The organism is Streptomyces sp. NPDC051207 (assembly GCF_040682395.1).
Lineage (GTDB): Bacteria > Actinomycetota > Actinomycetes > Streptomycetales > Streptomycetaceae > Streptomyces.
The window spans coordinates 113,575-226,946 of sequence record NZ_JBFBAX010000004.1 but is presented as its reverse complement, the minus strand read 5'-3'; the positions used below and the strand labels follow the sequence as shown (position 1 = coordinate 226,946).

The 113,372-nt window shown below is 70.3% G+C and carries 103 protein-coding genes, 2 tRNA genes, 2 pseudogenes and 1 riboswitch (2 of these 108 only partly in view); of the genes and pseudogenes, 55 read left to right on the top strand and 52 right to left on the bottom strand.

What is annotated here, in order from left to right:
* Together AB0M97_RS06275 and AB0M97_RS06270 are read left to right on the top strand one after the other, a co-directional pair.
* Positions 1–13 carry the 3' portion of a tetratricopeptide repeat protein gene (locus AB0M97_RS06275; RefSeq protein WP_365959555.1) on the top strand. The gene continues 1,790 nt to the left of window position 1, outside the view, so 13 of the gene's 1,803 nt are visible here — the last part of the coding sequence; the start codon falls outside the window, past its left edge; the stop codon is at positions 11–13.
* Positions 14–98: 85 nt separating this feature from the next.
* A tRNA-Met gene (locus AB0M97_RS06270) sits at positions 99–172 on the top strand.
* Between the two features lie 158 nt (positions 173–330).
* Here the strand turns inward: AB0M97_RS06270 and AB0M97_RS06265 are convergent.
* Complete coding sequence (locus AB0M97_RS06265; protein ID WP_365959554.1) at positions 331–747, bottom strand: Fur family transcriptional regulator; 417 nt, start codon at positions 745–747, stop codon at positions 331–333.
* Between the two features lie 142 nt (positions 748–889).
* Here AB0M97_RS06265 and AB0M97_RS06260 point away from each other — a divergent pair, with 142 nt between their 5' ends.
* A complete protein-coding gene (locus AB0M97_RS06260) occupies positions 890–2,341 on the top strand; it encodes a catalase (protein ID WP_365959553.1) in 1,452 nt (483 codons plus the stop codon).
* 90 nt (positions 2,342–2,431) lie between these two features.
* On the opposite strand, the gene AB0M97_RS06255 is transcribed toward AB0M97_RS06260, so the two are convergent.
* Together AB0M97_RS06255 and hisN are read right to left on the bottom strand one after the other, a co-directional pair.
* On the bottom strand, positions 2,432–2,824 hold the full coding sequence (locus tag AB0M97_RS06255; RefSeq protein ID WP_365959552.1) for a CBS domain-containing protein: 393 nt from the start codon (positions 2,822–2,824) through the stop codon (positions 2,432–2,434).
* Between the two features lie 148 nt (positions 2,825–2,972).
* The gene (gene hisN, locus AB0M97_RS06250) at positions 2,973–3,773 is read right to left on the bottom strand and encodes a histidinol-phosphatase (RefSeq protein WP_365959551.1); all 801 of its coding nucleotides are present in this window, start codon (positions 3,771–3,773) and stop codon (positions 2,973–2,975) included.
* A 144-nt stretch (positions 3,774–3,917) separates the two neighbouring features.
* Between hisN and AB0M97_RS06245 the strand changes: the two genes are divergently transcribed.
* Positions 3,918–4,526 (top strand): helix-turn-helix domain-containing protein, encoded by a 609-nt coding sequence (locus tag AB0M97_RS06245; RefSeq protein WP_365959550.1) that lies wholly within the window; start codon positions 3,918–3,920, stop codon positions 4,524–4,526.
* Between the two features lie 9 nt (positions 4,527–4,535).
* Here the strand turns inward: AB0M97_RS06245 and AB0M97_RS06240 are convergent, their stop codons facing one another.
* The 4 genes from AB0M97_RS06240 to AB0M97_RS06225 all read right to left on the bottom strand — a co-directional run bounded on the left by AB0M97_RS06240 (position 4,536) and on the right by AB0M97_RS06225 (position 8,201).
* On the bottom strand, positions 4,536–4,859 hold the full coding sequence (locus tag AB0M97_RS06240) for a multidrug efflux SMR transporter (RefSeq protein WP_365959549.1): 324 nt from the start codon (positions 4,857–4,859) through the stop codon (positions 4,536–4,538).
* A 118-nt stretch (positions 4,860–4,977) separates the two neighbouring features.
* Positions 4,978–5,988, bottom strand: coding sequence for a ribosome small subunit-dependent GTPase A (rsgA, locus tag AB0M97_RS06235; RefSeq protein WP_365959548.1), 1,011 nt, complete (start codon positions 5,986–5,988; stop codon positions 4,978–4,980).
* Positions 5,989–5,999: 11 nt separating this feature from the next.
* On the bottom strand, positions 6,000–7,316 hold the full coding sequence (gene aroA, locus AB0M97_RS06230; RefSeq protein ID WP_365959547.1) for a 3-phosphoshikimate 1-carboxyvinyltransferase: 1,317 nt from the start codon (positions 7,314–7,316) through the stop codon (positions 6,000–6,002).
* 162 nt (positions 7,317–7,478) lie between these two features.
* Entirely contained in the window at positions 7,479–8,201 is a 723-nt protein-coding gene (locus tag AB0M97_RS06225) for a M50 family metallopeptidase (protein ID WP_365959546.1), read from the bottom strand.
* Between the two features lie 50 nt (positions 8,202–8,251).
* Between AB0M97_RS06225 and AB0M97_RS06220 the strand changes: the two genes are divergently transcribed.
* The 10 genes from AB0M97_RS06220 (at position 8,252) to AB0M97_RS06175 (ending at position 18,432) form a co-directional block, all read left to right on the top strand.
* Positions 8,252–9,067 carry an SOS response-associated peptidase gene (locus AB0M97_RS06220; RefSeq protein ID WP_365959545.1) on the top strand — a complete coding sequence of 272 codons (816 nt, stop codon included), beginning with the start codon at positions 8,252–8,254 and terminating at the stop codon, positions 9,065–9,067.
* Position 9,068: 1 nt separating this feature from the next.
* Positions 9,069–9,725: an alpha/beta family hydrolase gene (locus AB0M97_RS06215; protein ID WP_365959544.1), complete on the top strand. Its 657-nt coding sequence runs from the start codon at positions 9,069–9,071 to the stop codon at positions 9,723–9,725.
* Positions 9,726–10,001: 276 nt separating this feature from the next.
* Positions 10,002–10,682 carry an RNA polymerase sigma factor SigR gene (gene sigR, locus AB0M97_RS06210; RefSeq protein ID WP_365959542.1) on the top strand — a complete coding sequence of 227 codons (681 nt, stop codon included), beginning with the start codon at positions 10,002–10,004 and terminating at the stop codon, positions 10,680–10,682.
* A complete protein-coding gene (gene rsrA / locus AB0M97_RS06205) occupies positions 10,679–10,981 on the top strand; it encodes a mycothiol system anti-sigma-R factor (protein WP_365959541.1) in 303 nt (100 codons plus the stop codon). The genes sigR and rsrA overlap by 4 nt, the downstream gene beginning before the upstream one ends.
* A 166-nt stretch (positions 10,982–11,147) precedes the next feature.
* Entirely contained in the window at positions 11,148–12,494 is a 1,347-nt protein-coding gene (locus AB0M97_RS06200) for an HD-GYP domain-containing protein (RefSeq protein ID WP_365959540.1), read from the top strand.
* A complete protein-coding gene (locus AB0M97_RS06195; RefSeq protein WP_365959539.1) occupies positions 12,491–13,744 on the top strand; it encodes an HD domain-containing protein in 1,254 nt (417 codons plus the stop codon). The genes AB0M97_RS06200 and AB0M97_RS06195 overlap by 4 nt, the downstream gene beginning before the upstream one ends.
* Positions 13,745–13,898: 154 nt before the next feature.
* Positions 13,899–14,879: a hypothetical protein gene (locus AB0M97_RS06190; RefSeq protein WP_365959538.1), complete on the top strand. Its 981-nt coding sequence runs from the start codon at positions 13,899–13,901 to the stop codon at positions 14,877–14,879.
* Positions 14,880–15,030: 151 nt separating this feature from the next.
* Positions 15,031–15,681: a peptide deformylase gene (def, locus tag AB0M97_RS06185; protein ID WP_365959662.1), complete on the top strand. Its 651-nt coding sequence runs from the start codon at positions 15,031–15,033 to the stop codon at positions 15,679–15,681.
* Between the two features lie 292 nt (positions 15,682–15,973).
* Positions 15,974–17,059, top strand: a complete 1,086-nt coding sequence (gene cyc1, locus AB0M97_RS06180; protein WP_365959537.1) for an epi-isozizaene synthase — start codon at positions 15,974–15,976, stop codon at positions 17,057–17,059.
* Positions 17,056–18,432, top strand: a complete 1,377-nt coding sequence (locus tag AB0M97_RS06175; RefSeq protein ID WP_365959536.1) for a cytochrome P450 — start codon at positions 17,056–17,058, stop codon at positions 18,430–18,432. The genes cyc1 and AB0M97_RS06175 overlap by 4 nt, the downstream gene beginning before the upstream one ends.
* A gap of 44 nt (positions 18,433–18,476) precedes the next feature.
* Here AB0M97_RS06175 and AB0M97_RS06170 read toward each other — a convergent pair whose 3' ends face one another.
* From AB0M97_RS06170 to AB0M97_RS06140, 7 genes are all read right to left on the bottom strand, one after another.
* Positions 18,477–19,442, bottom strand: a complete 966-nt coding sequence (locus AB0M97_RS06170; protein ID WP_365959535.1) for a helix-turn-helix domain-containing protein — start codon at positions 19,440–19,442, stop codon at positions 18,477–18,479.
* 214 nt (positions 19,443–19,656) lie between these two features.
* Positions 19,657–20,667, bottom strand: coding sequence for a ribonucleotide-diphosphate reductase subunit beta (locus AB0M97_RS06165; protein ID WP_365959534.1), 1,011 nt, complete (start codon positions 20,665–20,667; stop codon positions 19,657–19,659).
* The gene (locus tag AB0M97_RS06160; RefSeq protein ID WP_365959661.1) at positions 20,667–22,940 is read right to left on the bottom strand and encodes a ribonucleoside-diphosphate reductase subunit alpha; all 2,274 of its coding nucleotides are present in this window, start codon (positions 22,938–22,940) and stop codon (positions 20,667–20,669) included. The genes AB0M97_RS06165 and AB0M97_RS06160 overlap by 1 nt, the downstream gene beginning before the upstream one ends.
* A gap of 351 nt (positions 22,941–23,291) precedes the next feature.
* A riboswitch (cobalamin riboswitch) is annotated at positions 23,292–23,429 on the bottom strand.
* A gap of 28 nt (positions 23,430–23,457) precedes the next feature.
* Positions 23,458–23,964: a GNAT family N-acetyltransferase gene (locus tag AB0M97_RS06155; protein ID WP_365959533.1), complete on the bottom strand. Its 507-nt coding sequence runs from the start codon at positions 23,962–23,964 to the stop codon at positions 23,458–23,460.
* An 87-nt stretch (positions 23,965–24,051) separates the two neighbouring features.
* Complete coding sequence (gene mctP / locus AB0M97_RS06150) at positions 24,052–25,680, bottom strand: monocarboxylate uptake permease MctP (RefSeq protein WP_365959532.1); 1,629 nt, start codon at positions 25,678–25,680, stop codon at positions 24,052–24,054.
* Positions 25,677–25,943 (bottom strand): DUF3311 domain-containing protein, encoded by a 267-nt coding sequence (locus AB0M97_RS06145; RefSeq protein WP_365959531.1) that lies wholly within the window; start codon positions 25,941–25,943, stop codon positions 25,677–25,679. The genes mctP and AB0M97_RS06145 overlap by 4 nt, the downstream gene beginning before the upstream one ends.
* Before the next feature lie 146 nt (positions 25,944–26,089).
* Positions 26,090–26,854 carry a GntR family transcriptional regulator gene (locus tag AB0M97_RS06140; RefSeq protein ID WP_365959530.1) on the bottom strand — a complete coding sequence of 255 codons (765 nt, stop codon included), beginning with the start codon at positions 26,852–26,854 and terminating at the stop codon, positions 26,090–26,092.
* A gap of 399 nt (positions 26,855–27,253) precedes the next feature.
* Between AB0M97_RS06140 and AB0M97_RS06135 the strand changes: the two genes are divergently transcribed.
* From AB0M97_RS06135 to AB0M97_RS06120, 4 genes are all read left to right on the top strand, one after another.
* Positions 27,254–28,531, top strand: a complete 1,278-nt coding sequence (locus AB0M97_RS06135; RefSeq protein ID WP_365959529.1) for an extracellular solute-binding protein — start codon at positions 27,254–27,256, stop codon at positions 28,529–28,531.
* 82 nt (positions 28,532–28,613) lie between these two features.
* Entirely contained in the window at positions 28,614–29,600 is a 987-nt protein-coding gene (locus tag AB0M97_RS06130; RefSeq protein WP_365959528.1) for a sugar ABC transporter permease, read from the top strand.
* Positions 29,597–30,427, top strand: a complete 831-nt coding sequence (locus AB0M97_RS06125) for a carbohydrate ABC transporter permease (protein WP_365959527.1) — start codon at positions 29,597–29,599, stop codon at positions 30,425–30,427. The genes AB0M97_RS06130 and AB0M97_RS06125 overlap by 4 nt, the downstream gene beginning before the upstream one ends.
* A 9-nt stretch (positions 30,428–30,436) precedes the next feature.
* Positions 30,437–32,470: a glycoside hydrolase family 3 N-terminal domain-containing protein gene (locus AB0M97_RS06120; RefSeq protein ID WP_365959525.1), complete on the top strand. Its 2,034-nt coding sequence runs from the start codon at positions 30,437–30,439 to the stop codon at positions 32,468–32,470.
* 598 nt (positions 32,471–33,068) lie between these two features.
* Here the strand turns inward: AB0M97_RS06120 and nagB are convergent.
* Together nagB and AB0M97_RS06110 are read right to left on the bottom strand one after the other, a co-directional pair.
* Complete coding sequence (gene nagB / locus AB0M97_RS06115) at positions 33,069–33,854, bottom strand: glucosamine-6-phosphate deaminase (RefSeq protein WP_365959524.1); 786 nt, start codon at positions 33,852–33,854, stop codon at positions 33,069–33,071.
* 209 nt (positions 33,855–34,063) lie between these two features.
* Positions 34,064–34,816, bottom strand: coding sequence for an SDR family oxidoreductase (locus AB0M97_RS06110; RefSeq protein WP_365959523.1), 753 nt, complete (start codon positions 34,814–34,816; stop codon positions 34,064–34,066).
* A gap of 98 nt (positions 34,817–34,914) precedes the next feature.
* On the opposite strand from AB0M97_RS06110, the gene AB0M97_RS06105 reads away from it, so the two are divergent.
* Positions 34,915–35,550: a TetR/AcrR family transcriptional regulator gene (locus AB0M97_RS06105; RefSeq protein WP_365959522.1), complete on the top strand. Its 636-nt coding sequence runs from the start codon at positions 34,915–34,917 to the stop codon at positions 35,548–35,550.
* Between the two features lie 485 nt (positions 35,551–36,035).
* Positions 36,036–37,502: a PAS domain-containing sensor histidine kinase gene (locus AB0M97_RS06100; protein ID WP_365959660.1), complete on the top strand. Its 1,467-nt coding sequence runs from the start codon at positions 36,036–36,038 to the stop codon at positions 37,500–37,502.
* Between the two features lie 208 nt (positions 37,503–37,710).
* Here the strand turns inward: AB0M97_RS06100 and AB0M97_RS06095 are convergent, their stop codons facing one another.
* Both AB0M97_RS06095 and AB0M97_RS06090 read right to left on the bottom strand, forming a co-directional pair.
* Positions 37,711–37,968 carry a WhiB family transcriptional regulator gene (locus AB0M97_RS06095; RefSeq protein ID WP_003992873.1) on the bottom strand — a complete coding sequence of 86 codons (258 nt, stop codon included), beginning with the start codon at positions 37,966–37,968 and terminating at the stop codon, positions 37,711–37,713.
* 319 nt (positions 37,969–38,287) lie between these two features.
* Positions 38,288–39,256, bottom strand: a complete 969-nt coding sequence (locus AB0M97_RS06090) for a diacylglycerol kinase family protein (protein ID WP_365959521.1) — start codon at positions 39,254–39,256, stop codon at positions 38,288–38,290.
* A 116-nt stretch (positions 39,257–39,372) separates the two neighbouring features.
* On the opposite strand from AB0M97_RS06090, the gene AB0M97_RS06085 reads away from it, so the two are divergent.
* Entirely contained in the window at positions 39,373–39,822 is a 450-nt protein-coding gene (locus AB0M97_RS06085) for a hypothetical protein (RefSeq protein ID WP_365959520.1), read from the top strand.
* A 16-nt stretch (positions 39,823–39,838) separates the two neighbouring features.
* Here AB0M97_RS06085 and AB0M97_RS06080 read toward each other — a convergent pair whose 3' ends face one another.
* The 3 genes from AB0M97_RS06080 to AB0M97_RS06070 all read right to left on the bottom strand — a co-directional run bounded on the left by AB0M97_RS06080 (position 39,839) and on the right by AB0M97_RS06070 (position 41,904).
* Positions 39,839–40,954, bottom strand: a complete 1,116-nt coding sequence (locus AB0M97_RS06080) for an RNA polymerase sigma factor SigF (RefSeq protein ID WP_365959519.1) — start codon at positions 40,952–40,954, stop codon at positions 39,839–39,841.
* A gap of 17 nt (positions 40,955–40,971) precedes the next feature.
* Entirely contained in the window at positions 40,972–41,385 is a 414-nt protein-coding gene (locus tag AB0M97_RS06075) for an anti-sigma factor (protein WP_006136266.1), read from the bottom strand.
* A 258-nt stretch (positions 41,386–41,643) separates the two neighbouring features.
* The gene (locus AB0M97_RS06070) at positions 41,644–41,904 is read right to left on the bottom strand and encodes a UBP-type zinc finger domain-containing protein (RefSeq protein ID WP_365959518.1); all 261 of its coding nucleotides are present in this window, start codon (positions 41,902–41,904) and stop codon (positions 41,644–41,646) included.
* 60 nt (positions 41,905–41,964) lie between these two features.
* Between AB0M97_RS06070 and AB0M97_RS06065 the strand changes: the two genes are divergently transcribed.
* The gene (locus AB0M97_RS06065) at positions 41,965–43,560 is read left to right on the top strand and encodes a Na+/H+ antiporter (protein WP_365959517.1); all 1,596 of its coding nucleotides are present in this window, start codon (positions 41,965–41,967) and stop codon (positions 43,558–43,560) included.
* Positions 43,561–43,654: 94 nt separating this feature from the next.
* Here AB0M97_RS06065 and AB0M97_RS06060 read toward each other — a convergent pair whose 3' ends face one another.
* On the bottom strand, positions 43,655–44,605 hold the full coding sequence (locus AB0M97_RS06060) for a pyridoxal-phosphate dependent enzyme (protein WP_365959516.1): 951 nt from the start codon (positions 44,603–44,605) through the stop codon (positions 43,655–43,657).
* A 358-nt stretch (positions 44,606–44,963) separates the two neighbouring features.
* Here AB0M97_RS06060 and AB0M97_RS06055 point away from each other — a divergent pair, with 358 nt between their 5' ends.
* From AB0M97_RS06055 to AB0M97_RS06045, 3 genes are all read left to right on the top strand, one after another.
* Positions 44,964–46,370 (top strand): family 2B encapsulin nanocompartment shell protein, encoded by a 1,407-nt coding sequence (locus AB0M97_RS06055; RefSeq protein WP_365959515.1) that lies wholly within the window; start codon positions 44,964–44,966, stop codon positions 46,368–46,370.
* A 121-nt stretch (positions 46,371–46,491) separates the two neighbouring features.
* On the top strand, positions 46,492–47,601 hold the full coding sequence (locus tag AB0M97_RS06050) for a family 2 encapsulin nanocompartment cargo protein polyprenyl transferase (protein ID WP_365959514.1): 1,110 nt from the start codon (positions 46,492–46,494) through the stop codon (positions 47,599–47,601).
* A gap of 302 nt (positions 47,602–47,903) precedes the next feature.
* Positions 47,904–48,530 (top strand): GNAT family N-acetyltransferase, encoded by a 627-nt coding sequence (locus tag AB0M97_RS06045; RefSeq protein WP_365959513.1) that lies wholly within the window; start codon positions 47,904–47,906, stop codon positions 48,528–48,530.
* 26 nt (positions 48,531–48,556) lie between these two features.
* Here the strand turns inward: AB0M97_RS06045 and AB0M97_RS06040 are convergent, their stop codons facing one another.
* On the bottom strand, positions 48,557–49,147 hold the full coding sequence (locus AB0M97_RS06040; protein ID WP_365959512.1) for a TetR family transcriptional regulator: 591 nt from the start codon (positions 49,145–49,147) through the stop codon (positions 48,557–48,559).
* A 143-nt stretch (positions 49,148–49,290) separates the two neighbouring features.
* Between AB0M97_RS06040 and AB0M97_RS06035 the strand changes: the two genes are divergently transcribed.
* The 4 genes from AB0M97_RS06035 to AB0M97_RS06020 all read left to right on the top strand — a co-directional run bounded on the left by AB0M97_RS06035 (position 49,291) and on the right by AB0M97_RS06020 (position 51,942).
* The gene (locus AB0M97_RS06035) at positions 49,291–49,923 is read left to right on the top strand and encodes a dihydrofolate reductase family protein (protein WP_365959511.1); all 633 of its coding nucleotides are present in this window, start codon (positions 49,291–49,293) and stop codon (positions 49,921–49,923) included.
* A gap of 46 nt (positions 49,924–49,969) precedes the next feature.
* Entirely contained in the window at positions 49,970–50,173 is a 204-nt protein-coding gene (locus AB0M97_RS06030; RefSeq protein ID WP_365959510.1) for a hypothetical protein, read from the top strand.
* 109 nt (positions 50,174–50,282) lie between these two features.
* Positions 50,283–50,699 carry a YciI family protein gene (locus tag AB0M97_RS06025; protein WP_365959509.1) on the top strand — a complete coding sequence of 139 codons (417 nt, stop codon included), beginning with the start codon at positions 50,283–50,285 and terminating at the stop codon, positions 50,697–50,699.
* A 7-nt stretch (positions 50,700–50,706) separates the two neighbouring features.
* Positions 50,707–51,942: a sigma-70 family RNA polymerase sigma factor gene (locus tag AB0M97_RS06020; protein ID WP_365959508.1), complete on the top strand. Its 1,236-nt coding sequence runs from the start codon at positions 50,707–50,709 to the stop codon at positions 51,940–51,942.
* 19 nt (positions 51,943–51,961) lie between these two features.
* Here AB0M97_RS06020 and AB0M97_RS06015 read toward each other — a convergent pair whose 3' ends face one another.
* The 3 genes from AB0M97_RS06015 to sodN form a co-directional block, all read right to left on the bottom strand.
* Positions 51,962–52,390, bottom strand: coding sequence for a VOC family protein (locus AB0M97_RS06015; RefSeq protein WP_365959507.1), 429 nt, complete (start codon positions 52,388–52,390; stop codon positions 51,962–51,964).
* 9 nt (positions 52,391–52,399) lie between these two features.
* Entirely contained in the window at positions 52,400–52,792 is a 393-nt protein-coding gene (locus AB0M97_RS06010; RefSeq protein WP_365959506.1) for a helix-turn-helix transcriptional regulator, read from the bottom strand.
* A gap of 156 nt (positions 52,793–52,948) precedes the next feature.
* The gene (gene sodN / locus AB0M97_RS06005; RefSeq protein ID WP_365959505.1) at positions 52,949–53,344 is read right to left on the bottom strand and encodes a superoxide dismutase, Ni; all 396 of its coding nucleotides are present in this window, start codon (positions 53,342–53,344) and stop codon (positions 52,949–52,951) included.
* Between the two features lie 148 nt (positions 53,345–53,492).
* Here sodN and sodX point away from each other — a divergent pair, with 148 nt between their 5' ends.
* On the top strand, positions 53,493–53,927 hold the full coding sequence (gene sodX, locus AB0M97_RS06000) for a nickel-type superoxide dismutase maturation protease (protein WP_365959504.1): 435 nt from the start codon (positions 53,493–53,495) through the stop codon (positions 53,925–53,927).
* Here sodX and AB0M97_RS05995 read toward each other — a convergent pair.
* Positions 53,831–54,460 carry a CGNR zinc finger domain-containing protein gene (locus AB0M97_RS05995; RefSeq protein ID WP_365959503.1) on the bottom strand — a complete coding sequence of 210 codons (630 nt, stop codon included), beginning with the start codon at positions 54,458–54,460 and terminating at the stop codon, positions 53,831–53,833. The genes sodX and AB0M97_RS05995 overlap by 97 nt on opposite strands.
* Before the next feature lie 113 nt (positions 54,461–54,573).
* On the opposite strand from AB0M97_RS05995, the gene AB0M97_RS05990 reads away from it, so the two are divergent.
* Positions 54,574–55,344: a methyltransferase gene (locus AB0M97_RS05990; protein ID WP_365959502.1), complete on the top strand. Its 771-nt coding sequence runs from the start codon at positions 54,574–54,576 to the stop codon at positions 55,342–55,344.
* 95 nt (positions 55,345–55,439) lie between these two features.
* Here AB0M97_RS05990 and AB0M97_RS05985 read toward each other — a convergent pair whose 3' ends face one another.
* From AB0M97_RS05985 to AB0M97_RS05975, 3 genes are read right to left on the bottom strand one after another with little or no spacing between them, the layout of a single operon-like run.
* Positions 55,440–56,246, bottom strand: coding sequence for an amino acid ABC transporter ATP-binding protein (locus AB0M97_RS05985; RefSeq protein WP_365959501.1), 807 nt, complete (start codon positions 56,244–56,246; stop codon positions 55,440–55,442).
* Complete coding sequence (locus tag AB0M97_RS05980) at positions 56,243–57,184, bottom strand: amino acid ABC transporter permease (protein WP_365959500.1); 942 nt, start codon at positions 57,182–57,184, stop codon at positions 56,243–56,245. The genes AB0M97_RS05985 and AB0M97_RS05980 overlap by 4 nt, the downstream gene beginning before the upstream one ends.
* 30 nt (positions 57,185–57,214) lie before the next feature.
* A complete protein-coding gene (locus AB0M97_RS05975; protein ID WP_365959499.1) occupies positions 57,215–58,174 on the bottom strand; it encodes an ABC transporter substrate-binding protein in 960 nt (319 codons plus the stop codon).
* Between the two features lie 676 nt (positions 58,175–58,850).
* Between AB0M97_RS05975 and AB0M97_RS05970 the strand changes: the two genes are divergently transcribed.
* The 4 genes from AB0M97_RS05970 (at position 58,851) to AB0M97_RS05955 (ending at position 62,261) form a co-directional block, all read left to right on the top strand.
* Positions 58,851–60,080: an NADP-dependent malic enzyme gene (locus AB0M97_RS05970; protein WP_365959498.1), complete on the top strand. Its 1,230-nt coding sequence runs from the start codon at positions 58,851–58,853 to the stop codon at positions 60,078–60,080.
* Positions 60,081–60,361: 281 nt separating this feature from the next.
* A complete protein-coding gene (locus tag AB0M97_RS05965) occupies positions 60,362–61,327 on the top strand; it encodes a zinc-binding dehydrogenase (protein ID WP_365959497.1) in 966 nt (321 codons plus the stop codon).
* A gap of 161 nt (positions 61,328–61,488) precedes the next feature.
* Positions 61,489–61,698, top strand: coding sequence for an HTH domain-containing protein (locus tag AB0M97_RS05960; RefSeq protein WP_014674937.1), 210 nt, complete (start codon positions 61,489–61,491; stop codon positions 61,696–61,698).
* On the top strand, positions 61,698–62,261 hold the full coding sequence (locus tag AB0M97_RS05955; protein WP_365959496.1) for a Clp protease N-terminal domain-containing protein: 564 nt from the start codon (positions 61,698–61,700) through the stop codon (positions 62,259–62,261). Before AB0M97_RS05960 ends, AB0M97_RS05955 begins: the two co-directional genes overlap by 1 nt.
* 54 nt (positions 62,262–62,315) lie before the next feature.
* Here AB0M97_RS05955 and AB0M97_RS05950 read toward each other — a convergent pair whose 3' ends face one another.
* From AB0M97_RS05950 to AB0M97_RS05920, 7 genes are all read right to left on the bottom strand, one after another.
* Positions 62,316–63,347, bottom strand: coding sequence for a helix-turn-helix transcriptional regulator (locus AB0M97_RS05950; RefSeq protein WP_365959495.1), 1,032 nt, complete (start codon positions 63,345–63,347; stop codon positions 62,316–62,318).
* A 1-nt stretch (position 63,348) separates the two neighbouring features.
* Positions 63,349–64,269 carry a DUF4097 family beta strand repeat-containing protein gene (locus tag AB0M97_RS05945; protein WP_365959494.1) on the bottom strand — a complete coding sequence of 307 codons (921 nt, stop codon included), beginning with the start codon at positions 64,267–64,269 and terminating at the stop codon, positions 63,349–63,351.
* Positions 64,270–64,430: 161 nt separating this feature from the next.
* Positions 64,431–64,610 carry a DUF6104 family protein gene (locus tag AB0M97_RS05940; protein ID WP_028420339.1) on the bottom strand — a complete coding sequence of 60 codons (180 nt, stop codon included), beginning with the start codon at positions 64,608–64,610 and terminating at the stop codon, positions 64,431–64,433.
* 596 nt (positions 64,611–65,206) lie between these two features.
* Positions 65,207–69,007: a multifunctional oxoglutarate decarboxylase/oxoglutarate dehydrogenase thiamine pyrophosphate-binding subunit/dihydrolipoyllysine-residue succinyltransferase subunit gene (locus AB0M97_RS05935; protein WP_365959493.1), complete on the bottom strand. Its 3,801-nt coding sequence runs from the start codon at positions 69,005–69,007 to the stop codon at positions 65,207–65,209.
* Positions 69,008–69,322: 315 nt separating this feature from the next.
* Positions 69,323–70,432 carry an ATP-binding protein gene (locus AB0M97_RS05930; RefSeq protein WP_365959492.1) on the bottom strand — a complete coding sequence of 370 codons (1,110 nt, stop codon included), beginning with the start codon at positions 70,430–70,432 and terminating at the stop codon, positions 69,323–69,325.
* Positions 70,429–71,166, bottom strand: coding sequence for a response regulator transcription factor (locus AB0M97_RS05925; protein WP_365959491.1), 738 nt, complete (start codon positions 71,164–71,166; stop codon positions 70,429–70,431). The genes AB0M97_RS05930 and AB0M97_RS05925 overlap by 4 nt, the downstream gene beginning before the upstream one ends.
* Positions 71,167–71,289: 123 nt before the next feature.
* Complete coding sequence (locus AB0M97_RS05920) at positions 71,290–71,967, bottom strand: spermidine synthase (protein ID WP_365959489.1); 678 nt, start codon at positions 71,965–71,967, stop codon at positions 71,290–71,292.
* A gap of 173 nt (positions 71,968–72,140) precedes the next feature.
* Here AB0M97_RS05920 and lon point away from each other — a divergent pair, with 173 nt between their 5' ends.
* Positions 72,141–74,555 carry an endopeptidase La gene (gene lon, locus AB0M97_RS05915; protein WP_365959488.1) on the top strand — a complete coding sequence of 805 codons (2,415 nt, stop codon included), beginning with the start codon at positions 72,141–72,143 and terminating at the stop codon, positions 74,553–74,555.
* Positions 74,556–74,881: 326 nt separating this feature from the next.
* Positions 74,882–75,382 (top strand): MarR family transcriptional regulator, encoded by a 501-nt coding sequence (locus tag AB0M97_RS05910; protein ID WP_365959487.1) that lies wholly within the window; start codon positions 74,882–74,884, stop codon positions 75,380–75,382.
* An 82-nt stretch (positions 75,383–75,464) separates the two neighbouring features.
* Here the strand turns inward: AB0M97_RS05910 and AB0M97_RS05905 are convergent, their stop codons facing one another.
* Positions 75,465–76,298, bottom strand: coding sequence for a hypothetical protein (locus AB0M97_RS05905; protein ID WP_365959486.1), 834 nt, complete (start codon positions 76,296–76,298; stop codon positions 75,465–75,467).
* A gap of 368 nt (positions 76,299–76,666) precedes the next feature.
* Here AB0M97_RS05905 and AB0M97_RS05900 point away from each other — a divergent pair, with 368 nt between their 5' ends.
* The 5 genes from AB0M97_RS05900 to AB0M97_RS05880 are packed head-to-tail and all read left to right on the top strand — an operon-like array spanning position 76,667 to position 82,438.
* On the top strand, positions 76,667–79,624 hold the full coding sequence (locus AB0M97_RS05900) for a nitrate- and nitrite sensing domain-containing protein (RefSeq protein ID WP_365959485.1): 2,958 nt from the start codon (positions 76,667–76,669) through the stop codon (positions 79,622–79,624).
* The gene (locus tag AB0M97_RS05895) at positions 79,621–80,124 is read left to right on the top strand and encodes a roadblock/LC7 domain-containing protein (RefSeq protein WP_365959484.1); all 504 of its coding nucleotides are present in this window, start codon (positions 79,621–79,623) and stop codon (positions 80,122–80,124) included. Before AB0M97_RS05900 ends, AB0M97_RS05895 begins: the two co-directional genes overlap by 4 nt.
* Positions 80,121–80,543, top strand: coding sequence for a DUF742 domain-containing protein (locus AB0M97_RS05890; protein WP_365959483.1), 423 nt, complete (start codon positions 80,121–80,123; stop codon positions 80,541–80,543). Before AB0M97_RS05895 ends, AB0M97_RS05890 begins: the two co-directional genes overlap by 4 nt.
* The gene (locus AB0M97_RS05885; protein ID WP_365959482.1) at positions 80,524–81,162 is read left to right on the top strand and encodes an ATP/GTP-binding protein; all 639 of its coding nucleotides are present in this window, start codon (positions 80,524–80,526) and stop codon (positions 81,160–81,162) included. The genes AB0M97_RS05890 and AB0M97_RS05885 overlap by 20 nt, the downstream gene beginning before the upstream one ends.
* Before the next feature lie 13 nt (positions 81,163–81,175).
* Positions 81,176–82,438: a styrene monooxygenase/indole monooxygenase family protein gene (locus AB0M97_RS05880; RefSeq protein ID WP_365959481.1), complete on the top strand. Its 1,263-nt coding sequence runs from the start codon at positions 81,176–81,178 to the stop codon at positions 82,436–82,438.
* Here the strand turns inward: AB0M97_RS05880 and AB0M97_RS05875 are convergent.
* The 8 genes and pseudogenes from AB0M97_RS05875 to AB0M97_RS05840 all read right to left on the bottom strand — a co-directional run.
* Positions 82,402–83,628 carry a C40 family peptidase gene (locus AB0M97_RS05875; protein WP_365959480.1) on the bottom strand — a complete coding sequence of 409 codons (1,227 nt, stop codon included), beginning with the start codon at positions 83,626–83,628 and terminating at the stop codon, positions 82,402–82,404. The genes AB0M97_RS05880 and AB0M97_RS05875 overlap by 37 nt on opposite strands.
* Before the next feature lie 102 nt (positions 83,629–83,730).
* Positions 83,731–84,045 (bottom strand): hypothetical protein, encoded by a 315-nt coding sequence (locus tag AB0M97_RS05870; RefSeq protein WP_365959479.1) that lies wholly within the window; start codon positions 84,043–84,045, stop codon positions 83,731–83,733.
* 10 nt (positions 84,046–84,055) lie between these two features.
* A complete protein-coding gene (locus AB0M97_RS05865; protein WP_365959478.1) occupies positions 84,056–84,709 on the bottom strand; it encodes a TetR/AcrR family transcriptional regulator in 654 nt (217 codons plus the stop codon).
* Between the two features lie 46 nt (positions 84,710–84,755).
* Complete coding sequence (locus AB0M97_RS05860) at positions 84,756–85,694, bottom strand: diiron oxygenase (RefSeq protein WP_365959477.1); 939 nt, start codon at positions 85,692–85,694, stop codon at positions 84,756–84,758.
* 177 nt (positions 85,695–85,871) lie between these two features.
* Positions 85,872–87,350 carry a penicillin-binding transpeptidase domain-containing protein gene (locus AB0M97_RS05855; RefSeq protein WP_365959659.1) on the bottom strand — a complete coding sequence of 493 codons (1,479 nt, stop codon included), beginning with the start codon at positions 87,348–87,350 and terminating at the stop codon, positions 85,872–85,874.
* 256 nt (positions 87,351–87,606) lie between these two features.
* A complete protein-coding gene (locus tag AB0M97_RS05850; protein ID WP_365959476.1) occupies positions 87,607–88,995 on the bottom strand; it encodes an FtsW/RodA/SpoVE family cell cycle protein in 1,389 nt (462 codons plus the stop codon).
* Between the two features lie 43 nt (positions 88,996–89,038).
* Entirely contained in the window at positions 89,039–89,491 is a 453-nt protein-coding gene (locus AB0M97_RS05845) for an SH3 domain-containing protein (protein WP_365959475.1), read from the bottom strand.
* Between the two features lie 167 nt (positions 89,492–89,658).
* Positions 89,659–90,114: pseudogene (locus AB0M97_RS05840) on the bottom strand (protein phosphatase); the annotation flags it as partial.
* Positions 90,115–90,192: 78 nt separating this feature from the next.
* Between AB0M97_RS05840 and AB0M97_RS05835 the strand changes: the two are divergent.
* Complete coding sequence (locus AB0M97_RS05835) at positions 90,193–91,014, top strand: nuclease-related domain-containing protein (protein ID WP_365959474.1); 822 nt, start codon at positions 90,193–90,195, stop codon at positions 91,012–91,014.
* Between the two features lie 60 nt (positions 91,015–91,074).
* On the opposite strand, the gene ligD is transcribed toward AB0M97_RS05835, so the two are convergent.
* On the bottom strand, positions 91,075–91,956 hold the full coding sequence (gene ligD, locus AB0M97_RS05830) for a non-homologous end-joining DNA ligase (protein ID WP_365959473.1): 882 nt from the start codon (positions 91,954–91,956) through the stop codon (positions 91,075–91,077).
* A 54-nt stretch (positions 91,957–92,010) separates the two neighbouring features.
* On the opposite strand from ligD, the gene AB0M97_RS05825 reads away from it, so the two are divergent.
* The 4 genes from AB0M97_RS05825 (at position 92,011) to AB0M97_RS05810 (ending at position 94,607) form a co-directional block, all read left to right on the top strand.
* A complete protein-coding gene (locus AB0M97_RS05825; RefSeq protein WP_365959472.1) occupies positions 92,011–93,051 on the top strand; it encodes a Ku protein in 1,041 nt (346 codons plus the stop codon).
* 200 nt (positions 93,052–93,251) lie between these two features.
* Positions 93,252–93,590 carry a hypothetical protein gene (locus AB0M97_RS05820; RefSeq protein WP_365959471.1) on the top strand — a complete coding sequence of 113 codons (339 nt, stop codon included), beginning with the start codon at positions 93,252–93,254 and terminating at the stop codon, positions 93,588–93,590.
* Between the two features lie 41 nt (positions 93,591–93,631).
* Positions 93,632–93,808, top strand: coding sequence for a hypothetical protein (locus tag AB0M97_RS05815; RefSeq protein WP_365959470.1), 177 nt, complete (start codon positions 93,632–93,634; stop codon positions 93,806–93,808).
* A gap of 352 nt (positions 93,809–94,160) precedes the next feature.
* On the top strand, positions 94,161–94,607 hold the full coding sequence (locus tag AB0M97_RS05810; RefSeq protein ID WP_365959658.1) for a DUF6228 family protein: 447 nt from the start codon (positions 94,161–94,163) through the stop codon (positions 94,605–94,607).
* A gap of 25 nt (positions 94,608–94,632) precedes the next feature.
* Here the strand turns inward: AB0M97_RS05810 and AB0M97_RS05805 are convergent.
* Positions 94,633–95,445 (bottom strand): annotated as a pseudogene (locus AB0M97_RS05805) (IS5 family transposase).
* A gap of 753 nt (positions 95,446–96,198) precedes the next feature.
* On the opposite strand from AB0M97_RS05805, the gene AB0M97_RS05800 reads away from it, so the two are divergent.
* The 5 genes from AB0M97_RS05800 (at position 96,199) to AB0M97_RS05780 (ending at position 105,691) form a co-directional block, all read left to right on the top strand.
* Entirely contained in the window at positions 96,199–97,692 is a 1,494-nt protein-coding gene (locus tag AB0M97_RS05800; protein WP_365959469.1) for a class I SAM-dependent DNA methyltransferase, read from the top strand.
* Positions 97,689–99,194: a class I SAM-dependent DNA methyltransferase gene (locus AB0M97_RS05795; RefSeq protein ID WP_365959468.1), complete on the top strand. Its 1,506-nt coding sequence runs from the start codon at positions 97,689–97,691 to the stop codon at positions 99,192–99,194. The genes AB0M97_RS05800 and AB0M97_RS05795 overlap by 4 nt, the downstream gene beginning before the upstream one ends.
* A complete protein-coding gene (locus AB0M97_RS05790) occupies positions 99,191–100,330 on the top strand; it encodes a restriction endonuclease subunit S (protein ID WP_365959467.1) in 1,140 nt (379 codons plus the stop codon). Before AB0M97_RS05795 ends, AB0M97_RS05790 begins: the two co-directional genes overlap by 4 nt.
* Positions 100,327–103,266 carry a type I restriction endonuclease subunit R gene (locus tag AB0M97_RS05785; protein ID WP_365959466.1) on the top strand — a complete coding sequence of 980 codons (2,940 nt, stop codon included), beginning with the start codon at positions 100,327–100,329 and terminating at the stop codon, positions 103,264–103,266. Before AB0M97_RS05790 ends, AB0M97_RS05785 begins: the two co-directional genes overlap by 4 nt.
* Before the next feature lie 154 nt (positions 103,267–103,420).
* Entirely contained in the window at positions 103,421–105,691 is a 2,271-nt protein-coding gene (locus AB0M97_RS05780; RefSeq protein ID WP_365959465.1) for a hypothetical protein, read from the top strand.
* Positions 105,692–106,134: 443 nt separating this feature from the next.
* Here AB0M97_RS05780 and AB0M97_RS05775 read toward each other — a convergent pair whose 3' ends face one another.
* The gene (locus AB0M97_RS05775; RefSeq protein ID WP_365959464.1) at positions 106,135–106,293 is read right to left on the bottom strand and encodes a hypothetical protein; all 159 of its coding nucleotides are present in this window, start codon (positions 106,291–106,293) and stop codon (positions 106,135–106,137) included.
* Positions 106,294–106,739: 446 nt separating this feature from the next.
* Positions 106,740–107,450, bottom strand: coding sequence for a hypothetical protein (locus AB0M97_RS05770; RefSeq protein WP_365959463.1), 711 nt, complete (start codon positions 107,448–107,450; stop codon positions 106,740–106,742).
* A 176-nt stretch (positions 107,451–107,626) separates the two neighbouring features.
* Between AB0M97_RS05770 and AB0M97_RS05765 the strand changes: the two genes are divergently transcribed.
* Positions 107,627–108,529 (top strand): nuclease-related domain-containing protein, encoded by a 903-nt coding sequence (locus AB0M97_RS05765; RefSeq protein WP_365959657.1) that lies wholly within the window; start codon positions 107,627–107,629, stop codon positions 108,527–108,529.
* Between the two features lie 276 nt (positions 108,530–108,805).
* Here AB0M97_RS05765 and AB0M97_RS05760 read toward each other — a convergent pair.
* A tRNA-Arg gene (locus tag AB0M97_RS05760) sits at positions 108,806–108,869 on the bottom strand.
* Between the two features lie 1,337 nt (positions 108,870–110,206).
* Here AB0M97_RS05760 and AB0M97_RS05755 point away from each other — a divergent pair.
* Together AB0M97_RS05755 and AB0M97_RS05750 are read left to right on the top strand one after the other, a co-directional pair.
* The gene (locus tag AB0M97_RS05755) at positions 110,207–110,536 is read left to right on the top strand and encodes a hypothetical protein (RefSeq protein WP_365959462.1); all 330 of its coding nucleotides are present in this window, start codon (positions 110,207–110,209) and stop codon (positions 110,534–110,536) included.
* Positions 110,537–110,539: 3 nt separating this feature from the next.
* The gene (locus AB0M97_RS05750; protein WP_365959461.1) at positions 110,540–111,601 is read left to right on the top strand and encodes a site-specific integrase; all 1,062 of its coding nucleotides are present in this window, start codon (positions 110,540–110,542) and stop codon (positions 111,599–111,601) included.
* A gap of 223 nt (positions 111,602–111,824) precedes the next feature.
* On the opposite strand, the gene AB0M97_RS05745 is transcribed toward AB0M97_RS05750, so the two are convergent.
* Positions 111,825–113,372, bottom strand: partial view of a S8 family peptidase gene (locus AB0M97_RS05745; RefSeq protein ID WP_365959460.1) — the 3' portion only. 900 nt of this gene lie beyond the right edge of the window; only the last 1,548 of its 2,448 coding nucleotides appear in the window; its start codon lies beyond the right edge, outside the window; it ends in the stop codon at positions 111,825–111,827.

Here is a 113,372-nt window from a genome sequence, read left to right as displayed (position 1 = left end):
GCTGTCGGCGTGACACCGGTCCGGGGCGTCCGTCCCCGGCCGGGCAGCTGAGCGATTTGCTTCTGACGTCGGCCTTGACGTAACGTTGCATTCACCGACGCGGGGTGGAGCAGCTCGGTAGCTCGCTGGGCTCATAACCCAGAGGTCGCAGGTTCAAATCCTGTCCCCGCTACTGAAGGCCAAGGGCCGGAATCCTGACCACAGGATTCCGGCCCTCGGTCTGTTTGCCCACCTGATCCGCAGGTGGCCGAAACCTGCTGCTCGGCGGGCACGGCGAAGCCCCGGCACCGATGGGTGCCGGGGCTCTCGTCGTTTCCGTGCTGTGGCGCTCTATGCCGCCGCGCAGTTGGGGCAGACGCCGCGGTACGTCACCTCGACGTCCGAGACCGTGAAGCCGTAGCGCTCCGAGTCCGGGAGGTCCGCCAGCGGGTTTCCGCTCGGGTGCACGTCCCGGATCGCGCCGCACTGGGCGCACACCAGGTGGTGGTGCGGCCGGTGCGCGTTCGGGTCGTAACGCTTCGCGCGCCTGTCCGTGGCGACCTCGAGCACCTCGCCCAGCGAGACCAGCTCACCGAGGGTGTTGTAGACGGTCGCCCGGGAGATCTCGGGCAGCTTGGCGACAGCCCTGGCGTGCACCTCGTCGGCCGTCAGATGGACGTGTTCGCCGTCGAGGACCTCGGCCACGACGCGCCGCTGCGCGGTCATCCGCCATCCGCGTCCACGCAGTCGATCCAGAAGGTCACTCATGGCACCAGCCTAGCAGCCACCGGGACCAGGACGGGAACAGGTGTGACTTTGGAACACAGCTTGACTTAGACAATATCTATTGTAGGATCGAGAACGGCTTTGGCCACGGGACAGAAAAAGACGCAGTACCAGGAGGAGCAACGTGACGCAGGGACCGCTCACCACGGAGGCCGGTGCTCCGGTGGCCGACAACCAGAACAGCGAGACGGCGGGCGTCGGCGGCCCGGTCCTCGTGCAGGACCAGCTCCTCCTGGAGAAGCTGGCGCACTTCAACCGTGAGCGCATCCCGGAGCGTGTCGTGCACGCCCGCGGCGCGGGTGCCTACGGCACCTTCACGGTCACCGGCGACGTCACGCCGTACACCCGCGCCGCGTTCCTCTCCGAGGTCGGCAAGCAGACCGAGGTCTTCCTGCGCTTCTCGACGGTGGCGGGCAACCTGGGCGCGGCGGACGCCGTGCGCGACCCGCGCGGCTTCGCGGTGAAGTTCTACACCGAGGAGGGCAACTACGACCTCGTCGGCAACAACACCCCGGTGTTCTTCATCAGGGACGCCATCAAGTTCCCCGACTTCATCCACACCCAGAAGCGCGACCCGTACACCGGCTCGCAGGAGGCGGACAACGTCTGGGACTTCTGGAGCCTGAGCCCGGAGAGCACCCACCAGGTGACCTGGCTGTTCGGCGACCGCGGCATCCCCGCCTCCTACCGGCACATGGACGGCTTCGGCTCGCACACGTACCAGTGGAGCAACGCGGCCGGCGAGGCGTTCTGGGTGAAGTACCACTTCAAGACGGACCAGGGCATCAGGAACCTGACCGCCGAGCAGGCCGCCCGGCTCGCCGGTGAGGACCCCGACTCGCACCAGCGCGACCTGCGCCAGGCCATCGAGCGGGGCGAGTACCCGAGCTGGACCGTCGGCGTGCAGATCATGCCGGTGGCGCAGGCGGCGACGTACCGCTTCAACCCGTTCGACCTGACCAAGGTGTGGCCGCACGCGGACTACCCGGTCATCTGGTTCGGCAAGCTGGAGCTGAACCGCAACCCGGAGAACATCTTCGCCGAGGTCGAGCAGTCCATCTTCAGCCCCGCCCACTTCGTGCCGGGCATCGGCCCGTCCCCGGACAAGATGCTCCAGGGCCGCCTCTTCGCGTACGGCGACGCCCACCGCTACCGCGTCGGCATCAACGCCGACCACCTGCCGGTGAACCGGCCGCACGCCACCGAGGCGCGCACCAACTCCCGTGACGGCTACCTCTACGACGGCCGCCACAAGGGTGCGAAGAACTACGAGCCGAACAGCTTCGGCGGCCCGTTCCAGACGGACCGCCCGCTGTGGGAGCCGGTCCGGGTGACCGGCACCACCGGCAACCACGAGACCCCGTCGCACGCCGAGGACAACGACTTCGTGCAGGCGGGCAACCTCTACCGGCTGATGTCGGAGGACGAGAAGGAGCGCCTGATCGGCAACCTCGCGGGCTCCCTCTCGCAGGTCTCGCGCGAGGACATCGCCGAGCGCGCGATCAACAACTTCCGGCAGGCCGACGGCGACTTCGGCAAGCGGCTGGAGGCCGCGGTCCAGGCCCTGCGCGGCTGATCACCAGCACTGGACCGCTTGCCGCGGCGGACGGGCCGGGCCCTTCGGGGTCCGGCCCGCTTCGCGTTCCTCCCGGCGTCCCGGGCGGCTCTAGGCGGGCACCTGCTGCCGCAGCGGTGCCCAGCAGCGGATGATGTCGCGGACCGAGACGACGCCGACGGGCTCGCGGCCGTCGAGGACGACGAGGTGGCGGAAACCGCCGTGGGCCATGGCGCCGGCCGCCTCCTCCAGCGTCCAGGACGGGGCCGCGAACACGACGTCGGTGGTGGTGTGGGCGTGGGCGCGTTCGGTGTCCGGGTCCTGGCCGAGGCCCAGGGAGTTGAGGACGTCGCGTTCGGTGAGGATGCCGATGCCGCCGGCGTCGGGGTCGAGGACGACGGCCGCGCCGATCCGGCGGGCGGACATCAGGGTGGCGGCCTGGCGCAGGGTGTGGTCGGGGCCGATGGTGAGGACCACGGTGCTCATGGCGTCACGGACGAGCATGGATGGAGCCACCTCCTAGGGAATCCGGGAGCCAGTTCTCGGATTCACATATTCACAAGTGGGGGGACTCTCAGAGTGGCAGGCGACGCGGGGGTCAACAAGGGTCCCGGCGGGGGCAGCCGGAGCGGCCGGGCGGCGCCAAGGAGTGTCAGTAGCGCTGGTTGAGATACCCCAGCAACTCGTCGTGGAGCGGGCCGTTCGACGCCGCCGCGTTGCCGCTGTGCGGGCCGGGGCGGCCGTCGAGACCGGTGAAGGTGCCGCCCGCCTCGGTCACGATGATCGCGCTGGCCGCCATGTCCCACAGCGACAGCTCGGGCTCCGCGCACATGTCCACCGAGCCCTCGGCGACCATCATGTACGGCCAGAAGTCGCCGTACGCGCGTGTGCGCCACACCTCGCGGGTCAGGTCGAGGAAGCCGTCCAGGCGGCCCTGCTCCTCCCAGCCGCTCAGCGAGGAGTACGCGAAGGACGCGTCGGCGAGCTTCGAGACCCGGGACACCTGAAGCCGCGACGCGGTGGACAGGCTGCGGCCGGAGAAGGCGCCGTAGTCCTTCGCGGCCCACCAGCGGCGGCCCAGGGCGGGCGCGGAGACGACGCCGACGACCGGCTGGAAGCCGCTCTCGCCCGCTTCCATCAGGGAGATGAGCGTGGCCCAGACCGGGACGCCGCGCACGTAGTTCTTGGTGCCGTCGATCGGGTCGATCACCCAGCGGCGCGGGCCGGTGCCCTCGACGCCGTACTCCTCGCCGAGGATCGCGTCTCTCGGGCGGGCGCGCTGGAGCTGGCCGCGGATGAGGTCCTCCGCGGCCCGGTCGGCCTCGCTCACCGGCGTCATGTCCGGTTTGGTCTCCACCTTCAGGTCGAGAGCCTTGAACCGGTCCATCGTCGCGGCGTCCGCCGCGTCCGCGAGGACGTGGGCGAGACGCAGGTCATCGAGGTAGTCGGGCATGCAACGAACCGTATCTGGCAGCGGCCCGCCGGGGCTACGTGGGGCTCGCGGCACCGGACGGGGCGCCCGCGCCCACGGGAACCCTTGACAGTGCCTCACCCCGCGTCAAACCTGTCCGCAGAGCCGCTCGCCCCGAGGGAGGCGATGATGCCTGCAGCGCGGGAGTCCCTGCTGGACGCCGCTTACACGGCCCTGGCCCGCCGGCCGTGGTCCGCGGTGCGGATGGTGGAGGTGGCCGCGGCGGCCGGGGTGTCCCGGCAGACGCTCTACAACGAGTTCGGGAGCAAGGAAGGGCTCGCCCGCGCGCTCGTCAGGAGAGAGGCGGACGCCTACATCGCCGGTGTCGACCGCGCCCTCGCCGGGCCCGCCGACCCCCGCGACCGGCTCACCGCGACCGCGGAGTGGACCGCGTCGGCGGCCCGCGACAACGCCCTGGTCCGCGCCCTGCTCACCGGCTGCTGGAGCGAGCGGCTGCCCACACCCCGGCTGCGGCCGGTGCGGTCCTCCGCCGCCGTCCCGGCGCAGCGCCGCGCGGACGGCCCGCTGCCGTCGCCCGGCGACTTCGTGGCCCTGGTCCGCGACCGTGCCGTGGCCGCGCTGGCCCCGCCCGGCACGCCCCGCGCGGACACCGCCGAACTGGCCCGGTCCTGCGAACTCGCCGTCCGTCTCGCCCTGTCCTGCGTGGCCGCACCGCCGGCCGACGGAGGCGTCGCCGACCTGGTGCGCGGCGCGCTGGCACGCCAGCCGGCGTGAGCGCGGGGGTCAGTGGGCGGAGCCGGACAGCTGAAGGCCCACGACGCCGATGATGACCAGGCTGATCGACACGATCTTCAGCGTGGAGACGACGTCACCGAGGAAGATCATCCCGTAGATCGCGGTGCCCGTCGCGCCGATGCCCGTCCACACCGCGTAGGCCGGTCCGACGTCGAGCTTCTTCAGCGACAGCGTCAGCAGGCCGAAGCTGCCGAGGGCGAAGACGCAGAACGCGACGGTCGGCCAGAGCCGGGTGAAGCCGTGGGACAGCTTCAGGCAGACGGCGAAGCCGGTTTCGAGCACCCCGGCCACGATGACCAGCAGCCACGCCATGTGTCGTCTCCCTCGTGTCCGCGTCCCATCGGGCCCCGGCCGGACTGCGCACGGGCTCGGATGCGGCTGGGTGCGATTATGCCCCGGCCTTCGTACGCCGAGATGAACAACGCGAGGGTCAGTCGCCTTCCGTGCGCTCCCGCGTCGCCAGCAGCCTGCGCAGCGAGTACAGCCGCGCCGGGTCCGCGTGGCCCTGTTCCACCCACTGGTCCAGCGCGCAGTCCGGCTCGTCGTGGCCGCACGCGCGTGGGCAGCCCTCGGTGCCCGGCGCCAGGTCCGGGAAGGCGTGGATCACCCGGGACGGGTCGACATGGGCCAGCCCGAAGGACCGCACGCCCGGGGTGTCGATCACCCAGCCGTCCACGCCGTCCAGCGGCAGGGCCAGCGCCGAGGTGGTGGTGTGCCGGCCGCGCCCGGTCACCGCGTTGACGTGACCGGTCAGCCGGCGGCGCTCCTCCGGGACCAGCGCGTTGACCAGGGTCGTCTTGCCGACGCCGGAGTGCCCGACGAAGGCCGTGGCCTTGCCGCCCAGATGCTCGCGTACCCGGTCGGCGGCGTCGCCGTTCTCCAGTTCGTCGCGGCTGGTGACGACGTACGGGATGTCCAGGTCGCCGTACAGCTCCAGGAGTTTGTCCGGAGGGGCGAGGTCGGACTTCGTCATGACGAGCAGCGGGGTGAGGCCGCCGTCGAAGGCCGCGACGAGGCAGCGGTCGATCAGCCGCGGGCGCGGCTCGGGGTCGGCGAGCGCGGTGACGACGGCGAGCTGGTCGGCGTTGGCGACGACCACGCGCTCGAACGGGTCGTCGTCGTCCGCGGTGCGCCGCAGCACCGACGTCCGCTCCGCGATGCGCACGATGCGGGCGAGGGTGTCCTTCTTGCCGGACATGTCGCCGACGAGGGCCACCCGGTCGCCGACCACGGCGGCCTTGCGGCCCAGTTCGCGGGCCTTCATCGCCATGACGACCCGGCCCTCGACGAGGCAGGTCAGCCGGCCCCGGTCGACGGTGAGGACCATGCCCTCGGCGGCGTCCTCGTGCTTGGGCCGGATGTTCGTGCGCGGCCGGTTGCCCTTGCGGTTGGGGCGGCTGCGGATGTCGTCCTCGTCGGTGTGCTTGCCGTAGCGGCGCATGCGAACGTCCCTTACGCCCCGAGCATCCCGGTCCACAGTTCGGGGAAGTCGGGCAAGGTCTTCGCCGTCGTGGCGACGTTCTCGATCCGCACGCCCGGCACCGCGAGGCCGATGATCGCGCCCGCCGTGGCCATGCGGTGGTCGTCGTACGTGTGGAAGACCCCGCCGTGCAGCGGACGGGGGCGGATGTGCAGTCCGTCGGCGGTCTCGGTGACGTCGCCGCCGAGTTCGTTGATCTCCTTGGTCAGCGCGGCCAGCCGGTCCGTCTCGTGCAGCCGCAGGTGCGCCACGCCGCGCAGCGTGGACGGGGAGTCGGCGAGCGCGGCGACCGCGGCGATGCCCGGGGTGAGCTCGCCGACCTCGCTGAGGTCGACGTCGATGCCGTGGACGGCACCCGATCCGGTGAAGCGCAGGCCGTAGTCGGTCAGCTCGCAGGAGCCGCCCATTTCGGTGAAGATCTCCCGCAGCCGGTCGCCGGGCTGGGTGGTGCGGGCCGGCCAGTCCGGGATGACGACCCTGCCGCCGGTCACCAGCGCCGCCGCCAGGAACGGCTGGGCGTTCGACAGGTCCGGCTCGATGGTCAGGTCCCGGCCGAGCAGGGCGCCCGGCGTGACCCGCCAGACGTTCGCCTCGCCGCCCGACTCGGGCGTGTCCACCTGGGCGCCGACCGCGCGCAGCATGTCGACCGTCATGCGGATGTGCGGCATGGACGGCAGCGTGGCACCGGTGTGGCGGACCTCGACGCCCTGGTTGAAGCGCGGCCCGGACAGCAGCAGGGCGCTGACGAACTGCGACGAGGAGGACGCGTCGATCGCCACCGCACCGCCGTCCAGGGCGCCGCCGCCGTGCACCGTGAGCGGCAGCGCGCCGCGCCCGTCGTCGTCGATCCGGGCGCCGAGGCCGCGCAGCGCGTCGATGACGCCGTGCAGGGGACGCTCGTAGGAGCGGGGGTCGCCGTCGAAGCGGACGGGGCCGTCGGCGAGCGCGGCGACCGGCGGCAGGAAGCGCATCACCGTGCCGGCGTTGCCGACGTCGACCGTGGCCGGGCCGCGCAGTCCGGAGGGAATCACACGCCAGGCCTCGCCGGTGCCGTCCGGGCCCACGCCCTCCTCGATGCCGACGCCCATGGCGCGCAGCGCACCGGCCATCAGCAGGGTGTCCCGGGAGCGCAGCGGGCGGCGCAGCCAGCCCGGCTCGGAGGCGAGGGCGGCCAGCACCAGGGCGCGGTTGGTGACCGACTTGGACCCGGGCACGTGGACCGTCGCGTCGACGGCTCCGCTCGCGTGCGGGGCGGGCCAAAGGGCGGTGTGCGCAGGGTTAACGGTCATGCGCACCACTTTAGTGGTTGCGAATGACGGGAGATCTTGATCAAAAACGGCGAAATCGGAGCGAAACAGAGCTGTGGTACACGCGGCGGCTGCCCCGCATATATGCGTCCTCGCAGCCCACGACCGCGCCGCTCACGCCCCCTCGCGCCCTCTCGTGCCCCCTCACATCTCCAGCAGCCAGCGGCCCCCGCCTATCAGCGAGCACAGCGACACCGCGTGGAACAGGAACAGCCACAGCGCGGCCGGAACGTTCGTCAGCCGCGACAACTGGTCCGCGTCCGAGTCGCCGGCCCCGCCCCGCGACCGCTTCGCCTGCAGCTCGAACGCCGGACGCACCCCGCCGAGCAGCAGAAACCACACCACCGCGTACGCGAACGCCGCCTGCACCTGCGGCCCGGTCAGCCACGACACCAGGACGAACAGGGCGCCGGTGAGGATCACCGTCAGCGCCCCGTAGGCGTTGCGGATCATCACGAGCATCGCCACCAGCAGCACGGTCGCCAGCCACAGCAGCAGCGTGATGCGCCCCGAGTCGAGCAGGGCCGCGCCGCCGAGGCCGAGCAGCGGGGGAGCGGTGTAGCCGCCGGCGGCCGTGAGGATCATGCCGATGCCGTGCGGCTTGCCGCGGCTGACGGTCAGGCCGCTGGTGTCCGAGTGCAGCCGGATGCCGGTGAGGGTCCGGCCGGTGAGCAGCGCCACCAGCCCGTGGCCGCCCTCGTGGGCGATGGTGACGGCGTTGCGCGCCACGCGCCACGGCCCGTGCGGCACGACCACGGCGAGCGCCGCGACCAGGGACGCGATCACCACCCACAGGTCGGGGTCGGGCTGGGTGCCGGAAACCTCGTCCCAGAGCGGGGCGAGCGGGACGGATGCGAGCTGATGCATGTTCGGAAGGGGCTCCTCGTGGTCGCGCGGAGTCTGGCAGTGTGGCACGTATGTGCGGACGGTATGCAGCCAGTCGTAGGCCCGAGGATCTCGCAGGAATCTTCGAGATCGAGAAGTGGGACCCCGAGGAGACCCTGGCCCCCGACTTCAACGTGGCCCCCACCAAGGAGGTCCACGCCATCCTCGACCGGCCTGTGAAGGACGAGCCGGACCCACGGCCGGTCCGGCAGCTGAGGAAGCTGAAGTGGGGCCTGGTGCCGTCCTGGTCCAAGACGCCCGAGGGCGCCGCCCGCATGATCAACGCGCGCGCGGAGACCGTCCACGAGAAGCCGTCGTACCGCCGCGCCTTCGCGGCCCGGCGCTGCATCCTGCCCGCCGACGGCTACTACGAGTGGGTCACCGGCACGCAGGAGCGCGAGCTGGAGGTCGAGGGGAAGAGGAAGCGCCCGCGCAAGCAGCCCTACTTCGTGTCGCCCGCGGACGGCTCGGTGTTCGCCATGGCCGGGCTGTACGAGTTCTGGCGCGACAAGACGCTCCCGGACGACCACCCGGGGGCCTGGTGGGTGACGTGCTCGGTGATCACCACCGAGGCCGAGAGCACCCCGCTCGCGGTCGCGCCCGCCGAGGGGCCCCGCTCGCTCGCCGACATCCACCCGCGCATGCCGCTGATGCTCACCCCGGACCGCTGGGACGCCTGGCTGGACCCGGGCAGGACCGACCCGGACGACCTGCGTGAGCTGCTCGCGCCCCCGCCGCCCGGCCTGATGCGCGCCTACCCGGTGTCCACGGCGGTCAGCAACGTCCGCAACAACGGCCCGGAGCTGCTCAAGGAGCTGGAGGCGCCGGAAGAGGGCACACTCTTCTGATGTGACGACCGAGATCCCCGTGACCACCGAGACCGTCGAGACGGATGCGGGCACCGCGCGCGTCACCTGGCACCGGGCGAGGACACCACGGCTCGTGCTGGCCGCGAGCCATGGCGTCGGCGGCGGCATCGAGGCACGCGACCTGGCGGCGCTCGCCGCCGCGCTGCCCGCGCGCGGGGTGACCGTCGCCCTGGTGGAGCAGCCCTGGCGGGTGGCCGGCAAGAAGCTCGCCCCCGCCCCGAAGACCCTCGACACCGGCTGGCGCGGCGTGTGGCCCGCCCTGGCCGCGCCGGGCCTTCCGGTGATCTCGGGTGGTCGCAGCGCGGGCGCCCGCGTCGCCTGCCGCACGGCGGCGGAACTGGGCGCCGCCGGCGTCCTCGTGCTCGGTTTCCCGCTGCACCCGCCGGGCAGGCCCGGGTCCTCGCGCGAGCAGGAGCTGTTCGGCGTGCGGGAGGCAGGGATCCCGCTGCTGATCGTCCAGGGCGGCAACGACCCGTTCGGCCGACCCGAGGAGTTCCCCGAGGGATACCGGCCGCACGTCGTCGTGCCCCACGGCGACCATGGTTTCGCCGTGCCGAAACGGGCGGGCATCACCCAGGACGAGGCACTGGCGGTGATCGTCGAGGGGGTCGCCGAGTGGGCCGGATCACTGGGCTGACGGCCGGGAATGCGGAGCCGGCGGGCACTGTTGAGCCCGACGTACGTGCCGGTCACCGGCACAGCCGTCGTAGGAGAGGAAGTCCGCCGCATGGGTGCCACCTTCTGCCCGCGTCTCAGCAGCCGCGACCAGCTCGACTGGACGGTGCTGCCCGCGGCGAAGACCGTGCCGGGCCGTGCGTCGGGCGGATCGAATCGGCAGGCGTCCCCGACCACGGGTCGTCTATCCTCCGAATCGAGTGGGACCGGTCTTGGTTTCACGCCAACACTGGAGGAGGTGGGTCCGGTCGCCGGTACCGACGCAGGGACCGAGAACGGCCAGCCGGAGCAGCCCGAGGGCCGGGGTGCCGCGGAGTCGGCCGCGGAGCGCAGCGCGCGCTTCGAGCGGGACGCGCTGGAATACCTCGACCAGATGTACTCGGCCGCGCTGCGCATGACGCGCAACCCGGCGGACGCCGAGGACCTGGTGCAGGAGACGTACGCCAAGGCGTACGCGTCCTTCCACCAGTTCCGCGAAGGCACCAACCTCAAGGCGTGGCTGTACCGGATCCTCACCAACACCTTCATCAACTCCTACCGCAAGAAGCAGCGCGAACCCCAGCGCAGCGCGGCCGAGGAGATCGAGGACTGGCAGCTCGCCCGTGCCGAGTCGCACATGTCGACCGGTCTGCGCTCCGCCGAGTCGCAGGCGCTCGACCACCTGCCCGACTCGGACGTGAAGCAGGCGCTCCAGGCGATCCCCGAGGAGTTCCGCATCGCCGTGTACCTCGCCGATGTGGAGGGCTTTGCCTACAAGGAGATCGCCGACATCATGGGGACACCCATCGGTACGGTGATGTCCCGGCTGCACCGGGGACGCCGTCAACTGCGCGGCATGCTGGAGGACTACGCCCGCGAGCGCGGACTGGTCCCGGCCGGCGCGGGAGAGTCGAACGAAGCGAAAGGCTCGGGGTCATGAGCTGCGGAGAGCCGCACGAGACGGATTGCAGCGAAATCCTCGATCATCTCTACGAGTTCCTCGACCGGGAGATGCCGGACTCGGACTGCGTGAAGTTCGAGCACCACTTCGAGGAGTGCTCGCCGTGCCTGGAGAAGTACGGGCTGGAGCAGGCCGTGAAGAAGCTGGTCAAGCGGTGCTGCGGGCATGACGACGTGCCGGGCGACCTGCGGGACAAGGTCATGGGGCGGATCGAGCTGATCCGTTCCGGCCAGGCCGTCCCCGAGCACGACGTGACGGCGGCGCCGCAGGAGTCCTAGACCCCTCCGCGGCCCTGGACTCTCCACAGTCCCGGACTCCTCCACGGCCGGTCACGCCGAACGTCCTTTTTCACCCGAACGTGCTAACCCGCGGGGAACCGTCCGCGGTCCCCCCTGCCGCCGCCTAGGCTCCGGAGCCTGAAAGGCATGGCCGGGGGAGGGGCTCATGGATGCGGTACCGGCACGGGCACGTGCGTGCGTGGCCTGTGTCGTCCTCGCGGCCCTGTTCTGCCTGCGCCACCTTCCCGAACTCCACACCCCCTGGTACGCGGTCGCCCTGCTCGCCGCCCTGTACGCGGGCTGCGAGCACATCGCCAGGTCCCGGTTCGCCGGCACCTTCCACCCCGTGCTGCTCGCCGCGGCCTTCCTGCTGCCGCCGCCCGCCGCCGCGCTCGTCGCGGTGCCGGGCGCGCTGCTGTCCGGCGTCGCCGAGCGGCCCGCGGTGCTGCGGCGCGTGTGGCGGGCCGCGCAGCTCGTCGTCGCCGTGTGGGCCGCCGCCCGCGTGCACTGGTCCCTCGGCGGGCGCGACGCCGTCGTGGCGTCCGACTTCCGCTACGCCCTGCTGCCGGCCGCCGCCGCCGTGCTGGTGTTCTGCCTGGTGCTGACCGTGCTCGACGCCGCCGTCCTCGCGGCGGGCGCGGGCGCACCGCCCGCGCCGCTCGGGCAGCGGGACCGGGTGCCCGTGCGGCGGGCCTGGCGCGGGCTGTTCACGCGGTCGCTCGCGCCGGTCGCCGTGCACGGCCTCGTCGGGCTGATGATGGCCGTGCTGTGGCGCAGCCCGTACGGGCCGGTCGCCGCGCTGCTGGTGATGCTGCCGATGGGCGTGTCCTGGTGGGCGTTCGCGCAGTACCACCGGGAACGGGCCGCGCACCAGGCGACGATCCGCGCCCTCGTGCAGGCCGTCGACATCAAGGACGGCTACACACGCGGGCACGGCGAACGCGTCGGACAGGCCTCGATGATGATCGCCCGCGAGCTGGGCCTGGACGACGACCGCGTCGAGGTCCTGCGCTTCGCCGGGATCCTGCACGACGTCGGCAAGCTCGGCGTCCCGACCCGGCTGCTGCGCAAGGACGGCCCGCTCACCCCCGAGGAGCGGCGCGTCATCGAACTGCACCCGGAGTACGGGCACGAGATCGTCCGGGGCATCGGCTTCCTCGGGGAGGCGCGCGCCGCGGTGCTGCACCACCACGAGCGGATGGACGGCAGCGGCTACCCCTACGGGCTCGCCGGGACCCAGATCCCCGAGTCGGCGCGGGTGGTCGCGGTGGCCGACGCCTTCGACGCCATGACCTCCACCCGCTCCTACAGCCGGGCCCGGCCCGTCCCGGCCGCGCTGGAGGAACTCCAGCGGTGCGCGGGCAGCCACTTCGACCCGAGGATGGTCGCCGCCCTGGTCCGCGTCATCACCCGGTCCGGGTGGCGGCCCGCGGTCACGGCCGACGAGAGCGGCTCCCGTCCCCTCGGCCCGCCGCGGCCCCGCACCCCCAGCCGGCCCGGAGTGCACCGGTGACGCGGTGGCAGCGGCCCCTGCTCCTCGCCCTGGTGCACACCACCGCGGGGCTGCTCGCCGCCGCGAGCCTCGCCGTCACCCTCTGGGGCGGGCTGGAGGGACGGCCCGTCGCCGTCGCCTTCGGCGTGCTCGTCGCCTTCGGCGAGCTGACCCGCTGGACCGGCACCCGGGTCCGGGAGGCCGCCCCGATCGGCGCCGCCGCGGCCCTGGCCTACGCCCTGCTCGGCGAGGCCGCGGGTGAGCCCACCCGGCACGGTGTGGCGCAGGTCGTGACCGTCGTCCTCGTCGCCACCCTCATCGGCAGCGTGCCGCACACGGCGCGCGGCCGGGGCCCCACGGCCGACCAGCTCGCCCGCCGCACGCTCAGCGTCGGCTTCGCCGCCACCTGCTTCCAGCCCCTCTACAACCAGGGCGCCTTCGACGGCTGGGTCGGCCCCGCCCACGCCCTGCTGCTGCTCGCGCTGCTCGCGCTGACCGCCCTGTTCGACGCGGTCCTCGCCGCCGCGCTGGCCCACGCCCGGACCCGGTGGCCGTTCGCCCCGCTGCTGCGCGACGAACTGCGGGGCATGCTCGGCATCGGGGCCGCGGTGTGCGCCACCGGGGCCGTGATGGCGCTGGCGGTGGCCGTCGTCGGGCTCTGGGCGCTGCCCGTGTTCTCGGTGCCGCTGCTGCTGGCCCAGCTGTCCTACCGGCGGTACACCGCGGTGCGCGCCACCTACCGGCAGACCATCGCCTCCCTCGCCCGCGCCACCGAGATCGCCGGGTACACGCCGACCGGGCACGCCCGGCGCGTCGCCGCGCTCGGCCTGGCCGTCGGGCGGGACCTCGGGATGACCGAGCCGGAGCTGACCGTGCTGGAGTACGCGGCGCTCATGCACGACATCGGCCAGCTGAGCCTCGTCGACCCGGTGCCGGCCGGGGCCACCGCCGGGCTGCCCGTCCCGGAACAGCGGCGCATCGCGCTGCTCGGCGGGGCCGTCGTGCGGCAGACCGGGGTCGACCCGGCCGTCGCCGTCGTCGTGGAGCGGCAGGCCGACCCGTGCCGGGAACAGCCGCTCGCCGCACGCATCGTCCGCGTGGTGAACGCCTACGAGGAGAAGGCGCGGGGTGCCGGGCCGGGCGGCGCGCTCACCGCGCTGGAGGAGCTGCGGCTGGCCGCCGCCGGGGAGTACGCGCCGGAGGTGGTGGCCTCGCTGGCGCGGGTGCTGTCGCGTGACGCGGGCCTCCTGGCGCGTGAGCACACCGGGTGAGGACGCCGGAGCCTGTCTGACCCGGTGCGAGGCTGGGTAACCCATGGGTAATGAGCGCCCTTCCAGCCGTACGTGGTTTGATGCGCAGGAAAGGGTGTCCGGGGGCGCAGAGCGGCACAGCCAGCCCACTTGACGGAACTGGCAGGCGGGAATCGTGAGGATCTTCGGCAAGGGACGGCACCGGCCCTCCGCCTCCTGGCGGCAGGCCACGGACCGCGCGTTCACTCTCATCGGCGACGGCCGGTACGAGGACGCGGGCGCGCTGCTGACGCGGGCCGCCGACCTGGAACCCTGGCTGTCGGAGTCCTGGTTCAACCTCGCCCTGCTGCACAAGTTCCGGCACGACTGGGAGCAGGCCAGGGCGGCGGGCCTCAGGGCCGTCGCGCTGCTCGACCGGGACACCGGGGCACCCGACTGGTGGAACGTCGGCATCGCCGCGACCGCCCTGCAGGACTGGCCGCTGGCCCGCCGCGCCTGGCAGGCGTACGGCCTGCGGGTGCCCGGCGCGGCGACCGGCTCCGGCGAGCCGGTCGGCATGGACCTCGGCAGCGCGGCCGTACGGCTGTCGCCCGAGGGGGAGGCCGAGGTCGTGTGGGGGCGGCGGCTGGATCCCGCCCGGATCGAGGTGCTGTCGATTCCGCTGCCGTCCTCGGGGCGGCGCTGGGGCGAGGTCGTGCTGCACGACGGTGTGCCGCACGGCGAGCGGACCACCACCGCCGGGCACACCTATCCGGTGTTCGACGAGATCGAGCTGTGGGCGCCGTCGCCCGTCCCGACCTGGGTGGTGCTGCTGGAGGCGGCCACGGAGGCCGACCGGGACGCCCTGGAGCAGCTGGCCGCCGACGCCGGGTTCGCCGCCGAGGACTGGTCGTCCTCGGTGCGGCTGCTGTGCCGGACGTGCTCGGAGTCGCGGATGCCGTCCGACGAGGGCGACGGTGAGCATCTCGACCCGCACGACCACAGTGAGCCGGGGCAGCCCGGGCCGCTCGGGCACCGGACGGACGGGCAGCTGTGGGTGCCGGAGCGCGAGTGCGGGGTGGCCGCGCCGGCGTCGCTGGTCCGGGGGCTGCTGGACGGATGGGTCGCGGACAGCCCGGAGTCCCGGGACTGGCGGGACCTCGAAGAGGTGTGCTGAGGGCCGCGGCCGGATCCCGCTCTGCCGCGGCGGGTCGCGCCCGCGCGGCGGGGTCGTGTGTCAGCCATGGTCCGGCACCCCCTCGGGGTGCTTCCCCGTACCCTGTATCAGCACCTACTCCCCGTTCATGTCAGGAAGGCGTACGTCGGTCATGGCGCAGCAGGACACCGATCAGCAGCACGTGGGCGTGCTCCCCGTCGACGACGAGGGCTTCGTCGTGGACACGGAGGACTGCGAGGCGCGCGAGTCGGACTGGCGGGAGCGCGGCACCTCGCGGCCGATCACCGTCGTCGGGAACCCGGTGCTCCACAAGGAGTGCAAGGACGTCACCGACTTCGGCGAGGAACTCCAGCAGCTGGTCGCGGACATGTTCGCCAGCCAGCGCACCGCCGAGGGCGTGGGCCTGGCCGCCAACCAGATCGGCGTCGACCTGAAGGTGTTCGTCTACGACTGCCCGGACGACGACGGTGTGCGGCACGTCGGCGTCGTCTGCAACCCGAAGCTGGTCGAACTGCCCGCCGAGCGGCGCCGGCTGGACGACAGCAACGAGGGCTGCCTGTCCGTGCCGACCGCGTACGCCTCGCTCGCCCGGCCGGACTACGCCGAGGTGACCGGGCAGGACGAGCAGGGCAACCCGATCAAGGTGCGCGGCACCGGCTACTTCGCGCGCTGCCTCCAGCACGAGACCGACCACCTGTACGGCTACCTGTACATCGACCGGCTCTCCAAGCGCGAGCGCAAGGACGCGCTGCGGCAGATGGCCGAGGGCGAGCCGCGCTACCCCGTGGTCGCCAACGACTGACGGCCCCCGGCCGCGTCCGCCCAACTGCCTTGTGGACGGCGACCGTTCAGGTTCCTCCTCCTGACCGGGCGCCGTTCGTGCGTGCGTCGCCCGGTCGATCCGGTGCGCTCCCTGCTGATCACACATGCGTCATGCAAGGGAGAATCTCGGCACAGAGGCGCAATGAATGCAGCAAATCCGTTCCCAAATCGGTCAGTTGTGGTGCTGAATAGGAAGTGCGGGGATACGCACCGGCGCACGTCCGGCACAGCGGGCGGGCCTGTGCCAACAGGCGGCTGAGAGGGGTTTGTTCGTGCAGGCTTTCCCACACGGCTCCACTACGACATCGACCGTGGTCGCAGTCCCACCCTCACTCCGGCTCCCGGTGATCGAGGCGGCTTTTCCCCGGCAACTGCATCCGTATTGGCCCCGGCTCCAGGAGAAGACCCGCACCTGGCTCCTCGAAAAGCGTCTCATGCCGGCGGACAAGGTCGAGGAATATGCCGACGGCCTGTGCTACACGGACCTCATGGCGGGCTACTACGTCGACGCCGCCGACGACGTTCTCCAGGCGACAGCGGACTACAGCGCCTGGTTCTTCGTCTGGGACGACCGTCACGACCGCGACATCGTGCACCGCCGTCCGGTGGCCTGGCGGCGTCTGGCCGAGCAGTTGCACACGGCACTCGAGGCACCCCAGAACCACCTGCACCACCGGGACCCGCTGGTGGCCGGGTTCGCCGACAGTGTGCTGCGGCTGTTCTCGTTCCTGCCGGTGACCTGGAACGGCCGGTTCGCCCGGCACTTCCACGCGGTGATCGACGCGTACGACCGGGAGTTCCACAACCGCACCCACGGAATCGTCCCCTCCGTCGAGGAATACCTGAGGCTGCGGCGGCTCACCTTCGCGCACTGGATATGGACCGACCTGCTGGAGGCGAGCGCCGGACAGGAACTCCCCGACCGGGTGCGGAAGCACCCCGCATTCCGGCGGGCGGCACTCCTGAGCCAGGAATTCGCCGCCTGGTACAACGACCTCTGCTCACTTCCCAAGGAAATAGCGGGGGACGAGGTCCACAACCTCGGCATCAGTCTCATCACCCACGAAGGGCTGACTCTCGAAGCGGCGATCGTGGAGCTGAGACGGCGCGTCGAGGAATGCATATCCGAATTCATAGTCGCGGAACAGGACGCGTTGCGGTTCGCCGGCGAACTGGCCGACGGCACCGTGCGCGGAAAAGAACTGAGCGCGGCGGTGCGGGCCTGTGTCGGCAATATGCGGAACTGGTTCAGCACCGTCTACTGGTTCCACCACGAGTCCGGCCGGTACATGGTCGACAACTGGGACGACCGGTCCACTCCCCCGTACGTCAACAACGAAGCGGCAGGTGAGAAATGACCGTCGAGTCGGTCACACCCCAGAGCGGGACCGGTGCAGGAGCCGAGCTGCGTGAGCCGCCCGTGGCGGGCGGCGGGATTCCGCTGCTCGGCCACGGCTGGAGAATGGCCCGCGACCCGCTGGCCTTCATGGCCCGGCTGCGCGACCACGGCGACGTCGTACGGCTGAAGCTCGGCCCGAAGACGGTGTACGCGGTCACCACGCCCGCGCTCACCGGCGCCCTCGCGCTCAGCCCGGACTACATCATCGCCGGGCCGCTGTGGGAGTCCCTGGAGGGCCTGCTCGGCAAGGAGGGGGTGGCCACCGCCAACGGCCAGCTCCACCGGCGGCAGCGGCGCACCATCCAGCCGGCGTTCCGGCTCGACGCGATCCCGGCGTACGGGCCGATCATGGAGGAGGAGGCGCACGGGCTGGTGGCGCGCTGGCGCTCCGGCGAGGTGATCGACTGCACCTCCGAGGCGTTCCGTGTCGCCGTGCGCGTCGCGGCCCGCTGCCTGCTGCGCGGCCAGTTCATGGACGAGCGCGCCGAGCGGCTGTGCGGCGCGCTCGCCACCGTGTTCCGCGGCATGTACCGGCGGATGGTCATCCCGCTGGGCCCGCTCTACCGGCTGCCGCTTCCGGCCAATCGCGCATTCAACCGGGCGCTGGCCGATTTGCATCTGCTCGTCGACGAGATCGTGGCCGAGCGGCGGGCGTCCGGTCAAAAGCCGAACGATTTGCTGACGGCTCTGCTGGACGCCCACGACGACAATGGCGAGCCCATCGGGGAACAGGAGATCCACGACCAGGTCGTCGCGATACTCACCCCCGGGAGCGAAACCATCGCCTCCACGATCATGAGTCTGCTGCAGGTGCTCGCGGAACACCCGGAACACGGCGACAAGGTGCGCGACGAGGTGGAATCCGTGACCGGCGGCCGGCCGGTGCGATTCGACGACGTGCCCCGTCTCACGCACACCAACAATGTCCTCGTGGAGGCGATGCGACTGCGCCCGGCCGTCTGGATTCTCACCCGCCGCGCGGTCGCCGACACGGAACTCGGCGGCTATCGCATTCCGGCCGGTGCCGACATCATCTACAGTCCGTACGCGATCCAGCGCGATCCGAGGTCGTACGCACACCACTTGGAGTTCGATCCGGACCGGTGGCTTCCGGAGCGGGTCACGGAGCTGCCGAAATATGCCATGCGGCCGTTCGGCGTGGGCAATCGGAAGTGCCCGAGCGACCACTTCTCGATGGCGATGCTCAGCCTGGTGACGGCGGCGCTGGCGAGCGCGTACCGCTTCGAGCAGGCGCCGGGCTCCGACGGCAGCGTCCGGATCGGCATCACGCTCCGCCCCGACGGGCTGCTGCTGAGGGCCGTGCCCAGGTGAGGCGGCGCGGGTGAGGCGTGCGCGGCGAGGCGGCCGGCGCGCGGTCAGGCGGCCTGCGGGCCCCGGAACGCGCGCCGGTAGGCGTTCGGCGTGGTGTTCAGCGCCCGGACGAACTGGTGCCGCAGCGCCGCCGCGGTCCCGAAGCCGGTACGGGCGGCGATCGCGTCCACCGTGTCGTCCGTGCCCTCCAGCAGCTCCTGGGCCAGCAGCACCCGCTGGCGCAGCAGCCAGCGGTAGGGGGTGGTGCCGGTCTCCTGCTGGAAGCGGCGGGCGAAGGTGCGCGGCGACATGTGGGCGCGGGCGGCGAGCTGCTCGACGGTGACCTCCCGGTCGAGGTGCCGCTCCATCCAGGACAGCACCTCGCCGACCGTGTCGCAGCGCGACCGCGGCAGGGGCCGCTCGATGTACTGGGCCTGGCCGCCGTCGCGGTGCGGCGGCACCACCATGCGCCGCGCGATCTTGTTGGCGACCTCGGTGCCCTGCTCCTTGCGTACGATGTGCAGGCAGGCGTCGATCCCGGCCGCGGTGCCGGCCGAGGTGATCACAGGGTCCTCGTCCACGTAGAGCACGTCCGGCTCCACGATCGCCCGCGGACACTGCCGGACCAGCTCCCCCGACTGGCGCCAGTGCACCGCGCACCGCCGCCCGTCCAGCAGCCCCGCGGCGCCGAGCACGAACACGCCCGAGCACACGCTCAGCACCCGCGCCCCGTGCTCCACGGCCCGCACCAGGGCGTCGAGCAGCGCCGGCGGATACTCCCGCCGGGCGTAGTCGCTGCCGGCCGGCACGGCGATCAGGTCGGCCTCGTCCAGCCGGTCCAGGCCGTGCGACGTGGTCACGGTCAGCCCGCCGACGTGGGTGCGCAGCGCCGGGCCCTCGGCGGAGACCACCGCGAAGTCGTACACCGGGAGGTCCTCGTCGCTGCGGTCGATGCCGAAGACCTCGCAGACGACGCCGAGTTCGAAGGGGTGCACGCCGTCCAGCAGGACGGCGGCCACGTTGGTCAGCATGCTGCCAGTGTGCCTCGGTTCTGGCAGGAAATCGAGGGTGCGCGGCAGTCCTGCCACTGTCAGGAGTGTCATGGCGGTACGAGACTTACGGCATGAACGCATTCCTCGGATACCTGACCGTCCTGGCCCTCTTCGCCCTCGTCGCCGGCCCGGCGCTCGTGGGGCTGCGCCACGAACGCCGGATCGACCGCCAGCTCGACCCGCGGCCGGGGACTCAGAAGTCCTCGTCCAGGTCGACGGCGCCCTCCACCGCCACCTGGTACGCCGACGGGCGCCGCTCGAAGAAGTTGGTCAGTTCCTGAACCCCTTGCAGCTCCATGAACGAGAACGGGTTGCCGGAGCCGTACACCGGAGCGAAGCCCAGGCGCGTGAGGCGCTGGTCGGCGACGCACTCCAGGTACTGCCGCATCGACTCGGTGTTCATCCCCGGCAGGCCGTCGCCGCACAGGTCGCGCGCGAACTGCAGCTCGGCCTCGACGGCCTCCCGCAGCATCCCGGTGACCTCCTCGCGCAGCGCGTCGTCGAACAGCTCCGGCTCCTCCTTGCGGACGGTGTCGACCACGTCGAACGCGAAGCTCATGTGCATGGTCTCGTCGCGGAACACCCAGTTGGTGCCGGTGGCGAGACCGTGCAGCAGGCCCCGGCCGCGGAACCAGTAGACGTAGGCGAAGGCGCCGTAGAAGAACAGGCCCTCGATGCACGCGGCGAAGCAGATGAGGTTCAGCAGGAAGCGGCGCCGGTCGGCCCGGGTCTCCAGCCGGTCGAGCTTCTCCACCGAGTCCATCCACCTGAAGCAGAATTCGGCCTTCTCGCGGATCGAGGGGATGTTCTCCACGGCCGCGAAGGCGGCGGCGCGGTCCTGAGGGTCGGGGAGATACGTGTCCAGCAGCGTCAGATAGAACTGGACGTGGACGGCCTCCTCGAACAGCTGCCGCGACAGGTACAGCCGCGCCTCGGGCGAGTTGATGTGCTTGTAGAGGGTCAGCACCAGGTTGTTCGCCACGATCGAGTCGCCGGTGGCGAAGAACGCGACCAGCCGGCCGATCAGGTGCCGCTCGCCCGGCGTCAGCTTCGCCAGGTCGGCGACGTCGGAGTGCAGGTCGACCTCCTCCACGGTCCAGGTGTTCTTGATGGCGTCCCGGTAGCGCTCGTAGAAGTCGGGGTAGCGCATCGGGCGGAGGGTGAGCTCGAAGCCCGGGTCGAGGAGATTCCGGGTGCTGGTCATCACTGGCAGGCCTCGCAGGACTCGGGGTTCTCAAGGGAGCAGGCGACCGCTTCGGCCTCCCGCGCGGGGGCGGCGGCGCGGGCCGCGCGGGCGATGCGGGTCGCCGGGCGGGAGCGCAGGTAGTACGTCGTCTTCAGACCCTGCTTCCACGCGTACGCGTACATCGACGAGAGCTTGCCGATGGTCGGGGTCTGGAGGAACACGTTCAGGGACTGCGACTGGTCGAGGAACGGCGTGCGGGCCGCGGCCATGTCGATCAGGGCGCGCTGCGGGATCTCCCACGCCGTGCGGTACAGCCGCCGGACGTCCTCGGGGATCCACGTGAAGTCCTGCACCGAGCCGTTCGCCTCGCGCAGCGCCTCACGGGTACGGGCGTCCCACACGCCGAGCCTCTTGAGGTCCCGCACCAGGTACGGGTTGACCTGGAGGAACTCGCCCGACAGCGTCTCGCGCTTGAACAGGTTGGACACCTGCGGCTCGATGCACTCGTACACGCCCGCGATGGAGGCGATGGTGGCCGTCGGCGCGATCGCGAGGAGCAGGGAGTTGCGCAGGCCGGTCGCCGCGACGCGGGCCCGCAGCGCGGCCCAGCGCTCCGGCCAGGCGAGCTCGACGTCGTAGTGGTCGGGGTGCAGGACTCCGCGGGCGGTACGGGTCGCGTCCCAGGCCGGGCAGGGGCCGTTGCGCTCGGCGAGACCGGCGGACGCCTCGTACGCGGCCAGCATGATCCGCTCGGCGATGCGGGTGGACAGGGCCCTGGCCCCGGGGGAGTCGAAGGGCAGCCGCAGCTGGAAGAAGACGTCCTGCAGGCCCATCACGCCCAGGCCGACCGGGCGCCAGCGGGCGTTGGAGCGGCCCGCCTGCTCGGTCGGGTAGAAGTTGATGTCCACGACGCGGTCGAGGAACGTGACGGCCGTGCGGACGGTCTCGTCCAGCCGCTCCCAGTCGATGTCCGCGCCGCGCACGAAGGCGCCGAGGTTGACCGAGCCCAGGTTGCAGACCGCCGTCTCCCCGTCGTCGGTGACCTCCAGGATCTCCGTGCACAGGTTGGAGGAGTGGACGACCCGGCCGGGCTCGGCGGTCTGGTTGGCGGTGCGGTTGGCGGTGTCCTTGAAGGTCATCCAGCCGTTGCCGGTCTGCGCGAGGGTGCGCATCATGCGGCCGTACAGGTCACGGGCGGGCAGTGTCTTCCTCGCCAGGCCCCTCGCCTCCGCCGCCCGGTACGCCGCGTCGAACTCCTCTCCCCACAGATCCACCAGCTCCGGCACGTCCGACGGCGAGAACAGCGACCACGGCCCGTCGGCGTCCACGCGCCGCATGAACTCGTCCGGCACCCAGTGCGCGAGGTTGAGGTTGTGCGTGCGCCGGGCGTCCTCGCCGGTGTTGTCGCGCAGCTCCAGGAACTCCTCGATGTCCGCGTGCCAGGTCTCCAGGTAGACGGCGGCGGCCCCCTTGCGCCGGCCGCCCTGGTTCACGGCGGCGACCGAGGCGTCCAGCGTCTTGAGGAACGGCACGATGCCGTTGGAGTGGCCGTTCGTGCCGCGGATCAGCGAACCCCGCGAGCGGATCCGGGAGTAGGCGATGCCGATGCCGCCCGCGTGCTTCGAGAGCCGGGCGACCTGGTGGTACCGCTCGTAGAGGGAGTCCAGCTCGTCCTTGGGGGAGTCGAGGAGGTAGCAGGACGACATCTGGGGGTGCCGGGTGCCCGAGTTGAACAGGGTGGGGGAGGAGGGCAGGTAGTCGAGGCGGCTCATCAGCCGGTACAGCGCGGCGACCTCCTCCACCGCGCGGGGCGAGTCGTCCTCGGCGAGACCGGCCGCCACGCGCAGCAGGAAGTGCTGGGGCGTCTCCACGGCCTTGCGGGTGACCGGGTGCCGCAGCAGGTAGCGGCTGTGCAGGGTGCGCAGCCCGAAGTAGCCGAAGCGGTCGTCGGCGGCCGGGTCGATCAGCGCGTCCAGCCGGGCCGCGTGACGGCGGACGAACGCGGCGGTGCGGTCGGCGACGAGGCCCTCGCGGTGGCCGGTGGCGACGGACTCGGTGAAGGCGGTCACGCCCTGCGAGGCGGCCTCGGCGCGGATGCCGAGGGTGAGCAGCCGGGCGGCCAGCTTCGAGTAGGCGGGGTCCTCCGAGATCAGGCCGGCGGCGGCCTCCGTGGCCAGCTCGCGCAACTCGGCCTCGTCCGCCTGCGCCGACCGGCCGCGCAGCGCCGCCGCGGCGACCCGGCCGGGGTCGGCGTCGGGCAGGTCGGCGGTCAGCTCGGTCAGGGTCCGCAGGAGGGCGGCGGCGGGGCGGTCGCCGGGGTGCCGGGGCGTGGGGGCTGGAGCAACACCCGGGACGGAAGCCGGACTTGAGGCCGGGTCTGAAGCCGAAGCAGCATCCGGGGCCGAAGCCGGACTTGAGGCCGGGGCTGAAGGCGAAGCATCCGCTGGACTTATGGCCGCGGCTGAAGCGGAAGCAGCGGCCGGGCCCGGACTTGAGGCCGGATCGGCTGGCGCGATGGTCACGTGGGGCTCTCCCTCGCTCGGCACGAGGCCTCGTCGAGGGGCGGGGGCAGCTCACGAGCGCACGCGGCGTCGCGTCCACCGGCCCATTCCACGAGGCCCGGACGTCAGGCGCCGGGCCGGACGGCCGGGCGCACTGCCGGCAGGTCCTCGGACTGACCAGGCGTGCGGAAACACGCGGGTACACCGTTGCGGGACAGTTCCGGATTCGCACCGGATTCCCCTGCGGCGACAGCGAGCACGAGCATACATCTTGTGTCGGGCCGTGAAAGCACCCCCACATCTTGTGTCACAGTGTCAGTCGGTAGGCGAGAAGCTCGATGTCGTCGACCTCCGGGAGGGGGTTCCAGTCGCGCTCCGGTGTGCGGACGAAGTCCAGCCGCTCATAAAGCCGGTGCGCGGTGTGCATGGTGCGCTGCGTGGACAGCACGACGGCCACGCAGCCCGGCAGGGCCCGCGCGCGGTCGACGCAGGCCCGCACCAGAGCCTCGCCGACCCCGCGGCCCCGGGCCGCGTGCGCCACGGCGAGCATGCGGATCTCGGCCTCCGAGGGGCCGGCGATCTCGGCCATCGGCCCGCCGGACGGCACGAACGTCACGCCGCCCAGCACGTCGGCGCCCCGGACGGCGGCCAGCACCTCGGCGTGCGCCGCGCGCTTCGCCACGTCGCGCAGCTGGGTGAGGTAGGAGTCGCCCTCCCCGAAGTCCAGCAGGCCGTCGCGGAGGTAGGCCTGCGCGGTGATCTCGCCGACGGCCGCGTACTCGGCGGGCCGGGCCCGCCGTATCACGATGTCCATGCGGTGAGTGTGCCCGACGGGTACGGCAACGGGCCGCCGGATCACCCCGGCGGCCCGTGGCAAGAGCCCGTCAGTGGGCAGAGCCCGTCAGTGGGAGGAACCCGCGGTGGCCGGCGGGAGTTCCACCTGGACGCCCGGGTCGCCCGCGTCCGCCGTGTAGTCCTCCGGCTTCGTCTCGTCGACGCCGTCGGGGGCCTTCGCGGCCCTGAGGACGAAGGTGAGGACCACCGTGACGACGACGTTCAGCACGAACGCCGTGAGACCGATGTAGCCGATCTCGCCGATGCCCGGGATCTCCTTCGAGGAGCCGCCGAAGTGCTTCTGCGTCGGCGAGGCCACACCGTACGCGGCGACCGTGCCGTAGATCATGCCGACCGCCCAGCCGGCGAGCAGCGCCCAGCGGTGGAACCAGCGGGTGAACAGGCCGCCGACCAGGGCCGGGAAGGTCTGCAGGATCCAGATGCCGCCCAGCAGCTGGAAGTTGATGGCGACCGTCTTGTCCATGGTCAGCACGAAGGCCAGTGCGCCCACCTTCACCAGCAGCGAGACCACCTTGGAGACCTTGGTCTCCTCGGCCGGCGTCGCGTCGGGCTTGATGAAGTCCTTGTAGATGTTGCGGGTGAAGAGGTTCGCCGCCGCGATGGACATGATGGCCGCCGGGACCAGGGCGCCGATGCCGATCGCGGCGAAGGCCACGCCCGCGAACCAGTCCGGGAACATCGTCTCGAACAGCTGCGGGATCGCCAGCTGCCCGTTCTGCACCTTGATGCCGGCCGCGATCGCCATGAAGCCGAGCAGCGCCAGCAGGCCCAGCATCAGCGAGTAGAGCGGCAGGATCGTGGTGTTGCGGCGGATCACGTCACGGCTGCGCGAGGACAGCGTCGCCGTGATCGAGTGCGGGTACATGAACAGCGCGAGCGCGGAGCCCAGCGCCAGCGTGGCGTACGTCCACTGGCCCGCCTCCGACGGCACCAGCGAGCCGCGGGGCGCGCCCGTCGCCGGGTTGGTCTCGGAGAACGCCTCGCCCGCCTTGGAGAAGATGTCGTCGAAGCCGCCCAGCTTGATCGGGATGTAGATGATCGCCACGGCGATCACGATGTAGATCAGGGTGTCCTTGACGAAGGCGATGAGCGCCGGGGCCCGCAGGCCGGACGAGTAGGTGTACGCCGCGAGGACACCGAAGGCGATCAGCAGCGGCAGGTCCTTGATGAACCAGTTGGTGTTCTCGCCGCCGCCGATCCCCATCACGTCCAGCACGGCCTGGATGCCGACCAGTTGGAGCGCGATGTACGGCATCGTTGCCAGGATGCCGGTGAGCGCGACGGCGAGCGACAGGCCCTTGGAGCCGAACCGGCCGCGCACGAAGTCGGACGTCGTGACGTAGCCGTGCTTGTGCGACACCGACCACAGCCGCGGCAGGAACGTGAAGATCAGCGGGTACACCAGGATCGTGTACGGCACCGCGAAGAACCCGGCCGCGCCCGCCGCGTAGATCGCCGCCGGTACGGCCACGAAGGTGTACGCCGTGTAGAGGTCGCCGCCGAGCAGGAACCAGGTGACCCAGGTGCCGAACGACCGGCCGCCCAGGCCCCACTCGTCGAGGCTGTGCTCGTTCTCCGCCTTGCGCCAGCGCGCGGCCAGGAAGCCCATGGCCGTGACGAGCAGGAAGAAGAAGATGAAGACGGCGAGGGCCACGCCGTTCACGCCGTCGTTCATTCCGCCGCACCCCCCTTGCGGCCGGAACGGGCGCGCTGGTCACGCTGCCACAGCTTGTACGCGATCATGGTCAGCCCTGTGGACAGCAGCACCCACATCATCTGGTACCAGTAGAAGAACGGCATGCCGATGAACGTCGGGTCGGTCTTCGCGTACGAACCGACCCACAGCATCGCCACGAAGGGCGCTATCAGGCAGAGAGCGATGACGACGCGCACGGGCGTCACCACCGGCTCTCTGTTCACCTTTGGGGCTTGTGACATCTGACGGCTCCGTCCCTCGACCGATCGCCCGGGTAATGCGCAGGAAATCTAGGTCAGGGAAGTCGCCAAACGGAACCCCTCGTCCGCATTCCGGTCCTGAGCAGCGGCGCAGCCCTTGCCGGGGGTTCTTCTTCCGTGCGGCGGGCTCAGTCCTGGGGCCGCTTGAGCCGTGCCACGAACTTGTAGCGGTCGCCCCGGTAGACCGACCGCACCCACTCCACCGGCTGGCCGTCCCGGTCCAGGGAGTGCCGGGAGAGCATCAGCATCGGCAGGCCCACGTCCGTGCCGAGCAGTCCGGCCTCGCGCGGGGTGGCCAGCGACGTCTCGATGGTCTCCTCGGCCTCCGCGAGATGGACGTCGTACACCTCGGCGAGCGCGGTGTAGAGGGACGTGTACTTCACGAGGCTGCGGCGCAGCGCGGGGAAGCGCTTGGCGCTCAGGTGCGTGGTCTCGATGGCCATCGGCTCGCCGTTGGCCATGCGCAGCCGCTCGATGCGCAGCACGCGCCCGCCGGCCGTGATGTCGAGCAGCCCGGCGAGCCGGTCGTCGGCCGTGATGTAGCCGATGTCGAGGAGCTGCGAGGTGGGTTCGAGGCCCTGGGCGCGCATGTCCTCGGTGTAGGAGGTCAGTTGCAGCGCCTGGGAGACCTTCGGCTTGGCGACGAAGGTGCCCTTGCCCTGGATGCGCTCCAGGCGCCCTTCGACGACCAGTTCCTGCAGGGCCTGGCGGACGGTCGTGCGCGAGGTGTCGAACTCCGCGGCCAGCGTGCGCTCCGGCGGGACGGGAGTGCCCGGTGCCTGCGTCTCCGTCATGTCGAGCAGGTGCTTCTTCAGTCGGTAGTACTTGGGCACGCGCGCGGTACGGACGGTCGCCCCAGCCTCGTTCTCCGCACTGCTGACGTCGGTGCTCATGCTCTGCCTTCCCGGCTTCGAGTGCCGAAGCGACCGACACCCCATCGGCCACGGCTCACATCGTGGCACGGCCGCCCGCGGGGATGGTCCCCGCAGGCTCCGTGATCTCCCCTGTATACCGCCGGGACCCCCGTTGGTCTAGTCCACACGGCCGGTGCGGCGCGGTGGTCCACCGCCGCAGTGGTACGTCCGATGTGTCGCTTGCGGAATGAAAGATCCTTGCATATCTCGGTCGCATCACGGACCGCGACAGCCCGCAGGAACACCCTTGACAGGCCTATTGGTCTGGGCCAAGCTCCCCCTACTGGTCTACACCATTGGTCCAGGTCCCGGCCCCATGGGCGGTCGTCAGTCACCGCGGGGAGCAGGGGGGTTTGTGGCATCCCTGAGGAGGGTGGCGTGAAGCGCAAGCTGATATCCGCGATCGGTGTCGCGGGCATGATGGTCTCCATCGCGGCGTGCGGGGGCGACAGCGGCAGTGAAGAGAAGAAGGCCGGGGCGGACGGCTACAAGGGCCAGACCCTCACCGTGTGGGTGATGGACGGCTCGTCGCCGGATCAGTGGCAGAAGGACCTGACCGCCGAGTTCGAGAAGAAGACCAAGGCCAAGGTCAAGTTCGAAGTCCAGCAGTGGAACGGCATCCAGCAGAAGCTGACCACCGCCCTGTCGGAGGAGAACCCGCCCGACGTCTTCGAGATCGGCAACACCCAGACCCCGGCCTACGCCAAGACCGGCGGCCTCGCCGACCTGGGCGACCTGAAGGCCGAGATCGGCGGCGAGTGGACCGAGTCCCTCAACGAGTCGTCCGTCTTCGAGGGCAAGCAGTACGCGGCGCCCTGGTACTTCGCCAACCGCGTCGTCCTCTACAACAAGGAGATCTGGGCCGACGCCGGCATCAAGGGCACCCCGAAGACCCGTGACGAGTTCTACGACGCCCTGAAGACGATCGGCGAGAAGACCGAGGCCGAGCCGATCTACCTGCCCGGCCAGAACTGGTACCACTTCGTCGGCCTGGCCATCGGCGAGGGCGCCGAACTGGTCAAGAAGGACGGCGACAAGTACGTCTCCAACCTCGACGACCCGAAGGTCGCCGCCGCCATGGAGACCTACAAGAAGTTCCAGTCCCTGTCCAAGGCACCCAAGGACAAGGACGAGGCCACCCCGCAGCAGGGCGAGGTCTTCGGCAAGGGCAACGTCGGCGCCTTCATCGGCATGGGCTGGGAAGCCGGCATCGCGATCAAGGCCAACCCGAAGATCGAGAAGGAGATCGGCTACTTCACCATCCCCGGTGCCACGGCCGACAAGCCCGAGGGCGTCTTCGTCGGCGGCTCCAACCTCGCCGTCGCCGCGGGCAGCAAGAAGCAGGAGCTGGCCAAGGAGTTCCTGAAGATCGCTCTCTCCGACAAGTTCGAGGGCCAGCTCGCCAAGCTCAACGGCGTCATCCCGAACAAGGAGTCGCTGCAGAGCAACCTCAAGGGCAACGCCGTCGCCGAGGCCGCCGCGCCGGCCGCCGCGGGCGGTGGCACCACGCCGCTGATCCCGGAGTGGGCCGCCGTCGAGAACGCCCCGAACCCGATCAAGACGTACATGACCGCCGTTCTCAACGGCAAGTCCCCGGCAGCCGCCGCCAAGCAGGTCGAGGACGAGTTCAACAAGCGCCTGGCACAGCAGCAGTAGGGGAGCTCGAGCCGGGGCGGGGCCGCCGTCGCGCGGCCCCGCCCCGGCGACCGCAGGCAGGTCGAGAAGAGAGATCGCGAGCATGACCGTGCAGACCGAACGGCCGCCCTCCGGCCCGGCGGACGTCCGCAAGGCGGACGGCGGGGGAGCCGGCCGACCCACACCGCGAGCCGCGTCACGCGCCGGCGCGCTCGCCCCGTACCTCCTGCTGCTGCCCGCCTGCGCGGCCACCGTGCTGCTGCTCGGCTGGCCGCTGCTGAAGGACGTGCTGCTGTCGTTCCAGAACCTCAACATGACGCAGCTGATCCAGCACGTCACCGAGTGGAACGGCGTCGACAACTACAAGGAGGTCCTCACCGGCGAGGACTTCTGGCGCGTCACCCTGCGCTCGATCCTGTTCACGGCGGTCAACGTCGTCCTGATCATGATCGCGGGCACCCTGGTCGGCCTGCTGCTCGCCCGGCTCGGCAAGCGGATGCGGGTCACGCTGCTGCTCGGCCTGGTCCTGGCCTGGGCCATGCCCGTGGTCGCCGCCAGCACCGTCTACCAGTGGCTGTTCGCCCAGCGCTTCGGTGTCGTCAACTGGGTGCTGGACAAGCTCGGCTGGCACTCCATGGCCGACTACAGCTGGACCGGCAGCCAGATGTCGACCTTCTTCGTCGTCACCCTGCTGATCGTGTGGATGTCGATCCCGTTCGTCGCGATCAACCTCTACGCGGCGACCACCACCATCCCCAACGAGCTGTACGAGGCCGCGGCCCTGGACGGCGCCGGGGCGTGGCGCAGCTTCACGACCGTGACCATGCCCTTCCTGCGGCCGTTCCTCTACGCGACGACGTTCCTCGAAATCATCTGGGTCTTCAAGGCGTTCGTGCAGGTCTTCACCATCAACGGCGGCGGCCCCGACCGGCTCACCGAGATCCTGCCCGTCTACGCCTACGTCGAGGGCGTCGGCAACCAGCACTACGGCATGGGCGCGGCGATCGCCGTCCTGACCATCCTGATCCTGCTCGGCCTCACCGCCTACTACCTGCGGATCGTGCTCAAGCAAGAGGAGGACGAGCTGTGAAGCGCTCACTCTTCGGCCGCCTGTGGCCCAACGCCACGGCCGTCGTCCTGTTCGTCGGCTTCGTCTTCCCCGTCTACTGGATGTTCGCCACGGCCTTCAAGCCGACCGGCGACATCATCTCCGAGGACCCGGTCTGGTTCCCGACCGACGTCACCTTCGAGCACTTCACCACCGCGACCGACGCCGACCACTTCTGGACGTTCGTCACCAACTCGCTGACCGTCACCGTCCTCGCGGTCGTCTTCTCGCTGGTCATCGCGCTGGCCGGGGCCTTCGCCCTGGCACGGATGCGGTTCAAGGGGCGGCGCGGCTTCATCATCGGCTTCATGCTGGCCCAGATGGCGCCCTGGGAAGTCATGATCATCGCGATGTACATGATCGTGCGGGACGCCTCGATGCTGAACAGCCTCGTGCCGCTGACCGCCTTCTACACGATGATGATCCTGCCCTTCACGATCCTGACGCTGCGCGGCTTCGTCGCCGCCGTCCCCCGGGAACTGGAAGAGGCCGCCATGGTCGACGGCTGCACCCGCAACCAGGCCTTCCGCCGGGTGATCCTGCCGCTCCTCGCGCCCGGCCTCATGTCCACGTCGATGTTCGGCTTCATCACCGCCTGGAACGAGCTTCCGCTGGTCCTGGTCCTCAACAAGGAGGCCGAAGCCCAGACGCTGCCGCTGTGGCTGACCAGCTTCCAGACCGTCTTCGGCAACGACTGGGGCGCCACCATGGCCGCCTCGTCCCTCTTCGCCATTCCGATCCTGATCCTCTTCGTCTTCCTCCAGCGCAGAGCCGTCAGCGGCCTGACCGCCGGCGCCGTGAAGGGATAACGCCCCCCGATGACGACATTCGCCAGCGGAACCGACACCCTCACGCGCGACGCGCTGACGGTCCTCCAGCCCGGGTTCACCGGGACCACCGCGCCCGACTGGCTGCTGCGCCGCCTCGGCGAGGGCCTCGCCTCGGTCGGCCTGTTCGGCCGCAACATCGCCTCGCCCGAGCAGCTCGCGGCCCTCACCGCCCAGCTGCGCGCGGAGCGCGACGACGTCCTGGTCGCCATAGACGAAGAGGGCGGTGACGTCACCCGCCTGGAGGTGCGGACCGGTTCCTCCTTCCCCGGCAACCACGCGCTCGGCGCGGTGGACGACGTGGAACTGACCCGGGAAGTGGCCGCCGAACTGGGCCGCCGCCTCGCGGCCTGCGGAGTCAACTTCAACTGGGCCCCCTCCGCCGACGTGAACTCCAACCCCGGCAACCCGGTCATCGGGGTCCGCTCCTTCGGCGCCGACCCCGCCCTGGTCGCCCGGCACACCGCCGCCTACGTCACCGGCCTGCAGTCGGTGGGCGTCGCGGCCTGCACGAAGCACTTCCCGGGCCACGGCGACACGGCCGTCGACTCCCACCACGCGCTGCCGCGCATCGACGTGGGCGCCTCGGTGCTCACCGACCGCGAACTGGCCCCCTTCCGCGCCGCCATCGCCGCCGGCACCCGCGCGGTGATGAGCGCCCACATCCTCGTCCCCGCGCTGGACCCGGAACGTCCCGCCACCCTGTCCCGGCGCATCCTGACCGACCTGCTGCGCGGCGAACTCGGCTACGACGGCCTGATCGTCACCGACGGCATGGAGATGCAGGCCATCGCCGGCACCTACGGCATCGAACGCGGCAGCGTCCTCGCCGTCGCGGCCGGCGCCGACGCCATCTGCGTGGGCGGCGGCCTCGCCGACGACGAAACGGTACGGCGCCTGCGCGACGCCCTCGTGGAAGCCGTCCGCACGGGCGAACTCCCGGAGGAGCGCCTGGCCGACGCGGCAGAACGCGTACGCCGCCTGGCCCGCTGGACAGCGGCGGCGGCAGCGGGCACCACCGCGGAGCCGCGGCCTGCGGGGGGTGCCGGCTCGCGGCAGGCGGCGAGGGCTGGTCAGGTACGGCTGAACGGGGCCGAGGGCCGGGAGCGGGGTGCGGCTGGTGCCCTCGGGGTGCCGACTGCGACCGGTGGCCTTGTGACGCCGGGCAACGTCGATGACCCGGTGGCGGCGACTGTGGGGGCCGGCTTCGGGGCGCCGACTGCGACCGGTGACCCTGTGGCGGCGGCTGCGGCTGATGGCTTCGGGGTGTCGGCCGGCGCCGGTGAGTCTGTGGCGGCGGCTGGGGCTGATGGCTTCGGGGTGTCGGCCGGCGCCGGTGAGTCTGTGGCGGCGGGTGTGGGTGACGGCCTCGGGGTGTCGGTTGCCGCCGGTGCCCCGGTGGCGCCGAATGTGGACGACGGCCTTGAGGTGCCAGCCGGCGCCGCTGCCCCTGTGGGGCCGGCTGCCGCTGGTGGTCCCGTGGCGCCGACTGCCGCTGACAGCCTCGTGACGCCGGGCGCCGTCGGTGACCCCGTGACGCCGACCGGCGCCGACGACCTCACGGCACCGGTTGCCGCCGACGACCCAGTGGGCCTGCACGCCGCGCGCCGGGCGCTTGTCGTGACCGGCGCCGACGGGTTCACGCCGCTCACCGAGGCGCCCTACGTCGCCGCGCTCACCCCCGTGGCGAACATCGCCGTCGGCGACGAGACGCCATGGGGCGTGGCAGCGGAACTCTTCCACCTGCTCCCCGGCACCGAGACGGGCAGCTTCGCCGGAGCGGACGCCGGGCACGACGCGCTGGCGGCGGCCGGGCCCCGCCGCATCGTGGCCGTCGTCCGCGACGAACACCGCCACCCCTGGATGGCGGCGGCCCTCGACACCCTGCTCGCGGCCCGCCCCGACACCGTGGTGGTCGAAATGGGCGTCCCCCAGGCAGCCCCCCGCGGCGCTCTCCACATCGCCACCCACGGCGCGGCCCGAGTCTGCGGCAGGGCAGCGGCGGAGATCATCGCGGGCGCGTGAACGCATGCTGCGCAGGGCCGAGCCGATCGTGCTGCCGAGGCGCCGTTCCGCATAGGGGCGGCGCCTCGGCGGTGGGGCGGTGGGAGGCCCTTGCACAGCTTGGCGCCAGCGGCAGTCACCGGCCTCCCGCAGTCTGGCGCCGGCCGAAGTCACCGGCCCCCCCTGCCCCGCGCCAGCGAAAGTCACCGGGTCTCCGCAGCATGGCGCCAGTGGAGTCGCCGGGTCTCCGTAGCCTGGCGCCGACGGAAGTCACCGGTTTCCCACAGCTCGGCGCCGACCGAACGCACGGCCTCCCACAGCCCGGCGCCGGCACAAGGCACCGGCTTCCCGCAGCCTGGCGCCGGCACAAGGCACCGGCTTCCCGCAGTCTGGCGCCGGCCGAAGTCACCGGCCTCCCCCCCGCCCCGCGCCAGCACAAGGCACCGATTCAGCCCGTCGCCAGCCAAGGCATCGGCTCTCCCCAGCCCGGCGCCAGCCAAGGCACCGGCCTGCCACCCCCCGTCCCCAGCCGAGCAAACCCACCCCCACCCACCCCCGCACAAGCAGAAGGCGCCGGTCCCCCCGGAACCGGCGCCTTCTGCCCGTGGTGGGCGGGGCGTCAGATCCCCTGCCAGTCCGGCTTGTTGGCGTACGTGTGGCGGAAGTAGTCGGCCAGCTTCAGCTTGCTCGCGGCGGCCTCGTCGACCACGACCGTCGCGTGCGGGTGCAACTGCAACGCCGACGCCGGGCACACCGCCGCGACCGGTCCCTCGACGGTCGCCGCGACCGCGTCGGCCTTGCCCTCGCCGGTCGCCAGCAGCACCAGGTGCCGCGCCTCCAGGATCGTCCCGATGCCCTGCGTGATGACGTGGTGCGGCACCTGCCCGATGTCGCCGTCGAAGAAGCGCGCGTTGTCCACCCGGGTCTGCTCGGTCAGCGTCTTGATCCGTGTGCGCGACGCCAGCGACGAGCACGGCTCGTTGAACCCGATGTGCCCGTCGGTCCCTATCCCGAGCAGCTGAAGGTCGACCCCGCCGGCCTCGGCGAGCGCCCTGTCGTACGCCTCGCACGCCCTCTGCACGTCCTCGGCCGTGCCGTCCGGGCCGAGGAACTTGTCCATCCCGATGCCGAGCGGCTCCAGCACCTCGCGCCGCAGCACCGAGCGGTACGACTCCGGATGGTCGGCCGGCAGCCCCACGTACTCGTCGAGCTGGGCGATCCGCACCCGGGAGGCGTCCACGGCACCGGAGCGCGCCTTGGTGGCCAGCGCCTCGTACACGGGCAGCGGCGTGGACCCGGTGGCCACGCCGAGCAAGGCGTCGGGCTTGCGCCGGAGCAGCTGCGCCATGGCCTCGGCGACGAGCTCGCCACCGGCCTTGGCGTCCGGAACGATGACAACTTCCACGCTGGGCCTGCCGATCTGGAAAGGGGACTCAACTGGACCCGTAGGGGCCATGTGGTTTAGACCAATCTAGCAGGCTGGGCCCCTCCCTCCCAGCGTTCCCACCCCCTCGCCACCCCGCGACCGGACGCCACCGGAACCGGCACCGCAACAGTCGCCGCGCCCCGGACCGCACCGGCCACGGCGCCGCCCCGGAACCGGCCCACCACCCCCTACGGAATCGACCCCCCTGTCGCATCCACCCAGCTCCCCGTCACCCACCGCCCCGCGTCCGACGCCAGGAACGCCACCACGTCCGCCACGTCGGCCGCCGTCCCCACCTGCCCGAGCGCCGATATCGCCTCGGCCCGCGCCCAGCCGTCCTCCGTCCCGCGCAGGAACGGGGCCGTGTTGTCCGTGTCGATGATCCCGGGCGCCACCGAGTTGACCCTGATGCCCCGCCGTCCCAGCACCTTGGACAGGTCCCGGGAGAGCACGTCCAGCGCGCCCTTCGTCATCGCGTACGCCATGTTGTGCGGCATGACCGCGGTCCGGGCGAGGCCCGAGGAGATGTTGACGATGCGGCCGCCGTCACGCAGGCGCGTCATGCCGTGCTTGACGATGAAGAAGGGCGCCCTCACGTTCACCGCGAACAGCCGGTCGTACTCCTCCTCCTCGATCTGGTCGATCGGCCGGGAGCTGCCGATCCCCGCGTTGTTCACCAGGATGTCCAGCCCGTCCGCGTGCCGGTCGAACTCCGCCCACAGCGCCTCGGCGTCCCCCGGCACGCCCAGTTCCACCCCGACGGTGAACGCCGAGCCGCCCGCCGCCTCGATCGCGGCGACCGTCTCCTTCGCCGCCGCCTCGTCCCTCCCGTAGTGCACCCCGACCCGCGCGCCGTCGCGCCCCAGCCGCTCGGCGATTCCCCGCCCGATGCCCCTGCTCGCCCCCGTGACGAGAGCCGTCCTGCCCTTGAGCACGCCCATGTCGGCGCCCCCTTCGCATTTGTTTAGCGGTCGCTACAGAAAAAAACCGTACAACAGTCCGCCGACACTTCTCTAGTGCCCGCTATAAAATCCCCTCCATGGTGAGCAGCAGCGAGAAGACCGGCGGGACGGCGACAGGCGGTCGCCGGACCCGCGGACGCCCCCGTTCCTTCGACCGCGCTACCGCCCTGGAGAAGGCCCTCATGGCCTTCTGGGAGCACGGCTACGAGGCGACCTCCGTCTCCGACCTCACCCGCGTCATGGACATCGGCGCCCCGAGCCTCTACGCGGCCTTCGGGGACAAGCGCTCGCTCTTCGAGGAGGTTGTGCGGGAGTACGGCGAGAAGTACGGCTCCTTCGCCGAGCGGGCCCTGGCCGAGGAGCCCACCGCGCGGGCCGGCGTCGAGCGGATGCTGCGCGAGGCCGCCGCCGTCTACACGCAACCGGGCCGTCCGCACGGCTGTCTCGTCATCCACGCGGCCGCCAACTGCTCGACCCCGGAGATCGAGGAGGCCTTGCGGGAGCGGCGCAATGCGAACATCGCCGCGTTCAAGAGCCGTATAGAAGCCGACGTCGCCGCAGGTCTGCTCCCTCCGGACACGGACGCCGGAGCCCTCGCCCGGCACACCGGCGCCATGATCCAGGGCATGTCCCAGCAGGCGCGCGACGGCGCGAGCCGGGCCGAACTCGAAGGGCTCGCGGAAATTGCCCTGTCCATCTGGCCCCGCACATGACCGGACAGGGTTAGGCTTTGCGCGGTGCTGGGACGTCCGACCAGTCGGCGGAATGGGACGCGAACTCACATCCTCCGACGCATGGACACGGACAGTGGTCTAGTCCACAATGTCCGCAGAGGCACTGTGACACGAGGTGAACGCAAGGCTTCCGCTCTCCCCGCACAGGAGGGCGGACCGAGGAACCGGAGCTCTCTGCCCTGACTGCCCCGGCTCCTCATCCTTCGGCCGACCGGGACCGCACACCCCACGGCCGATATTGCTCCGGGCTGCGGTGCCGGGAGGGTTGAGGGTCCCTCCCAGGCGCCGCGGCCCGCGGGTGTTTCCGGGCCCGTGACAGCCGGCCGAACCGCCCGCAGCGCCACAAGAGCGGCACCCGTCCGCGGCCGCGCTCGAGAAGTCGGCGAAACGGTCTGCAGCGGCGCCTGAGCGGCTGATTTCCAGCGGTGTCCGAACCGCCAGGTACGCTCGCACTCGTGCCGTCCATGAACGAACTCGTACGCCAGCACACCGGCCTCGACGATTCCGATCTCGAGTGGCTCCACCTGCTGGTCTCGGAGTGGCAGCTGCTCTCCGACCTCTCCTTCGCCGACCTGGTCCTGTGGGTCCCCACCCGCGACGGCACGCGCTACGTCTCGGTCGCCCAGATGCGCCCCAACACCGGCCCGACGTCCTACCAGGACGACATGGTGGGCCACCTCGTCCCGCGAGGCCGCCGCCCCATGCTGGACGCCGCCCTCGACGAGGGCCGCATCGTGCGCGAGGGCGACCCCGAGTGGCGGGAGGAGGTCCCCGTCCGGGTGGAGTCCATCCCGGTGCGGCGCGACGGCCGCGTCCTCGGGGTCATCGCCCGCAACACCAACCTCCTCACCGTGCGCACGCCGAGCCGCCTGGAGCTCACCTACCTCCAGAGCGCCTCCGACCTCGCCCAGATGATCGCCGCCGGCGCCTTCCCGTTCGCCAACCAGCAGGTCGACATGGACGCCTCGCCCCGCGTCGGCGACGGCCTGATCCGGCTGGACGCGGACGGCATCGTGCAGTACGCCTCACCGAACGCGCTCTCCGCCTACCACCGCCTCGGCCTCGCCGCCGACCTCGTCGGCCACCACCTCGGCAGGACCACCGCCGAACTGGCCCCGTCACGCGGCCCGGTGGACGAGGCGCTGGCCAAGGTCGCCAGCGGCTGGGCGCCCCGCGAGTTCGAGATCGAGTCCGCCGAGGGCGTGATCCAGTTCCGCGCGATCCCGCTCAAGCCCAAGGGTCCCCGCATCGGTTCGCTGGTCCTGCTCCGGGACGTGACGGAACTGCGCCGCCGCGAGCGCGAATTGATCACCAAGGACGCGACCATCCGGGAGATCCACCACCGGGTGAAGAACAACCTCCAGACGGTCGCGGCCCTGCTCCGCCTCCAGGCCCGCCGCATCGAGTCCGAGCGCGGCCGTGAAGCGCTCGAGGAGGCGGTGCGCCGGGTCGGCTCGATCGCCATCGTCCACGAGACGCTGTCCCAGAACCTGGACGAGCGCGTGGAGTTCGACGAGATCGCCGACCGGGTTCTGGCGATGGTCGCCGAAATCTCACCCGGCAAGGTCACCGGCCGGCGCACCGGACGCTTCGGCATCCTCGACGCCGAGGTCGCCACCCCGCTGGCCATGGTGCTGACCGAGATCCTGCAGAACGCGCTGGAGCACGGTTTCCGCCAGGGCGACACCGGCACGGTCGAGGTCTCGGCGGTCCGCGGCGGCACCACGAAGCAGGCCCGCCTCCTCGTCACCGTCCAGGACGACGGCGTCGGCCTGCCCGAGGGCTTCGACCCGCACCGCGCGGGCAACCTCGGCCTGCAGATCGTACGGACGCTGGTCGTGGGGGAGTTGGGGGGAACGTTCGACATGGTCCCGGCGCCGGAGCGCGGGACGCGCGTGATCCTCGACATTCCGGTGTCGGCCGACAAGTAGCCGGGCGCCCCCGGACAGCAGTGAGCCCCGGACCACTGGGTGGTCCGGGGCTTAAAGCTCTTGCTTGCTGTACAAGCGCGATGTGGGTCCCCCCTGCTCGAGCGGAGCTTGGGGAGCATCGGGGGTACTGCGCGCTGCGGCTCGGGGGCGGGAGATGCGTACTCGCTGTACGCGCCGCCAAGCTCAGGCTGTTAGCGGGGCGGGTAGGTCAGGCGGAGGCCTGACGGGCCCGGTTGCGGGCGGCGCGGCGCTTCATTGCGCGGCGCTCGTCCTCGCTGAGACCACCCCAGACGCCGGAGTCCTGACCGGACTCGAGCGCCCACTGCAGACACTGCTCGATCACCGGGCAGCGGCGGCAGACGGCCTTGGCTTCCTCGATCTGCAGCAGCGCAGGACCGGTGTTGCCGATGGGGAAGAAGAGCTCGGGGTCTTCCTCGCGGCAAACGGCGTTGTGACGCCAGTCCATGGCTGCTACCTCTCCTTGGTATTACGTGCAGGGATGCTTGTGAATGTGAACGCTTTCACGAATCCCTCAACAGGTGAAGGGCCGACCGCCGGGTTCCCTGGCGTGGTCCTTGGTTTGAAGAGGGGTTCCGGTGATCTGTGGAGGCCGGTGTTGCGGGCCGTCCCGATCGCCACGTAGAGACTCGCAAACCTCGGCGGCGGATACAACCCCTTCTGGAAAGTTTTTTTTGATTCTTCGGTGTCGACTAGGTCACAGCCGTACTTCCATGGGGTGGACCCTGGCCTAAACGTTCGAGTGAAAGGATTTTGGCCTTTTCTGCTCACACAATCACACGCAGTGCACGGCGTACACCTGTGAACGTCACGCTCGTACGCAGCCCCAGGTGGTCACCGTCCATCTGGAGGGGGAGCGGGGCCTTCGAATGCAAGGTAAACCGGGTCTGGTCGTGCAGTGTGACCGCGTGCTTGCCGTGCGGGCCGCGCTGCGGGGACGAAGCGAGCAACTGCGTGCCATACCGGGCAACCGTCCTCGTGGAAAGCCGGCTCAGGCCGAATACGTCGAGGCCCGTGTCGAACGAGGCTTTAGGCGACGCGTAGATCGGGCGATTCCCCAGAAACGTCCACGGAGAGGTGTTCGAGACTATGGACAGCACCAGATCGGACACCGGCTCCGCGCCGTCCCGCTCAAGCGTGATGTGACCGTGTCTCCGGTTCGGCTCGCCGAACAACTGGCGTACCACCTGGCGCACATAGAGGGCGTGCGTCGACTTCTTGCCGCGCTCCCGGTGCTGCTCCACCCGCCCCACCACACCGGCGTCGAAACCGAGCCCGGCGTTGAAGGTGAACCAGCGGGCGGGCACGCCCTCGTCCTCCGTGCCCGGCGTGCCCGAGGTCAGGCCCAGGCCGACCGTGCGCTCCCGGCCCTCGCGCAGCGCGTCCAGCAGGGCACCGGTCGCCTCCACGGCGTCGTTCGGCAGGCCGAGCGCGCGGGCGAAGACGTTGGTGGAGCCGCCGGGGACCACCGCGACGCCGGGCAGGTGCTCCGGGTCCGGGCCGGCGTGCAGCAGGCCGTTGACGACCTCGTTGACCGTGCCGTCACCACCGAGGGCCACGACCAGGTCGACGTCCGAGCTCTCCGCGGCCTGCCGGCCCAGGTCGCGCGCGTGGCCGCGGTACTCGGTGGTGACCGCCTCCAGCTTCATCTCGCTGGCCAGCGCGTGGATCAGTACGTCGCGTGTGCGCGCACTTGTGGTGGTTGCCGCCGGATTGACCACGAGAAGAGCACGCATGAGGTGCAGCGTACCTACTGGGTGGTACCCGGCCCAGACCGAGGGGCGGATCCGGTCACCCGCCGGGGCTGTGAGCCTGCGGCCGCAGCGCGGGCGACGGCGGCTACCCTGCAAGGGTGAGCAGCGAGCAGATCTCCACGACCCCCGACAACAGCGGCCCCCGCCCGCCCCGCCTGACGTACGCCGCGGCACTCGTCGGCCTCGAAGGGCTCGCGCTGCTCGTCGGTGGCGCCTGGATGCTCGTCCTCGGCGTGACGGGACACCCGGACGACCGGCAGCAGGCCGTCACCGGGGGAGTCACGCTGATGGTGATCTCGCTGCTGCCGCTGCTCGCCGCCCGCGGCCTGCTGGCCTGCCGCAGCTGGAGCCGGGGCCCGGCCGTCGTGACGCAGCTCATGGCGCTGCCCGTGGCCTACAACCTGCTGCAGGCCGACAGCGTCGCGATCCCGGCGGGCATCGCCCTCGCGGTCGTCGCGGTCGCCGCGCTGGTGCTGCTGGTCAACCCGGCGACGACCCAGGCCCTCGGCATCAGGGGACCGGGCCGCGCCCAGGACGGCGAGCGCTAGCACCGCCCGGGGCGCTCTACTCCTCCACCAGCAGCTTCTCCCGCAGCTGGGCCAGCGTCCGGGCCAGCAGCCGGGACACGTGCATCTGGGAGATCCCGACCTCCTGCGCGATCTGCGACTGCGTCATGTTGCCGAAGAAACGCAGCAGCAGGATGCGCTTCTCACGCGGCGGCAGGTCCTCCAGCAGCGGCTTGAGCGATTCCCGGTACTCGACGCCCTCCAGCGCCTCGTCCTCCGCGCCGAGGGTGTCGGCGACCGCCGGGGACTCGTCGTCGGTGTCGGGGACGTCCAGGGACAGCGTGGAGTAGGCGTTCGCCGACTCCAGCCCTTCCAGGACCTCCTCCTCCGAGATCGCCAGCTTCTCGGCGAGCTCGTGCACCGTCGGGGAACGGCCGTGCTGCTGCGACAGCTCCGCCGTCGCCGTCGTCAGCGCGAGCCGCAGCTCCTGGAGCCGGCGCGGCACGCGCACCGCCCAGCCCTTGTCGCGGAAGTGCCGCTTGATCTCGCCGACGACCGTCGGGGTCGCGTACGTCGAGAACTCCACGCCGCGGTCCGGGTCGAAGCGGTCGACCGACTTGATGAGGCCGATCGTGGCCACCTGCGTGAGGTCGTCCAGCGGCTCGCCGCGGTTGCGGAAGCGGCGTGCGAGGTGCTCGACGAGCGGCAGGTGCATGCGGACCAGCCGGTTGCGCAGCTCCGCGTACTCCGGGCTGCCGTCCGGCAGCGTGCGCAGCTCCAGGAACAGGGCCCGCGCTCCGCTGCGGTCGTGCGGGTCGTGCCGCGCGCTCTGCGCGTCGTCCTCGGAGTTTCGCTCGTGCTCGCTCATCGTCCCGCCCGTCGCCCTTCCCCGAGCCCCCGCCTCCTTCCCCGCCCGCTGTCCCGCGCGCGTGGGAGGGCCGTCCTGGGCGGGGGAGACCCCGGTCCGCCCGTCCGCAGGCGCGCTCGGCGCGGCACCCTCCCGGCCTTCCCGCCCGTCGCCCGGCAGGACGGGCGTGGTGGCCTCGTCCTGCGGATGGGGCCGGGCCTGCTCGGGGATGCCGTCGATGCCGTCCATGTGCCGGGATCCGCTCGCGCTGCCCGCGGCCGAACCCCCGGCCGGCAGCTCCCGTGTGCCGCGCTCTTCGTCCCGCACCGGCCCGTCCCCGTTCCTCACGCCGGCCCGGGTCCCGCGCCGCGCTGTTTGTAGAGGCTGATCGAAACGGTTCTGTCCTCGTCCACGGCGGAGGAGACCTTGCCCGCGAGCGCGGACAGAACGGTCCAGGCGAAGGTGTCCCGCGAGGGCGCATGACCGTCCGTGGTCGGCGCCGAGACGGTGACCTCGAGAGAGTCGTCGACGAGCCGGAACACACAACTGAGCACCGAGCCCGGCACGGCCTGCTGGAGCAGGATCGCGCACGCCTCGTCGACGGCGATGCGCAGGTCCTCGATCTCGTCGAGGGTGAAGTCCAAGCGGGCCGCGAGACCGGCCGTGGCCGTGCGCAGCACCGACAGGTAGGCACCCGCGGCCGGCAGCCGGACTTCGACGAAGTCCTGGGTCGCGGGCTCGCCTGCGATCTGGGACACCCTCACCTCCATGGTGGTACAAGCGTTGCAGGGCCGAGGGTCGCCCCCCGGAGTAACGCGATACGTGGTTCAGCGATGACGCTATCGCGCTCCGAACTTTCCTGTCCCCGGGACCCCAACCCCTTGCTGTCACTCATAGTAAACACACGGATACGCTCCGTGGCTAGGGGTCTGCGGGCCCAATTGGGAAGAGCACGCGCCGCTTTGACGTACCCGGACGTCAGACGGTCGAACCGTCCCGGCGCGCTGTGATCCACTTCAGACCAGTACGTGATCGACGAAGCACCAGCGCCAGCTCTCGCCCGGCTCGAACGTCCGCACCACCGGATGACCGGACCGTTGGTGGTGCCGGGTCGCGTGCCGTCCCGGCGAGGAGTCGCAGCATCCGACGTGGCCGCAGGTCAGGCACAGCCGCAGCTGGACCGGGTGGGTGCCCTCCGCGAGGCACTCCGGACAGGTCTCGGTCAGCGCCTCGGGTTCCGGGTGCGGCAGCGCGTCGGCGTGCGTGCACTGTTTCATGATTGCCAGGTTACGACGGCTGTGCGCAGGGCCGCGCGGACAAAGAGGGCGGGCGGGACGATGGACGTGATGCCACTGCTGTTGCTGGTGGCGGGCAGTGCGGCGGTCGCCGCGGCCGGCCGGCGCACCCCGGTGCCGGCGCCGCTGCTGCTGGTCGCCGCCGGCCTGGCGGTCAGCCGCCTGCCCGGCGTGCCGGACTACGCCCTCGACCCGCACATCGTGCTGCCGCTGCTGCTGCCCCCGCTGCTGCACCTGGCGGCCACCGACAGCTCGTACCTCGATCTGCGGGCCCAGATCCGGCCGGTGGCGCTGCTGTCCGTGGGCTACGTGCTGTTCGCGACCTTCGCCGTCGGCTGGGCGCTGTACCTGATCGTGCCGGACCTGCCGCTGCCGGCGGCGCTGGTGTTCGGCGCGGTCGTCGCACCGCCGGACGCGGTCGCGGCCACCGCGGTGGCGCGCCGGGTCGGGCTGCCGTCACGGATCACCACCATCCTTCAGGGCGAGTCACTGCTCAACGACGCCACCGCGATCACCGCCTTCAAGGTGGCGCTGGCGGCCGCCGTCGGCGCGGGCGCGACCTGGACCGGGGCAATCGCCGAGTTCCTGATCGCGGCGATCGGCGGCGTCGGCGTCGGGCTGGTGCTGATGCTGCCGATCCACTGGCTGCGCACGCACGTGCGTGAAGCCCTGTTCCAGAACACGCTCTCCCTGCTGATCCCGTTCGTCGCCTACGCGGCGGCCGAGCAGGTGCACGCCTCCGGGGTCCTCGCGGTCGTGGTCGTCGCCCTCCACCTCGGACACCGCGCGTGGGAGGTCGACTTCGCCACCCGGCTCCAGGAGGAGGCGGTGTGGAAGATGGTCGCCTTCGTCCTGGAGTCGGCCGTGTTCGCGCTCATCGGACTGCAACTCCCGGTGGTTCTCAGGGGACTCGGCGAGTACGGGGGAGCCGAGGCCGTCTGGTACGCGGTCGCCGTGTTCCTGGTGGTCGTGGCGGTGCGGTTCGTGTGGGTGTACCCGGCGACGTTCCTGCCGCGGATGCTGTCGGGGCGGATCCGCGCGCGGGAGGAGAACCCCACCTGGAAGGGCCCGGCCGTCACCTCGTGGGCCGGCATGCGGGGCGTGGTGTCGCTCGCCATCGCCTTCTCCATCCCGCTCACCGTGCACGGCGGCGAGCCCTTCCCGCAGCGCAACCTCATCCTGTTCCTGACCTTCACGACCGTCATCGGCACGCTGGTCGTGCAAGGGCTGACGCTGCCCCCGCTGATCCGGCTGCTGAAGTTCCCCGGGCGCCACCAGCAGGCCGAAACGCTCGCCGAGGCGAACGCCCAGGCCCAGGCCTCCCGGGCCGCCGAACAGCGCCTGGACGAACTCCTCGCCGACGAGCGCAACTCCCTCCCGGGGCCGCTCGCCGACCGGCTGCGCAGGGTCCTGGAACGTCGCCGCAACGCCGTGTGGGAGCGCCTCGGGCAGGTCAACCCGGTCACCGGCGAGACCGCGGACGACACCTACCGGCGGCTGGCGAGGGAGATGATCGCCGTCGAGCGTGAGGTGTTCGTCAAGCTGCGGGACGGCCGGCACATCGACGACGAGATGCTGCGGACCCTGCTGCGCAGGCTGGACCTGGAAGAGGCGGCGGCGTACCGGGCGGCGGGGTGAGGCGCGGCGCCGAGGACGCGCCGCTCAGCCGCACCGAGGGCGGGCAGCTCAGCCGCGCCCAGGAGGCGCCGTTTCCGCACCGGGCGCGGGCAGTTCAGGAGAAGGGGCGGCCGGTGATCACGGCCGCCAGCGTGGTCCCGCGCGGGAAGGCGCCCTCGCCGGCCAGGGCGACAAGGGCATACAGCAACTTGGCGACATAGAGGCGCTCCACGGGCAGGCCGTGGCGCTGCTCGAAGTCGTCGGCGAAGGCGTCCAGTTCGGGGGTGGTGCGCGCGTAACCGCCGAAGTGGAAACGCTCGTCGAGGGACCAGGAGCCGCAGCGGCTGCCGAAGGCGCGCTCCTGGAGGGCCTGTATGCCGGGGCCGAGGAAAGCGCCCTTGAGGACCGGTATGCCGAGCGCGCGGCTGCCGGGCGGCAGTCCGGCGGCGAGCCCGGCCAGGGTGCCACCGGTGCCGCAGGCGACGGCGGCCACGTCGGACCGGCCGGCCAGTTCCGCGCCGAGGTCCCGGCAGCCGCGCACCGCAAGGTGGTTGCTGCCGCCCTCGGGAACCACGTACGCGTCCTCGGCGCCCGCCGCGCGCAGGACGGCCGCCAGCACCTCCGGCTCGGTCTTGCGGCGGTACGTCGTCCGGTCGACGAAGTGCAGCCGCATGCCGTCGGCCGCGCACCGCGCCAGCGAGGGGTTGAGGGGACGGCCGGCCAGTTCGTGACCGCGCACCACACCGACCGTGGGCAGGCCGAGCAGCCGTCCCGCGGCGGCCGTGGCCCTGAGGTGGTTGGAGTAGGCGCCGCCGAAGGTGACGACGGTCCGGCCGGCCGCCGCCGCGAGGTTCGGCGCCAGCTTGCGCCACTTGTTGCCGATCAGCTCCGGGTGGATCAGATCGTCCCGCTTCAGCAGCAGCCGCACGCCGTGCCGCTCGAAGCGCGCGTCCCGGACCTCCCGCACCGGCGAGGGCAGCCGAGGGCGCAAGGTGGTGAGCGCGGGCGCGGAGTCGGGGCCGTGAGAGCCGTCGGAGCCGTCGCGTCCGGCGTCAGGGCTGGGCATGGCGTCATTGTCCCCCGGCCGGGCACCGGCGCGGAACGGGCGGCCGAGACCTGGTGGACCTGCGGCGCGCAGGCGGTGGCCGGCGGAGTACCGCCCACGTCAGGTGGGTCCTCGCGCGCTGCCGAAGGGGCGCTGGCGACAGGTTCCGACGGGCTGTCACCAGGCCGGGCGGGCTCGCCGGGCCGGTGGGCGCGGACCGCTCCGGTCGGCGGGAACTCCAGTTCTGCCCAGGCACAGGATGATCCATTCCCGCTCTTTCGTGTAATAGCACAAGCACTCTGCGCGGTGGAAGGCTTGTCCCGCACAGCGATGCACGGCGCACTTCTGCGCCGGAGCACGACCGGGAGGGCAATTCTCTATGTCGGTAGGCGATGAGGTCCGCACTGAGGACATGAGGCCGCAGCAGAGCCTCAGTACGGCGGCAGCGCGGAACCTGGCCACCACGACCAAGTCCGTGCCGCAGATGCAGGAGATCAGCTCGCGCTGGCTGCTGCGCATGCTGCCGTGGGTGGACGTACAGGGCGGCACGTACCGAGTGAACCGGCGACTGACCTACGCCCTCGGGGACGGACGGGTCACCTTCGTGAAGACGGGTGACCGCGTCGAGGTCATCCCCGCGGAACTGGGCGAACTGCCCGCACTGCGGTCGTACGACGACGAGGAGGTGCTGTCGGAACTGGCCAGGCGCTGCCGCCAGCAGCGCTTCGCCCCGGGCGAGCTGATCGCCTCGTTCGGCAGCCGCGCCGACGAGGTGTACCTCCTCGCGCACGGCAAGGTCGAAAAGATCGGCACGGGCCCCTACGGCGACGACGCGGTCCTCGGAGTCCTCGCCGACGGCGCCTACCTCGGCGACCATGCCCTGCTCGACGCCGACCCCATCTGGGAGTACACGGCCCGCGCGGTCACCGCCTGCACGGTCCTCGTGCTGCCCCGGGAAGACGTCGAGCTGGTCGCGGAACGCTCGGAGTCCCTGCGCCGGCACATCGAGCAGCAGCGCTCGATCCCCCAGGAGCGCACCAACAGGTACGGCGAGAAGGAGATCGACCTCGCCGCAGGCCACTCCGGCGAGCCGGACATCCCGCACACCTTCGTCGACTACGAGGTATGCCCGCGGGAGTACGAACTGAGCGTCGCTCAGACCGTGCTGCGCGTGCACACACGCGTGGCCGACCTCTACAACCAGCCCATGAACCAGACCGAGCAGCAGCTGCGGCTCACGGTCGAGGCGCTGAAGGAGCGCCAGGAGCACGAGCTGATCAACAACCCGGACTTCGGGCTGCTGAACAACTGCGAGTACGACCAGCGCATCCAGCCGCACGACGGCGCGCCGAGCCCGGACGACCTGGACGAGCTGCTCAGCAGGCGGCGCGGCACCAAGCTGCTCTTCGCCCACCCGCGCGCGATCGCCGCGTTCGGCCGCGAGCTCAACAAGCGGGGACTCGTCCCCGAGACGATCGACGTCGCCGGCAACCGCATCCCCACCTGGCGCGGCGTCCCGATGTACCCGTGCAACAAGATCCCGGTCACCGAGGCCAGGACGTCCTCGATCATCGCGATGCGTACCGGGGAGGAGGACCAGGGCGTCATCGGGCTGCGGGCCACGGGCGTGCCGGACGAGATTGAGCCCAGCCTGTCCGTGCGGTTCATGGGCATCAACGAACAGGCCATCATCAAGTACCTGGTGACGGCCTACTACTCGGCGGCGGTGCTGGTGCCGGACGCGCTCGGCGTCCTGGAGAACGTCGAGATCGGCCGCTGGGAGTGACCCCGCCCGAGACGGCACGGTGTCCCCGTCCTCCGGGACGGGCACACCCCCTGGGCGTTCGCCCGGGGGCAGTGGCCGCCGCCCTTTGCGCGGCCGACGAGCGGGGTCCGGAGGGGAGTTCATGACGGAGACGACGCAACGCCTCATCGGGGCGCGTGAGACGCGGAGTCCCGTCGGGGCACACGAGGACGACCGCGCGGGGCCGGCCGACGGGAACGAGGCGGCGGTGCTCCTGGAGCGGGCCAGGACGATGGTCAACCCCGCACTGCGGGCGGCCCTCATGACGCTGCCCCCTGCCCTGCGGCGCGTCGCGCTCTACCACTTCGGCTGGCAGGACGCGGAGGGCAGACCGGCGCAGGGCAACGCGGGCAAGGCGGTCCGCCCCGCGCTCGTCCTCACCGCCGCCGCCGCACTCGGCGGGCCCGGGGCGCGGTCGGCTGCCGTACGGGCGGCCGTAGCCGTGGAGATCGTCCACAACTTCACGCTGCTGCACGACGACGTGATGGACCGGGACGCCACCCGGCGGCACCGGCCCACCGCGTGGACCGTGTTCGGCGAGTCGGACGCGATCGTCACCGGGGACGCCCTGCAGGCGCTGGCCCTGCGGCTGCTCGCCGAGGACCCGCACCCGGCGTCGTCGGCCGCCGCCGCCCGGCTCGCGGACTGCGTGGTGGAGCTGTGCGAGGGCCAGCAGGCGGACACGGCGCTGGAGCACCGCGCCCCGGAGGAGGTCACCCTCGACGAGGTGCTCGCGATGGCCGAGGCCAAGACGGGCGCGCTGCTGGGGTGCGCCTGTGCGCTGGGTGCGCTGTACACGGGGGCGGACAAGGAGGACGTGGCGGCGCTGGACGCGTTCGGCAGGGAGGCGGGGCTCGCGTTCCAGCTGATCGATGACGTCATCGGTATCTGGGGCGACCCGCGGCGCACCGGCAAGCCGGCCGGGGCGGATCTGGCGGCCCGCAAGAAGTCGCTGCCGGTGGTCGCCGCGCTCACCTCGGGCACCCCGGCGGCCGGTGAACTCGCCGCGCTGTACGCGGTGCCGCTGGAGAAGGAGGACATCGAGCCCATCGCGCTGGCCGTGGAACGCGCGGGCGGCCGGGACTGGGCGCAGGCCGAGGCGGCCGACCGGATGGGCCGGGCCGTGCAGGAACTGACCCGTGCCGTGCCGGACCCGGAATCGGCGGGCGGCCTGCTCGCACTGGCCGAGTTCGTGACGCGCCGCACCAGCTGAACGTCCGGTGAGAGACAGGTGACAGAGGGGATCGAGACAAGACGGGGGCGGGACGGGGGATACGGGCCCGAGGGGGGCAGAGATGCGGCAGAAGATGCGGCAGAAGGGGAGAGCGCACCGGAAGGCACTTCATCGAGGCTCCGGAGCCACCGGCGCCGTGCGGCTCCTGGCCCCGCGCGGCGGCCGGTGGCTCCGGCCGGGCGGGTCCCGCACTTCCCCACGGTGTGCGGGGCCCGTCTCCACCCACCGACTGGGTGCATCGCCGCGGGGACGGCGGGGTTGAGTCGAAAGGGCGGCGGGACATGGGCGTGGCGATACGCACGGCGGGACCTGACGATCGTGAGCTGGTGGTGGGGCTGCTGGACGAGGCCTTCCAGAGCGATCCGGTGAGCAGCTGGGTCTTCCCCGGCGCCGAGTACCGCCGTACGACGCACCACCGGCTCATGGCCGCGTTCACCGACGTGGTGCCGGCCGACGGGCGTATCGACGTCACGGAGGACGGCTCGGCGTGCGCGCTGTGGCTGTCCGTGCCGGCGGAGGACGAGCACGGGGGCGAGTTGGCGGGTGGGCAGGTCGGGGACGGGTTCGCGCGGATGCGGGAGGCCGTCGACCCGGGCAATGAGCGCGTCGAGCTGATCGGGCGGCTCACGGCGGGCATCCATCCGTCGGGCCGCGCCCACGAGTACCTGTGGATGGTCGGCGTGGCACCGGACCGGCAGGGCGAGGGCCTCGGCACCGCGCTCGTCGCCTCGGCGCTCGACCGCTGCGACCGCGACGGGCTGCCCGCCTACCTGGAGGCGAGCAGCGCCCGCGGCCGGCTGCTGTACGAGCGGCTCGGCTTCGCGTTCACCGGCACCGCACTGCACCTGCCGGACGGCCCCGTGATGTGGCCGATGTGGCGCGAGCCCGAGTCGTACCGGCCGCTCTGAGGGCCGGCCCGCAGGGCAGATGGGCGTCAGTCCTCCGGCACCACCGTCGCCACGATCCGCTCCACCAGGCCTTCCGGCACGGTCACGCCCGGGAGGACGTCTTCCAGGACGCCCGGCAGGGTCAGGTGTTCCAGGATCAGGCCGAGCATGGAGAGATAGAGCAGGGTGACCGTCTCGTCGCCACCGGGCAGCCCGGCCTCCCGGTGGAAGCGCATGCCCTCCTCCAGGTCGCCGCGCAGCGACCTGGAGGAGGAGGCGCGCAGCTCGGGGCGCCGGGTGGCCTCCAGGCGCATCTCCAGCAGGGCGAGATAGCCGGTGCGGTCGCGCACCGCCCGGCCCATCAGGTCGTGCATGAGCGCGGTGACCAGTGAACGGTCCCGGGGCGCCGCCATGCGCCGGGCGAGCGCCTCGGGGTCGGGCGCGAGCCGGGCGTGCAGCCGGGCGTCGATCTGGCGGAGCAGGTCGTCCCGTCCGGTGAAGTAGTTGGAGGCGGTGCCCACCGGCACCCCCGCCTCGGCGTCCACCGCGCGGAACGTCAGCCCGCGCGCCCCCTCGCGTGCCAGCAGTTCGATACCGGCGTCGATCAGGGCCCTGCGCCGCTCGGGATTACCGGCCATGCGGAATCGTCTCCCTCACGTGGAATCTCCCCTCCCACTTGCTGTCCGTCCGCGAAAGTCCCGCGAACACCCTTGCGACCACTACAGTCGAAGTACTACAACTGGAGTGGTACGCGGTACGCAGCCTACGGATCGAGGCCGGTTTGCGAAAGCTCAGCTACTTCATCGCCTGCTCCGTCGACGGGTTCATCGGAGGCCCGGACGGCGACGCGACGGCGATGATGTCCTACGTCGACGAGGAGTTCCTGCAGTTCCTCGTCACGGAGTACCCCGAGACCCTCCCGACTCAGGGCCGCCGGATGCTCGGGGTGGACGACCTGCCCGGCAAGCGGTTCGACACCGTCATCCAGGGCCGCGCCAGTTACGACCTCGCACTCAAGGAAGGCATCACCAGCCCCTACGCCCACCTGCGCGAATACGTCGCCTCCCGCACCCTCGGCGAGTCGCCCGACCCGAACGTCGAGATCGTCGCGGACGACGTGGTGGGCAAGGTCCGCGAACTGAAGGCGGAGGACAGCGCGCTCGACATCTACCTGTGCGGCGGCTCCCGGCTCGCCGGGGAGCTGATCGACGAGATCGACGAGCTGATCGTCAAGACGTACCCGATCGTCCTGGGGACCGGCATGCCCATGTTCGGCGCCGCCTTCACCGTCTCGCCGTTCGCGCTGGAGTCGACGCGCACTTTCGGCAACGGCGCCGTCGTCCGGACGTACAGCCGGGAACGCCGGCGCGCAGCCGCTGACGTACGGCCGGAAAGGCTGACGCACGGCCGCTGAGGTGCAGCGGGGAGCGCAGGAGGCCACCTCGGCCTACCCTTGGGACATGGACAGCGAGAAACCCGCCTGTCCCGTCTGCGGGCAGGCAGTCGATCAGGTCGTCCGGCGCCACAAGACGCTGGGCGCGTGGGTTCCCAAGTGGGTCCCCGGGCCCTGCCAGAACCCCAAGTGCGAGGCGTACCCCGGCGACGAACCGGAATCCGCCGAACCCCGTGGGCGGTCCGGCAGGCACATCGCGGAGAAGGGCTGAGAAAAATCCCGCCCAGAACCCCCTGGCCCTGTCGAGAACGCCGGTCCGGTTCCGACGTCCCCTGTGAAAGCCGCCCGCACGGGGGCGGCCCGGCCGAAGGAGCGTACCCATGAAGTACCTGGTCATGGTGCAGGGCGCACAGGCGGACTACGACGCGATGCGCGGCAAGGCCACGGACACGTCGCCGGCCTGGAGCGAGGAGGAACTCCAGGCGATGTACGCCCACATGAACGCGGTCAACGACGACCTCGCCGAGTCCGGCGAGCTCGTCACCGGACACGGACTGGCCGAGCCGGCCCTCACCCGGCACGTCACGCTCGGCGCGGACGGCAGGAGTGTGATCACCGACGGGCCGTACAGCGAGACCAAGGAACTCCTCGCGGGCTTCTGGATCCTGGAGTGCGAGAGCCTGGAGCGCGTCACGGAGATCGCCGAGCGCGTGGCCCGCTGCCCCCAGCCCGCCGGGGCGCCGGACTACCCGGTGGCGATCCGGTCGATCATGGACGGCGCGGGCGACCTCTGCTGAGCCGACGGTGCGAAGCGCGACCCACCACGTCGAGGACCTGCTGCGCCGGCACGCGCCGCAGGTCCTCGGCGCGCTGGTCAGACGCTACGGGCACTTCGACGCCGCCGAGGACGCCGTACAGGAGGCGCTGCTCGCGGCGGCCCGGCAGTGGCCCTCGGCCGGTGTCCCGGACAACCCGCGCGGCTGGCTCATCAGGGTGGCCTCGCGGCGGCTGACGGACGCGTTGCGTGGCGAGGAGGCACGCCGGCAGCGCGAGGACCGGGCGGCGGCGCTCACCCCGCGCGACGCGTTCACGGCCCCGCCGCCCGGCGCCGACCGCGCCCCGCGCGAGGACGACACGCTCTCCCTGCTGTTCCTGTGCTGCCACCCGGACCTGACGCCGCCCGCGCAGATCGCGCTCACCCTGCGCGCCGTGGGGGGACTGACGACCGCGGAGATCGCGCGCGCCCATCTCGTCCCCGAGGCGACGATGGCGCAGCGCGTCAGCCGGGCCAAGCAGAAGGTCCGCGGCGTGCGCTTCGGACGCCCCGACCACTGGGAGCAACGGCTGCCCGCGGTCCTGCACACCCTGTACCTGATCTTCAACGAGGGCTACACGGCGACGTCCGGGGCGCATCTGCAGCGCCGTGACCTGGCGAGCGAGGCGATCCGGCTGACCCGCCAGGTGCACCGGCTGCTCCCGGACGACGCCGAAGTGGCGGGTCTGCTCGCCCTGATGGTGCTCACCGACGCCCGCCGCGACGCGCGCACCGGGCCGCACGGCGAACTGGTGCCCCTGGACGAACAAGACCGCGACCGCTGGGACAGGGCCGCGATCGAGGAGGGCGCCGCGCTCGTCGTGGACGCCCTGTCGAAGGGCTGCCCCGGCCCCTACCAGCTGCGCGCGGCCATCGCCGCCGTGCACGACGAGGCGCCGACCGCACGGGCGACGGACTGGCGCGAGATCCTCGGCCTCTACGACGTGCTGGTGCGTCTGGTGCCCGGCCCGGTCGAGCGCCTCAACCGGGCCGTGGCGGTGGCGATGGTGCACGGCCCGCGCGCGGGGCTGGCCGAACTGGACGCCCTGGCCGGCGAGTACACCGGCCACCGCCTGGACGCGGCACGCGCGCACCTCCTGGAACGCGCCGGAGACCTCGAAGCGGCCCGCGCCGCCTACGAGTCGGCCGCGTCCCAGACCCTGAGCCACCCGGAACAGCACTACCTGCACGCCCGCGCGGCCCGCCTGCGACCGACCGGCACCTGACCGGCGGACCGGCCGGGGATCACACCCCGCGTCGCTCCAGGAACCGCAGCATGTTCCCGGCCGGGTCACGGAACGCGCAGTCCCGCACTCCGTACGGCTGGTCCATCGGCTCCTGGATCACGTCGGCGCCCGCCTCGCGGACCCGGGCGTACAGGGCGTCGCAGTCCTCCGTGGTGAAGATGACGCCGCGCAGCATGCCCTTGGCCAGCAGCTCCGCCATCGCCTGCCGGTCGGCGGGGGAGGCGTCCGGGTTCGCGGCGGGCGGCTCCAGCACGATCTCCACGTCCGGCTGGAGGGGAGAGCCGACGGTCACCCACCGCATCCCCTCGAAGCCGACGTCGTTGCGGACCTCCAGGCCCAGTACGTCCTGGTAGAAGGCCAGCGCCTTGTCGTGGTCGTCCACGGCGACGAAGCACTGCGCGAGTTTCACATCGGTTCTCCGGTCCATGGCGGCACGCTACGCCCGTCTCGGCCGGGTGAACGTACGCGCCACGCATGCCGGAATCACCGCGCCCGCCTCGTGCCGGCGGGCCCGGTACGCGCTCGGCGTCTCACCGACCAGCTCCGTGAAACGCGAGCTGAACGACCCCAGCGACGTACACCCCACCGCGACGCACACCTCGGTCACCGTCATGTCGCCGCGCCGCAGCAGCGCCTTGGCGCGCTCGACACGGCGGGTCATCAGATAGCCGTACGGCGTCTCCCCGAACGCCGCGCGGAAGCTGCGCTGGAAGTGGCCCGGCGACATCAGCGCGGTGCGCGCCAGCTCGGCGACGTCCAGGGGCCCGGCGTACTCCCGGTCCATCCGGTCTCGCGCCCGCCGCAGCCGGACCAGATCATCGACGCTCACCACCCCGCCAGCATGGCACGGGGCCCGCCCGCCCGGCAGGGCCTGTGGACAACGCCGAAGGGGCCCGGCCGGGGTCAACCGGCCGGGCCCCTCCCGGGATGCCCGAGGTCCGCGATGGTGCACCGATCGCCGACCGGACGGGGGTCCGACTGTGCGTCAGGCCTTCTTCGTCTCCCAGAAGATCTTGTCGATCTGGGCGATGTAGTCCAGCGCCTTCTGGCCGGTCGCCGGGTCGGTGGAGGCCTTCGCGGCGGAGAGGGCCTTCAGCGTGTCGTTGATCAGCTGGTGCAGCTCGGGGTACTTCTCGAAGTGCGGCGGCTTGAAGTAGTCGCTCCACAGCACGGACACGTGGTGCTTCGCGAGCTCCGCGCGCTGCTCCTTGATGGTGGTGGCACGCGTCTGGAAGTGCGGGTCGTCGTTGCCGGCCATCTTCTCCTGGATGGCCCTCACCGACTCCGCCTCGATGCGGGCCTGGGCCGGGTCGTACACGCCGCAGGGCAGGTCGCAGTGCGCGCTGACCTTGACCTTGGTGGCAAACAGGCGGGAAAGCATGAAGCGTTCCTTCCTCGTGATCGTCTTCTCAGAGGGGACATTACTCCGTGCGGGAGGGGTTTTCGCGGGTGCCCCCATGCGCTTAGGACAAAAGTCCAGGGCCAGACTGAGACTGGTGGAGGAAGAACCGGGGAGGAGGTGCCGGGTGATGCCGGAGCCGTCGCAGGAGACCGAGCGCACGAAGGGCCTGCTGCCGTTCGGGCCCGCCGAGGTGACCGGGCCGTCCATGGTGCCCACGCTGCACCACGGGGACCGGCTCCTGGTGCACTGGGGCGCCCGGACCGGCCCGGGCGACGTCGTCGTGCTGCGGCACCCCTTCCAGCAGGATCTGCTCGTGGTCAAGCGCGCGGCCGAGCGGCGCGAGGGCGGCTGGTGGGTGCTCGGCGACAACGCGTACGCGGGCGGCGACAGCACCGACTACGGGGTCGTCCCGGAGGAGCTGGTGCTCGGCCGGGTGCGGTTCAGGTACCGGCCCCGCAGGCCGGATCAGCGCTCGCCGTTCGCGCTGGTGCGCTGGGCGCTGTCGGCGGCCAGGCCGGTCTTCTCCGACCGGTCCGCCTCCAGGCGTTTGCGGGCGCGGTAGGCGGCCACGTTGGCGCGGGTCGCGCAGCGGTCGGAGCAGTAGCGCCGGGAGCGGTTGGTCGAGGTGTCCAGGTAGGCGTTGCGGCACGGCGCGGCCTCGCACAGGCCGAGGCGGTCGACGCCGTACTCGGTGAGGTGGAAGGCCAGGCCCATCGCCGCGATGGCCGCGTAGCCGGCGGTCGCGTTGGACGGGTGGTCGGCGAGGTGCATGTGCCACAGGGGGCGGCCGTCGTCGTCGCGGAAGTCGTGCCCCGAGATCTGCGGGCTGACCGGGAACTCCAGCAGCAGTGAGTTGAGCAGGTCCACGGCGAGGGTCTCGTCGCCCCGGTCCGCCGCCTCGAAGACCGACCGCAGCCGGCCGCGTACGGAGCGGAAGCGGGTCACGTCCGCGTCGGTGGCGCGGCGGGCCGCCGCCTGGTTGCCGACGAACAGGTCACGCACGGCCTGGATCGAGGTGAGGGAATCCTTGCCCCGCGCCGGTTCCTCGGTGTTGACGAGACGTACGGCGTAATCCGAGTAATAGGCCAGTTCCACTTGTAGTCCTTACGGTGGGGCTCTATGGTCGTGCCTGCGGTCGGGTAACAGACGATCGTGCTTACAGGGTATTACTTCCAGGGTATTGCGTGACGGACGCGAGGAGGGGCTCGATGACGGACACCCACACCACCACCGCCGGTGCCGACTGGCAGGCCTGGCAGGAGAGCTGGGACCGGCAGCAGGAGTGGTACATGCCCGACCGCGAGGAGCGGTTCCGGGTCATGCTCGACATGGTGGAAGCCCTCGTCGGCCCCGCACCGCGCGTGCTCGACCTCGCGTGCGGCACGGGGAGCATCACGGCCCGCCTCCTCGCCCGGTTCCCCGGGGCCACCAGCACGGGCGTCGACCTCGACCCGGCGCTCCTGGCCATCGCGGAGGGCACGTTCGCGGGCGACGACCGGGTCACCCTCGTCACCGCCGACCTGAAGGACCCCGACTGGCCGGCGAAGCTGCCGTACGACGCGTACGACGCCGTCCTGACCGCGACGGCCCTGCACTGGCTGCACAGCGAACCCCTCGCGGCCCTCTACGGTCGGGTCGCGGAGCTCGTCCGCGACGGCGGTGTCTTCATGAACGCGGACCACATGATCGACGAGTGGACGCCCCGGATCAACGCGGCCGAGCGCGCCCAGCGGCACGCGCGCATGGAACAGGCCAAGCGGGACGGCGCCCTCGACTGGGCCGAGTGGTGGCAGCTCGCCGCCAAGGACCCGGTGCTCGCCGCGCCGACCGCCCGCCGCTACGAGATCTACGGCGAGCACGCCGACGGCGACATGCCGTCCCCGGCGTGGCACGCACGCGTACTGCGCGAGAAGGGCTTCGCCGAGGTCAGGCCCGTGTGGTCGTCGCCGGCGGACACGCTGCTGCTGGCGCTGAAGTAGCCGGGGCACGCGAAAGGGGCGGTACGGGATGTCCGTACCGCCCCTCGTCGTGAGTCCGTCCCTCGTCGTGAGCCGGTCCCTTGTCGTGAGCGCTGTCAGAGCACCTTCGACAGGAACGACTGCGTCCGCTCGTGCTGCGGGTTGGTCAGCACGTCGCGCGGGTTGCCCGACTCGACCACCACGCCGCCGTCCATGAAGACCAGGCTGTCGCCCACCTCGCGGGCGAAGCCCATCTCGTGGGTGACGACGACCATCGTCATGCCCGACTCGGCCAGGTCGCGCATGACGTCCAGGACGTCACCGACCAGCTCCGGGTCGAGCGCCGAGGTCGGCTCGTCGAACAGCATCAGCTTCGGGTCCATCGCCAGCGCGCGGGCGATGGCGACGCGCTGCTGCTGGCCGCCGGACAGCTGCGAGGGGTAGGTGCCGGTCTTGTCGGCCAGGCCCACGCGGTCCAGCAGCTCCCTGGCACGCTCCTTGGCCTGCGCCCTGCTCACGCCCTTGACCTGCACCGGCGCCTCGATGATGTTCTCCAGCGCGGTCATGTGCGGGAACAGGTTGAAGCGCTGGAAGACCATGCCGATGTCCCGGCGCTTCAGGGCGACCTCGCTGTCCTTCAGCTCGTAGAGCTTGTCGCCCTTCTGGCGGTAGCCGACCAGCTCGCCGTCGACGTACAGCCGGCCGGCGTTGATCTTCTCGAGGTGGTTGATGCACCGCAGGAAGGTCGACTTGCCGGAGCCGGAGGGGCCGATGAGGCAGAACACCTCGCCGGTCCTCACCTCCAGGTCGATGCCCTTGAGGACCTCGACCGGGCCGAAGGACTTGTGGACGCCCTCGGCCTTCACCATGGGGACGGTGTCCTGCTGCGGGGCGGCGTCCTGCTTGCTGAGCTGCTCGCTCATGCGATGCCTCCCTTCGAACGGCTGGAAAGGGACAGCATGTTCGCCTTGATCTTCTGCCACGGGGTGGCCGGCAGCTGTCGGCTGGCGCCACGGGCGTAGTAGCGCTCCAGGTAGTACTGGCCGACGCTGAACACCGAGGTCAGCAGCAGGTACCAGGTCGCCGCCAGGAACAGCATCTCGGCGGGGGCGCCGGAGGTCTGGCCGATGTCCTGGGCGACCCGGAACAGTTCGGAGTACTGGACGATGGACACCAGCGAGGTCGTCTTCAGCATGTTGATGACCTCGTTGCCCGTCGGCGGCACGATCACGCGCATCGCCTGCGGGATGACGATCCGGCGCAGCGTCTTGGAGTGGCTCATGCCGAGCGCGTGCGACGCCTCGGTCTGGCCCTCGTCCACCGAGAGCAGACCGGCGCGGCAGATCTCCGCCATGTACGCGGCCTCGTTGAGGCCGAGGCCCAGCAGCGCCGTCAGGAACGGGGTCATGAAGTCCGACCACTCGTCCTTGTAGAACGGCCCGAGGTTGATGTACTCGAAGACCAGGCCCAGGTTGAACCAGACCACCAGCTGCACCAGGACCGGGGTGCCGCGGAAGAACCAGATGTAGAACCACGCGATCGAGGAGGTCACCGGGTTCTTCGACAGGCGCATCACGGCCAGCAGGATGCCGCCGACGATGCCGATGGTCATGGCCAGGACGGTCATCAGGAGCGTCTTGCCGACGCCGCCGAGGACCCGGTCGTCGAAGAAGTAGTCCGGGATCGTGCCCCAGTTGATCCTGCCCTGGGAGAACGCGTAGACGACTCCGGCCAGCAGGGCCAGAGTGATGACGGCGGAGACGTAGCGCCCGTAGTGCCGGACCGGGATGGCCTTGATGGCTTCCGGTCCGGCCGGGGGCGTGCTCGCCGGTCCCGTCGTCTTGTCGATGTCAGCAGTCACGGGTGTTGCCTTTCAGTGCCGCTCGCGCGGTCACTTGCCGCCGTTGATGGTGGCTTCCTTGACGGCGCCCTCCGTGACGCCCCACTTCTCCATGATCTTCTGGTACTCGCCGTTCTCGATGATGGCGTCCAGCGCCGCCTTGAGGGCGTCCCGCAGCTCGGTGTTGTCCTTGGCGACCGCGATGCCGTACGGCGCGGCCTCGACCTGCTCGCCGACCAGCTGGAAGTCCTTGCCGCCGCCGGAGGTCTTCACGGCGTACGCGGCGACCGGGAAGTCGGACGAACCGGCGTCGGCGCCGCCGCCGCGCAGCCGGGTCTGGGCCTGCTGGTCGTTGTCGAAGGACTCGATGGCGATCTTCTTGCCGGCCGGGCACTTCTTCGACTCGGACTTGGCGAGGTCCTCGGAGACCGTGCCGCGCTGGAGCACGATCTTCTTGCCGCACAGGTCGGCCCAGGTCTTGATGCCCTGGTCGTCGCCCTTCTTGGTGTAGATCGAGACACCGGCGGTGAAGTAGTCGACGAAGTCGACGCCCTCGCCGACCTTCTTGCCGGTGTCGGAGTCGATGCCCTCCTGGCGGTCCTTGGTGTCGGTCATCGCGGACATGGCGATGTCGTACCGCTTGGAGCGCAGACCCGTGATCAGGGTGTCGAAGGTGCCGTTCTCGAACTCGAACTTCACACCGAGCTGCTTGCCCATGGCCGCGGCCAGGTCGGGGTCGATGCCGACCGTCTTGCCGGAGCTGTCCTTGAACTCGACCGGTGCGTAGGCGATGTCCGAACCGACCTTGACGACGCCCTTGTCACGGATCGCCTTCGGAAGCTTGTCGGCCAGCGGGGCCGAGGACGTCTTCGCGGTCTCGGAGGCCGAGCCGGTGTCCTTGGTCTGGTCACCGCAGCCGGTGAGCAGCAGGGTGCCTGCGACCGCGATCGCACCGACCGCTGCTAGCCGGGAGTGCGCGGCGGTCGTACGACGGGTGGAGCTTGCGGCCATGGTGGGTTCCTCCGGCGGATGGGTGGAGTTGCCGATGGGGCGGACGGCCGTCGACGGGTTCGGCGGCCGTCGTGGTCGACGCGTGTCGACAGGAGCACGACGAGGATCGACGTGAACACACACCTTCGAGTGTCGCGACCTCGTGTGATTACGGCATCTTGCCATTCGGACTGAGCCATTCAGGGGGGCCGCCATGTCAAAATCGGATAACGGGTGACCCCCGAACCCCACCAGGTCGGTACATCACGACCCAACCTTTACGGGAATCTGCCCTTCCGGCCGGAAGATCTGCGGCGTATCTCAGGATTTGGACGAGGGTTGCGTGGTCGAGCCGACCGCTCCAGTGCCTGTCAAGCGCGGGTGACTAGCTTGTCCGATGTGCGCCTATGAGGCATGTCACGAGCATCCGGTCCGGTGGCGTCCCCCGCCCGGCGGGTACGACTCCGGCACGAGTTCGTCATGTGACCTTGGACCGAATGGACTCGTCGGCGGCCGTGTCCGTCCGGTAAGAAGGTTCTTTACACCCCTCATCCGGGGCTCAGGGCGCGTGTGCGGCGCGCCCGTCGCGTTTGGCCTGTACGCACCAACGATCAGGGCCTTGCGCGGTGCCCGCCCACTCCTCACCAGGAGTGGCATCCAAACCCTCAAACCATGAACACTTAAGGGGTAAAACGAAGTGGCAGCGGAGATCGTCAATCCTCGCAGCGACAGCGACGCCAATACGGAGCAGGACGGCGGGGCCGAGCCCCTCGATTCCTTCGACCCGGCGTTCGCGCTGCACCGCGGCGGCAAGATGGCCGTGCAGGCCACCGTGCCGGTCCGTGACAAGGACGACCTGTCCCTGGCCTACACGCCCGGCGTCGCGAAGGTGTGCAGCGCGATCGCCGACCAGCCCGACCTCGTCCACGACTACACGTGGAAGTCGTCGGTCGTGGCGGTGGTGACGGACGGTACGGCCGTCCTCGGGCTCGGGGACATCGGGCCCGAGGCCTCCCTTCCGGTGATGGAAGGCAAGGCGATTCTTTTCAAGCAGTTCGGCGGTGTCGACGCGGTGCCGATCGCGTTGAGCTGCACGGACGTCGACGAAATCGTCGAGACGGTGGTGCGGCTGTCGCCCTCGTTCGGCGGTGTCAACCTCGAGGACATCTCCGCGCCGCGGTGCTTCGAGATCGAGCGGCGGCTCCAGGAGCGGGTCGACATCCCGGTCTTCCACGACGACCAGCACGGCACGGCCGTCGTCACGCTGGCCGCCCTGCGCAACGCGGCGCGGCTGAGCGGGCGCTCACTCGGGGAGCTGCGCGCGGTGATCTCCGGGGCCGGCGCGGCCGGTGTCGCCATCGCCAGGATGCTGGTCGAGGCCGGGATCGGGGACGTCGCGGTGACCGACCGCAAGGGTGTCGTCTCCCGGGACCGGGAGGACCTGACGTCCGTCAAGCGGGAGCTGGCCGAGTTCACGAACAAGGCCGGTCTGTCCGGGTCGCTGGAGTCGGCCCTGGTGGGCGCGGACGTCTTCATCGGCGTGTCCGGCGGCACGGTGCCGGAGCCGGCGGTGGCGTCCATGGCCGAGGGCGCGTTCGTGTTCGCCATGGCCAACCCGAACCCCGAGGTGCACCCGGACGTCGCGCACAAGTACGCGGCGGTCGTCGCCACCGGGCGGTCGGACTTCCCGAACCAGATCAACAACGTGCTGGCGTTCCCGGGCATCTTCGCCGGCGCCCTCCAGGTGCGGGCCTCCCGGATCACCGAGGGCATGAAGCTGGCCGCCGCCGAGGCGCTGGCCGCCGTCGTCGGTGACGACCTCGCCGCGGACTACGTGATCCCGTCGCCGTTCGACGACCGGGTCGCCCCGGCGGTCACGGCGGCGGTCGCCGCGGCGGCTCGGGCGGAGGGGGTTGCCCGCCGCTGAGGCGGTGGGCGGCCGAGTTCGGTCGGGCCGGCCGGCCGCGGTTGGGCCGGTCGGCTCCAGCCGACGCCGGTTGGGTTCATGGCCCCGTCCCTGGTGGGCGGGGCCATTTTCTCGGCCTCTTCGGCCTCTCGGCCTCTTCGGCTCTTTGGGGCCGGTTGGGCTGTTCGGGTGGTGGGCGCGGGGTGCGGGGCGTGGCCCCGCCGGGTGCCGTTGCGCAAGAGGGTGTGTGTCACAGGGGCCCGCGGTTCCCTCCGCGCGGCGCGGAACCTATGGTCGTGGTCATGTTCGCTGTCTACGCCGCCCGAATCGACCGCGACCAGCCGCTCTCCGGTCTGGAGTTGGGGGAGCGCCCCGCCCCCGAGGCCCGGCCCGGCTGGAGTGTCGTCAATGTCAGGGCCGCCTCCCTCAACCACCACGACCTGTGGTCCCTGCGCGGTGTCGGCCTCCCCGAGGACCGGCTGCCGATGATCCTCGGATGCGACGCCGCGGGCGTCGACGAGGACGGCAACGAGGTCGTCCTGCACTCCGTGATCGGCCAGACCGGTCACGGCGTCGGCCCCAAGGAGCCCCGCTCCATCCTCACCGAGCGCTACCAGGGCACCTTCGCCGAGCAGGTCGCCGTGCCCACGTGGAACGTGCTGCCCAAGCCGAAGGAGTTGTCCTTCGAGGAGGCCGCCTGTCTGCCGACGGCCTGGCTGACCGCGTACCGGATGCTTTTCACGAACGCCGGCGTGCGCCCCGGTGACTCCGTTCTCGTGCAGGGCGCCGGTGGCGGTGTCGCCACGGCCGCGATCGTGCTCGGCAGGGCTGCCGGGCTGCGGGTGTTCGCCACCAGCCGGGACGAGGCCAAGCGGAAGCGGGCCGAGGAACTCGGTGCCGTGGCGGCGGTCGAACCCGGCGCCCGGCTGCCGCAGCGGGTCGACGCGGTCATCGAGACGGTGGGCGCCGCGACCTGGTCCCACTCCGTGAAGTCGCTGCGCCCCGGTGGCACCCTCGTCATCTCCGGTGCCACCAGCGGCGACCGGCCCTCGCACGCGGAGCTGACCCGGATCTTCTTCCTGGAGCTCAAGGTCGTCGGCTCCACGATGGGCACCAAGGACGAGCTGGAGGACCTGCTGTCCTTCTGCGCCGCCACCGGTGTGCGGCCCGTCATCGACGAGGTGCTGCCCATGGACCGCGCCCGGGACGGCTTCGAGCGCATGGAAGCGGGCGGGCAGTTCGGAAAGATCGTGCTCACGAATCCCTGATTCGCCTACGACTGATGGGTCTGCGGCTGATTCGCCTACGACTCGTTCGTCTACGGCTGTTTCGCCTACGACGGCGCTGTGACGGTCGGCCCGGTTTCGGGCCGGCCGTTTTCATGTCAACTGTGGTTGACAGCGTGCGTCTGTCAACGTAGGTTGACGGCATGAGTGAAGCCACGGATCTCGCCGAACGTGCGGGCGATCGTGATCCCCGGGTCGGGCTGCGTGCCGTCGCCGCGCTGCGGAGGCTGCTGGAGCAGTTGGAGGCCGTCCAGGTGCGCAGTGCGCGCAACCAGGGCTGGTCGTGGCAGGAGATCGCCGCCGAACTCGGCGTCAGCAGGCAGGCCGTGCACAAGAAGTACGGGAGGCATTGATGTTCGAACGGTTCACGAAGGACGCCCGTGCCGTCGTCAAGGGAGCGGTCGGGCACGCCGACGCGGTGGACGCGGGCTGCGTCGACGCCGAGCACATGCTGCTCGCCCTGCTGGACCGGGAGGGCAGCCGCGCCTCCTTCGCGCTGGCCGCGCTCGGGCTCGCCGAACGCCGGGACTCCGTACGCCGGGCGCTGGCCGAGGCGCGGCGCCGAGCGGGTCTGTCCCAGGCCGAGGCGGAGGCCCTCGCGGGGCTGGGGATCGACGTCGCCGAGATCGTCGCCCGCGTGGAGGAGGTGCACGGCGTCGGTGCCATGGCCGGTGACCGCAAGGACAAGGGATGGTGGTCGGGGCGGCGCACCTTCGGGCGGGACGCCAAGGACATCCTGGAGAAGGCCCTGCGCATCGCCCTCGCGCGCCGCGACCGGCACATCGGTGACGAGCACATCCTGCTGGCGCTGACCACGCGCCCGGGGGTGTCCGCGGAGGTCCTGGCCGACCACGGGGTGACCCACGAGTCGGTGTGCCGGGTCCTCTACGGGGAGGGGCAGGCCAAGGCGGGCTGACCTCCGGCTCCAGTGGCCCGGGGGAGGGTCACCGGAGCCGGTCGGCGGGTCGGCTCAGGGCTTCGGTGTGCGCAGCAGTGCCCCGATGTGGGCCGCCGCCGTCGACAAGTGGCGCCGGGCGTCGCGCAGTTGTCCGGCTGTCACGCCGTGGTCGCGGGCCGCGTCGCGGATGTCGTCCCGGAAGCGGTCGAGCAGCCGGTCCAGGTCGCGGGCCGGGTCGCCGGTGGGCTCCTCGTGGGCCCAGGCCGGTTCGTAGTCGGCGGGGAAGTCCTCGGGGGTGTCGGAGTACTCCGGCTGCTGCCGGGGCGGCCGTCCGGTACCGCCCGTGGGGCGGCCGGTGACGAAGTCCCGTCCAAAGTCCTTGCCGAAGTCCCTGCCGAACTCGCCGAACTCCTTGACCAGTTCCGTCAGGCCCTCGCGCACACCGGTCGGCCAGTCGCCGCGAAGGAAGTGGTCCTGGACCTGTTCCTGGACGCGGCGGGCGATGCGCTGCATCTCCTCCTGCGTCTCCTTGGCCTGGCGCTGCGCCCGCTGGGCCTCCTCGCGGGCCCGGCGGCTCTCGTCCTTGGCGCGCCGGGCCTGCTCCTTCCACTCCTGCTTGACGCGCCGCATCTCCTCCTTGGCGGCGCGCCAGGCCTCCGGGTCACCGAGCCCGGGGAACTCCCCGGCGCCCTTTCCGTCACCCCGCGCGGAGCCGCGCCGCGCCTCGCCGGCCGCCGCCCGCACCTCGCGGCGCAGGTCGCCCGCGGCGCCGCGGACGTCCGCCCGGATCTCGGCGGCGAGTTCGGCGACGGACTCGCGGATCTCCAGCTCCAGGTCGGCCAGCTCGCCGCCCCGGTCGGCCAGTTCGGCCCGGCCGGCGTCCGTGATCGCGTACACCTTGCGGCCGCCCTCGGTGGTGTGGGTGACCAGGCCCTCCGCCTCCAGCTTGGCCAGGCGCGGGTAGACGGTGCCCGCCGACGGCGCGTACAGCCCCTGGAAGCGCTCCTCCAGGAGGCGGATCACCTCGTAGCCGTGGCGCGGGGCCTCGTCGAGCAGCTTCAGCAGGTAGAGACGGAGGCGTCCGTGGGCGAAGACGGGAGGCATGTCAGAGCACCTTCTTGTCGGTCGTGCCGTCGGCCGGGGAGCCGCCGGGGCCGGAAGCGGAATGGTCCGTCGCCGGAGTCCCCGCCGGGCCCGGGGCCGCGTCCCACGGCTCGTCCTCGCCGGGTGGCCTGCGCAGCAGGGCGATGGAGCCGGAGACGGTGGTCGCGCGCAGCTTGCCGTTGCCCGCGCCGAGCCGGCCGGTGACCTTGTGCGCGCCCCACTGGCCGTGCACCCTCAGGCCGTCGAAGGCGTTGGAGATCGTCCCGCTCGCGGTGTTCGCCTCGACCTCGGCGTCCGCCGGGTGGGGGAGCCGGATGGCGATCTCGCCCGAGACGCTGGTCAGGCCGACGTCGGTCGGGCCGTCCGGGTCGAGGTCGACGATCATGGAGCCGCTGACCGAGTCGGCCCGCACGGAGCGGCCGGAGCCCTCGACCACCGTGAGGTCGCCGGAGACGGAGTGGAAGCGCAGGTCGCCCGTGACCGCCTGGGCCTCCAGATTCCCGGAGACGGTGTCGGCGCGCACCGGGCCGGACAGGCCGACGAGGGTCGTGTCGCCGGTGACGCCCTTCACCACCGACCGGCTCCGGATGCCGGAGACGACGGCGGCGGCGCCGACGACGCCGACCTCCACGCGCGTGTCCGCGGGAACGGCCAGGGAGACCACGGCGCGGCGGCGCCAGCCCTTGCCGTCCAGCCACTTGAGGAAGCCCTTCCAGGGCAGGTCCTCGTACGCCACGGTGAGCGTGCCGCCCTGCTGGGTGACGATCAGGGGCGGGCCCTCGATCTCGGAGACTTCCAGGCGGGCGGAACTCTCGTCCGTCCCCACGACGTTCACCGTTCCGTTGACGATGCGTACCTGGAGTTCGCGCACGGGGTCGTCGAAGGTGATCTTTTCGGGCTCCGTGACGGACCACTCGGACATGGTGCAGACCTCCTGGGTCGAACCGGACCGCACGGGCAGCCGGAGACAACGCGACACGCCATATCGCGTCCTGTGGAATCACGATATATCGCGGACAGGAGAAGTCAAGACACCCGTTCCGGTGATCGCCGCCCTCGGGCGGCGGACGAGAAGAGGCCCCCCTACTCGTCGTCCTCGTCGTCCAGCCGCGCCAGCCACGTGGCCAGCCTTTCCACCGGGACCTCGAAGTCGGGGTTCAGGTCGACGAACGTCCGCAGCTGCTCGGCGAGCCACTCGAAGGTGATCTCTTCCTCGCCGCGCCGCTTCTCCAGCTCCTCGATGCCGCGGTCGGTGAAGTACATGGATCGTGCTCCGTCGGGTCGGCGCAGGGAGAGGGAGCGTCCCGGGCGGGAAGGCCCCTGTTTCCTGCGGGAGGTTTCCTGCGGGGAGTTCCCCGCGGGAACAAATGGACCAGGTCTTTCGTCGTCTTTCCGACAGGTGTGAGGGATGACTGAAGGAAGACCGAAGGAAGACAGCAAAAGGATAGGCGCAGGCAGCGGCGTGCCCGGAGGGGCAGCCGGGGCCCTGGCGCCGTAGCAGCCCCGCGTCCGGCCCGCGGCGCGGCGACCGGCACCGGAGGACGCCGGGGGAACGCCGGGGGAGCGGGGAACGACGAACCCCGAGTGGAGGGCCCGCGATGTCACCGACGGGATCGCGCAGCGCGGAGGCGTTCATGGCGCAGCCGAGGGTCCAGGGGTGGTTCTCCCGCGGGAGTGGACGGGGATGTCGAGGAACGTGCCGTTGTGCCCGCCGGCCCGCGCCCGCAACCGCCCCTGCTGGGACTGCGGACCCGGACCACCTGACGCGCACGGCGCTGGCCCGTCGTGCGGCCCGGACGCCGGAAGGGCCCGCCCCCGGGACATCCGGAGGCGGGCCCTTCCCGTGCCGCGTCAGAGGCTCACGCCTCGAACACCTCACGCACCAGCTGCTCCTGCTCCGCCTGGTGCCGCTTCGCCGAGCCGACCGCCGGGGACGACGAGTGCGGGCGGGAGATGCGGCGCAGGCGCTCGCCGGGCGGGATGTCCGCGCCGACCGCCAGGTCCAGGTGGTCGATCAGGTTGAGCGCGATGAACGGCCAGGCGCCCTGGTTCGCCGGCTCCTCCTGGGCCCACAGGTACTTCTCGACGTTCGGGTACTTGGCGATCTCCGCCTGGAGCTCGGTACCCGGGATCGGGTACAGGCGCTCGATGCGGATGATGGCCGTGTCCGTCACGCCGCGCTTCTTCCGCTCGGCGTCGAGGTCGTAGTAGACCTTGCCGGTGCAGAAGACGATCTTGCGGACGGCGGCCGGGTCCACGGAACCGTCGCCGATGACGGGGCGGAAGCCGCCCGTCGTGAACTCCTCCGCCTTGGAGGCCGCGGCCTTCAGTCGCAGCATCGACTTCGGCGTGAAGACGATCAGCGGCTTGTGGTGCGGGTTGTGCACCTGCCACCGCAGGAGGTGGAAGTAGTTCGCCGGCGAGGTCGGCATGGCGACCGTCATGTTGTTCTGCGCGCACAGCTGCAGGAAGCGCTCCGGGCGGGCGGACGAGTGGTCCGGGCCCTGGCCCTCGTAGCCGTGCGGCAGGAGCAGGACGACGCCGGAGGTCTGCGCCCACTTCTGCTCGGCCGAGGAGATGAACTCGTCCACGACCGTCTGCGCGCCGTTGACGAAGTCGCCGAACTGCGCCTCCCACATCACGAGCGCGTCCGGGCGGGCCAGCGAGTAGCCGTACTCGAAGCCCATGGCCGCGTACTCGGACAGCAGGGAGTTGTAGACGTTGAGACGCGACTGGTCCTCGGAGAGGTACTGCAGCGGCGTGTACTCCTCGCCCGTGTTGCGGTCGATGATGACCGCGTGGCGCTGGCCGAAGGTGCCGCGCTGGGAGTCCTGGCCGGCCAGGCGGACCGGGACGTTCTCCAGCAGCAGGGAGCCGATGGCGAGGGTCTCGCCCATGCCCCAGTCGATCGTGCCGTCCTCGACCATCGCCGCCCGGCGCTGCAGCTGCGGCAGCAGCCGCGGGTGGACGGTGATGTGGTCGGGGATGTTGACCTGGGACTCGGCGATCCGCTTGACGACCTCGCCGGACACCGCGGTGTTCACGGCGACCGGGAACTCCGCCTGCGGGTCGGAGGGCGCCACGGCGGACGGCTGCGAGGTGGCCTCGCGGACCTCGGTGAAGACCTTCTCCAGCTGGCCCTGGTAGTCCTGCAGCGCCTGCTCGGCCTCTTCCAGGGTGATGTCGCCGCGGCCGATGAGGGACTCGGTGTAGAGCTTGCGCACCGAGCGCTTCTTGTCGATGAGGTCGTACATCAGCGGCTGCGTGAAGGCCGGGTTGTCCGACTCGTTGTGACCGCGGCGGCGGTAGCAGATGAGGTCGATCACCACGTCCTTGTTGAACGCCTGGCGGAACTCGAAGGCCAGCCGCGCGACGCGGACCACGGCCTCCGGGTCGTCGCCGTTCACGTGGAAGATCGGGGCCTCGATCATGCGGGCCACGTCCGTCGCGTACATGGAGGAACGCGAGGACTCGGGGGCCGCGGTGAAGCCGACCTGGTTGTTGATGACGATGTGGACCGTGCCGCCGGTGCGGTAGCCGCGCAGCTGCGACATGTTCAGGGTCTCGGCCACCACGCCCTGGCCGGCGAAGGCCGCGTCGCCGTGGATGGCGATGGGCAGGACCGTGAAGTCCGTGCCGCCCTTGCCGATGATGTCCTGCTTGGCGCGGGCGACGCCCTCCAGGACCGGGTCGACCGCCTCCAAATGCGAGGGGTTGGCGACCAGGGAGACCTTGATCTGCTCGCCGTCCAGGCCCGTGAAGGTGCCCTCGGCGCCCAGGTGGTACTTCACGTCGCCGGAGCCGTGCATCGACTTCGGGTCGAGGTTGCCCTCGAACTCGCGGAAGATCTGCGCGTACGACTTGCCGACGATGTTGGCGAGGACGTTCAGGCGGCCGCGGTGGGCCATGCCGACGACGACCTCGTCCAGGCGGGACTCGGCGGCCGAGTCCAGGACCGCGTCCAGCAGCGGGATGACGGACTCGCCGCCCTCCAGCGAGAAGCGCTTCTGGCCGACGTACTTCGTCTGCAGGAAGGTCTCGAACGCCTCGGCGGCGTTCAGCCGGCGCAGGATGCGCAGCTGCTCCTCGCGCTCCGGCTTGGAGTGCGGGCGCTCCACCCGGTCCTGGATCCACTTGCGCTGCTTGGGGTCCTGGATGTGCATGAACTCGATGCCGGTGGTGCGGCAGTACGAGTCGCGCAGCACGCCGAGGATGTCGCGCAGCTTCATCATCGACTTGCCGGCGAAGCCGCCGACGGCGAACTCGCGCTCCAGGTCCCACAGCGTGAGCCCGTGCTCGACGATGTCCAGGTCGGGGTGCTTGCGCTGGGTGTACTCCAGCGGGTCGGTGTCGGCCATGACGTGACCGCGGACCCGGTAGGAGTGGATCAGGTCGAAGACGCGGGCGGCCTTCGTGACGTCGTCGTCGTGGCTGGCGTCGATGTCCTTGAGCCAGCGGACCGGCTCGTAGGGGATGCGCAGCGACTCGAAGATGTCGTCGTAGAAGTTGTTCTCGCCGAGCAGCAGGTTGGCGACCTGGCGCAGGAACTCGCCGGACGCGGCGCCCTGGATGACCCGGTGGTCGTAGGTCGACGTGAGGGTCATGACCTTCGAGATGCCGAGCTTGTTCAGGGTGTCCTGGCTGGTGCCCTGGAACTCCGCCGGGTAGTCCATGGAGCCGACGCCCATGATGACCGACTGGCCGGGCATCAGACGCGGCACGGAGTGGACGGTGCCGAGGCCGCCGGGGTTGGTCAGGGAGACCGTCACGCCGGAGAAGTCGTCCATCGTCAGCTTGCCGTCGCGGGCGCGGCGGACGATGTCCTCGTAGGCCTGCCAGAACTCGAAGAAGTTCAGCGTCTCGGCCTTCTTGATGGCCGCGACGACGAGCTGGCGGTCGCCGTTGGGCTTCACCAGGTCGATGGCCAGACCGAGGTTGACGTGGTCCGGCTTGACGAGGGTGGGCTTGCCGTCCACCTTCGCGTAGTGCCAGTTCATCGACGGCATCGCCTTGATGGCCTGGACCATCGCGTAGCCGATGATGTGCGTGAAGGAGATCTTCCCGCCGCGGGCCCGCTTGAGGTGGTTGTTGATGACGATGCGGTTGTCGAACAGCAGCTTCACCGGGACCGCGCGCACGGACGTGGCCGTGGGCAGCTCCAGGGAGGCGTCCATGTTCTTGGCGACCGCGGCGGCCGGACCGCGCAGGGTGACCTGCTCGCGGCCGGCCGGGGCCTCGGCGGCGGGCGCGGCCTTCGCCGCGGGCTGCGCGGCGGGGGCGGCCTTGGCCGGGGCGGCCGGGGCCTTCGCCGCGGGCTGGGCGGGGGCGGCGGCCGCCGGCTTCGGCGCCTCGGGGGCGGCCGGGGCCTGGGCGGGAGCGGCGGGCTGGGCGGGAGCAGTGGGCTGGGCGGCCGGGGCGGCCGGAGCCTGCGCCGGGGCCTGGGCCGTGGTGGTCTCCGCGACCGGGGTCGCGGCGGCGCCCGGCTTGTAGTCGGCGAAGAAGTCCCACCAGGCTCGGTCTACCGAATTCGGGTCCTGGAGGTACTGCTGATAGATCTCGTCGACGAGCCACTCATTGGGACCGAACGCGGCAGCGGGGTTCTTGCCCGCTTGTTCGGTGTCGGTCGAGATGTTCGAGTTACTGGGGGACTGTGGCGACACGGCGGCAACCGCCCTCTTCCGCTTCACAAGGTGATGGACAGCGGAAATAAAGGCTACGCCTCCTGGACCGAGAAGGTCAGGCCGGGCCCGTCCATCGTCGCGCACATCACATCGAACAGCGTGTTTCGCCGTCTGAAATGGCGGGAAACAAGCGTGGTTACTCCCCCGTAGCCCGAACAGCCCGGGGGCACCCCCGTGATCGGGGAAAGGGCGCCGTCACCCGGCCCCCGCGGCCGGGGGCGGGTCCGCGCCTGATCGCGCGTGCCCGTCGGCGCGGTCGCCGGTGGATCTTGAGGCCCGGCTTCGAACTGTACGTCAACTCGATACGGAAGGCAGTCCCGGAAGAGTGACAAGGATCCGGCAGCCGCGCTCGGATTCGGCCACGCGGATCCGGCCGCCGTGCAGATCGACGGCCCAGCGGGCGATGGCCAGGCCGAGTCCGGTGCCGCCGTCGCTGCCGGGACCGTGCGGCCGGTTGGCGTTGCCGCGGTTGAACCGCTCGAAGACGCGGTGCCACTCCGACTTCGGGATGCCGGGCCCCTCGTCCAGCACCTCCAGCTCCAGCGACTCCGGGTGCGGCCCGCGCCGCGCCCGGACCGTCACGCGGCCGTGCGGCGGGCTGTGCTTGACCGCGTTGTCGATGAGGTTGGCGACCACCTGGTGGATGCGCTCCGGGTCCGCGTGCGCGGACAGCTCCGGCGGGGACACGTCGAGGTGCAGATGGACGTCGGTACGGGTGTGGCTGCCGGAGCCGGACGCCATGCCCGCGCGGGCCGAGGCGACCATGTTGGCCTCCTTCAGCACGCCCGACAGATACGGCCACACCTCGAAGCGCCGCTTCTTGAGCGGGACGACGCCGTTGTCGAGCCGGGACAGGTCGAGCAGCGTCTCGACCAGCCGGCCGAGCCGTTCCGTCTGCTTCAGGGCCGTCCGCATGGTCTCCGGGTCGGCCTGCGTGACCCCGTCGACGATGTTCTCCAGCACCGCGCGCAGACCCGCGATCGGGGTGCGCAGCTCGTGCGAGACGTTCGCGACGAGTTCCTTGCGCTGCCGGTCCTGGGCGGCCAGCTCGTCCGCCATGCGGTTGATCGTCTGGGCCAGGTCGCCCAGCTCGTCGCGGCGGTTCTCGCGCACCCGGCGCGTGTAGTCGCCGTGCGAGATGGACCGCGCCACCGCGTTCATCTCGTCCAGCGGCGACGTCAGGGAGTGCGCCACGAACTGCGTGATGAGCAGGGTGGCGATCATCGAGAAGACCGTGATGAAGCGCAGCTCGGTCTCGGTGCGCATCGCGATCATCATCAGCCCGGTGGTGATCAGCACCGAGATGACGACCAGGGCACCCAGCTTGGTCTTGACCGAGAACGGGCGTACGCCGCCCCAGGGCTCCCCGGGGCTCCTGCGTGCGGCATCCCGCCCCGAGCTCATGGCGTCGGCGTCTCCAGCGCGTAGCCCACGCCGTGCACCGTGCGGATCCGCTCGGCGCCGATCTTCCGGCGCAGCGCCTTGATGTGGCTGTCGACGGTGCGGGTGCCGGAGGCGTCCGCCCAGTCCCAGACCTCGGCCAGCAGCTGCTCGCGGGAGAGCACGGCACGCGGCGTGTTCGCCAGGCACACCAGCAGGTCGAACTCGGTGGGCGTCAGGTGGACGTCCTCCGAGCGCACCCGCACCCGGCGCTGCGCGTGGTCGATCTCCAGCTCGCCCAGGCGCAGGATGCCGCTGCGGGGCGTCGCGGCGGCCAGCGCGGCCCGCTCCACGCGGCGCAGCAGGACGTGCACGCGCGCCGCGAGCTCCCGCATCGAGAACGGCTTGGTCATGTAGTCGTCGGCCCCCACGCCGAGGCCGACCAGCATGTCGGTCTCGTCGTCGCGCGCGGTGAGCATGAGCACCGGCACGGGCCGGGCGGCCTGCACGCGCCGGCAGACCTCCAGACCGTCGAAGCCGGGGAGCATGATGTCAAGGATCAACAGGTCGGGCTGCCAGGCCTCGGCCGTGTCGACGCCGGACGGGCCGTCGCCCGCCGTTTGCACCAGGAACCCCTCGGCGCGCAGGCGGGTCGCGATGGCGTCCACGATGGTCGGGTCGTCCTCCACCACCAGAACCCGGCGCTGCGCGCCCGGGGTCGCCGCCGTGCTGTTGTGGGAGGTGTGTGTCTGCTCCATCGCCCGCCCCTGAAGTGTGCTTTCCGGAACCAGTGGGGTGATCCCTCGTCTGCGCATGACTGCGATTGACGCTTGAATGATCCGCGCCAGGGAAGCAGCGTACGGGGAGTCACCACGGGTTTGCTATCCAGGGCGGACGCCGACGTGCACGACGTCCGGAACGCCCCGGGCAACGGGGATCTCTTCGGTACGCACCCGCTGGAACCCGGCATTCCGCAAGGTTCCCTCGAATTCCGGAGAGGGCTGCGCCGACCACACCGCCAGGACTCCTCCGGGCCTCAAGGCCCTTGCACAGCTTGCCAGTCCGGCCGGTGAGTACAGTCCGCCGTTGTCCTCCGTGACGGTCCAGCCGGGGCCGTTGTCGATGTCCAGGCACAGGGCGTCGTACGTGGCGTATGTCTCACCGAGGTGCGTGATCAGGTCGGACGCCACGATCTCGGTGCGCGGATCGGCGAGCGCGCGGGCCGAGAGCGGGGCCAGCGGTCCCGACCGGTGCCAGCCGATGACGGCGGGCTCGCGCTCGACGACCGTGACGCGGCCCCACCGGGGGTGGTCCGCGGCGTGCGCGAGCGAGAAGCCGACGCCGAGGCCGCCGATCAGCACGTGCGGCCGGGGCCGGTCGTCGAGCGCGTCGAGAGCGGCGTCCACCAGCCGCCGCTCCGAACGCCCGTCGGAGGTGTCCATCAGGAAGCAGCCGTTCGCGATGATCTGCAGCAGCCCGCCGTGCCTGCGCAGCACGACCTCGCCGTGCGGGCCCTCACATCGGTCCAGTACTTCGGGAATGTCGTACGAGGTGGCCATCCGCCCATCCTGCCAGGGCATGTTCGCGGGCCGCCGCGGGTTTCCTCCGAAGGAGATCGCCCGCCGCGTGGCCGTCTGATCGCTCACAGCGAACAACGCCGTCTGGCCGGAACAATCGGCACTCCCGCAACATTGAGTCGGCATAGCTCAACTTGACTGCTGAAGGGGAGATCATGGCTTCGACGTCCACACCGCTCACCCTGCCCGTGCTGCCGCTCGACGACGAGGTCGTGCTGCCCGGGATGGTGGTCCCGCTGGACCTGAGCGACTCCGAGGTGCGCGCCGCGGTGGAGGCCGCGCAGGCCGCCGCCAAGGCGGAACCCGGAAAGCCCAAGGTGCTGCTGGTGCCACGCATCGACGGGACGTACGCCGGCATCGGTGTCCTCGGCACCGTCGAGCAGGTCGGCCGGCTGGCCGACGGCGACCCGGGCGCCCTGATCCGCGGCCGCGGCCGGGTGCGGATCGGCGCCGGGACCACCGGCCCGGGTGCGGCGCTGTGGGTCGAGGGCACGACGGTGGAGGAGACCGTGCCGGACCCGCTGCCGGGCCACGTCACCGAACTGGTCAAGGAGTACAAGGCGCTGGCCACCGCCTGGCTGCGCAAGCGCGGCGCCTGGCAGGTCGTCGACCGCGTGCAGGCCATCGACGACGTGTCCGCCCTCGCCGACAACTCCGGCTACTCGCCGTTCCTGACGACCGAGCAGAAGGTGGAGCTCCTGGAGACCGCCGACCCGGTCGCCCGCCTCAAGCTCGCCACCCAGCAACTGCGCGACCACCTCGCCGAGCAGGACGTCGCCGAGTCCATCGCCAAGGACGTCCAGGAAGGCGTCGACAAGCAGCAGCGCGAGTTCCTGCTGCGCCGCCAGCTGGAGGCCGTCCGCAAGGAACTGCGCGAGCTCAACGGCGAGGAGGAGGGTGCCGAGTCCGACGACTACCGCGCCCGCGTCGAGGCCGCCGACCTGCCCGAGAAGGTCCGCGAGGCGGCCCTGAAGGAGGTCGACAAACTGGAGCGCGCCTCCGACCAGTCGCCGGAGGGCTCCTGGATCCGCACCTGGCTCGACACGGTCCTGGAGATGCCGTGGAACGAGCGCACCGAGGACCAGTACGACATCCAGGGCGCCAGGTCGGTCCTCGACGCCGAGCACGCGGGCCTCCAGGACGTCAAGGAGCGGATCACCGAGTACCTGGCGGTGCGCAAGCGGCGCGTCGAGCGCGGCCTCGGCGTCGTCGGCGGCCGGCGCGGCGGCGCCGTGCTCGCCCTCGTCGGCCCGCCCGGCGTCGGCAAGACCAGCCTCGGCGAGTCCGTCGCCCACGCGATGGGCCGGACGTTCGTCCGGGTCGCCCTCGGCGGCGTCCGCGACGAGGCCGAGATCCGCGGCCACCGCCGCACCTACGTCGGCGCGCTGCCCGGCCGGATCGTGCGGGCCATCAAGGAGGCCGGCTCGATGAACCCGGTCGTGCTGCTGGACGAGATCGACAAGGTGGGCTCGGACTTCCGCGGCGACCCGGCGGCAGCCCTGCTGGAGGTCCTGGACCCGGCGCAGAACCACACCTTCCGGGACCACTACCTGGAGGTCGAGCTGGACCTGTCCGACGTCGTCTTCCTCGCCACGGCCAACGTCCTGGAGGCCATCCCGGAGCCGCTCGCCGACCGCATGGAGATCGTCCGCCTGGACGGCTACACCGAGGACGAGAAGATCGTCATCGCCCGCGACCATCTGCTGCCGCGCCAACTGGAGCGGGCCGGGCTGGGCACCGACGAGGTGGAGATCGACGAGAGCGCGCTGCGCAGGCTGGCCGGCGAGTACACCCGCGAGGCGGGCGTGCGGAACCTGGAGCGGTCCATCGCCCGGCTGCTGCGCAAGATCGCCGCGCAGAACGAACTGGGCGAGCGGGAGCTGCCGTTCACCGTCGGCGCGGACGACCTGCGCGACCTGATCGGCCGGCCGCACCACGTGCCCGAGTCGGCGCAGGACCCGGCCGAGCGGCGCACGTCGGTGCCGGGCGTGGCGACGGGCCTCGCCGTCACCGGCGCGGGCGGCGACGTCCTCTACGTCGAGGCGTCGCTGGCCGACCCGGAGACGGGGGCGTCGGGGCTGACCCTGACCGGTCAGCTGGGCGACGTGATGAAGGAGTCGGCGCAGATCGCGCTGAGCTTCCTGCGCAGCCACGGCGCCGAGCTGGAGCTGCCGGTCGGCGACCTCAAGGACCGGGGCGTGCACATCCACTTCCCGGCGGGCGCGGTCCCCAAGGACGGCCCGAGCGCCGGCATCACGATGACGACCGCGCTGGCCTCGCTGCTGTCCGGCCGCCTGGTCCGTACGGACGTGGCGATGACCGGCGAGGTGTCGCTGACCGGCCGGGTGCTGCCGATCGGCGGCGTGAAGCAGAAGCTGCTCGCGGCCCACCGGGCGGGCGTCACGACCGTGATCATCCCCAAGCGCAACGAGCCCGACCTGGACGACGTCCCGGCCGAGGTCCTGGACAGGCTCGACGTCCACACCGTGACGGACGTCCGCCAGGTACTCGAACTGGCCCTGTCCCCGGCCACGAGCACGGCCGCACCGGAGGTTCCGGTCGCGGTGTGACGGCCCGACCGGACAGCGCGGGGCCCGGGTCCTTGAGGGGACCTGGCCCCGCGCGCCGCCCGGGACACCGCACAGGCGTACGCCCATCAGCGGGCCCTGCGCGCGCGTGCGGCCGCGTGGCCCGGACCCCTGCTGCCGTCGCGTGGGAAGTGCCGGTCGGGGCGCGCCCGGGCCCCGCGGCCCCGCTCGTGGGCCGCCCGCCCCGGGCACCGCCAGACCCCCCTGGACCCCTCGCCCCCCTGACCTGCGAAATACTGACCGAGCTGCGGTGACGGCCGCGCAGGGCGGACACTTCTCAGGAGCGGGAAACCGAGGCAGGGGCTGACGTGCACGAAGACGGCAACGGCAACGGCGACGGACGCGGAGTCGACCCCGGGACGGCCGCCAGGGGCGTCGACCGGCCCGGGTTCCTCGCCCTGGAGCGAGAGCTGACGGTCCTGCTGCGCCGGGCCCGGGCCAACCAGGGCGAGATGGCCCGCGAGGTCCACCCCGACCTGGAGCCGTCGGCGTACGGCCTGCTCGTGCGGCTCGACGAGTGCGGCAGGCAGCGCGCCACCGACCTCGCCGCCTACATCGGCGTCGGCAAGGCGACCATGTCCCGGCAGCTGCGCGCCCTGGAACAGCTGGGCCTGGTCTCCCGCGAGCCCGACCCGGCCGACGGCCGCGCCTGGCTGGTCGAGCTCACCCCCGAGGGCCGCACCCGCGTCGGCCGGGTCCGTGAGGCCCGGCGCGCCCGCTACGCCGGCCGCCTCGCCCACTGGGACCCCGACGAGGTCACGGAGTTGGCCCGGCTGCTGCACCAGCTCAACCGCCAGATGGAGAAGTGACGCCCCCGGCGCCCCCGACACCTCAGGCACCCCAAGACCTCAGGGCCTCCGCGGCCCCCGACACCTCAGGGACCCCTACACCTCAGGTGCCTCCAGCGCCCCCGACGTCCCCGGCGCCCCACGGAGCCGCCAGTTCCGCGTGAACGACCGTCGCGTCGTCGTGCGCCTTGGCGCGCCCGAGGAACGCCCGCCGCTCCCGGTCGGCCCGCTCCAGTTCCCGCACCCGGTCCACCAGGGCCTGCGCCCCCTCCTTGCGCACCAGGGCGAGGCAGTCCCCCCAGTCGCCCTCCCGGAACGTCTCCACCCAGCGCGCCGCCCCGTCCGTCAGCGCCGTCAGCGAGCGCACCCCGGCGCGCGGCAGGCTGCCCGTCACCGCGCGCCGGGCCACCGAGGGGTCCGCGGCGGCCGTGAAGAAGCCGCCCTCCTTGTTCCGGAGCGTGGCGTCCACCAGCGCGTCCGTCGCCAGCGCCGAGCGCGGGAGGCGGGCCAGCCGATCGTCCAGCAGCGCCGTCACCGCGCCGTCGGGGGACTCCACCAGCAGCGCCGAGTCGGACAGCACCAGATACTCGACGGCGGCCGGGGACCAGCGGGCCAGAACCACCGTGGCCTGCGGCGTCCGGGGGTGAGAAAGGTCACAGGTTGCGCGGTGCGCATCCGCGGTACGGACGATGCCACGGGCCAGCACCTCGGCAAGAGGTACATCCGGGAGTGAAACGGTCAGTTCGGTCAGGGCGCCGCCGAGCCGGGCGGTGTACCAGGGGACGGAATGCAGACACCCCGTCCCCCCGGCCGGCGGAGTCACCCCGTCCAGGACGACGACCGAACCGCCCTGCCCGGAGGCCGGTAGTCCGACGCTCGCGAAGTCCTCGTTGGGGCGGTCCGGGGTGCCGGGCTCCGAGACGAGTTCAGTACGCATCCGGCCAGTCTGCACGACCCTTTCACAACGTCCGCAAAAGGCTGTCGGTCGTCGCCGAAACAGCACGCCCGCGCAGGTCAGAGGTCTGATTTGCGGGGGATTGCTGCACTCCGGGAAACGGTGGCGGCAAATACTGCCACCGGCCGCCGCAGACGTCCAACCGGCCCACCGGGAAAGGCCGCTGCACAGGCCGGAGGAACTTGCTCCCCAACTCGGGTCCGATGTTCACTCCTTCGGGTGGCGGGTCAGGTGATGCGCGTCCACTGCCCACCGGCGCTGGGAGGGTCGGAAAATGTACCGGGGGTACGCGCCAGTTGACGGAGCGTCACCCGGGCCCTTGGGTACACGAGTCAGGAATGCGAGCACCGGTGCAGAAGACGCGGCCTCGTCGCACAGGCAAGCAGACGGCCCCCGCGGGGAGCGGTGAGGACACCCCCGACACGCCCGTGGGCAAGGGCCGTCCGACCCATGTACGCAACCGCCTCATCGTGGCCGTCGCGGTGGTGGCGGCCACGATCGCCGGGGCCGGGGCGCCCTCGATCGTCGCGGCCTCCGGGCAACTGAGCGACTCCCAGGACCTGGTGACCCTCGCCGGGCAGACCCAGGACGCCCTCACCCTCGCCCACTCCCTCGCCGACGAGCGCGACGAGGTCACCCCGTACGTCGCCGCCGGCCGGCCCGAGTCCAAGGCCCCCTCCGAGCAGCGCGGCGCCCGCGTGGACCGGCAGGTCGAGGAGTTGCGGGCGGACCCCGACACCCCCGCCTCGCTGCGCGCCGACCTCGACGGCATCGCCACCGTCCGCAGGGCGGCCCTCACCGGCAAGAGCACCGCCCTGGAGGCGCACCAGGCGTACTCCGCCGTCATCGGCGAACTGCACCGGCTCGCCGAGCAGCTGGCCGAGCAGATGCCCCCGCGGGCCGGCTCCGGGGCGTACGCCCTCGCCGAGCTGGACTCCGCCGTCCAGCAGGCCGCCTCCGCCCGCGGCCTGCTGCTCGCCGCGCTCAGCGTCCCGCGCAGCACGCAGACCGTCATCGACCCGGTCACCGGACTGCCCACCACCTCTCCGTCCTCCTCGGACGCCGACGGCAAGCAGCGCGACGCGCTCACCGCCGCAGCCCGGCTGGCCCACGTGCGCTCCGCCGCCGCGCTCGCCGACTTCCACGCCACGGCACCGAAGTCCGCCCGCACCTCGTACGACTCCACGATCACCGGCCCCGAGGTCAACTCCGCGGACCGGTACCTCGCCTCCCTCACCGACGAGCCGACCCTCTCCGACGCCGAACTCGCCACCAGCACCAAGAAGCTGGACGCCGCGCTGTCCGCCCGCGTCGACCTGATGCGCGGCGTGGAGTCCGCCCTCTACGACAAGCGCACCAAGGACCTCGCCCAGCTGCGCGACGACGACGTCACCGCGCTGGAGATCCGCATCGCGCTGCTCGGCGCCCTCATGCTCCTCACCGTCGGCATCGCCACGGGCATGGCCCGCACCCTCACGCGCCCCCTGTCCGTGCTGCGCCGCGGCTCGGCCCGGCTCGCCGAGGCGGCGGACCCGGCCGCCGAGGAACCGGTCTCCTTCACCGGCCGCAACGACGAGTTCGCCCAGGCCGTCCGCTCCGTCAACGCCCTGCACGCGCGCGCCGTCGCCCTCGCCGAGCGCGTCACCACCCTGGAGGCCGACCGCAAGCACCTGGTCGGCCAGCGGCAGAAGATGGCCGACGCCCGCGAGGAACTGCGCGCCGAACTCGCCGCGTCCGCCGCCCAGCTCGAGGTCGTCCGCAAGAGCATCGGCGGCACCTTCGTCAACCTCGCGCTGCGCACCCTCGGCCTGGTGGAGCGGCAGCTCTCCGTCATCGAGAGCCTGGAGGAGCGCGAACAGGACCCGGAGCGCCTGTCCACGCTGTTCAGGCTCGACCACTTCGCCACGGTCATGCGCCGGCACAGCGAGAACCTCCTCGTCCTCGCCGGCACCGAGCACGTCCACCACAGCTCCGGCCCCGTGCCGCTCGTCGACGTCGTACGGGCCGCGGTCAGCGAGATCGAGCGGTACGAGCGCGTCCGCATCGCCGCGCTGCCGCCGCACGCGCACGTGGCGGGCTTCGCCGCCGACGACCTGTCCCACCTGCTGGCCGAGCTGATGGAGAACGCCACCTCGTTCTCCCCGCCCGACCTGCCCGTCGAGGTCTCCGGCTGGCTGCTGGAGAACGGCGAGGTCATGCTCTCCGTCCAGGACGAGGGCATCGGCATGACCGACGAGCGCATGGAGCGCCTCAACGCCCGCCTCGCCGACTTCGACCCGGACGCGCCGTACGACCACGAGGCCGACGACGGTCTCGGGCTCGGCCTGTACGTCGTGGCCCGCCTCGCCCACCGGCACGGCGCCCGCGTGCAGCTGCGGGAACAGAAGCAGGGCGGGGTCGCTGCGGTCGTGGTGCTGCCGAAGGGCCTGCTGGCGGCGCCCGGCGCGCCCAAGCTGTCCACCCCGGCCGGCGGCAGCCACACGGTCACCCTGCCGGGCGCGGACGCGGAGGCCAACTCCAACACGATCCCCGGCCGCGCGATCGGCGGCGACGGCGACCCGCTGGTCGCGCTCGCGGAACGCGCGGTGGAGCGCTCGGAAGCCGTACGGGCCGACCACGCCGAACAGGCCGAACGGCCGGGCGAGGACGCCGAGCCCGGCACGCCGCCGCGGTCCGCGGAGACGTCCGAGGCCCGGGCCGGGCAGGACCCCGCCGCCGGCCCCGCCCCCGAGAGCCCCGCCGAGACCACCATGGAGCTGCTGCTCCCGGAGGTCCAGCCGCAGGCCCCGGCCGCGCCCACCGCCACGGGCACGGGCGGCAGCGACGCCGTCTCCCCGGGCCCGGACACCGCCGCCGCGCAGCCGGCCGGCGAGACCCCCGCGGGCCCGTTCATCCCGGGCCAGACCCGCACCGAGCACCCGGCGGCCCCGGCCGCCGGTACCGACCCGTACGCCATCGGTCCCGACACGCACGAACGCACCCCCGACGAGAGCCGGGACACCGAAGGCCGGGACACCGGGGGCCGCGAGCCCGAGGAGCGGGTCACCGAGAAGGGGCTGCCCAAGCGGACGCCCAGGATCAGCACGCCCGCCGCGGCACCGCGACCGCGCGCGGGCTCCGTCGACGCCGAAGCGCTCCGCCGCCGCCTGGGCGGGTTCCGCCAGGGCGCGGAGGCCGGGCGCCGTGACGTCGAGGCGGAGATCGCCGAACAGACCGCCCAGACAAAGGCGCCCGAGGCGGGTACGACGTCGGCATCAGCGGAATCCGAAGTAGCCACGGGGGGCTCTGTCGAGGAGGCAAGCAGTTGACCGCGCCCAGTACCTTCGGACTCAGCAGTGAGGCCCGCAACCTGCACTGGCTGCTGACGAACCTCGTCGAGGAGGTGCCCGGCATCCTCTCCGTCGCGGTCGTCTCCTCCGACGGTCTGCTGCTGCTCTCCTCGGACCCCGGCCGCAACGCCGAAGTCCGCGAGGCACAGGCCGACAGGCGCGGCGGACCGCGCGGCTCGGCCGCCGACCTCGCCACCATCGTCTCCGGCATCGGCAGCCTCACCATCGGCGCCGCCAAGCTGATGGACTACGGCACCGTCAAGCACACCATGGTGGCGATGGACGAGGGCAGCCTGTTCGTCATGTCGATCAGCGACGGTTCGCTGCTCGGCGTGCACGGCTCCGCGGACTGCGACATGAGTGTCGTGGCGTACCACATGGCCCTGTTCGTGGGCCGCGCCGGACACGTCCTGACGCCCGAACTCCGCAGCGAGCTCCGAAAATCCCTGGAGTCCGAGTCGACGGGGAGTGACCGATGAGCAGTACGCCCAAGCACAACCTCCCGGTGCGCGGCGCGGAGCGCAAGCCCGCCCGCGTGCGCCCCTACTCGCTCACCGGCGGGCGCACCCGCTTCGGGCATGTGCTGCTCGTCGAGACCTTCGTGGCCAGCACCGCGGCCCTCGACGCCCCCGAGGAACGCCGGGAACTGACGAACGGTACGCTCACCTCCCGCGTGATGCCGGAGATGCGGGCCATCGTCGAACTGTGCCGCCGCATGCGCACGGTGGCCGAGATCGCCGCGCTGCTGAAGATGCCGCTCGGTGTGGTCCGCGTGCTGCTGAGCGACCTCGCGGACCAGGGAAAGATCCGTGTGTACGGGACCGGGACCGGCCATGGCGCGGGCCGGCCGGACCGCGCGCTGCTGGAAAGGGTGCTGAGTGGACTCCGTCGTCTCTGACGCCGCTGCTGGCGTTTCCCCACTCGTCGAGCCCGACGAGCCGTTGCAGCCCTGGCAGGCGGACCGGGCCCGGGCGCCCATCGCGACGAAGATCGTGGTGGCGGGCGGCTTCGGCGTCGGCAAGACCACACTGGTCACCGCCGTCTCCGAGATCACGCCGCTGCAGACCGAGGCGCTGATGACCGAGGCCAGCGAGGAGACCGACGACCTCACGGCCACGCCGGAGAAGCTGACCACCACGGTGGCCATGGACTTCGGCCGCATCACGCTCGACGACGACCTGGTGCTCTACCTGTTCGGCACGCCGGGCCAGCAGCGCTTCTGGTTCATGTGGGACGACCTGGTGCGGGGCGCGATAGGCGCGGTCGTGATGGCCGACACCCGCCGCCTGAAGGACTGCTTCCCGGCGCTGGACTACTTCGAGAGCTGCGGACTGCCGTACGTCGTCGCGGTCAACCACTTCGACGGCAGCGAGCTGTACGAGCCGGAGGACGTCCGGGAGGCTCTGACGATCCCGGCGCACGTACCTGTCATGATCATGGATGCGCGCCGCCGGATCTCGGTGATCGAGACCCTCCTGGCCCTCGTCGGTCACGCGCTCGACGAAACCCCCGAGTAGGAGAACCACCCGCATGCGGAAGATACTCGTCGTCGGAGCCGGGCAGTCCGGCCTCCAGATCGCCCTCGGCCTCCAGTCCCACGGCTACGAGGTCACCCTGATGTCCAACCGGACCGCGGACGAGATCCGCGCCGGGCGGGTCATGTCGACGCAGTGCATGTTCCACACGGCGCTGCAGCACGAGCGCGACCTCGGGCTGAACTTCTGGGAGTCCCAGGCCCCGAAGATCCGCGGCCTGGGCGTCTCGGTCGCGGCCCCCGGCTCCTGGGCCGAGGGTCCCGCGCAGCGCGCCATCGACTGGCTGGGGCACCTCGACGGGTTCGCGCAGTCGGTCGACCAGCGGGTGAAGATGGCCGGCTGGATGGAGACGTTCGCGCAGCGCGGCGGCCAGCTCGTCATCCACGGCGCCGCCGTCGGCGACCTCGACTACTTCTCCCGCGCCTACGACCTGGTGCTCGTCTCGGCCGGCAAGGGCGAGCTGGTCCAGATGTTCGAGCGCGACGCGGAGCGCTCCCCGTACAGCGAGCCGCAGCGCGCCCTGGCCGTCTCCTACGTGCACGGCCTCGGCCCGCGCCCGGAGCACCCGGACGTCGAGGGGGTCCGCTGCAACCTGGTGCCGGGCGTCGGCGAGCTGTTCGTCATGCCGTGCCTGACCACCTCGGGCCGCGCCGACATCCTGTTCTGGGAGGGCATACCCGGCGGCCCGCTCGACGTCTTCAACGGCGTCAAGGACCCCGCGGAGCACCTCTCCCTGACCCTGGAACTCATGGAGCGGTACACGCCCTGGGAGTACGCGCGGGCCACCAAGGTCGAGCTGACCGACGCGGGCGGCACCCTCGCCGGCCGCTACGCCCCCACCGTCCGCAAGCCCGTCGGCCGGCTGCCCGGCGGCGGCCTGGTGCTCGGCGTCGCCGACGTCGTCGTCGCCAACGACCCGATCACCGGCCAGGGCTCCAACTCGGCGTCCAAGTGCGCCGCCGCCTACCTCGCCTCGATCCTGGAGCACGGCGACAAGCCGTTCGACGAGGCCTGGATGGAGCAGACCTTCGACCGCTACTGGCAGACGGCCCAGCACGTCACCAAGTGGACGAACACGATGCTGGCCCCGCCGCCCGAGCACGTCCTGAACCTGATCGGCGCGGGCGGCGAGATCCAGCAGGTCGCCGACCGCTTCGCCAACGGCTTCAACAACCCGGCCGACTTCGAGAACTTCCTCTACGAGCCGGAGAAGACCCAGGCCTACCTGATGGAGGTCTCCGGGGCGGCGGGCGCGTAGCCCTCGTCAGACCCTTCCGTGGAGCCCTCGGGGAGTTCCGGCGGCGTGTAGCGCGCCACGGGCTCCCCGCCCGGGTCGGGGCGCACCGCGCCCAGCACCGGGTTCGCCGCGATCGGCGACACCTTGACCTTCGCACCGGGCCGCGGCGCCTGGACGACCATGCCGTCGCCGAGATAGAGGGCGACGTGCGTGGCCTCCGGGAAGTACACGACGAGGTCACCGGGGCGCAGCTTGCGCAGCGGGACCCGCTCCAGCCGCGCCCACTGCTCCTGGCTGGTGCGCGGCAGGGGCTTCCCGGCGTGCGCCCAGGCCTCGGAGGTCAGCCCCGAGCAGTCGTACGCCCCGGGCCCTTCCGCGCCCCACTGGTACGGCTTGCCGATCTGCCGCACCGCGAAGCGCACCGCCCGCTCACCGGCCGCCGTCGGCCTGCCGGTGCTGGTGCTGAGCGCCCCGGACGTCACGAGCCGCCGCTGCTCCTTCGCGATGCCGTCCTGTTCCAGCCGCGCGACATCGGCGAGCTGCTCGGCGGTGAGTGAGGCGAGCATTTCCTCGACGTCCTTCAGGCGCCGCCGCACGCCGTCGCGTGCCTTCTTGTGCCGCTCGGCCAGGACGAGTTGGCCGTCGAGGGCCCTGCGGGCCTTGCGGGCGAGGTCGTCGGCCTTCTTCTCGCTGCCGGTGAGCCGCTCGACCGTCTCGGCCCGGCCGCGGGCCAGCTGCCCGATCACATGCCCCTGGTCGAGCGCGCGCTGCGGATCGCGGGCCAGCAGCAGCCGTACGTAGGGGGAGATGTCGGTGCTGCTCTGGTACTGCTGGCGGGCCAGCCGGCCGGCGGCGCGCCTGCTGTCGTGCAGTCTCAGCCGGGCGGCGGCGAGGGCGCGGTTGAGCCGGTCGGTCTCGGCGCGCTGCTTCCTCAGCCTCTCCTCGGTGGCGTTGTAGGTCTCGGTGGCCTGCTCGGCCTCCCGGTACAGCCGCTGAAGGTCCGTCAGCAGCTCGGCCACGGTCCGCTCACCGGGCTCAGCCCGGTCCGGCTCGGCCACGGACGGCCCGCCGGGCTCGGCCGGTTCCGGCTCGGCCACGGACGGCCCGCCGGATTCGCCTGGTTCCGGCTCGGCCGCCGCCGGAACGGCGACGAGGACGGCCTGGGTCGCCACCGCAGCCGCACAGACCAGACGCAGAAGCCTTCCTGACACGTCATCACCTCCGGTGCGGGCGGCGCCTCCGCTCCGCACCGCGAGCATCAGCCGTGCCCGCGCGGGCCGCGCGCCGAGTGTGCGCGGTTCGGCGCAACCCCGTCACCCGTCGGTGTCCTCCGGTTTGCCGCCCGGCGTGGCGTCAGGCCGGGGCTGCGGCCCGGACCACGGCCACCTCGGGCGACCGGCGTCCGCGCCCCCGGGGTCGTAGGCGTACTTCCAGCGGCGGGTGAGCCCCACGCGTCCGCCCGGGTCGCGGGGCACGCGCCGGTAGACGAGGACCGTGGGCGGGCCGCCGTGCGGGTCGGGGACGGGGATGCGGTACGTCCTGGGCGGGTGGCCGGTCATGCCGGTCAGCACCGGCAGCACCCGGCCGTCCATGGGGCCGCCCTCGAACGGGGTGTCTTCGGTCTTCACGCCACCAGTGTCAGACATCCCCGGCGAGCGCCAGGACCAGCGCCTCGGTCTGCGGGTCGCGGCGCGCGGTCACCGACAGCACCGCGAGGAACTGCTCCACGAGCCAGTCCCGCAGCTCGTCGGCGGGCGGCTGCTTGTCCTCGTCCAGCCAGATCAAGGACGCCGCCTCGACGGCCGTGATCCACATGCGGACCGTCATGCGCAGCCGGGGGCCGGGCTCCGTGGCGCCGAGGTGGCTGAGGATGTGCTCGGCGGCGGCACGCCGTACGCCGTCCACGATGGCGCTCGTCCGGGACGTCTCGGCGACGCTGCCGCCCCGCAGCAGGGCGCTGAAGCCGGCGTCGTGGTGGTCGACGAACGCGAGGTAGCGGTCCAGGGCGCGCGACAGGCGGCCCAGCAGCGGGCCCTCGCGGGGCTCGTCGAAGCACTTCTCCAGCTCGTCGGCCGCCGACCTGAGGGCGGCCTCGTACAATTGCTGCTTGCCGCCCGGGAAGTAGCGGTACACCAGGGGCCGTGAGACTCCGGCCCGCTCCGCCACGTCGTCCAGGGAGACGCCCTCCGGGTCGCGGTGCGCGAAGAGGGACAGTGCGGCGTCGAGGAGCTGGCTGCGGCGCTCCTCGACGCTGAGCCTGCGGTAGGCGGGACCGGCGGCCTGCGGGGTCATGCCCGCAGGGTAACCGGTGCCGCACGCCCCGCCGCGGATCCGCCGGTCAGGGCAGCAGGCCCGACGACTGCCACAGTTTGCGTCCCACGCCACGCAGTACGCCGATGTCGTCGAGGAAGTCCGTCAGGCGCCTGGCGCCCTTCTGCATGACCTCGCGGCGGTGGACGCTGGCCTTGACCTGTGCCATCGCCTCGCGCTTGTCGAGGCCGACGTTCGTGTACACCTCGGGGTTGACGAACGCGACCGAGAAGACGCGGGCGAACTCGCCGGAGGTGATCCGGGTGAACTCCTGCGACCACTTCGGCGCGGTCACCATCTGGCGGCGCAGCTCCTCGCGGGCGTACCGCACGTGCCGCGCCTCCTCCACGACGTGGATCTTCGTGACCCCGCGGATCAGCGGCTGCACGCGCTCGTCCGGGAAGGTCAGGCGCTGCATCCAGTCCAGGACCTCCTCGCCGAGCAGGGTCGCGGTGAAGGAACCGGGCGTGGTGGAGATGGTCTTGAACAGCCGGCCGAGGTTCTGGTGGGCGCGGCTGACCGGGTACCAGGGCGTTCCGCCGCGGGATATGAGCCGGGCGAACATCTTCGAGTGGCGGCACTCGTCCTCGATCTCGGTGAGCGCGTACCGGACGTGGGCGCTCGTCGCCGCCTTGTCGTAGATGTGCCGGCACAGCAGCTGCATCAGGATGATCTCGAACCAGATGCCGAGGGAGGCGAGCGCGGCGGCCTCGTGCTGGGACAGCAGGATGCGCTGCTCCTCGCTCATCCGCTTCCACAGCGGGGTGTCGTACAGCGACACCAGCTCCGGCGGCCAGAACCACTTGCCCTCCTCGAAGGGCGCGTCCCAGTCCAGCTCCTTGTCCGGGTCGAAGGAGTGCTTGGCGGAAGAGTCGAGGAGCCGTTCGGCCACCTGCTCACGGTCTTTGAGCAGGCCGAGCGCGTCGCGCAGCCCTTCGAGCGCGTCGGCTTCCGTCAGGGTCGTCATTCGGGTCCACCTCGTCGTGCGGGGGCGTGTCTGGTTACCGGCGGTTCACCTCCCTTATGAGACTGCCTGTCAGCAAGGTCGTCAATCCCTCGCACAGGACTTTGTTTCCCGCCGGCAGACCGGCCCGGCCGCTCGGTGTTCCCCGCCCGGCCGCCCAGGGGCGCCCCGCCCGGTGGCTCAGTAACCAGTCCTGCCCGGGCGGGAGTCGAGCACCGCCTTCATCACCGCCCGCGCGATCGGCGCCGCCATCCCGCCGCCCGTGATGTCCCCGCGGCGCGCCGAGGCGTCCTCCACGACCACCGCGACCGCCACCTTCGACTCCATGTCCCGGTCGCCCTGCGCCCACGACACGAACCAGGCGTACGGCGTCCCCGCGTTGCCGACGCCGTGCTGGGCGGTGCCGGTCTTGCCGCCGACGGTCGCGCCGCGCACCGCCGCGTTCCGGCCGGTGCCCCGCTCCACGACGTCCCGCATCAGCCGCTTCAGCTTCACGGCCGTCGCCGGGCGCATCGCCTGCCGCACCGGCCGAGGACCGGCCGTCCGCAGCGTCCCGCCGCCCGCCCGCGTCGTCCGCTCCACGAGATACGGCGACCGCACCAGACCGCCGTTGGCGACCGCCGCCGCCACCGTCGCCATCTGCAACGGCGTCGCCCGCGTGTTGTACTGCCCGATGGACGACAGCGCCAGCTGCGCCCTGTCCACCGACGTGTCGAAGGTGCTGCGCGCGACGGGGAACGGGATCCCCGGCCCGGCGTCGTTGAAGCCGAACGCCTCCGCCGTCGCCGCCATGTCCCGCACACCCACCTCCACGCCGAGCTTGGCGAACACCGTGTTGCAGGACCACCTGAACGCGTCCCGCAGCGAGGCGTCGACGCAGTCCTCGGACTCGTTCGTCAGCCGCGTCGTCGTCCCCGGCAGGGTGTACGGGGCGGGGGAGTCGGTCGGCGCGTGGAGATCCCTGATCACGCCCGCGTCCAGCGCCGCCGCCGCGGTGACCACCTTGAACGTCGAACCCGGCGGATACGTCTGCCGCACCGCCCGGTTCAGCATCGGCTTGTCCGGGTCGCCGTTCAGCCGCGCCCACGCCCGCGCGGCAGCCGCCCCGTTCCCCGACAGCACCTGCGGGTCGTACGACGGCGCCGACACCAGCGCCAGGATCCGCCCCGTCGCCGGCTCGACCGCCGCCACCGCGCCCTTGCGGGAACCGAGCCCCCGGAACGCCGCGCGCTGCGCCGCCGGGTGGATCGTCGTCTCCACGTCACCGCCCGAACCCCTGGCGCGCGTCAGGTCGTTCCACAGCGGGAACGGCGCCAGCATCCGGTCCGAGCCGGACAGCACCCCGTCCTCGGCCCGCTCGAGCAGCGACGTCCCGTACAGCTGCGAGGCGAAGCCGGTGACCGGCGCGTACAGCGGACCGTCGGCGTACGTCCGCTCGTGGCGCAGCTGCTCGTCGGTGTCGCGCGAGCCGGTCACCGGCCGCCCGCCGACCAGGATGTCGCCGCGCGGCTCGTGGTAACGGGCGATCTCCGGCCGCCGGTTGGCGGGACTGGCCTCGCGCGCGGGGGCCTCGACCACCTGGACGCGGGCGGCGTTCACCAGCAGCGCGAGGAGGAGCACCGCGCAGAACAGCGCGGCGTGCCGGATGTACCGGGTCATGGCGAGGTCACCGGTCACGGAACGCTCCGCACGCGGTGAGGTACGGCTGGGTCTTGCCGCTGTGGGCGCGCGCGGTGGTCCCTGCGCCGTGCGGGCACGGGGCCGTCCTTCCGCGGCGGGGCCGGGGCGCGGCTCTCCTGTCGGAGGGTGACGGCGTCGTGCTTCTGCGGTGGGGCCGGGGCGCGGCTCTCCCGTCGCAGGGTGACGGCGTTCTGCTTCTGCGGTGGAGCGGGAGCGCGGCTCTCCCGTCGCGCGGTCACGGCGTCGTCCTCCCGCCAGGCGTTGACCGTCCGGCCCCCGCGCCCCGCTGCCCCCGCGCCGAGTCGCTCACGCGGGCCAGCAGCGCCACGATCGCCCAGTTGGTGACGACCGACGAGCCGCCCTGCGCCAGGAACGGCATCGCCATGCCGGTCAGCGGGATCAACCCCGTCACCCCGCCCGCGATCACGAACACCTGGAGCGCCACCAGCGAGGACAGCCCCACGGCGAGCAGCCGGCCGAACGGATCGCGCAGCGCCAGGCCCGCCCGGTAGCCCCGCTCCACCAGCAGCCCGTACAGCAGGAAGATCGCGCACAGTCCCGCCAGGCCCAGCTCCTCGCCCGCAGTGGCCAGGATGAAGTCCGACTTGACCGCGAACCCGATCAGCACCGAGTGGCCGAGGCCGAGCCCGGTGCCGAGCATCCCGCCGGCCGCGAACGCGAAGAGGGACTGCGCCAGTTGGTTCGGCCCCTGGCCCGCCTCGATCGACGCGAAGGGGTGCAGCCAGTCCAGGACCCTGCTGTGCACGTGCGGCTCCAGTCGGCCCACGGCGACCGCGCCCAGCGAGGCCAGCAGCAGGCCGACGGCGATCCAGCCGGTACGGCCGGTGGCGACGTACAACAGGACGACGAACAGGCCGAAGAACAGCAGCGAGGTGCCGAGGTCCCGCTCCAGGACCAGCACGCCGACGCTCAGCAGCCAGATGGTGAGGATCGGCCCGAGCACCCGCCCGGTCGGCAGTTGCAGGAACCAGACGCGGCGGCCCGCGTACGCCAGCGCGTTGCGGTTGGCGGCCAGGTACGCGGCGAAGAACACCGCCAGCAGCACCTTGGCGAACTCGCCGGGCTGGATGGAGAAGCCCGCGACCCGGATCCAGATCCGGGCGCCGTTCACCGCCGGGAAGAGGATCGGCAGCGTGAGCAGGGCCAGCGCCGTCGCGCCGGACACGTACGCGTACCGCTGGAGCACCCGGTGGTCCCGCAGCAGCAGGACGACCGCGATGAACAGGGCCACGCCGAGGGTCGACCACACCAGCTGGGCGGGGGCGGCGCGGTCGCCCGGCGTCTCCAGGTCGAGCCGGTAGATCAGCACCAGCCCGAGTCCGTTGAGCAGCACGCCGATCGGCAGCAGCAGGGGATCGGCGTACGGGGCCCTGAGGCGCACCGCGAGATGCGCCAGCAGCGCGAGCACGCCGAGCCCGGCGCCGTAACCGGCGGCGCCGGGCGGGACGGAGCCGTGCCGTGCGAGGCCGACGGCGCAGTAGCCGTACACGGAGAGGAGGACGGCCAGGACGATGAGGGCCAGTTCGACGCCGCGGCGCCGGGGGAGGCGGACGGCGGGTGCCTGCGGCTCCGCCGTCGCCAGGGTCATTCCGGCCTTGCTCATGCACGGAACCTACCCAAAGGGGACGTCTGGTGTGATTCGGTCGTCAGCACCAGCGTGGCGCGGGACCGATGTTGTTGATGTAGCGGGCCGAGCCCCAGGCCCAGGTGCCGTCCGGGAGGAGGTACCACAGCGGGTTGCCGTCCACCGTCTGGCCGCCGGTCTTGCAGAAGATCTTGACGATGTCGCCCTTGTGGACGTACCGGATGATCCGCGAACCGCGGTTGGGGGCGCTGCGCAGCGCGAGGGTGTGGGCCGTGACGACGCCCTTGTAGTAGCGCGACTTGTGGCTGCCGTGGTCGCCGTGGTGACCGTGGTGGCCGCCGTGGTGGCCGCTGTCCCAGCCGCCCAGGGTGCCGGCGTCACCGGTGCCGTCGGCGCTGCTGCTCGTGCTCGTGCCGTCGCTCCACTCGTCGGTCGCGGCGGCCGGGGCGGCGGCGGCCGAGGCGGCGAGCACACCGACGGCGGCAGCTATGGCAAGGCGGGAACGCAGGGACATGGGGGTACCTCCATGGGCGGGCGAAAGGGGCCAAACCTGACTCTTCGCACGCTATGGTCACCGCCCTCCCGACGCCCGCCACGCTGAGCCATCGGGAGGGCCGGGGGCTCGCCCAACTGCGGGCAGGACAGGGCCGTACGGAACACAGCACTCCGTGGTGAGGCCTCCTCGGCACGTTCCTCCAGCAGCCGCGCCGTGGACAGCCCGGCCCGCAGGCACGCCACGAACAGCTCGTTGTGCAGCGCCCACGGCGAGCGACGGGCCCGGATCAACCGGATCGCGGCGTCGGCGGACATTCCCCGCGCATTCAGGGCGTGCGCGACGACGCGGCCCGCCCTGTTGTACCCGTCGTCGCAGGGGACGAGCACCGTGCGGCCCTCGTCCAGCGCCGCGCACGCGGCCCCCGCCGGCCGGATGACCCCCGCGAGCCGCGTCCCGTCGAGCGGCCCGCCGGGGATCGGCCACACCTGGTGCTCCACGCCCGGACCGGGCCCGTGCCCCGGCGACCGCACCAGCGACTGCACAAGATCGAACCGGCCCCGCACCACCGCGAAGTCCAGCTGCCCGGAGTCCCCCGTGAACTCGCTCCCCGTCCCCTTCCGGGGGCCTGCCCGGCGGATCAGGTCAACACCTGCCAAAGGTGGCCGGGCGCTTGCCCCTGGAGCACCCCGCCTGTTCCCATGGATCGTGGGGTGATGGGCATGAGCGGACCCACCGGACAGCGCGGCCTGCGCGTCGTACCGACGTGGCGCCACGGCCGGGAACGGCTCTACGTCTGCGCCGCCGACGGCCGGAACATCGCCTGGTACGACCCCGACGCGGCCCGGGTCAACCTCCTCGGCGACGACCGAAGGGACGACGTACTGCACGCCCTCGGCCCCTTCCTCACCGGCCCGGTCGCGGTGGGCCCGCCGCCCGTGCCCACCCCCGCCGAACTGGCCCGCCTCTCCCTCCACCCGGACGACGACCTGGCCCCCAACCGCCCCGGCGAGGCCCTCCTCGTCGCCCTCGAACGCGACCCCGGCCCGCAGCGCCGGCTGCGCCCCGACCCGCGCCGCCGGGCCCTGGAGGCGGAACAGACGGTCGGCACCGCCCTGGACCGCATGGACGGCGCCGGCTGGCACGCGCTGCACTCGGTCCCGCTGCCCGGCGGCGACCGCGTCCACCACCTGCTGATCGGCCCGGGCGGCCTGTTCGCCGTCCACGCGCTGTACGCCCGTAGGCAGCGGGTGACGGTGACCGACCCCCTGGTCACCCTCGGCCGACGCGACGCGGGCCCCGTCCTCCGAAGGGTCCGCGCCGCCGCCGCCCGGGCGTCGTACGCGCTGACGGCCGAGGTCCACCCGGTCCTGGTCCTGGCCGGCCCGGCGGCCTTGAGGGCGACCGCCGCGCCGCGCGGGGTCCGGGTCCTGACGGACGTCGAGGTGCCGGGCCTCTCCCGGCTGGGCGGGGTGCTGAAGCCGGGTGACGTGGACGGCCTGCACGCGATGGCGCGGGACAGGAGGACGTGGGCGCGGGTGTGAGCCGTACGGGGGCTGTGCTGGGCCGGCTGGGGGGAAGGCGGGGCCGGGCCGGCCCGGGGTTCAGGTCACTGACCCGGCGCGGTCCGCGTCGAACAGCGGCGCCATGAGATCCCCGTAGTCCTGAAGGCGGGGCGGGACGTCGCGCGCGAGGAAGGCGAGCTGCGCGGGATCGCCGCAGGCCTCGACCTCCTCCCAGGTCACGGGCGCGGAGACCAGGGGCTCGGCGCGGGCGCGCAGCGTGTAGGGCGTCGCGGTGGTCTTCCGGGCGGCGTTCTGGCTCCAGTCGACGAACACCTTGCCGGGCCGCAGGCTGCGCGTCATGCGGTGCAGGACGAGCCGGGGCATGGCCTTCTCGGCCTCGACGGCGAGTTCCTTGGCGTACTCCGACACCCGGTCGGAGGAGGCGCCCCGCACGGCGGCCAGCAGATGCAGCCCTTTGGACCCGGAGGTCTTGACGTGGGCCTCGATGCCGTCGGCGGCCAGCCGGTCGCGCAGCCAGAGGGCCACCTCGCAGCAGTGGACGACGGTGGCGGGCGAGCCGGGATCGAGGTCGAAGACGATCCGGTCGGCGAGCCCGGGCTGCTGGGCGACCCACTGGTGGGTGTGGAACTCGGCGACGAGATTGGCGGCCCACATCAGGCTCGGCAGATCCTGCACGAGCACCATCCGGGCCGGCCCCTCGGAGCGGGGGACCTCGGCGGTGGTGACCCAGTCGGGCGTACCGGGCGGCACGTTCTTGGTGAAGAAGACCTGCCCGTCGGGCCCGTCCGGATACCGCAGGAAGGAGACCGGCCGATCCCGCAGATGGGGCAGCAGGGCCTCGGCGACGGTCGCGTAGTAGTGCAGGACCTCGCCCTTGGTGAAGCCGGTCGCGGGATACAGCACCTTCTCCAGATTGCTGAGCGCGACCCGTCGCCCCTCCACCTCTGTGATCGGCGTCATACGATGAGAATCCCACGAAATCGGGAGGAACCCGGCACCGACCCCGTCGAAAGGGTGCTGCACGTGAGATCCATCTGGAACGGAGCCATCTCGTTCGGCCTGGTCAGCATCCCCATCAAGCTGGTCAACGCCACCGAGAGCCACTCGATCTCGTTCCGCCAGATCCACACGGAGGACGGCGGCCGCATCCGCTACCGCAAGTTCTGCGAGCTGGAGGACCGGGAGGTCACGAGCGCCGAGATCGGCAAGGGCTACGAGGACGCGGACGGCACGATCATCCCGATCACCGACGAGGACCTGTCCCGCCTGCCGCTCCCGACGGCCAAGACGATCGAGATCGTGGCGTTCGTCCCGGCGGACCGCATCGACCCGCTCCAGATGGACGCGGCGTACTACCTCGCGGCGAGCGGAGCGCCGGCCGCCAAGCCGTACACGCTGCTGCGCGAGGCACTCAAACGCAGCAACAAGGTGGCGATCGCCAAGTTCGCCCTGCGCGGCAGGGAGCGCCTGGGCATGCTGCGCGTGGTCGGCGACGCCATCGCGATGCACGGCCTGCTCTGGCCGGACGAGGTCCGCGCCCCCGAGGGAGTGGCCCCCGACGCGGACGTCACGGTCCGCGACAAGGAACTCGACCTGGCCGACGCCCTGATGGACACCCTCGGCGAGGTCGACCTGGAGGACCTGCACGACGAGTACCGCGAGGCGGTCGAGGAGGTCATCGCCGCGAAGGTCGCGGGCGAGGCGCCCCCCGAATCCCCGGAACCCGCGGCGGGCGGCAAGGTCCTGGACCTGATGGCGGCCCTGGAGAGCAGCGTACGGGCGGCCCAGCAGTCACGCGGTGAGGAGGCGCAGGTCCACGACCTCCCGCAACGCAAGCGCGCAGCGTCACGCGCGACGCCGAAGGAGACGGGAACGAAGAAGTCGACGTCGACGTCGACGCCCGGATCGGACAAGGCCGGGACGAAGAAGAAGACGGCAACGAAGAAGACGGCAGCGAAGAAGACGGCGACGAAGAAAACGACTGCCAAGACGGCTGCGAAGACGACGGCGAAGACGACGGCGAAGAAGGCAACACCGCGCAAGCGCTCGGCGTGAGGGGTGGATCGCGCGGATCGCATCCGCAAATAGAGGACAGGCGAGACCATATCCACAAGTACCGCAACAGGAATCGATAAGTAGGCAGCCGCGGACCGGGGTGTGCGGACCGGGGTGTAACGCATCGGCGACAAGAGGACGCAGAAGAAGGGGAAAGAACCCGAACACCCCCGTCCCCCATACGCCAGATCGGATTCCCTGTGAACGGCACCGACCCCGCACCCGGCTACCGGACCTACGACGGGCGCCCCCCGCGCCGAGACCGCACCGCGCGCGAAGCGGCCCTGATGATCTGCACGATCGCGGACATAGCGGCAGGCTTCCTGGCCCTGTGGATCGTGCTCCACCTGCTGGACGCGAATCAGGCGAACGCGTTCGTCGATTTCGTGCGCGGCACGGCGGACTGGCTCTCCGGATGGGCACAGGACATTTTCACCATGGACACCGAGGCTTTGCGAGTCACCCTCAATTACGGCCTCCCGGCGGTCGTCTACCTCCTGATCGGCCACGGAACAGCGGCCCGCCTCCACCGCGCCTGACCGGCACCGGGCCTGTGCGACAGCGAAAGGAAGAACGGCACGTGACAAGCACCACCGCCGAAGGCAACCACCCACCGATCTACGAACACCTGCTCCGCGAACTCGGCGACGCGGTGGCGGAAGCCCAGAGGGCAGCGGCCCACACACAACACAAGGCAGCAGAACTCCTGGGCCACTACGAACCACCCCACCACCCGACACCCGGCCAGACCCACTGAGCCACCCGGCCGCCTGAGGCCCACAGCCCGACCACGCGAAACCGCCGCCCGGCCGGGGAAAGGCCGCGAGTCCCCCGAGACGGCCGGCCCAAGGCCGGGCTCGGCCGCATCGAGGTGCTGCTGCCGTCCGGCCGCCGGCCCACGGACTGGGAGCGTGCCACGGTCGGGCTCGCCACCGCCCGCGACTTGGTGTGCTCTCATCCGAAGAAGCAGTGGGCCTGATCAAGGTTGATAGCTCCCAACAGAATGGCCGCGTCGAAGCGGCGGTCGGCTTCCTCCGGAGACCGGTGTCGGGTAGGAGGGGCAAAACTCCTGGTCACAGGGAGTCTTGTGCCCGTAGCCTGCACACGTGATGGAGGAAGACGAGCCCAACCCGGTTGTCCGCGTCGGAGGTGACCGGTATCGAACGATCAGACTGCGCTTCCACCAGCTGACACGTTCCTTCCCGGAAGAGCGTGATGACCCGATGCGCGACTTCCTCGTGACAGCTCAAGGTGAGTCGGCGCGGATCGAGGTCATGGTGAGGACCTGGGACGGTGACGGCCTCGACGTCTTCCTTGCCGAACTGGCAGAGGAGTTTCGAGGATGGAACGGCACCAGGACCTGGCGCTCTCTTGAGGGTGACTTGACGCTGGCGGCCGAGCACGCAGGATCACACGTCCGGTTGACGTGGGGGCTGCATGACCGGCTCTCCGATGACGAGTGGCGTTTCGAGATGACGACCATCCACGCTCCTGGGGAAGACATGCGAAGTCTTGCCATCGAAATGCGTACCTTTTTGGAGTCGGACCCGCTGTAGTGAGCGGAGGCAGCTCGTCAGTCGCCTATGGTCGGCACAAGGCGTCAAGTTGTCGATGGGTGATCGGGCAGCAGGCGAGTTCGAGGAACGCTTCGAGGATGTCGGCCTGCCGTTCCCAGCGCATCCGTAGACGTCGGAAGCCGTGCAATCAGGCAAATGTCCTCTCGACCACCCACCGGTAGGTGCCCAGACCGGTGCCGTGGCGGGCAGCACGTCGAGCAATCGCCGGCACGATGCCTCGATCGCGAACCTGGGCGCGGTAGATGTCGCGGTCGTAGCCGCGGTCGGCGAACAGCGAATCGGGTCTCCGGCGGGGCCGGCCGACCCGGCCGCGAACCGGTGAGATCGCGTCGAGCAGAGACAGCAGCTGAGTGACGTCGTTGTGGTTACCGCCGGTGAGCACGACCGCGAGCGGGGTGCCGTGCCCGTCGGTGATTAGGTGGTACTCCGAGCCATCTCGGCCCTGGTCGACCGGCGACGGGCCCGTGTGCTGCCCCCTTTTAGCGCCCTGACGTGGGACGAGTCGACCACGCAACGGGACCAGTCCAGTCGGGAGGCCGCGTTGAGGTCGGCGAGCAAGGCTTCGTGCAGAGCCTGTCAGACGCCCGCTTCGTTCCAGTCCCGCAGACGTCGCCAGCAGGTCATGCCCGAGCCGAATCCGAGTTCCTTGGGCAGGTACAGCCACTGGATCCCGGTGTGCAGCATGTACAGAATCCCGCGAAACACATCCCGGTCAGGTAACGACTTGCGGCCCGGGTGCCGGAAGCGCCGTTCGCGCTGAGGCAGCAGCGGCTTGAGACGGTCCCCACAGCTCATCCGGCACGACCCGCGGCGATATCTCCGCACGGGACCGAACGCTCAACTCCTGCCGCAGGCACGGTCGTCAGCAGCGATCCATCTCATTGTGTTAGCCGCGGTCAACCGCATCATCGTGCTGGTTGAGGCGAAGTGCCCCCGGCAGGATTCGAACCTGCGCACACGGCTCCGGAGACCCCTTGGGACTCCGACAACGTTGCTGGTCAAGGGCCTGTGCCATGTTAGAAAGCTTGGCCGCGTCCACGGATGGTCCACGGCTACTCGGCGCCCATCGGCGCGGGTGATTCCTTTTACTTACCGAGCCCTCGGCATACTTCATGAACTTCTCGTCGCGGACACGCTGAACGAGCTCCTCCCGCTCGCGTCGTTCCGAAGGGGTAAAGCCGTTGTGATCGGCGACCTCATCGTCGGCGGGCCCTTCCTCACTCAACCAGGAGCTGATACGGATCGCGTCCAGTTCCACGCAGCGGGATTGTCGAGCCTCTCCCTGCGCCCGGTCAACCATCCGGCTCGAGGAAGAGGAACCGGCGGGACCAGCCGTTCTTGTGGCGGCTTGCACAGTTTTAGGCGCTTTCGTCCCAACGTGCATCAGTCGACCTATGTCATGGCCTGGACTGGGAGATCGAAATTTCGACATGTATTTGGTACAGCCCTGGCGGATCCCGCTAGGCTCCAACAGGGCTCGCCGTCCCGCGAGCCGAGCAGGCCGAGTGTGGAAACGAGCAGTGATCGAGTGCGGTCGAGTGCGGTCGGTGTTGGGGAGCAGGAGCTTCCGATGCCGTTGACGTTGGGGGAGCTGGAGTCGTATCTGGCGAAGGCGGCTGATCTGCTGCGCGGCAGCATCGATCAGGCGGACTTCAAGGCGTACATCTTCCCGTTGATGTTCTTCAAGCGGATCAGCGATGTGTACGACGAGGAGTACGCCCGCGCGCTGGACGAGTCCGGCGGTGACCACACGTATGCGGCGTTCGAGGAGAACCACCGGTTCACCATTCCCGAGGGATGCCACTGGGCGGACGTGCGCGAACGCACCGAGAACGTCGGTGAGGCGCTTAAGACCGCCTTCCGCGGGATCGAACAGGCTAACCAGGGCACGCTGTACGGCATCTTCGGCGGCGCGACCTGGACCAACAAGGACAAGCTCCCGGACCGCAAGCTGATCGACCTGATCGAGCACTTTTCGACCAAGACCCTTTCGATCTCCCAGGCAGCCCCCGATGTACTAGGTCAGGCATACGAGTACCTCATCAAGCGGTTCGCCGATCAGTCCAACAAGAAGGCTGGCGAGTACTACACCCCGCGCGAGGTGGTCGCGCTGCTGGTCAACATCCTCGACCCCCAGGAGGGCGAGACGGTCTACGACCCGGCCTGCGGCACCGGCGGGATGCTGATCGAGGTCATCCAGCACATCAAGGACCGTGGCGGTGATCCGAAGACCGTGCTCGGTAAGCTGTACGGCCAGGAGAAGGTGCTTACCACTTCCGCGATCGCCCGGATGAACCTGCTGCTGCACGGCATGGAGGACTTCCACGTCGAACGCGGCGACACGCTGCGTGACCCTGCCTATTTCGACCACGGTCGGCTGGCCAGGTTCGACTGCGTGGTCGCCAACCCGCCGTTCTCTTTGAAGAACTGGGGCTACGAGAAGTGGGCCTCCGATCCGTGGGGTCGTAATGAGCTGGGCGGAGTTCCGCCGAAGGGGTACGCCGACTGGGCCTGGGTCCAGCACATGCTCACCTCTGCTGCACCCACCGGAGGAAGGGTCGCGGTCGTCCTCCCGCAGGGCGCCCTGTTTCGTCAGGGCGCCGAGGGCCGCGTCCGCGAGCACGTGCTCAAAGCCGGCTTCGTGGAGGCCGTCATCGGCCTGGCGCCTAACCTGTTCTACGGCACCGGCCTGGCCGCCTGCGTGCTGATTCTGCGTCGCCAGCGCCCCGCCAAGCAGCAGAACAAGGTGCTCTTCGTCAACGGAGAGATGCTCTACAAGCGCGGCCGCAATCAGAACACCCTCGAGTCCGACCACGCCGAGACCCTCCTGAAGGCGTATCAGCAGTACGCCGACCAGCCCGGCCTGGCCGCGGTCGTGCCCCTGGACGACATCAAGGCCAACGGTTGGAGCCTGAACATCCCGCTGTACGTCGAGCCGGCCGAGGCTGGCGAGCAGATCACCCTGGAGCAAGCCTTGGCCGACCTGGAGACCGCGCACGTGAAGGCCCGTGAGGCCCGCGCAGCGCTGGAGGCCGAGCTGGCGAAGTGGGGGCTGGGCGCATGACCACGACGAGCCCGAAGCGGATCACCCAGCGGGAACTGGAGTCCTACCTGTGGGGTGCCGCGGTGCTGCTGAGAGGGCTGATCGACGCTGGTGACTACAAGCAGTACATCTTTCCGCTGGTCTTCCTCAAGCGCCTCTCCGACGTCTACGACGAGGAGCACGCCGCAGCCCTGGAGGTGTACGACGACGAGGAGCTGGCCGACCTCCCGGAGAACCACCGCTTCGCCATCCCCGACGGCGCCCACTGGGCAGACCTGCGCAAGATCACCAGCAACATCGGTACCGCACTCAAGGCCGCGATGCGGGCCATCGAGTCCGCCAACCCCGACACCCTCACCGGCGTCTTCGGCGACGGCGAGTGGACCAACAAGGACCTGCTCCCCGACTCGACCCTCTCGGACCTAATCGAGCACTTCTCGACCAAGACGCTGTCGGTGGCAAACCTGCCCGAGGATGAGCTCGGGCAGGGCTATGAGTACCTGATCAAAAAGTTCGCCGACGACTCCGGCCACACCGCCCAAGAGTTCTACACCAACCGCACCCTCGTGCACCTGATGACCATGATGCTGAAACCTCAGCCGGGGGAGTCGGTCTACGACCCCACCTGCGGCACCGGCGGCATGCTCATCTCCACCGTCGCCGAGCTCAAGCGCCAGGGCAAGGAGTGGCGCAACCTGCGCCTGTACGGCCAGGAGCTCAACTACGGAACCTCGGCGATCGCGAAGATGAACCTCTTTCTTCACGGCATCGCCGACGGCCACGTAGCCCACGGCAACACTCTCGCCAAGCCAGCCTTCCTCGACGCCCACGGCCGGCTGCGGACCTTCGACGTTGTCCTGGCCAACCCGCCCTACTCCATCAAGACTTGGAACCGCGCCGCCTTCGCCAAGGACCCCTACGGCCGCAATATGTGGGGCGTCCCGCCACAGGGCCGCGCCGACTACGCCTTCTTCCAGCACATCGCCAAGAGCCTCGACCCCAAGACTGGCCGCGCCGCGGTTCTCTTCCCCCACGGGGTGCTATTCCGGCGCGAAGAAGTAGCTCTGCGTGAGGCCTTGGTCAAGTCCAACCTGCTTGAAGCCGTCATCGGCCTCGGCCCTGGGCTCTTCTACAACTCCCCGATGGAAGCCGTCGTCATCATCCTGCGCGCTACCAAGTCCGCCGAACGCCAGCACAAGGTGCTCTTCATCAACGCCGTAAACGAGGTCGCCCGAGAGCAGGCCCATTCCTTCCTTGGTGACCAGCACCAAACCAAGATCCTCGGCGCCTACCGCGACTTCACCGACGTTGACGGCTTCGCCGCTGTCGCCACCCTCGACCAGATCGAAGCCAAGGCCTACAACCTCGCGATTCCCTTGTACGTGTCGGGCTCGACCACCTCGAACGGATCGACTGTCGAGTCGGTCGATGTTGCTTTGGTTAGTTGGCGGGAAGCGGCCACCACCGCCAACGCTGCCATCGGCGACGTGCTCGCCCTGCTCCGACAGGAAATCGCCCAGTGAGTCTCAACCTTGACAAGAGCGCCTGGAAACGGGTCGCCTTCGGCGATGTCGTCCGCAACCTGAACAACACCGTCAAGGACCCGGCAGTCGAAGGCATCGACCGGGTCATCGCGATGGAGCACCTCAACCCCGGTGAGCTCAAGATCAACCGCTGGGGCAGCATCGAGGACGGCACTACTTTCACCCGCCGAGTGAAGCCAGGGCAGACCCTCTTCGGCAAGCGCCGCGCCTATCAGCGCAAGGCCGCCTACGCCGAATTCGACGCCATCACGTCCGGCGACATCCTCGTTTTTGAAGCCGACCCGACGCAGTTGTTGCCCGAATTCCTGCCCTTCTTGGTACAGAGCGATGGCTTCTACGACCACGCTCTCGGAACATCTGCCGGCTCGCTATCGCCCCGGACGAACTGGCGGGACCTGTCCAATTACGAGTTCGACCTTCCACCCCTCGACGAACAGCAGCGCCTCGCCGATCTCTTCTGGGCGCTGGAGAGGTACGGGTTGAGCATCAGGGAGCGAGCTGACCGTGCTTGGGATGCGGCGGCCGTGGTGCTTCGTCATGCGTGGGAAGCTGAACGCAAGGTTCCCCTCGGAGACATCGGCGAGTGTGTTACGGGTTCAACACCTTCGAAGGCGAACGCTGACTACTGGAATAGTGAGGACGTTCCTTTCTACACTCCATCCGAGATCGATGGTGAGTTCATCGCGTCTGCTAGGCAGCGAGTGAGTCTCGCTGGCGCGAAAGCGGGCCGGATGCTGCCAAGGAACGCAGTTGCTGTCGCGTGTATCGGTGGCGATCTCGGCAAGTCCGCGGTCGTTGTCGAGCCGGGTATCTCGAACCAGCAGATCACCTCCGTCATCGGTCTACCGGCCGACGATGCAGAACTTCTGCAAGCCGTCCTGGCTCATCCTCTTGGCCGTGCAGCGCTGCAAGCTCGGGAGACCACGACAATCGTGCGTAAGCTCAACAAGAGCGACCTCATGAAGGTTGAGGTCCCTTGGCCTGCGGATCGCACGACCCTGCACGCGGTGGTCCGGGCAAGACGCACGGCAACCGTGGGTGCCACTGATGAGGCCTCTCGACTGGCCACCCTTCGAAGTGGGCTCACCGCTGAGATCTTCGGAGGTGCCGAGTGAAGTTCAATGAGGCGAACACGGTGCGCGACTTCGTCCGGGATCTGGTGGAGTCGGTCGATGTGCGGTTCGTGCCGGGGACTCATCTGCCGCGGCGCACCGACGAGGTCATGCTGGAGCAGCAGGTGCGGGAGGCGTTAATCCGCCTCAACCCGACCATCGAGGCGGATCCGCGTCTGGCCGATGAGGTGATCTATCAGCTGCGCGCAATCCTGATCTCCGCGCGCAACACGCCAAATCCGGTGGTGGCGAACGAGAAGTTCGCGGCCTGGCTCACAGGGCAGAAGTCGATGCCGTTCGGGCCCGACGGTGAGCATGTGACCGTCAAGCTGATCGACTTCGACCATCCCGGCGAGCACGGTGCGAACAACTGGATCGTCTCCACTGAGGTGACCTACGGGGTCGGGCGGTTGGAGCGGCGCTTCGATTTGGTGGTCTGGTGCAACGGCTTCCCCTTGGTCGTGGGGGAGGCGAAGTCGCCGGTGCGGCCGGCGTACTCCTGGATCGATGCGGCGGCGCAGGTCAAGGAGGACTACGAGGTCAACGTGCCGGCGTTCTTCGTGCCGAACGTGCTCAACTTCGCCACCGAAGGCAAGGACTTCCGCTACGGGTCGGTTGGGATGCCGGTCGAGCTGTGGGGACCCTGGCGCGCGGACGAGTCCGGTGACGACCACACCCCGGCGAAGATAGGCCTTACGGTGGTCAAGGAGGCGGTCGAGGGCGTTCTGAATCCGGATACGATCTTGGACTTCCTGCGGTTCTTCACGCTGTTCGCGACCGACAAGAAGCACCGCAAGATCAAGGTGATCGCGCGGTTCCAGCAGTTCCAGGCGACCAACTTGGTCGTGGAGCGGGTGCTGCACGGGCGGATCAAGCAGGGACTGATCTGGCACTTCCAGGGGTCGGGGAAGTCGCTGCTGATGGTGTTCACCGCGCAGAAGCTGCGAGCGACAGCGGGGCTGACCTCGCCGACGGTGATCATTGTGGTCGACCGGATCGACCTGGACACTCAGATCACCGCGACGTTCAACGCCTCTGACGTACCGAACCTGGTCTCCACCGAGTCCCGCAGGGAGCTACAGGAGCTCCTGGCCGCGGAGGCGCGGAAGATCATCATCACCACGATCCACAAGTTCGGCGAAGCACCTGGTGTGCTGGACGCGCGCGGCAACATCATCGTGATGGTCGACGAGGCCCACCGCTCCCAGGAGGGCGAATACGGCCGCAAGATGCGCGAGGCGCTGCCCAACGCGTTCCTGTTCGGGCTGACCGGGACGCCAATCAACAAGCGTGACCGCAACACGTTCATGTGGTTCGGCTCCGAGGCCGACGAGCACGGGTATCTCTCGCGCTACTCCTTCTCCGACTCCATCCACGACGGCGCCACCCTGCCGCTGCACTTCGAGCCACGCCTCTCGGAGATCCATTTGGACGGGGAGTCGATCAACACGGCCTTCGCCGAGCTGGCCAACCGCCACGGGCTCACCGAGGAAGACCGCACCACCCTGTCGAAGAAAGCCGCCTCCCTGGAGGCGCTGATCAAGGCCCCCAGCCGAGTCCACAAGATCGCCGCCGACATCGCCGAACACTTCACCACCAAGGTCGACCCGCAGGGCTTCAAGGCGCAGGTCGTGGTCTACGACAAGACCACCTGCGTGGCGTACAAGAAGGAGCTCGACCGCCTGCTCGGCCCGGACGTGTCCACGATCGTGATGTCCGCAAGCCGCGGTGACAAGCCGGCGTGGAAGCAGTGGACGCCCGGCCGGGAGGAGCTGGAGCGGATCACCGCCCGCTTCAACGACCCGGCCGACCCGTTGAAGATCATCATTGTGACTGCGAAGCTGCTTACCGGCTTCGACGCCCCGATCCTCTACGCCCAGTACATCGACAAGCCCCTGCGCGAGCACACCCTGCTCCAGGCCATCTGCCGCACCAACCGGGTCTACCCGCCCGCGAAGACCCACGGCCTGATCGTGGACTACCTCGGCATCTTCGACGACGTCGCTAAGGCCTTCGAGTTCGACGACAAGTCCGTCCAGCAGGTCATCTCCAACATCGCTGTCCTGCGCAAGCAGCTCGGCCCCGCGATCGATGCTGCTCTGGCGTTCTTCCCGGGCGTCGACCGCACCGTCGGCGGCTACGAGGGGCTGATCCAGGCGCAGACCGCGATCGACTCCGACGAGTCCCGCGACGCCTTCGGGGCGGCCTACAGCGTCGTCGCTCAGCTGTGGGAAACCCTCTCCCCGGACCTGATCCTGTCCAAGCATGAGTCGGACTACCGCTGGCTGACCGATGTCTACCAGTCCGTTCAGCCCACCGATGTCACCGGCCGGCTGGTCTGGCACACACTGGGCGCCAAGACCCTCGAGCTTATAAACCAGCACGTCACCGTCGAGGTCCCCCGCACCGACCTGGAGACCATCGTCCTCGACGCTCAGGTCATCGAGGACCTGATGACCGGCAAGCGCAAAGACATCGACCCCGTCGAGGTGGAGAAGTGGATCACCGCCCGCATCGCTAAGCACGTCGGCAACCCGGCCTTCATCGAGCTCGGCCAGCGGTTGAATGCTATGCGGGAGAAGTACGCCCACTCTCAGCAGGCATCGCTGCAGTTCCTCAAGGAGCTCTTCACGCTGGCACGAGACACAGTCGCAGCGGAGAAGGCTGCCGCCAAGGTGCCACGCGAGGAGCGTGGCAAGGCCGCTCTGACCGATCTCTTCGAGTCGCTCAAGAACCAGGAGACGCCGATCATCGCCGAGAAGGTCGTCGACGAGGTCGACTCCGTCGTCCGTACCGTGCGCTTTGACGGATGGCAGGGCACCAACGAAGGCGATCGCCTCGTCCAGCAGGCGCTACGGAAGGCGCTCTATATCAAGTTTAAGATCCGTGACCAAGATGTATTCGGGAAGGCACTGGCGTACATTCGGGAGTACTACTAGCTGATCCCGGTCCTGGCTAGGAAAGAAGGGCTCTCGCCGCGTTGTCACGCAGTTAGACACTCACCCCCGCGTTTCTGGCTCACTTCCCCACCAAACCTGCTCGCTTTCGGCGTCATCTGCTGTAGCGTGCGCCCATAAAGGAAAGGATTTGGTCATGGCTGAGCGCATCCATGGTGATGTCGTTCGAATCGCCTTGGACAAAGCTGAAGGGTTTCCTTTCGAGCGCTTCGCAGTGGCGTTCTACTCTGCTCTGATGGGAGCAAGTTTCGTTCCCATGGGCGGAGTCAAGGATGGCGGCGCCGACGCACGCGATGGGAATATTTACGCGGATTCAGGGCGCTCGGAGACGTACTACCAAGCCAGTGTGGCGGTCGACACCGAGGGGAAAATTCGTCGAACCGTTGAGCGCCTTCGAGAATTCGGAAGGAAGCCGCGGACTCTCTTCTATTTGACCTCTCGCACTGTTAAATATTCAGACCGGGTGGAAAGAGGGCTGTCTGATGAGCTTGACGTGACCATCATTATTCGCGATGGTGACTATATCGTCGCTCACGTTAATGATGATCAGGCGGGACGGGTTGCATTTGAGGAACATCTGCGGCACTATACGGATTTCCTGCGGAGTGTGGGGTCTTCCCGGTTGATCAGTGCCTCGAAACACGTCAAAGATCCCGCCGTTTTCGTTTTCTTGTCGCAAGAACTGGAGCGTCGGTCAGGTAACGAGAAGCTGGTTAACTCTGTCGTTGATGCGCTATCCTTGTGGGCCTTGGAAGGCACCGACCCGGATGCAGGAATTCTCTACGACGCTTCGACAGTCCTTGACAAGATCAATAGCCAATTGCCCAGCGTTCAAGCGTTGGTAGCTCCACGCCTTCGGCAACGACTTGAGGCAATGTCTAACAAGAGCTACACAGGCGGCAGGGCAGTCAACTGGCATCGCAAAGAAGATGCCTTCTGCTTGCCTTATGAGACTCGCCTCCGCATCGAAGAGGAAAACACGGCCGACGAGACTCTCCGTCTTGAAGTCCTCGCCAGCTTCGAGGACCGCCTTCGGGAGGCGCAGCTCTCCGGAATGGGTGATGTTCGGCGGCGTCAGGTGGGAGAGGTGGTTTTGCGCACCCTCCAGTTGGCATTCGAACGGAATGGCCTCGAGTTCTCCTCCTTCCTTCGAGAAGCTGATGCGGGTGAATACTCCACGATCACTGACTGTCTTGCTGCTGCCCTACGAGAATACGGCCTGACTGGAAAGGCCGGATCGTTGGTGGGGGATGGGGCTTTCCTTGTCTTGCGAGGAGTGCTGTACGACTCCAGGGAGCCGGAAAGGCTTTATCTGCAAAGACTATCTCGAACCTACGCGTTGCTCTTCACCCTTAATACCGAGCCGCGCCTCATCGACTTCTTTCAGGAGATGACCGGCGAGTTCCGTCTCTATGTGGGGTCTGATCAGATAGTGCGAGCGCTAAGTGAGCATTACCTGAATGAGGCAGACCGCATGAGTCGGAACACTCTGCTGATGGCGGCTCAGTTGGGTGCGAAGCTCATCCTCGCAGAACCTGTACTGGAAGAGGTGGTTCACCATCTTCGGGCTTGCGATTTCGAGTATCGCAATCATCTCGCTGAGGTCGATGAGTACATGAACTTTGATATCGCCCGAAATGCTCCACATATAGTCTTGCGAACTTATCTCTATGCAAGAATCAATCCGGGCCTGGGTGCGCGAAAGCCTAAGAGTTGGCCCGCCTTCGTAAACCAGTTCTGCAGGTATGAAAATTTGCATAGGGCGTCGGCTTTCGATGATATGCGCCGATATCTCCAGTTGAAGTTTTCGCTGGAATTTGAATCGTCCGATGACCTAGAATCGGTTGTTGATCTAGGGCAGGTCGATGCGTTGGCCGATAAGCTAGCGCACGTGAAGCGTGGAGATTTGAGACTCGCGAGAAATGATGCCCTCCTTGCTCTAGCAGTGTACGGGCACAGGAAGAATCGTCGAGAGATCTCTAACTTCTCGGAGTTTGGATACGCCACATGGTGGTTGACTTCCGAATCTGCGATTCTTAAGCACACGCGAGAGATCGTCGCAGAGAATCGAGCCAGATATGTAATGCGACCCGATTTCCTGTTGAACTTTCTCACCCTTTCTCCAAGCGGCGCAGCAGCCCGAGAGACCTTTAAGACTGTTTTCCCGAGTTTGTTGGGTGTCAGGTTGGCTCGCAGAATGCAATCCGAAACCTTCAATGAAATAATGGATTCGGTTGCAGAGGCGGAAGAGCTAGATGAAGCCCGTCGGGCTGTTGAGATCGCCCGAATCGTGGATCAGCTCAAGAGTGATTTTAGTCGGCAGTACACGGCGCTTGGGGACAACGGCTCCTACAACAGCTTGGACGCCGTTGCTGAGGAAGCGGAGTTCAAGAGGCAGCAGACTTGAGGTTGGCGGAGCGGGGTTGGTCGGTGGCCTGCCCGGTCTGGAGTCGAGCATGATCAGAGGGCCGTACGCTGGTTGGCAACTCGGGCAGGCTTTGGGCCTGACCGCAGTGTGCACCAGTCGCCCCCTGGTCTTGCTCGACGCGGGACCGGACCGGGGAGTGGCTAAAGCCGTGGAGCCGACCGGCCCCAGCCACGATGCACCTCTTTCTCTGGCATCGTGATTGCTGTGCGCGCGGCACGGGCGCCGGCCGGGCTGGAGCGGGGCGAAGACAGGAGTGCAGGCCCGGCCGGGGGTCGGGCCGCGCGGGGAGCGGAGCGAGCCGCCTTGAACCCGTAGAGAAGGTTGTAACTCAATGGGATTCAGGTGCTGGTTGACCTGTCCGGCCCTCTGGTTGCTGTGATCCTGTGCGCTTGTTCTGCTGCGCGCTGAAGTGCCTGGGCTACCTAGTCGGCGTCGTCGGCGTTCAGCAGGATCTCTTGTGTCCAGAGGATTGAGAGCCTGACTGTGCCGTTGTGCAGATGTACGGCTACGTCGACTTCTGTGCCGTGGCTGGCTGCGTCCCGGATGTTGTCCAGGCATGGGTCCCTGGCGAACGCGCTCATGCTCCGATGTTCCACAGTGCGGCGTTGTACTGGCCCGGTCGACTATGAATGAGAAGCTGGCGTAGCTCGTCGCGCTGGGAGCCGCTGAGGTTCAAGGCCTTGCTGGATCGCGACGACGTGCTGACTCGACCAATTCCAGAGTGAGGCCAGAGCCCGCGGAGGCACCCACACGACGTTCCGCCACCTCACCGAAGACCTGTGTCTGAGCTTGACCGAAGCGCTGCATCAGCTGCTGCAGCAAAGTGGCGGTCAACTGCTCCTCTTCTAGTCCTCCGGAGGTATCCACGAAGGCCATGAAATCGGGGAGAGTCTTCGAGACAGCACCTCGGATCTGGTCTTCCAGATCATAACTAGCGAGCCAGGTGGAAGACAGGGCATCTAGAGGGCGGGGAAAGTGTGACGTCGAGCGTCGAGTGCGCCAACTGCTGTGTCCAAAAGCTTGACCTCTAGGGGGTCGCTGCTACGTGATAGGTCCCGGATACCTTCGGCCCGCTGTTGTACTTCAATGACGTCGCTTTTAGTGCTCCGCATGAGGTCTCCACGGAAGAGGAGTGTCTCTCCGCAAGAGCCATAGTGATGGCGATGTCAAAGTCAACCACCTGCGGGCCGACAACGAGGAGCCACTCCAGGGATCGAGCCCACACGGTTACGCGTCTCTTTGCCTGTTTCTCTATCCTTGCGCGTATGCCTGCTGCCGCGATGTGGTCCCGTAAGGCAGCAGCCAGCAGCGCAATGTCGCACCGCAGGTCCGCGATGGCTTCATTGACGTGAGTACCGATCATTTGTAAGACATGGTTCACCCAGCCTAGCCATGCGTGAGGCTGCTTGCGTTGCTTGGCCCGGGCGAGGCCCACCGCTACGGCACTGGCCACAAGCAGGGAGCGGGCGACGCGAGGGGGCGAACGAAGCGAACCCATCCAGGCCACGAAGCGATGGGTTCGCAATTGGTTCGGATCGACCATTGGCTTCTTGGCAGCTGCACGTAGCAACTGCGCCTCCACCAACGAACTGTGGGCATCGGCAAGTTCTGCAAGCCCTTCGCAGCCCGAGTCAACAAGCTTGGTGAACTCTAAAGGATCCTGTTGGATCAGGTCCAGGCAGCAGCATGGGCATGCTGGCTGGAATTCCCTGCGGTCCCGGTGACGTTGATGGTCCACTCGCCAAATCTATGAGGCGAGCGGCCTCGTACAAGTCCACTCCGCACTACTTGGGCCGGTCCTGGCATGGTGTCTCGACCACCCTTATTACATGCCTCGCCGTGCGGTGATTTCTCGTCCTGCGAGACTGGGCTCAACCGCGTCGCTCATCCTGTGGTCTTGTGGCCTCATCTCATGTGCTGCTGGCATGTTGGCAGCGTCAATGCAGGAGCACAGGGGGTTCTCTGGAGTTGCACGTCACGCGCTGGAAGCGGTACGGGCATGACCGTTTGTACGTCAACTTGCCTAATGGCACCGCGGTCGGTTGGGCGGACGTCACGACGGGGGACATCACGGTCTTGCGGGCCGAGTGCCGCCACGACGTGATCGCCATGCTCACGAAGTACTTACAGAGCCTTGCCGGGCCTGTCCCTCCAGGCAGGGCGCCGGAGGCTCGGGCGCGACCGATGCTGTCGCCTCTGACGCCAGCCGACGACCTGGCTGGCAACCCTCCCGGGCAGTCTTTGCGTGATCTGCTCGCTGAATCCGGCCCCGGGCTGGTGGAGCGAGTCGTTTCACGGCTTCTGCGGCGGCCCTCGGAATGGGGCTCCTGGAGAAAGGGATTGGCGGGGGAGCGGCGAGTAGGAGTCGAGCTGAACCGCCCGGGGCGGCACGGCTGGCGCGTTCTGCACTCCGTCCCCTTGGCCGACAAAGTGGATGTAGATCACTTATTGATCGGGCCGGGGGGAGTGTCCAGCATCAATACGAAGCACCACCACAAGCGGTCCGTATGGGTCGGGGACGATTCCGTGAAAGTCGATCACGGGAAACCGGCGCCCTATGCACGCAAGAGCCGGGCAGAAGCCAAGCGGGTCGCCCGAGTGCTTGAGCGCTATTGCGACTTCCCGGCACCGGTGGAGCCGGTGCTCGTCTTCGTTGGTGTCACCGAGCTGAAGGTGGTTGCTACGCAGCTCAGTGTCCGGGTGTACCAAGAGCGCCAGGTATCGGCACTCGCTCCGCTCTCAGGCGTTCTCACGGCCGAACAGGTGGAGCAGGTGTACAGCGTTGCTCGTCATCGTCAGGCGTGGGCTCAGGCCTGAGGTGGCCCGCGATGAGGTGCCGGCAGTCTTCCTGGTCGGCTGTCGGCAGCCCTTGCGGCGTGACGGTTCCGTGCCGGGCAGTGACGCCTGGCGTCGGTGCGGGCGTCGCCTTTTCCGGGGACCTCACCTGTGGCGATGCTTCAAGACTCGTCCACGTTTCGTCCACAGACCCCGACATGCGGCCGCTCCGGGCCGCACACGCCTGCACATACGCGAAGACCCCGCTCTCAGCGTTTCCGCTGGTGACGGGGTCTTTGGGCACCTCATACTGGGTGCCCCCGGCAGGATTCGAACCTGCGCACACGGCTCCGGAGGCCGTCGGATTTTCATACGTTTTCCCGATCAGCGGCCTGTCTGACGAACTGTCAGGCCCGCCGTCCCGCAAATAGCCCACGAAAAAGAAATATCCCGTTTGGTTGTCTTGCTCCAATTGTCTCGCTGTGCTCGTCGGCTTGCGTCGCGTGATAGAATCACGAATCCCTTGCCAGGGTAGAGGGTGTACTCTGTCCGTTCCAATCGCACGGGGAGATGGTCGGGAGCGCGCGGGCAACAGAGTGCGCCGGTGTGCGCCTGGCCCGGGAGGCTCTTCCGCACGACACCCCGCTCTGGAGCACGGTGGCTGGCGGGCATACGTCATGGCCTCCCGCAGATGGCCGGGGAGGCGTCCGGGTGTCGGTGCACAGTCCCCGGCTTGTGACCGACGCGGGCCGAAGGCAACGGGAGGGCCGCCGTCCATCCTGAGTCGGGAGATCCGCGCCGCGGCTCTCCCCTTGACGGTGGGAGCGGCGACCGGTCGGAGGGCAGGGCCTGCGGCCCCCTGGATGAACGCTCGAGTCGTGCGCCGGAGTGTCCGGCTGGCAATTGGGCAACCGGAAGGCGAAAACCGGCTCGGGCGGGTCAGCGCGTATCGAGGCAGACGTGCAGACCGCGCGTGAGTCGATGGTGACCTGGAGCGTCGGCAGGCAGGACGCCGCCGTACCTCGTCGTGAAGGCAGACGGCTGTCTTGTGGAGTTATGAGTGGTTTTGGGATGCGGCCTTTCGTCGGGGCGGACAGGGCGTGGCGGTGGTTCTCCAATGATGCGGGCGATCGCCGGTTTGGCTAACCGGCGATCCCGCGCTATGTTGCGCTGCTAAAAGCGGCCAATGTGACGGGGAACGATCTCTGAATCTCTGTGCTGGCCGGGTGGTGCCAGGGTGTGCCAGCGCGGGCGCCTTCTGTGAATGGGCACGATGCTCAGGGCCATGGCGGTGCCGTCGCCGTGGGACGAGATCGGGCCGCTCCATTTCCCGGATCGATCAACCCTTGATCCATTCCCGTCGGCTGCACTCGGCCGTGCGGCGGGGCGCAGTTCGGGTTTCCTGCGGGAAACTGCTTCTCGGCTCTGTCCCGACCTTTCTTGTCCGATAGCCGCCGCCCCGGTGTCCGTTTGCGCGGTCAGCTCTGTCGTCGACCGGATGTGAGCGCTCGTCGAGCGGCTGAGGGAGTTAAGAATTGTCGCGCAGTTCTCGCGCCGAACCAGTCGCGCCGAGGTCCGGTTCTCACCAGCGGCGACGGACGCCATAATGTCCGATAATCCGCACTCGTCAACCGGCGGTTCCCGAATGCACTCTTGCCGGGGGATGTTCGAATGGGTCAGCCGGGCAGTCATGCCCCCGCCGATCAAAAGGAGGCGGGCATGGACTCAAACGAACATTACGACGGTGCCGCACCGAACCCGGAACGACCCGCGGACCAATCCCCGAGGCAACCACATGGTGACGAACTGCAGGACCACGGCAGCGCGGTCGCGGATCTGGCAGGCGAGTTCGGCGCGGAGCTGGTGCGGGTCATCCGCACGGGCCTGGCTCAGGGCTCAAGCCTCATGTATGGCCCCCGGGGCCCTTCCAAGCTGAGCTGGTATGACTTCGCGACCGAGTACGCGCGGGCGCACTGGCCCGGCAGGGCGGCGAAGACCCGGGACGAGGTCAGCGAAGCGCTCACGGCGATCACCATGGCGATGTGCTGAGACATGCCGGGTCGCCCGAACGGGGAGCTCCTGCGCCGTGCCCTGCGGCACTGGGCATTCGTCGTGCCCGGGCCGGAGCAGCGAGAACTGCCGGTGGAGGACCGGCTGGTTTTGCAGTGGGTGGCGAAGGCGTCCCGGCCGCTGGTCGACCTGCACGATCCGGTCCTGGCGCGGGATGTGCTGGAGTCGCTGCGCCGCAAGCTCGATGGGGGCGAGGCGGCGGTGGAGACGATGCGCCGCAAGCGCAAGGTGCTGGTACATGCGCTTCACTACGCCGTGGAGCGTGGCGAGTTGGGCAGTCATCCGCTGGAGAAGATCCGGTGGCGGGTGCCTAAGCCGTCGGTCTCGGTGGATCCGCGGGTGGTGGCCAACCCGTACCAGGCACGGGAGTTGCTGAGCGCCGTCTCCTACGTGGGTGGCTACCGGCGGGCTCGTGGCCGTCGGCTGGTCGGGTTCTTCGCCGGCATGTACTACGCGGGTCTGCGCCCGGAGGAGGCAGTCGCGGCGGCGCTGCCGGACTGCCGCCTGCCCCGAACCGGCTGGGGGCGGCTGATCGTGCACCGCACGCTTCCCCAGGCGGGCAAACGGTGGACCGACACCGGCCGCAACCACGACGAGCGCGGCCTGAAGAACCGCCCGCCGGGAGAAACACGGGTGGTGCCGCTGCCCCCGCATCTGGTGGCCCTGTGGCGCGAGCACGTCGCCACCTTCGGCACGGCCGACGACGGCCGGCTGTTCTTCAGCGAACGCGGCGGAGTCCTCGCCTACACCACCTACCACCGCGTCTGGCACGAGACCCGCGACCTCGCCCTGCCGCCCGCTCTCACCGGTACCCCGCTCGCGAAGCGCCCGTACGACCTGCGGCACTCGGCACTGTCCACCTGGCTGTGTGCGGGCGCGGACCCGGCCGAGGTCGCCCAACGAGCCGGCAACAGCGTCGAAGTCCTGCTGAGCCGGTACGCGAAGTGCCTGTACGACCGGCAGTCCATCAACAACCAGCGCATCGAAGGGCTCCTGAGCGCCTACGACCAGCCGCCCGAGCCTGATGAACAGGACGAGGATTAGCTTCCTCGCACCAGCTGCTGGCGGCTCACCAGCCGAACTCCATCTGGACGGGGATGCCGTCGATGATCTCGGTCTGGGCGGCGGGCGCTACCTCGACCGGCACGCCGAGCTGGGTGGCGATGGGGGTGTACAGGTCGGTGGAGACGTCCGGGGTTCGCAGGGAGACCAGCAGGGCGTAGCTGACGGGCAGGCCGATCCGGTCGGCGCACTTGTTCGCCTTCCATCAGCCGCCTACCGGGTAGACCGCGAGCATGCCGCAGTCGGCGAGTTCGGTCGCGGAGCCGCGCCAGGTGTCTGCGTGCAGGGGAGCCGAGGTTGCGGAACCGGGGGCCGACCAGCCAGCGGCTGTGGGACTCGAACGCCCTGGGATTGCCGGTGGCGTCGCTTTCGAGTTCGGCCTGTCGGCCAGTCGTCTCTGGAAGGCGTCGGCGGACTCGGTGGGGCCTTTGATGGCGAAGCGGAGGCCGTGCGAGGCGTAGCTGTAGCGGCCGAGCATGCCGCGTCGGCCGGGGTTGGGTTCGATCATGTAGGCGAGTGTTACGCGCAGGTCGACGGTTGTTTCGGCCAGGTCGCGGAGCTGCTCCAGCGGCCACGGCAGCTCGTGCGGCTTGAGTTCGGCCAGCCGGACCTGTCCGCCCTTGGCCCGTTTCAACGGCACCAGGGTGTTCTGGATGATCATTGTGACGGCGTTGCTGGCGCTGCTGCGGATGCGCTCGGCGGTGGGCATGCCCCAGCCGTAGCGGCGGATCACCTGCCGCATGACCTCGCCCTTGGCGAGTTTGGGGGTCCCGGTCTTTTTGAACAGCTCCGGTGTCATGGCGGGGCTCCACTGGGCCTCGTGGACGAGCAGGGCGCGGACCGTTTCCGGCCGCAGTCCCGGGTAGTTACTCATCGCCGTGGCGGCGAGTGCTGCCGCCTGGGCGGTGGCAGCACTCGTGGCGTTCGTCCAGGTCAGCTGACGAGCGGGGTCGTGGTGGGTGGTCGCTATGCTCAGCAGCTCGTGCTCGTCCAGGACGCTGTCGTCCGGCGCGACGAGCATGTTGCCGCCCTCCAGAACGATGTCGGGCTTGGTGATGGCCGCATTGGTCAGTGCCACCGAGGTCCGGCTGAACGGGGACAGGCTGCCCGCCGCGGCCAGCGGCCGGTACCCGTCGAAGAGGGGAGTGTCGGGGACGGTGTCCAGGTGTGTGCAGGCGCCGACGGTGAGCACGTTGTGCGCTTGGGCGGGTTCTTCGATGCGGGACAGGTCGGAGAGCAGGAGGAGGTCCAGCTGGCCCTTGTCGGTGCGCATCTGCTGGGGGAGGGCGCCGCGGATGTTGCCGGCGCTGACGATGATCAGCCGTGACGCCTTTGGATCCGGTGCGCCGATCAGGTCGATGCGGTCGTCCCGCACGGTCACGTCCGTGCCTGCCGCCAGGGCGTCCAGCGTGGCCGACCACAGGGTCGCTGTGCCGTCGACGCCGTTCTCGCCGTCGCCCGACCGCCGGGTGATGGCCATCGAGAAGATCCGGGCGGACGGTGCGGGGCCGCCGTTTCCGATTTCAGCGATTGCTACCGCGTTCGCGGTCGTTTCGGCGCAGGTCCTCGGAGACGTCGCCGGTCTGTGGCCGTCATCGAGGATCTTCACGGACTCCAGACCGTGGCTGAGCCCCACAGGTCCCTGTGACTCCAGAGCGGAGGCGAAGTCGCCGAACAGGGCGAGGCCGGCCATCTGTGTGCCGTGTCCGTGCCGGTCGGCCGGTGTGCTGGCGGGCAGCACGCAGTAGGTGCG

Excerpts from the sequence above, each read along its gene's own strand:
- AB0M97_RS06265 (WP_365959554.1), bottom strand. The coding sequence starts at position 747 with ATGAGTGACCTTCTGGATCGACTGCGTGGACGCGGATGGCGGATGACC.
- AB0M97_RS06255 (WP_365959552.1), bottom strand. The coding sequence starts at position 2,824 with ATGCTCGTCCGTGACGCCATGAGCACCGTGGTCCTCACCATCGGCCCC.
- hisN (WP_365959551.1), bottom strand. The coding sequence starts at position 3,773 with ATGCCCGACTACCTCGATGACCTGCGTCTCGCCCACGTCCTCGCGGAC.
- AB0M97_RS06245 (WP_365959550.1), top strand. The coding sequence starts at position 3,918 with ATGATGCCTGCAGCGCGGGAGTCCCTGCTGGACGCCGCTTACACGGCC.
- AB0M97_RS06240 (WP_365959549.1), bottom strand. The coding sequence starts at position 4,859 with ATGGCGTGGCTGCTGGTCATCGTGGCCGGGGTGCTCGAAACCGGCTTC.
- rsgA (WP_365959548.1), bottom strand. The coding sequence starts at position 5,988 with ATGCGCCGCTACGGCAAGCACACCGACGAGGACGACATCCGCAGCCGC.
- aroA (WP_365959547.1), bottom strand. The coding sequence starts at position 7,316 with ATGACCGTTAACCCTGCGCACACCGCCCTTTGGCCCGCCCCGCACGCG.
- AB0M97_RS06225 (WP_365959546.1), bottom strand. The coding sequence starts at position 8,201 with ATGCATCAGCTCGCATCCGTCCCGCTCGCCCCGCTCTGGGACGAGGTT.
- AB0M97_RS06220 (WP_365959545.1), top strand. The coding sequence starts at position 8,252 with ATGTGCGGACGGTATGCAGCCAGTCGTAGGCCCGAGGATCTCGCAGGA.
- rsrA (WP_365959541.1), top strand. The coding sequence starts at position 10,679 with ATGAGCTGCGGAGAGCCGCACGAGACGGATTGCAGCGAAATCCTCGAT.
- AB0M97_RS06200 (WP_365959540.1), top strand. The coding sequence starts at position 11,148 with ATGGATGCGGTACCGGCACGGGCACGTGCGTGCGTGGCCTGTGTCGTC.
- def (WP_365959662.1), top strand. The coding sequence starts at position 15,031 with ATGGCGCAGCAGGACACCGATCAGCAGCACGTGGGCGTGCTCCCCGTC.
- AB0M97_RS06175 (WP_365959536.1), top strand. The coding sequence starts at position 17,056 with ATGACCGTCGAGTCGGTCACACCCCAGAGCGGGACCGGTGCAGGAGCC.
- AB0M97_RS06170 (WP_365959535.1), bottom strand. The coding sequence starts at position 19,442 with ATGCTGACCAACGTGGCCGCCGTCCTGCTGGACGGCGTGCACCCCTTC.
- AB0M97_RS06165 (WP_365959534.1), bottom strand. The coding sequence starts at position 20,667 with ATGACCAGCACCCGGAATCTCCTCGACCCGGGCTTCGAGCTCACCCTC.
- AB0M97_RS06155 (WP_365959533.1), bottom strand. The coding sequence starts at position 23,964 with ATGGACATCGTGATACGGCGGGCCCGGCCCGCCGAGTACGCGGCCGTC.
- mctP (WP_365959532.1), bottom strand. The coding sequence starts at position 25,680 with ATGAACGACGGCGTGAACGGCGTGGCCCTCGCCGTCTTCATCTTCTTC.
- AB0M97_RS06145 (WP_365959531.1), bottom strand. The coding sequence starts at position 25,943 with ATGTCACAAGCCCCAAAGGTGAACAGAGAGCCGGTGGTGACGCCCGTG.
- AB0M97_RS06140 (WP_365959530.1), bottom strand. The coding sequence starts at position 26,854 with ATGAGCACCGACGTCAGCAGTGCGGAGAACGAGGCTGGGGCGACCGTC.
- AB0M97_RS06130 (WP_365959528.1), top strand. The coding sequence starts at position 28,614 with ATGACCGTGCAGACCGAACGGCCGCCCTCCGGCCCGGCGGACGTCCGC.
- AB0M97_RS06120 (WP_365959525.1), top strand. The coding sequence starts at position 30,437 with ATGACGACATTCGCCAGCGGAACCGACACCCTCACGCGCGACGCGCTG.
- AB0M97_RS06110 (WP_365959523.1), bottom strand. The coding sequence starts at position 34,816 with ATGGGCGTGCTCAAGGGCAGGACGGCTCTCGTCACGGGGGCGAGCAGG.
- AB0M97_RS06105 (WP_365959522.1), top strand. The coding sequence starts at position 34,915 with ATGGTGAGCAGCAGCGAGAAGACCGGCGGGACGGCGACAGGCGGTCGC.
- AB0M97_RS06100 (WP_365959660.1), top strand. The coding sequence starts at position 36,036 with ATGAACGAACTCGTACGCCAGCACACCGGCCTCGACGATTCCGATCTC.
- AB0M97_RS06095 (WP_003992873.1), bottom strand. The coding sequence starts at position 37,968 with ATGGACTGGCGTCACAACGCCGTTTGCCGCGAGGAAGACCCCGAGCTC.
- AB0M97_RS06090 (WP_365959521.1), bottom strand. The coding sequence starts at position 39,256 with ATGCGTGCTCTTCTCGTGGTCAATCCGGCGGCAACCACCACAAGTGCG.
- AB0M97_RS06070 (WP_365959518.1), bottom strand. The coding sequence starts at position 41,904 with ATGAAACAGTGCACGCACGCCGACGCGCTGCCGCACCCGGAACCCGAG.
- AB0M97_RS06065 (WP_365959517.1), top strand. The coding sequence starts at position 41,965 with ATGGACGTGATGCCACTGCTGTTGCTGGTGGCGGGCAGTGCGGCGGTC.
- AB0M97_RS06060 (WP_365959516.1), bottom strand. The coding sequence starts at position 44,605 with ATGCCCAGCCCTGACGCCGGACGCGACGGCTCCGACGGCTCTCACGGC.
- AB0M97_RS06055 (WP_365959515.1), top strand. The coding sequence starts at position 44,964 with ATGTCGGTAGGCGATGAGGTCCGCACTGAGGACATGAGGCCGCAGCAG.
- AB0M97_RS06050 (WP_365959514.1), top strand. The coding sequence starts at position 46,492 with ATGACGGAGACGACGCAACGCCTCATCGGGGCGCGTGAGACGCGGAGT.
- AB0M97_RS06045 (WP_365959513.1), top strand. The coding sequence starts at position 47,904 with ATGGGCGTGGCGATACGCACGGCGGGACCTGACGATCGTGAGCTGGTG.
- AB0M97_RS06040 (WP_365959512.1), bottom strand. The coding sequence starts at position 49,147 with ATGGCCGGTAATCCCGAGCGGCGCAGGGCCCTGATCGACGCCGGTATC.
- AB0M97_RS06030 (WP_365959510.1), top strand. The coding sequence starts at position 49,970 with ATGGACAGCGAGAAACCCGCCTGTCCCGTCTGCGGGCAGGCAGTCGAT.
- AB0M97_RS06025 (WP_365959509.1), top strand. The coding sequence starts at position 50,283 with ATGAAGTACCTGGTCATGGTGCAGGGCGCACAGGCGGACTACGACGCG.
- AB0M97_RS06015 (WP_365959507.1), bottom strand. The coding sequence starts at position 52,390 with ATGGACCGGAGAACCGATGTGAAACTCGCGCAGTGCTTCGTCGCCGTG.
- sodN (WP_365959505.1), bottom strand. The coding sequence starts at position 53,344 with ATGCTTTCCCGCCTGTTTGCCACCAAGGTCAAGGTCAGCGCGCACTGC.
- sodX (WP_365959504.1), top strand. The coding sequence starts at position 53,493 with ATGCCGGAGCCGTCGCAGGAGACCGAGCGCACGAAGGGCCTGCTGCCG.
- AB0M97_RS05990 (WP_365959502.1), top strand. The coding sequence starts at position 54,574 with ATGACGGACACCCACACCACCACCGCCGGTGCCGACTGGCAGGCCTGG.
- AB0M97_RS05985 (WP_365959501.1), bottom strand. The coding sequence starts at position 56,246 with ATGAGCGAGCAGCTCAGCAAGCAGGACGCCGCCCCGCAGCAGGACACC.
- AB0M97_RS05975 (WP_365959499.1), bottom strand. The coding sequence starts at position 58,174 with ATGGCCGCAAGCTCCACCCGTCGTACGACCGCCGCGCACTCCCGGCTA.
- AB0M97_RS05965 (WP_365959497.1), top strand. The coding sequence starts at position 60,362 with ATGTTCGCTGTCTACGCCGCCCGAATCGACCGCGACCAGCCGCTCTCC.
- AB0M97_RS05960 (WP_014674937.1), top strand. The coding sequence starts at position 61,489 with ATGAGTGAAGCCACGGATCTCGCCGAACGTGCGGGCGATCGTGATCCC.
- AB0M97_RS05955 (WP_365959496.1), top strand. The coding sequence starts at position 61,698 with ATGTTCGAACGGTTCACGAAGGACGCCCGTGCCGTCGTCAAGGGAGCG.
- AB0M97_RS05950 (WP_365959495.1), bottom strand. The coding sequence starts at position 63,347 with ATGCCTCCCGTCTTCGCCCACGGACGCCTCCGTCTCTACCTGCTGAAG.
- AB0M97_RS05945 (WP_365959494.1), bottom strand. The coding sequence starts at position 64,269 with ATGTCCGAGTGGTCCGTCACGGAGCCCGAAAAGATCACCTTCGACGAC.
- AB0M97_RS05940 (WP_028420339.1), bottom strand. The coding sequence starts at position 64,610 with ATGTACTTCACCGACCGCGGCATCGAGGAGCTGGAGAAGCGGCGCGGC.
- AB0M97_RS05930 (WP_365959492.1), bottom strand. The coding sequence starts at position 70,432 with ATGAGCTCGGGGCGGGATGCCGCACGCAGGAGCCCCGGGGAGCCCTGG.
- AB0M97_RS05925 (WP_365959491.1), bottom strand. The coding sequence starts at position 71,166 with ATGGAGCAGACACACACCTCCCACAACAGCACGGCGGCGACCCCGGGC.
- AB0M97_RS05920 (WP_365959489.1), bottom strand. The coding sequence starts at position 71,967 with ATGGCCACCTCGTACGACATTCCCGAAGTACTGGACCGATGTGAGGGC.
- lon (WP_365959488.1), top strand. The coding sequence starts at position 72,141 with ATGGCTTCGACGTCCACACCGCTCACCCTGCCCGTGCTGCCGCTCGAC.
- AB0M97_RS05905 (WP_365959486.1), bottom strand. The coding sequence starts at position 76,298 with ATGCGTACTGAACTCGTCTCGGAGCCCGGCACCCCGGACCGCCCCAAC.
- AB0M97_RS05890 (WP_365959483.1), top strand. The coding sequence starts at position 80,121 with ATGAGCAGTACGCCCAAGCACAACCTCCCGGTGCGCGGCGCGGAGCGC.
- AB0M97_RS05880 (WP_365959481.1), top strand. The coding sequence starts at position 81,176 with ATGCGGAAGATACTCGTCGTCGGAGCCGGGCAGTCCGGCCTCCAGATC.
- AB0M97_RS05865 (WP_365959478.1), bottom strand. The coding sequence starts at position 84,709 with ATGACCCCGCAGGCCGCCGGTCCCGCCTACCGCAGGCTCAGCGTCGAG.
- AB0M97_RS05860 (WP_365959477.1), bottom strand. The coding sequence starts at position 85,694 with ATGACGACCCTGACGGAAGCCGACGCGCTCGAAGGGCTGCGCGACGCG.
- AB0M97_RS05855 (WP_365959659.1), bottom strand. The coding sequence starts at position 87,350 with ATGACCCGGTACATCCGGCACGCCGCGCTGTTCTGCGCGGTGCTCCTC.
- AB0M97_RS05850 (WP_365959476.1), bottom strand. The coding sequence starts at position 88,995 with ATGAGCAAGGCCGGAATGACCCTGGCGACGGCGGAGCCGCAGGCACCC.
- AB0M97_RS05845 (WP_365959475.1), bottom strand. The coding sequence starts at position 89,491 with ATGTCCCTGCGTTCCCGCCTTGCCATAGCTGCCGCCGTCGGTGTGCTC.
- AB0M97_RS05835 (WP_365959474.1), top strand. The coding sequence starts at position 90,193 with ATGAGCGGACCCACCGGACAGCGCGGCCTGCGCGTCGTACCGACGTGG.
- ligD (WP_365959473.1), bottom strand. The coding sequence starts at position 91,956 with ATGACGCCGATCACAGAGGTGGAGGGGCGACGGGTCGCGCTCAGCAAT.
- AB0M97_RS05810 (WP_365959658.1), top strand. The coding sequence starts at position 94,161 with ATGGAGGAAGACGAGCCCAACCCGGTTGTCCGCGTCGGAGGTGACCGG.
- AB0M97_RS05800 (WP_365959469.1), top strand. The coding sequence starts at position 96,199 with ATGCCGTTGACGTTGGGGGAGCTGGAGTCGTATCTGGCGAAGGCGGCT.
- AB0M97_RS05795 (WP_365959468.1), top strand. The coding sequence starts at position 97,689 with ATGACCACGACGAGCCCGAAGCGGATCACCCAGCGGGAACTGGAGTCC.
- AB0M97_RS05780 (WP_365959465.1), top strand. The coding sequence starts at position 103,421 with ATGGCTGAGCGCATCCATGGTGATGTCGTTCGAATCGCCTTGGACAAA.
- AB0M97_RS05775 (WP_365959464.1), bottom strand. The coding sequence starts at position 106,293 with ATGAGCGCGTTCGCCAGGGACCCATGCCTGGACAACATCCGGGACGCA.
- AB0M97_RS05755 (WP_365959462.1), top strand. The coding sequence starts at position 110,207 with ATGGACTCAAACGAACATTACGACGGTGCCGCACCGAACCCGGAACGA.
- AB0M97_RS05750 (WP_365959461.1), top strand. The coding sequence starts at position 110,540 with ATGCCGGGTCGCCCGAACGGGGAGCTCCTGCGCCGTGCCCTGCGGCAC.